A 111864-nucleotide genomic window follows, 5' to 3' on the forward strand; every position below is an offset into this window, starting at 1 on the left:
GATGCCGGCGCGGGTCGACCCGGTGATCGACACCAGTTCGGTGATCGGGTGCTTCACCAGCGCGCGGCCGGTGTCACGGTCGCCGCACAGCACGTTGAAGGCACCCTGGGGCAGGAACTCCGCCGCGACCTTCGCCAGCAGCACGGCCGTCGACGGCGTGGTCTCCGCGGGCTTCAGCACGACGGTGTTGCCCGCCGCCAGCGCCGGGGCGATCTTCCAGACCCCCATCATCAGCGGGTAGTTCCACGGCGCGATCTGCGCGCAGACGCCGACCGGTTCACGGCGGATCGCCGAGGAGTGCCCCGGCAGGTACTCGCCGGACGCGGTGCCTTCGAGCTGCCGTGCCGCACCGGCGAAGAACCGCAGCGCGCTGACGCACTCCGGGATCTCCTCCTCCAGCACGACGGCCCGGATCTTGCCGGTCTCGCGGATTTCGAGCTCGGCGAACTCCTCCGCGCGTGCCTCCACCGCGTCGGCGATCTTCAGCAGCGCGAGCTGACGCTGGGCGGGTGTGCTCTTGCGCCACACCTTGAAAGCTCGTTCGGCGGCGGCCAGCGCCGCGTCCACATCGGACTGCTCGGACAGCACGCTGGTGCCGAAGACCTCGCCGGTGGCGGGGTCCACCAGATCGAGGGTCCGCGAGCCCGCCGCCGGTACCTCGGCGCCGTCGACGAAATTCAGGACCTGAGTCATTTCTTCTCCAGGTGGGTCGGCTCGAACATCTTCAGCAGGGCGGGGAGGACGACCACCGACGGGCCGGGCGTGCCCAGCGCGTCGGCCAGGTCCTTCCCGATGGTGTCCAAAGAGGACACGGTGGCGGGGACGCCGAAAGACTTCGCCAGCGCGGCGAAATCGGGTCGCGCGAGTTCGGTGGCGGTGGACTGGCCGAAGGCGCCGGTCAGGTATTCGCGCAGGATGCCGTACCCGCCGTCGTCGACGACGAGCCACGTGACGTCCAGTTGGTGCTGGACCGCGGTGGCCAGCTCCGCCACGCCGTACATCGCGCCGCCGTCACCGGACACCGCGAGCACCGGACCGCCGGTGGCGGCCGCGCCGCCGAGCGCGCCGGGCAGGCCGTAGCCGAGCCCGCCCGCGCCCTGCGCGGTGTGGATCGGCGCGCCCTCGGGGTTCCACGCAGACCAGGCCCAGTAGGCCGCGATCGTCATGTCCCAGAACGTCTGCGTGCCCTCGGGCACCGCCGCGCGGATGTCGTCGATCAGCTTGCGCTCGGTCTCGAGCGGCTGGCCGTCGAGCCGTTCGCGTACCTTGCCCAGCAGCTCCGAGACCGCCTTTTCGGCGACACCGTCGCTCTGGTGGAACGGAATCTGCTCCAGAAGTCCTTGCAGGGCGAGGCGGACGTCGGCGTGGATGCCCAGCGCCGGATAGTTCGACTCCAGTTTCCCGAGATCGGCCTCGACCTGGATCATCCGGCCACGCGGGGCGAACTCGCGGTAGTTGCTGGACAGCTCGCCGAGCCCGGAACCCAGCACCAGCAGTACATCCGCGTCCGACAGGAACTCGGTGCTGTGCCAGTCCTCGAGCCACGACTGCCCGGAAAGCTCGTGGTCCCAGCCGAAGACGCCCTTGCCGCCGAACGTCGACAGCACCGGCGCGCGCAAGGCCTCCGCGAGCGCCTTCAGCTCCGCGTGCGCGCCCGAGCGCAGGGCGCCACCACCGGCGAGGATCACCGGCTTCTTCGCCGCGCCAAGGAGATTCGCGGCTTCGTTGAGCAGTTCCGGCAACGGCGCGAGCGGCGCCGGATTCGCCGTCACCGAAGTGATCCGCGGCAGGTCCGTCGGCGCCAGCAGGATGTCCTGCGGGATCTCGACCCACACCGGGCCATACGGCGCTGTCGCCGCCGACTCCCAGGCTTCGCGCAGTGCCGTCGGGATCTGGCTGACGGTCCGCACGACGTGGACCGACTTCACCACGTCGCGGAAGCTGGCCTGCTGGTCGGGCAGTTCGTGCAGGTAGCCGTGCCGCCCGCCGCCGAGCCCGGCGACCGGGATCTGACTGGAGATGCCGAGCACCGGCACGGACGCGGCCCGGGATTCCTGCAGTGAAGCCAAAGTCAGCAGCGCGCCGGGACCGGTCGACACGATCATCGGGGTCACCGGGACCGGGCCCTCGGGGTCCGCCGCGAGCCGGGCACGGGCGTGCCCGTCGGCCGCGAACGCCAGGTTGTTCTCCACCCGCGAGCTGATCACGCGGAGTTCGGAACTGCGCCGCAGCGCCTCGAACAGGCCGAGCGCGTGCTGGCCCGGCAGGCCGAACACGGTGTCCGCGCCGAGCGCGCGGAGGGTTTCGACGACTACGTCGCCGCCTATCCGTTCAGTGCTGGTCATTCGCCCTTCCCCAAACTGAGCAGGCTCACCAGGTCGTAGGCGACATGGGAAGCCGCGATGGCGGTGATCTCGGCATGATCGTAAGCCGGGGCCAGCTCGACGACATCCGCTCCGACGAGGTTGCAGTCGCGCAGCCCGCGCAGGATCTCCAGCAGTTCACGGCTGGTCATCCCGCCCGCCTCGGGGGTGCCGGTGCCCGGCGCGTGCGCGGGGTCGAGCACGTCGATGTCGACCGAGATGTAGAGCGGGCGGCCGCCGATGCGCTGGCGCAGCGCGTCGACGGTCTCGGCGACCCCGCGGCGCATGACGTCGCCGGAGGTGACGATGCCGAATCCGAGGCGGCGGTCCTCTTCCAGATCCCGCTTGCCGTACAGCGGGCCGCGCGTGCCGACGTGGGACAGCGCTTCGGTGTCGAGGAGGCCTTCCTCGGACGCCCGCCGGAACGGGGTGCCGTGGGTGTACGGCTCGCCGAAGTAGGTGTCCCAGGTGTCGAGGTGCGCGTCGAAGTGCAGCAGCGCCACCGGTCCGTGCTTCTTCGCCGCCGCACGCAGCAGCGGCAGCGCGATCGTGTGGTCGCCGCCGACGGTCACCAGCCGCGTCCCGCCCGCGGTCAGCGCCTCCGCCTCCTGCTGCAGGGTCTCGATCGCCTCCCCGATGTTGAACGGGTTGAGTGCGATGTCACCGGCGTCGACCACCTGCTTCTCGGCGAACGGGGAGACGTCGAGTTCCGGGTGGTACGGGCGAAGGAGCCTGCTGGCCTCACGGAGCGCGGAGGGGCCGAACCGCGCGCCGGGACGGTAGGACACCCCGGCGTCGAACGGCACCCCGACGACGGCGACGTCGGCGTGCTCGACCTGATCGATCCGCGGCAGCCTCGCGAAGGTCGCGAAACCGGCGAACCGGGGCACCCTCGACGAGTCGACGGGTCCGATCGGGCTCTGCTCAGCCACTGTTTCTCCTTTGGGTTTTCAGGATTTCGAAGCGGCGAGTTTCGCCTCTTCTTCTTCGGCGACCGCGCTGCCGTTCAGGCGGCGGGTCCACACGGTGAGGATCTCGTCCGAGGTCCGCGGGGTGAAGAAGCTGACCAGCAGGTACACCGCGAGGCTGGAGCCGAGCCCCCAGTAGATCGGGCTGTTGGCCTCGACGCCGTCGACGAACATGAACGTGATGACCACGACGGTGCCGACGACCATCGACGCGAGCGCGCCCTGGCGCGTGCCGCGCTTCCACGCCAGCCCGCCGATGATCGCGACCAGCAGGCCGCCGACGAGGATGTCGTAGGCGATGGTCAGCGCGTTGACGACGTCGTCCACGACCATCGCGATGCCGATCGCGACGATACCGAGGATCAGCGTGGTGACCCGGTTCCTGCGGACTTCGTCGACGGCCTTCTTGAGACCCAGCTTGGAAAGCAGATCCGAGGTGCTGACCGTCGAGCAGGCGATGAGCGCGCCGCTCGCGGTCGACATCATCGCCGACAGCGCCGCCGCGAGCACCAGACCGCGGATCCCGGCGGGCAGCTGCTCCTCGACGATGGTCGCGAACGCGTCCTGCGCGCTGGCCAGCGTCGGGTAGAGCGTCTTGGCCGCGGTGCCGATCAGCGCGCCGGCGAGGCCGTAGACCAGGCAGTAGACGCCGGAGATGACGCCGCCGCCGGTGGCGATGCCCGGGGTCCTCGCGGTGAACACGCGCTGCCAGATGTCCTGGCCGATCAGCAGCCCGAAGCTGTAGATGAGGAAGTAGGTGAAGATCGTGTCGCCGCCGATGGCGGTCAGCTCGAAGTAGCTCTCGTCCAGCCGTGCGGCCATCCCGTCGAAACCGCCCGCCGAGACGATCGAGACCGGCAGCAGGATGAACAGGATGCCGATGGTCTTGATGACGAACTGGACGATGTCGGTCAGCGTGATCGACCACATGCCGCCGAGCACCGAGTAGAGCACCACGATCGACCCGCCGATGGCGATGCCGACCCAGCTCGGGACGTTGAAGAGGACCTTGAAGATGGTGGCGAACGCCAGCGTCGAGGTGACGGTCAGCATCAGCGTGTAGCCCCACATGACGACGCCGGAAATGGCGCTGGTGGAGCCGCCGTAGCGCAGGTCGAGCATCTCGCCGACGGTGTAGACGCGCAGTTTCACCAGCCGTCGCGCGAACAGCGTGTGCAGGACCAGGATGCCGACGCCGATCGCGATGACGAGCCAGGCGCCGGAGATGCCGTAGGTGTAGCCGAGCTTCACCCCGCCGACCGTCGAAGCGCCGCCGAGGACGACCGCGGACATCGTGCCCGAGTACATGAACCAGCCGAGGCGACGGCCCGCGACCAGATAGTCGGATTTGGTCTTGGCGAGCCTCAGCCCGAACCAGCCGACCCCGATCATGCCCGCTATGTAGAGCGCGATCACCGCGTAATCACCGGCCACGGTGTCCTCCTTGACTTGGGGCTGTTCGCTTCGTTCGGGTCACCGTAGGTTCGTTCGCACCTTGAACGACATGGGATGATCCGTCCAAGGTTGCCGTGAAATGAGGATGGAATGACCCAAACCCACGATCCGCTCGACTCGGATGTGAATGTCCCGTTACGGGCCGTGGTCGGCAACCCGGAACTGGCACTCGACCCGGTCGTGGAGACGGTGCGGCCGGGCGCGCTCGACGCCCCGGTGCGCTGGGCGCACGTCAGCGAGCTGCGGGACCCCGCGCCGTACCTGCTCGGGGCGGAACTGCTGCTCACCGCCGGGGTGAACCTGCCGCCGGAGCCGCCGGAGGTCGACCGCTACGTCCGGCGGCTGGCCGACAGCGGGATCTCCGCGCTGGGGTTCGGGCTGACCCCCGGCGCCTACGAGACGTTGCCGCCGTCGCTGCGGGCGGCCTGTGTCCGGTACGGCCTGCCCCTGCTGGTCGTCCAGCCGCGGACGCCGTTCCTGGCGATCAGCCGGGCGGTGTCGGTCGCGCTAGCCGAGGCCGGGCAGCGCGAACAACGGCGGATCGCGGTCGCGCGCGAGGCATTGACCAGGGCGGCCGGTGATGGGCTCGGCGAACTGGCGGGCGCGCTGGCCGGACGGTTGCGGGCGTGGGTGGCGCTGGTCGGCGTCGGCGACGTCCTCGCCGCCGACCACGGCGCGCCGTCGCCACTGCCCGACGAGGTCCGGGAACTGGTCGCCACGCTGCGGGCGGGCCGGGGGATCCGCAGCGCGACGACGGAACTGGCCGACGGCACGCACGTCGTCGCGCAACCGGTGTACCCGCAGGCGACGGCGTCGCATCTGGTCGTGGTCGGCCGGATCGCGCGGTTCGACGGCGCGGACCGCGCGATCCTGTCGGTCGGGGCGGCGCTGCTCGGGCTGGCGGGCCGCGCGGGTTCGGACGCGGCCGGGCTGGGCGCCACCGCCACCGCGTTGCTGCTGGGGGAGACCGGCGTGGCGGGCGGGGACGAACGCCGCCTGGTCGCCGGGATCGCCTACCGCCGTGGCCCCGCCGAGGCCGCCGCGCGCTACGACTGGCTGCGCGCCCGGCTCGACACTCCGCTCGTGCGACTGTCGCCGGGGCCGCGGTTCGACGCGATCGTCGGCGAGGCACCGGAGATCGGCGACCTCGACAGGCTTCGCGCCGACGGCTGGCTCGCGGTGGTGAGCTCACCCGTCCCGCCCGATCGGCTCCCCGACGCGGCCACCGAGGTGGAGTTGCTGCTGACCCGCGCCCGCGCGCTGGGGCGGCCCGTGGTGGCGGAAGTGGCGGGGGCCGGGCTGGACGCGCTGATCGCGCCGGACGCGGCGACCGGGTTCGCCGCCCAAGCGCTGGCGCCGCTGCGCGAACTCGACCGGAAAGGCGACCGCGAACTCGTCGAGACGCTGCGGACCTGGCTCGCGCACCACGGCGGCTGGGACCGGACGGCCGCCGAACTCGGCGTGCACCGCAACAGCGTCCGGCACCGGATCGGGCAGATCGAACGGGCGCTGGAAGTGGACCTGGCGGATCCGGAGATCCGGATGCGGCTGTGGTTCGCCTTGCGCTGGACCAGCGGTAAGTGAGTGACGGTGAACGCAAGTCCACGGTCTCCCCAAGGGCGTTCTACGCCCGACGGAGACTTCACCGTCGCGCGCCTTCTTTTGGCCGGAGGCCCACGGAAACATTTTGCAGGGCGCCTTCACTGTGAAGTGGGTCCTCTGTGGTCTGCGCCCTGCGGAATGTTTTCGTCAGCGCGCGACAGACCGATAAGGTCACTCTCAGGAATGTGTGGCAACGTAGGGTCGTGCGGATTCTGGTAGTCGAAGACGAAGAACCCCTCGCCGACGCGATCGCACGCGGCCTGCGGCGCGAGGGCATGGCGGTGGACATCGCGCTCACCGGTGACGACGGGCACGAGAAGGCCGCCGTCACCCGGTACGACGTCGTGTTGCTCGACCGCGACCTGCCCGGGATGTCCGGTGACGACCTGTGCCGCGAGATCGTCGCGTCCGGGGAGCTGACCCGCGTGCTGATGCTCACCGCGAGCAGTTCCGTTTCGGATCGCGTGGACGGCCTTTCCCTCGGCGCCGACGACTACCTCGCCAAGCCGTTCGCCTTCCCCGAACTCGTCGCGCGGGTGCGGGCACTGGGCCGCCGCGCGACCCCGGCCGCGCCGCCGCTGCTGACTTCGGGCGACGTCGAACTGGATCCCGCGAGGCGGACCGTCCGCCGCGCGAGCGGTCCGGTCGAGCTGACCCGCAAGGAGTTCGGCGTGCTGGAGGTGCTCCTGTCGGCCGCCGGTTCGGTGGTCAGCAGTGAGGAACTGCTCGAACGCGTGTGGGACGAGAACGCCGACCCGTTCACCACCACCGTCCGGGTCACCGTGATGACGTTGCGGAAGAAGCTGGGCGAGCCGGGGATCATCGAGACCGTCGTCGGCTCCGGCTACCGGGTGCCGGAGCAGGGGACCGCACGAGGGTGAACGCCCGCAGCCTGCGCGCGCGGGTCACGCTGCTCGCGACCGGGCTGGTGGCACTGGTCAGCCTCCTGTTGCTCTGGCTGACCTGGAATCTGGTCGGCGACGCGGTTTCCGCCGTTCCGCAGTTGCCGCCGGGCACCACGGTGCGGGTCGACGGGGTGGACGTCGACGCTTCCGCCGTCACCGAGCATTTGCGGGTGTACGCCCGGAACCGGGTGCTGCTGTTCGGCGCGGTCGCGTTCTGTTTCGTCGTGCTGGCGGCGGGGATCCTCGCGTGGACGTTCACCGCGCGGGTCCTGCAGCCGCTGCGGGAGATCACCGGTACGGCGCGACGGCTGTCGATCGAATCGATGGGGGAGCGGATCGGTGAGGTCCGCACCAAGGACGAACTCGCCGAACTGGCCGAGACCTTCGACGACATGCTCGACAGGCTTCAGGCCGCGTTCGACGCGCAGCGGCATTTCGTCGCGAACGCCAGTCACGAGCTGCGGACACCGCTCGCGGTCATCCGCACCGAACTCGACGTCACCCTGGCCGACGAGCAAGCCGACGAGGCCGAACTGCGGCGGATGGCGGGCGTGGTCCGCGACGCGACCGAACGGGCCGAGCGGCTGGTCGGTTCGCTGCTGCTGCTCGCGCGCACGGACGGCGCCGGACTGGTGGCCAGGGAACCGGTCGATCTCGCGGTGATCGTCGGGAGCGCCTGGCGCGCGGTGCGGGCGGAAGCGGAGAAACGCGGTATCCGCACCGAATTCGCGACGCCGGGCGCGCCGACGTTCGGCGATCCGGCACTGCTGGAACGGATCGCGGGCAACCTGCTGGAGAACGCCGTACGGCACAACGTCGAGGGCGGCTGGCTGGACGTCGTCACGCAGGCCGGTCCACAGTGGTCGGTGCTGCGGGTGCGGTCGTCCGGTGGTCTGCTCGACCCGGCCACGGTCCCCGAACTGTTCGAACCGTTCCGCCGCGCCGGCATCGCCAGGACCGCCCGCACCGGTGCCGGGCTGGGACTCTCGATCGTGCGGGCCGCCGTCCAGGCCCACGGGGGCATGGTGGCCGCGGAACCCGTTGTGGGCGGCGGTCTTTCGGTGACCGTCCACCTGCCCGCCCTGCCCTGACCGGTCGCGGGGGTTACGGTTCGAGGATGGTCCCCAGCATCAGGCTGAACAACGGAACGTCCCTTCCCCAGCTCGGGTTCGGGGTGTACAAGATCGGCGACGACGAGGTCGAGGGCGCGGTCCGCACCGCCATCGAGGCGGGTTACCGCGCCATCGACACGGCGACCCTGTACGCCAACGAACGCGGTGTCGGCGAGGCCGTCCGCACCAGCGGGCTGCCGCGCGAGGAACTGTTCGTCACCACGAAACTGTGGAACACCGAACACGGCCATGACGCCGCTCTGCGCGCTTTCGACACCAGTTTGAGCGAACTCGGACTCGAGTATGTCGACCTGTACCTGATCCACTGGCCGCTGCCGTCACAGGACAAGTACGTGGAAACGTGGCGGGCGCTGGAAAAGATCGCCTCCGACGGCCGGGCGAAGGCGATCGGCGTCTCGAACTTCCAGATCCCGCATCTGGAACGGCTGATCGAGGAGACCGGGACCGTCCCCGCGGTGAACCAGATCGAGTGCCACCCGTGGCTGCAGCAGCCGTTGCTCCGGAACTTCCACGAGAAGCACGAGATCGTCACCGAGGCGTGGGGTCCGCTGGCGCGCGGCGGCGACCTGCTCGCCGACGAGAAGATCACCACGATCGCGGAGAAACACGGCAAGACGCCAGCGCAGGTCGTCCTGCGCTGGCACATCGAGATGAACCATCTGGTGATCCCGAAATCCGTCACGCCGGAACGGATCAAGGCGAACATGGACGTCTTCGACTTCGCGCTCGACGCGCACGACGGCGCCGCGATCGCGACGCTGGAGCAGGGCAAGCGGCTGGGACCGGACCCGGACAAGCTGGGCGCGTAGCCCCGCAAGCAGGCCTCTAGTTGCGATCTGCCAGCGCCAGGCCCGCCCGAAGCACGCCTGCCGCGTGCAGTAGTGCCTGCCGTGCCGACGGGTCGACTCCCACCCTGCTGGCGAACCCGTGCAGCTGCCCGGGATGCCGCCGGTGGATCACCGGGACCCCGGCCTCGGCCAGTTTCCGAGCGTAGGCCTCGCCTTCGTCGCGCAGCGGGTCGAAGCCCGACGTCGCGATGTAGGTCGGCGGCAGGCCCGCGACGTCGTCGTACAGCACCGAAGCGCGCGGGTCGCGGTAGAGCGTCGCGTCCGAGAGGTAACGGTCGCGGTACCAAGCGCGTTCCTCGGTGTCCAGCCGGAAACCGAGTCCGAACAGCTCATGCGACGGATGGGTGCCGAACGCGTCGGTCACCGGGTTGAGCAGGAGGCTGAACGCGGGCCGCGCGATTTCGCCGCGGGCGCCCGCGTGCGCGACGACGGCGGCGAGGTTGCCGCCGGAACTGTCCCCGCCGACCGCGATCCGCGCCGGGTCGAGGCCGTAGTGGACGGCGTTCGCGTGCACGTGGGAGAAGGCGGCGAGGCCGTCCTCGACGGCGGCGGGGAACGGGTGTTCCGGAGCCAGCCGGTAGTCCACCGAGACCACGCGTATCCCGGCTTCCTCGGCGAGATAGCGGCAGGCGCCTTCGTGCGTTTCGATCCCGCCGAGCACGAATCCGCCGCCGTGGAAGAACATCAGCGCCGGACTCGGCGAAGCGGCCCCCTCCTGCTCATAGATCCGCATCCGCACCGGCCCGGCGGGGCCGGTGAACGAGTGGTCCGCGCTGCGGATGTCCCCGCCGATCCCCGCGCCCGCCAATTCCCCCGCCTGGTTCAGCTCCGCGCGTGCCTTTGCGACGCTCCCGTTGCGGTGCGGGTAGTCGAACGGCGCCAATCTGGACATTTTGATCAGCACCTGCGAACTGGTCGCCAGCCGTTGCCCGTCCAGGCGGACGGGACGGCCGGCGACCAGCCGCAGCAGAGGTTCCGGAAGACCGAGCAGGAACCGGAGGGCGGCCATGAGTGAACGCACGAGCAGTCGCCTGCTCAGGGAAAGCATGGCGGAACCCTACGCCTACCGGACGTCGACGAAGATCGGATTCCCGTAGAGCCACAGGTCTTCGAACGGATTCGACTGCCCGATCACGTCCGCGCTCGGCTCGATCCCGCCGGGCACGTGCTTCCTGCCGTCCGTCCCGCGCGTCCGCACGAAGAACGGCTCGCGCACGTTGCGGAAGGTGTGCCGGAACGCGACCCGCCGCCCCGGTGCCCACCGCGGTTCGAACGACCGCACCACCTTCGTGCCCGGCGCCGTCTGGGCGTCACGGTCGGTGGCAGGCCCGGTGACCGGCCCCGAGACGAGGTCCAGCCGCGCGAGCCGGGGGATCGTGCCGCCGCCGTTCGGCCGGGCCGCCAGCGTCGCCGAGACGACGACCGTGACGTCGTCCCCGCGCCGGACCCGCAGCCTGCCGCCCATCGTGGCCGAGTTCCACCCGCTGTACGCGCCGAATTCCAGCTCCTGCGCGAGCCCGCCGTGAACCACCCAGACGCGTCCCGCGCGCAGGCCTTCCAGTACGCCTTCGTGGCTCCGGCTCGTCACACCGACCACGGTCCGGCTGAATTCGGCGGGGGCGAAGTCCGCGTACGGGGGCAGAGTCTGCGGGACGCCGGTGTCGATCGGGTCCGGGTAGCCGCCGTGCTCGTCGTAGTAGCCGTCGGGAACGCCGGGCCGGACAAGGGTGTCGCCCCGGTTGTAGTGCGAGTCGGAGTTGCTGGTGATCCACCACGGCCTTCCCTCGGCCAGCAGTGAATCCCACAGCCCGCCGACGGTCGCGGTGCTCCAGTCGAACCCGCCGTAGGTCCGGTAGGCCGACTCCGGGAAACCCGGCCACGAGTTCGGACCGGGGGAGTTGCCGTATCCGCCGCGTGCTCCACCGCCGCTCCCGAGCGGCTTCGGGAAGCCGTCGGCCTGCGCTCCCGGCGCGCCTTCCATGCCGATGACGATGCCGGGCGCGGCGTCGCGCAGCGCCCGGATCTCGTGCGGGGCGACCCGGCCGTTGCGCAGCGGATGGTTGATCACCACCACCGGTGCGTGGATCCGGCGTGCCCGCTCTTCGGTGGCGAGCCAGCGGATCGCCTTGACCGCCAGTGCCTCGTTGTCCGGGGTGCCCGGTTCGGTCCCGGTCAGCCGCCAGTCGAAAGCGCGCTCGAACTCTCGCAGCTTCGCGGCCTGGTTCGCGCCCGCCTGGAAGAACAGTGTCGCGTGCTCGGCGCCCGGCACGTTCCACTCCATGCCCTGCCACAGCAGGAGATCGCGGTGCTCGCGCTGTGCCGCCCTGATCGCGGCGTTCGTGCGCTCCACCGACGACTTCTCGTGCGAGGCGTGACCGTGATCGGTGATCACCGCCCAGTCGGCCCCGTGCCGCCGGGCGCCGCCGGCGATTCCGTCCACTGTGTACATCGCGTCGTACGAGTACTGCGTGTGGATGTGGTGATCGCCCACCAGCCACCGGTAACGGTTCCGGCCGAAGAGCCTGCCGAGGTCGAGCTCGAGGCCGAGGTCCAGGTCGAGGGCTTCCGCCGGGGTGGTGGCGGCGAGCGGCGCGCCCGCGGCCGCGGCGGACACGAGGCCCGCGCGCTTGAGGAATCCGCGGCGGTCGACGCCCGGTTTTTCGCTGTTCACCGGCGGGACGCTAGAGAGCCTCGCTGAACGGGCGGTGTCCGGACGGCCAACGCCCGGCGCCGTGTGATGATCGTCGCTGTGGTGCGAAAGCCCGGCTCCCCGGAGGATGGCAGGGGAGCCGGGCCTCCCGGCTAGAAGTCCCGGTTCGCCGGAGTGACCCCGAAGTCGCGGTTGTCCACTCCGGTGATCCGGACGCTTCCGGTCTCGTCGCCGGTGATCCGGACGCTGTCGTCAGCGCCCGCCACACCCGCTCCGAGCATCAAGCCCAGAACCGCCGCGCCGGCCCCCAGGCCCACGCGCACGACGATCTTCTTCATCGGCTTTCCTCCCAGTTTTCAGTTCTTTCCCCAGTGCCTGGAGAACCAGGCGTAGGCCGAGTGTTCCGGAAAACGCAGAACGTCGCCACAAAACTCACGAAAAACGCAAAAAGCCACCGTCGGCGACCGAAAGATCGCCGACGGTGGCCCTTCGTGGAACCTCAGGAGAGCGGCACGCTCGCCACACCCGGCGCCAGGAACGGCTTGCCGTTGACCTTCTCGGACACCCCGGCCCGGTCCAGGTACGGCGTGATGCCGCCGAGCCAGAACGGCCAGCCGGCGCCGAGGATCAGGCACAGGTCGATGTCCTGCGCCTCGGCGACCACGCCCTCGTCGAGCATGATCCGGATCTCCTCGGCGATCGCGGCCAGCGCGCGATCACGCACCTGCTCGGACGTCGACGGCGAGTCGCCCCGCTGCCAGAGCTCGTCCACCTCGGGATCGACGGTGGCGTTGCCCTTGTCGTCCCACTGCCAGACGCCCTTCTTGCCCGCCTTGACGAAGCGGTCGAGGTTCTCGCTGACGGTGAACCGGTCCGGGAACGCCTCGTGCAGGGTTTCCCCGACGTGCAGGGCGATCGCCGGGCCGACCAGCTGCATGAGCGTCAGCGGCGTCATCGGCAGGCCCAGCGGTTCGAGCGCGGAGTCGGCGACCTGGAACGGCGTGCCCTCGTCCACGGTCACCAGCACCTCGCCGAGGAACCGCAGCAGCAGCCGGTTGACCACGAACGCGGACGCGTCCTTGACCAGCACGCTCGACTTCTTGAGCTGCTTGCCGAGCGCGAACGCGGTGGCCAGCGCGGCGTCGTCGGTCTTCTCCGCGCGGACGATCTCCAGCAGCGGCATCACCGCGACCGGGTTGAAGAAGTGGAACCCGACCACGCGTTCCGGGTGCTCGAGCCGCGAGGCCATCGCGGTGATCGACAGCGACGAGGTGTTCGTCGCCAGGATCGCCTCGGGGGAGACGTACTGCTCCAGGTCGGCGAACACCTGCTGCTTGACGCCCAGCTCCTCGAACACCGCCTCGATCACGAAGTCGGCGTCGGCGAACGCGGACTTGTCGAGCGAGCCGGAGACGAGCGCCTTCAGCCGGTTCGCGCCGTCCGGCGAAACCCGCTTCTTGGCCAGCAGCTTGTCGATCTCACCGTGCACATAGGACACACCCTTGTCGACCCGGTCCTGGTCGACGTCGGTGAGCACCACGGGCACCTTGAGACGGCGGACGAACAGCAGCGCCATCTGGCTGGCCATCAGGCCCGCGCCGACGATGCCGACCTTGTTCACCTTGCGCGCCAGCGACTTGTCCGGCGCACCGGCCGGTCGCTTCGCGCGCTTGTTGACCAGGTTGAACGAGTACAGCCCGGCGCGCAGCGTGTCGTCCATGAGCAGTTCGGCGAGCCCGTCGGTCTCGGCCGCGTAGCCGCGGTCGAGGTCGTTCTCGCGGGCCAGCTCCAGCAGCTCGACGGCCTTGGTCGCGCCGGGGGAAGCGCCCTTCGTGCGTCCGTCCACAATGGCCTTGGCGCGGGCGATCGCGGCGTCCCAGCCCGCGCCGCGGTCGATCTCGCGGCGGGCTGGGGTGATCTCGCCGTTGACGACCTTCGCCAGCCACAGCAGCGACTGCTCCAGGTAGTCGGCCGAGCCGAAGACCTCGTCGACGATGCCGAGTTCCGCCGCCTGCGCGACCTTCAGCATCTTGTTCTGTGCCAGCGCGTTCTCGATGATCACGGTGACCGCGGCGTCCGGCCCGATCAGGTTCGGCAGCAGCTGCGTGCCGCCCCAGCCCGGGAACAGGCCGAGGAAGACCTCGGGGAACGCGATCGCGGGGGTGTTCTCGGAAAGCGTGCGGTAGTGGCAGGAGAGCGCGAGTTCGAGCCCGCCGCCCATCACCGCGCCGTTGATGAACCCGAAGGTCGGGATCTCGGTTTCGGTGAGACGGCGGAAGACGTCGTGCCCGGTCTGCGCGATCTCCCGCGCCAGCGCCGGATCCGCGACCGCTTCGACACCGGAAAGGTCGGCGCCGACGGCGAAGATGAACGGTTTGCCGATGACCGCGATCGCGGCGGGTTCGGCGGCGAAGGCGGTGTCGATCGCGGCGTTCAGGCTCACCAGGCCCTGCGGGCCGAAGGTGTTCGGCCGGGTGTGGTCGTGCCCGTTGTCCAGCGTGATCAGCGCGACCGGCTTGGACAGGCCGGGCACCTTCACCAACCGCGTGACGGCGTTGGTGACGACCTCGTCGGGGAAAGCGGCTTTCGCTTGCTCAGCGGTGAAAGTCATTTACTTCGCCCCCTCGAACGCCGGGTTCTCCCAGATCACGGTGCCGCCCATGCCGATGCCGATGCACATGGTGGTCAGGCCGTAACGCACGTCGGGGCGCTCGGCGAACTGACGCGAAAGCTGCGTCATCAACCGGACACCGGACGACGCGAGCGGGTGACCACAGGCGATCGCGCCGCCCCACTGGTTGACGCGCGGATCGTCGTCGGCGATGCCGAAGTGGTCGAGGAAGGCGAGGACCTGGACGGCGAACGCCTCGTTGATCTCGAACAGGCCGATGTCGTCGATCGACAGGCCGGTGCGCTTGAACAGCTTCTCGGTGGCGGGCACCGGGCCGATGCCCATGACCTCCGGCTCGACGCCGGCGAAGGAGTAGCCGACGAGCCGCATGCCGATCGGCAGGCCGAGTTCGCGGGCGGTGTCCTCGTCGGCGAGCAGCGCGGCGGTGGCGCCGTCGTTGAGACCGGCCGCGTTGCCCGCGGTGATCCGGCCGTGCGGGCGGAACGGCGTCTTCAGCCCGGCGAGTGTCTCGAGCGTGGTGCCGGGGCGCGGCGGCTCGTCTTCGGTCGCGAGGCCCCAGCCCAGTTCCTTCGAACGGGTGGCGACCGGGACCAGCTCGGGGCCGATCTTGCCGGTCTTCACCGCTTCGGCGTACTTCTCCTGGCTGCGCGCGGCGAAGGCGTCGGTGCGCTGCTTGGTGATCGCCGGGAACCGGTCGTGCAGGTTCTCCGCGGTCTGGCCCATCACCAGCGCCGTCGGGTCGACGAGCTTGTCGGCGATGATGCGCGGGTTCGGGTCGACGCCCTCGCCCATCGGGTGGCGGCCCATGTGCTCGACGCCGCCGGCGATCGCGATGTCGTAGGCGCCGAAGCCGATCCCGCTCGCGGTGGTGGTGACCGCGGTCATCGCGCCCGCGCACATGCGGTCCAGCGCGAAACCGGGCACCGATTTCGGCAGGCCCGCCAGCAGCGCGGCGGTGCGGCCGATCGTCAGGCCCTGGTCCCCGATCTGGGTGGTGGCGGCGATCGCCACCTCGTCGACGCGCTCGGGCGGCAGTTCGGGATGCCGCCGCAACAGTTCGCGGATGGCGTTGACGACGAGGTCGTCGGCACGGGTGCCGGCGTACATGCCCTTGTCACCGGCCTTGCCGAAGGGCGTTCGCACCCCTTCGACGAAGGCGACATTGCGTACCGACCGCGCGTTCGGCGCGAGCGGTGTTGCTCCTGCGGCCACGAATGCTCCTGAAGTAGAGGTAGTCCTGACCGCACCCTAGCCCCGGTTACCCGTCGGTAACCAGGATGGTGGCCCGGTCGAGTGGGGGAAGGCACACTCCCGGGTCACCCGCCTCGGCCGCTTGGCCGATCCGGGAGCGGTCGGGAAATTGCTATGTTCGAAGTGATCAGGGGGAGGGATCACGATGACTACGCCGGGTCCGGCCGTCACCCGTCGTGCGCTTCTGGGGATGGCGGTCCTCGTGCCGCTGGCCGCCTGCACTCGCGGAACCGCGCCCGCGCGGTCGTCGGTCCCTCCGCCGCCTCCGCCACCGCCGCCCTCAAGCAGCCGTCAGTTCCACGACCGGTTGATGGAGCTGGAGAAGAAGTCCGGCGTGCACGCGGTCGGGGCACCGTGGCCGTGAATGGCGATTCGTGCCTGTCACGCGGGACTGTGTGGATTTCCGGTCATCCAACGCATCGAAATCCACATGGTCGGCGTCCTGCCTTGTTTCTCCCTAGTTGCCGGTCGCGCTGGGGAGCAGGGCCGGACAGCCGCCGGTGACCCAGGCCGGGTCGTACTCGAAATGCCACTTCTCGTTGTCGTAGCGGCGGCACCAGCCGAGCGCGCCGCCGTTCTTGTCCACCCACGAGGCCGAATTCAGCGGCTGGATGTCGACGGCGATTCCCTTGACGTGCATGGACGTCTCCGGCTGCAGTGCCCACTTCTTGGCCTGCTCCACGGACCCGAACCGCTCGACGGCCTTGTCGAATTCGCGCTGCTGCTGGGCCCGGCTGCGCTTGCCGTCGTTCACGCAGAGCGTGACGTTCTGTGCTTTGGCCTTGGTGCGCAGGGCGTTCCACGCGTCGATCACGTCCGGGCGCATGCCGAAGGTGTCCTCGTCGACATAACGCTTGTCGACGGCGCACGTCGGGCCGCTCTCGGGGCCGGGGACCTCTTCGAGGACCGCGAGTGCCTTCCCGGCGATCGGTTTGACGGCCACGCCGGTGGCTCCGAGTGCCACCATCGCGACCCCGACGAGCCCCAGCGCCGCGAATACGCTGATCGCGGTCCTGCGGCTGGATATCACTGTGGTGGGCACCACCCCGAAGTTACCTCTCGACCGGTGGGCCGCCAGGGTTTGTGACCTTCTTCCCAGAATGGCGCGGCAGGCCAACCAAACCGGAAAACGCCTGGTGAGCGCGGGGCCTCGTGAGTGGTAAGGACGGTTCTAACCGTCCTTACCACTCACGAGGTGACTCAACGGCTCAAGTACCCGAGCCACCCGCCGTACGACGTGATGTCCTCGGCGCCCTCCACGGCCAAGGGCTCACAGACGAACCCGGACACCTCGCTCCCGTCGGCCAGCCGCACCTTGCCGATCGCCAGCGGCGCGGGAACGCCGGCGACGAACTCCCCGAACCCCGCGAGCGGCAGGTCCCAGACCTCCGCCTCGATCGGCGCGCCCTCCGAGGCGACCCGGACGAGACCGGGTTTGGGCGGCACGGTGTCCAGCGCGAAGAACCGGTACTCGGCCGCCGTCGGTCCCGCCGAGACGAACCGCCCGCCCCGCGAGGTCAGTTCGTGGTTCAGCGGCTGCCCGCGCAGGTGGGCGCCGACGACGGCGATCCGCGTCCGCCGCGGCACCAGGCGGGCGACGTCGGCGAGGATCCGGTCGGCGTACGCGGGCCCGACCAGCATCACCCCGAACGGCAGCCCGCCGACGGTTCCGCCGGGCACGGCCAATGACGAAAGGCCCAGCAGATTCGTCGAGTTCGTGAACCGGCCCAGCCGGGCGTTCACGCCCAGCGGGTCGGCTTCGACGTCGGCGATCGTCGGGTGTTCCGTCGTCGTGGGCAGCAACAGGCAGTCCACAGTGGACAGAACCGCCGATGCCTCTCGCGAAAGGCCGTCGAGCGTCGCGAGGTCGCCGAACAACCGGTGGGCCGGGATGTCCTTGGCCGCGCCGATGATCTGCCGTACAGCCGGATCGACCACGTCCGGGTGCGCGTCGAGGAACTCGCCGACCGCCGAGTACCGCTCGGCCACGAACGCGCCTTCGTACAGCAGGCGCGCCGCGGCCAGGAACGCCGATATGTCGACAGTGACGAGCTCGGCGCCCGCGTCACGGTACGACTCGGCCGCGGCGGTGAACGCCTCCGCCCAGCCGTCCTGGAGCGGGCCCGGCGCGTCCGGTACGCCGATCCGGAACGGCCGGTGGACGACCGGGAGGTCCCGGGGCTCGCTCAGGCAGGCGAACGCCGCCGTCGCCTCGTCGACCGTCCGCGCGAACACGGTCACGCAGTCGATGCTCGCGCACGCGGGCACGACACCGGTCGTCGGAAGCAGTCCCCGCGTCGGTTTCAACCCGACGATCCCGTTGTACGCCGCCGGGACCCGGCCGGATCCGGCGGTGTCGGTGCCCAGCGCGACATCCGCGATCCCGAGCGCCACCGCGACCGCCGAACCCGAACTCGATCCGCCCGACACGTACGCCGGGTCGATCGCGTTCCGGACCGCGCCGTGCGGACTGCGCGTGCCGGCCAGCCCGGTCGCGAACTGGTCCAGATTGGTCGTGCCCAGGATCAGCGCCCCGGCCGCGCGCAGCCGCGCCACCACCGGCGCGTCCTCGTCCGGCCGGTAGGCGAACTCGGGGCAGGCCGCCGTCGTCGGCAGCCCGGCGACGTCGATGTTGCCCTTGACCGCCGCGAGTTTCCCGTACAGCGGCAAGGGTTCCCCCGCCGCGCGACGGGCTTCCAGGCTCTCCGCGTCGGCGAGCACGTCCGCCTCGGGACGCAGGTCGATCCAGATCTCGGGCCGGTCGACCCGGGCGATCCGGTGGTACGCGGCACGCACCCGCTCCCGCACGCTCATCCCGCGCTCCTTCCCAGTACCACCAGCGGCGTGCCGGGGGCGACCTGATCGCCGGGGGAGACGAGCACCTCGACGACCTCCCCCGCGGCGGGCGCGGGGATCCGCGCCTCGGTCTTCATCGCTTCGAGGATCACCAGCGTCTCCGCCGGGCCGACCGTCTTGCCCGGCTCGACGTCCACGCGCCACACAGTCGCGGCGAACGGCGCTTCGACGACGTGGCCACCGGGCGGGGCCTCGACCTTCGTGGTCGGGACCTTCGCGCCTGCAGGTTCCGGACGAGGGTCGAATTCGCCCGCGGCCGCCCAAGCCTGCCGCTCCGCCTCGAACGCCGAGCTCTGCTTCGCCCGGAACTCGGCGATGTCGGCGGCGTTGTCGGCCAGGAAACGCTCGTGGTCGGCCAGCGCGAACTCGCCGTCGGTGATGTCGAGTTCCAGGTCCCCCGCCGAGCTGGAGGCCCGCAGGTCCAGCAGTTCTTCGGCGGACACGGGATACCACGAGATCCGGTCGAAGAACCGCAGCAGCCACGGTGAACCCGGTTCGAACGAACCCCGCTGCCGCCAGCCGCTCCACACCTGCGTGGTCCGCCCGACGAACTGGTAGCCGCCGGGGCCCTCCATCCCGTAGATGCACAGGTACGAGCCGCCGATGCCGACCGAGTTCTCCGCGGTCCAGGTGCGCGCCGGGTTGTACTTCGTGGTGACCAGCCGGTGCCGCGGATCCAGCGGGGTGGCCACCGGCGCGCCGAGATAGACGTCGCCGAGGCCCAGCACGAGGTACTCCGCGTCGAACACCGTCCGGTAGACGTCGTCCACACTGGACAGGCCGTTGACCCGCCGGATGAACTCGATGTTCCACGGGCACCACGGCGCGTCGTCGCGGACACCCGCCATGTACCGCTCGATCGCCTCGCGGGTCGCCGGATCGTCCCAGGACAACGGCAGCCGCACGGTCCGGCTCGGCACCACGAGATCGGCGGTGCGCGGCAGATCGTGCTCCACCTCCTGGACGAGGCCGAGCAGTTTCGACACCGGCAGCACGTCCGGATCGACGTGGACCTGCAGCGAGCGGATGCCCGGTGTCAGGTCGACGACACCGTCGAGTCCTTCCGCACCCAGCCTGTCGGCGAGGGCGTGGACCCGCATCCGCAGGGCCAGGTCGAGTTTCATCGGCCCGTACTCGATCAGCAGGTTGTCGTCGCCGCTGCGCCGGTAGGTGACCTCGGGATTCTCGTCCGAAGTGGACAGACGGCCGAAGATGCCGCCGTCGTCGATCGGCGTCCGGCTCGCCTCGACCGCCGAGGCCGGGGTCTCCCGGAGCGACATCGCGTGCTCGATGGTGATCGGCACGAACCGCACGGTGTCACCCGGCCGCAGCTGGCCGAGCTTCCAGCGCTGCCCGGTCACCACGGTCGCCGGGCAGACGAAACCGCCGAGGCTCGGCCCGTCCGGGCCCAGCAGGATCGGCAGGTCGCCGGTGTAGTCGACGGCACCGATCGCGTACGGCGTGTCGTGGATGTTCGACGGGTGCAGTCCCGCCTCGCCGCCGTCCTCCCGCGCCCATCGTGGCCGGGGCCCGACGAGCCGGACGCCGGTCCTCGCGGAGTTGAAGTGCACCTCCCAGTCGGTGGCGTAGAACGTTTCGACGTCGTCCGGGGTGAAGAACTCCGGTGCCGCGTGCGGTCCCTCGGACGCGCCGATCTCCCAGTGCGTCGAGAAGACCGGGCGCTCGGCCTCGGGGACAGCGCCGGCTACGGCGTTCTCCGGAACCGGCCCGGGGGAGAGGACGTCGCCGGTCGCCAGCGCGCGGCCGCCGTGCCCGCCGAACCCGCCCAGGGTGAACGTCGCCGCGCTGCCCAGGAAGTCCGGCACGTCGATCCCGCCGCGGACGAGGACGTACGCGCGGAGCCCGGCGGTGCCGGTGCCGACGTCGAGGACGCCGCCCGCGGGGACCTCGACCGGCGCCCACTGGGGAACGGGCTCGCCGTCGAGGGTCACCGGGGACGGGGATCCCGTGACGCAAACGATTGCGTCGTCGGTGAACCGCAGGGAGACACCGTCCACAGTGCACTCGAGGCCGGGTGTCCCCTCGGGATTGCCCAGCGCGCGGTTGCCCAGCCGCAGCGACAGATCGTCCATCGGCCCGTTCGGCGGGACACCCACGTGCCAGAACCCCAGCCGTCCCGGCCAGTCCTGCACGGTGGTCATCGTGCCGCCGCGCAGGACCTCGATCCGCGGTTCGGGATCGGTGATCGTGTCGAGGGTCGAGGTGTCGTGCGTGACCTCCCGGAGCCGGGCGTCGGCGGCGGCCGCGCGCAGCTGCCCGAGGTTCGTGCGGACGCCGTCCACCCGGCTTTCCCCGAGCGCCGTGCCCAGCGCGGCCAGTGCCCCCGCCCGGTCCTGGCCGACGGTGATCACCTTGGCGAGCAGGGGGTCGTAGTGCGTCGTCACCTTGGTGCCCGCCTCGACCCAGGTGTCGACCCTGACGTCGGCGGGGAAGTCGGCGCGGGTCAGCAGACCCGCGCTCGGCCGGTGCCCGGCGGCCGGATCCTCGGCGTAGACCCGGGCTTCGACCGCGTGCCCGCGCGGTTCCGGCGCGGTGGCGAACATCCCGGTGTCCCCGTCGGCGAGCCGGAGCATCCATGCGACGAGGTCGATCCCGTAGACCGCCTCGGTGACCGGGTGCTCGACCTGCAGCCGCGTGTTCACTTCGAGGAACGCGGCCTCTTCCCGGTCCGGGTCGTAGATGAACTCGACCGTGCCGGCCGACCGGTAGCGCACCGACGCGCAGAGGCCGACGGCCGCCGAGACCAGCTTGTCGCGCACCGCTTCGGAAAGACCCGGCGCGGGGCACTCTTCGAGCACCTTCTGGTTGCGCCGCTGCAGGGTGCAGTCCCGCGTGCCCAGCGCCAGCACCTCACCCGCGCCGTCGCCGAACACCTGGACCTCGACGTGCCGCGCGCGGGTCACCAGGCGTTCGAGGAACACGCCCGACGTCGAGAAGCTCTTGGCCACGATGCTGCGCACCGCGTCCCAGGCTTCCCGCAGTTCTCCGGCCGAAGCGCAGGCGCGCATGCCGATCCCGCCGCCACCGCCGGTGGCCTTGAGCATCACCGGGTAGCCGATTTCGGCTGCCGCGGCCTCGGCGTCGGCGAGTGTCTCCAGCAAGCCGGTGCCCGGCAGGAGCGGGACGCCCGCCTCGACCGCCTTCGCCCGGGCTGTGTGCTTGCTGCCGAAGACTTCGAGCTGGTCCGCGGTGGGACCGGCGAACCGGATCCCCGCCGCTTCCGCCGTCCGGGCGAAAGCGGTGTCCTCGGACAGGAATCCGTAGCCGGGGTGGATGGCGTCCGCCCCGGTCTTCAATGCGGCTTCGATGATCGCGTCGCCGAGGAGATAGCTCTCCCTGGCGGGCGCGGGGCCCAGTCGGATGGCCTCATCGGCGAGTCGTACGTGTGCGGCGGTGCGGTCCGCGTCGGAGTAGACGGCGACCGTCGCGATGCCCATCTCCTTGGCGGTCCGGATGATCCGGACCGCGATTTCCCCCCGGTTGGCGACGAGCAGTTTCACGCGTCACCGCCGGTGACGATCATTCTGACCGGAGTCGGGTCGAACCCGTTGCACGGGTTGTTGATCTGCGGGCAGTTCGACACCAGCACCAGGACGTCGGTCTCGGCGCGCAGCCGGACCTCCATGCCGGGCCCGGAAATGCCGTCGACGATGCCGAGTGTGCCGTCCTGCTCGACCGGCACGTTCATGTACCAGTTGACGTTGCCGACCAGGTCCCGTTTGCCCAGGCCCCATTTCGCGCCTTCGGTCAGGAAGTTCTCGACGCAGGCGTGCTGGTACCGCGTGTGCTGGCCGTAGCGGAGGCTGTTCGATTCCTTGCTGCAGGCGCCGCCGATCGTGTCGTGCCGTCCGCAGGTGTCCCCGACGACGGTGAGCAGCGGAGTGCCCTCGCCGGTGCGCAGCACGCTGCCGGTGGTGAGGAAGATGTTGCGCTGTGCGGAGATCGTGGCGGCGGCGCTGTAGCGCTTGGCCGTGTCGGCGGCGTCGTAGCAGAGGAAGTCGACGGCCTGGTTGCCGCCGAGATCGATGATCGCGAGTGTCTCGCCTCTGCGGAGCACGGTGGAGTACGGGGCGCGCGCGGCGACCTCGGTGTCGGAGACGATCGTCGTGGTCATGCGATCCCCCTGGCGGTCAGGTAGTCGGCGGTGTTCTCGAAGGCGCGCTGTGCCTCGGGTGAAGCGGTCCATTCAGGACTGTCCGGTGTGGACGGTTCGCTGCGCTGGGCGAAGACGCGCAGCGGGGTGACCGTGTAGTCCGGGCGCGGGTCGAGCGGATGCGCGACGTTGGCGATCAGGACGACGACCGGGAGCTCGGTCCGCAGGACCACGGATTTGCCGGGGCCGGACGAGCCTTCGAAGGTCAGGCCGCCGTCCGCCTCCACGTGGACGCCCTGGAAGAAGGACAGGCTCGGTGGCAGATCGCGCGGGGTCAGGCCGTGCTTCGCGGCGGCCAGCGTGAACAGCGCGTTCCCCGAAGGCGAATCGCCCTGCGGGCTTCCGTCGCCGTAGCGTTCGGCGTTGCCGTCCACAGTGGACGTACCGCAGAGGGCGTCGTGCTTGCCGCTCTCGTCGGTGACGACGGTCGCGAGGACCCGAGCCTGATCCGACAGCAGCGCGATCGCCTCGCCGAGGTACGCGTTCCACTGGACCTTCACCGTGTCCGCGACGTTCAGCCGTTCCCACGGCTGGTCGGCGTTGAACAGCAGCAGATGCGCGCAGGCGTCGCCCTCGAGGTCGGTCAGCCGCAGTTCGGTGCCGCGGGCGAGGACCTTGTGGGTGTAGCCGCCGCCGGCGACGGTCTCGGCCCAGACGAGCTTCGCCGGGTCGATCCCGGCGGGCGGGTCCGGCCAGGTGGCCGCGGGGATGGCGGGCATCGTGTCGGTCACCGTGCCCGCTTGGGCACGCGCGTGGTCGCGAGCGCCGTACGTGGTCGATGTCGTGCTCATGGAACCTTCCTTCAGATCGCGGGGACGGGAACCGTGGTGAGCGCGGAGCGGCGGCGCCAGCAGAGGTAGCCGGTGAGGATCGCGGCGCCGACGAACTCGATCGGGAACAACAGGACCCAGACGGAGCCGGTGCCCGCCAGGTCGTAGATCTCGGCTCGTGGCCAAGCGATGTTGACGATCATCATCGCGCCGTACCCTACTGCCGCGACGTTGACCGGAATAGCCCATCGCCCCAGGGAGAAATGGCCGGGTTCGGAAGTGAAACGGCCTTGACGGCGCCGGACCAGCAGCGGTCCGGTCACCAGGAGATAGGCGAGGTAGACCACGACCACCGAGGTGCCGGTGATGGTGCTGAAGATGGTCGGATTCCCCAGGTTCAGCAGCAGGAGCCCGATCGCGAGCGCCCCGGACAGGACGGCGGGCGCGATCGGCGTCCCGGTGCGGGCGTTGACCGCGGAAAGCAGTTTGGCGCCGGGAAGCGCGCCGTCGCGGGCCATCGCGTAGATCAGCCGGACGGTGCCGGTCTGGATGGTCAGGGTGCAGACGACGACCGCGATGGCGACGTCGGCGAGGAAGATCCGGCCGAGCGTGTCCCCGAAGACGGCCGTGATCACATACGGCAGGCCCTTCCCGGCGAGCTGGCCGTCGGTGAGGCTCGGTGCCGCCATCAGTGCGGTGATGACGACGGCGAGGCCGCCGATTCCGGAGATCAGGAGTGCGCGGAGCACGGCGCGCGGAGCGATGCGCCTCGCGTCCTTGGTCTCTTCGGCAACCGAGGCCGCGGTGTCGAAGCCGTACAGCACGTACGCGGCCATCAGCGCCGAAGCGAGAATGCCGCCGGCTCCCGGGCTTTCGCCCGCCGGTGCGAGCACGACCTGCGGGCCGCGGACGGCGAAGAGCGCGAGCCCGATGATCAGGATGAGGACGCCGACGAGTTCGGCCGCCACCCCGACGTCGTTGATCCGCGCCATGAGCCGCACGCCGCCCGCGTTGATCGCGGTGGTGAAGACGATCAGCAGGGCACCGAGCAGGACGGCGTTGGTGGCGCCGGTCGGGGACGTGATCGCCGGATCCCCGCCGACGAGCTGGAAGCCGCTCCAGACCGACGGGAGGACGACCTGCAGCGCGATGGCGGCACCGGCGAGCGCGACGACGCAGCCGACCAGCATCATCCAGCCCGCCAGCCAGCCCGCGAATCCGGGTGAGAGGTGTTTCGCCCACTGGTAAACCGATCCTGCCAGCGGGAATCGGGCCGCGAGTTCGGCGAAGTTCAGCGCGACGAGCAATTGGCCGATGATCACCAGCGGCCAGGTCCAGAAGAAGAGGGTGTCGCCGAAGGAATAGCCGAAGGCGAACAGCTGAAACACCGTGGTCAGGATGGAAACGAAGGAGAATCCGGCGGCGAAGGCGGAGAAACCGCCCAGCGTCCGGCGTAGTTCTTGACGGTAACCGAAGGCGGAAAGGTCTTCGGACGGCATTTTCGGGGGCTCCTGTCTGGAGGGCCGAATTTCGATCGGATGACCGAAATTAAGCGCATGCGGAGTCCTTCTGATCTCCGCCCGGTAAGCGCGGTGTTAAGTGATACCGGATTCGGTAACCTGGGCCGACCGCCGGACGTAACAAAGATCTTCGCGGAGAAATGGCAGGATCGGATAGATGACGAAAACGACCGGGGTGGGCAGGCCCAGAGCCAGCGGTGCGGCGGCGAGCAAACGGGAAGCGCGGCTCGCGGTTTTGGACGCGGCCGGGGAGCTGTTCACCGGCGCCGGGTACGCGGCGACGACCACACGGGCCATCGCCGAACGCGCCGGACTGCGCCAGGCGTCGCTCTACTACCACTTTCCGTCCAAAGAGGACATTCTCGCGGCGCTGCTGGAGGACACCGTCCGGCCGTCGCTGGACGTCGCGGGCGGGCTGTCGGCCCAGCTGGCGCCGGTCGGCGCACGGCTGTGGGCACTGGCCTACGCGGACATCCACCTGCTCGGCAGCGCGCGGCACAACCTCGGCGCGCTGTACCTGCTGCCGGAGATCTCCTCGCCGAGGCTGGGGCGGTTCCGGGCCGAACGCGCGGAGCTCAAACGCGTCTACGGCTCGCTCGTCGCGGCCGCCGGGGTCCCCGGCGACCTCCTGGGCATCCGGACCGATCTCGTGTTCGGGCTCGTCGAGAGCATCGCGATCGTCCGGCGTGACCAGCCGGACCTGGACGTCGAAGCGCACGCCGTCGAAGGGGCCGACAGCGTGCTGAGGCTGGCCGGTATCGGGGAACCGGACGCCGAGCTGCGCGAATCCGCGCGGGCGCTACTGGAGGACTGAAGCCGGGTCAGGCGGCGGCGGTGGCGTGGAGCGCTTTGCTCAGCGCCGCCACTGTCAGCTCGATCTGCCACGGCCGGGCACCGCCGTCGGCGAGGACCTTGGCGACCGCGTCCTCGCTCAGGTCCGCGGGCGGGCGCCAGCAGGTGCGGCGCACGAGTTCCGGCAGGAGCAGGTTCTCCACCGGCAGCCGCCGGTCCTCCGCGATCGCGGCCAGCGCCGCGCGGGCGGCCGAAAGCCGGGCGGCGGCATCGGGATCCTTGTCCGACCAGCGGTTCACCGGCGGCGGGCCGTCGGTCTGCTGGGCCGGGGTGGGCAGTTCTTCGGCGGGGAGCGCGCGGGCGGCCTGCAGGTGCCGCAGCCAGCTCGCGGTGTACTTCCGCTGGATCCGGCCGCTGAACACCGGCAGCGACTGCAGCTGCTCGACCGTCTTCGGGTCGGCGGTGACGGCGTTGATGATCGCGCTGTCGGGCAGGATCCGGCTGGGCGCGCGGTCGCGCTTGCGGGCGAGCTCGTCCCGCGCCTGCCACAGTTCGCGCACCGCGGCGAGGCCGCGGGCGCTGCGGATCTTGTGGACTCCGGACGTCCGGCGCCACGGCTCGGCCCGAGGGGCGGGCGGCGGCGCGGTGCGGACGGCCTCGAACTCCTGCTGAGCCCATTCGAGCTTGCCCTGGGCCTCGAGATCGGCTTCGAGCTTCTCGCGCAGCTCGATGAGCAACTCGACATCGAGGGCGGCGTAGTTCAGCCAGTCGACGGGAAGCGGGCGCTTCGACCAGTCGGCGGCACTGTGCCCCTTCTCCAGCTGGTAGCCGAGGAGGAGTTCGACGAGGGTGCCGAGGGCGACCCGTTCGTACCCGGCGAGCCGTCCGGCGAGTTCGGTGTCGAACAGGCTCTTCGGGTGCAGGTCGAGTTCGGCGAGGCACGGCAGGTCCTGAGAGGCCGCGTGCAGCACCCATTCGGCGTTGTTGAGCACTTCCGCGAGGGGCTCGAGCTGCCCTTCGAGCGGAATGGGGTCGATGAGGAAGGAGCCGGCACCTTCGCGGCGCAGCTGGACCAGATAGGCCTTGGGCCAGTACCGGTAGCCGGAAGCGCGTTCGGTGTCCACGGCGATGGCCCCGCTGCCGCCCGCGATCTTCACGCAGGCTTCGGCGAGGGCTGTCGCGTCGGCGATCACCGGTGGAGTGCCTTCGGCGGGCTCGCGTAACAAAACGGCGGCACTGGTGTCATCAGTGCCGGTCATAGAGTCCGCCTGCGGTTCTCCGGGTCGGTCGCCTTCCATAGGTGAAGACCCTACGGGACGAGCGGGCCGCGCCTGGTCCGCCCGCCCCGCAGGGCAGTTCGCCTTTGTCAGCGGATCACGCCGGCACGCATGGCCAGCGCCACCATCTGAGCCCGGTCACCCGTGCCGAGCTTGCGCCCGATGCGGGAGAGGTGAGACTTCACGGTGAGAGCGGAGAGGCTGAGTTCCTCGCCGATCTCCTTGTTGGACTGGCCGTCGGCGACGAGCTGCAGCACCTCGACCTCGCGCGCCGAAAGCTCGCGCGGGGTGTTGTCGGTGCCGGCGACTCGGGTGCCGGTGGCCAAGACCGGTGCGACGCTCGGGTCCGCGTAGACGCCGCCCTCGAGCACCCTGCGGACGCCGTCGGTCACTACGACCGGCGATGCCGACTTGAGCAGGTATGCCTGGGCGCCGGCCTGGAACGCCGACCTGACCGCGTACGGGTCGTCCGATGAAGCGAGCACCACTACGCGAGGCCAGCCATGGCTACGGAGTTCCGTAACCAGCTCGATGCCGCTGCCATCCGGCAGTCCGAGATCGAGGATCGCCAGGTCACAAGGCCCTGTGGCCTGTGCTCGCGCCCTTGCCTCGGCCACCGTGGCGGCCTCGTGGACGGTGCCCGCACCCATCTGTGCGAGTCTTGCTGAGATTGCCTCCCTCAACAGCGGGTGGTCATCGACCACCAACACGGAAAAAAGCTCTTCCCGCGGATGCGGAACCATGCTCGCCGGCAATGAACCGGCTGGCGTGGATCGGACGGCCTGAGAAATGCCGACGGTAGCCACGTCACTACCTCCCTGGAGTCGGTCGTGCCCCCCGACCGGCACCGGGACTTTCGGCCGTTTAGCCGCGCCAGCTTTAGACCGAAAGTGGTGTCGTCGATGGCACTGTAGCCGCCCTGAGGCCTTCACGGGGGGATCGAATGGGTATCTATCTCAAACGAGTAGTTACTCAGGGAGTTCGTTGTAACACGATCGGGCTAGTACACAGCCGGTGGCTAACACATCGCCGAAAGAACACGATGCACTTCAGTTACCGGGGTCCAACCGACTGTGCAGATGGGCCGTGCACCTGCCGGTGCCTCTTCCCGGGACCCTTGGAGAGCAGGGCATCGAGGGTCGGAAAGCGCCTCCGGCATGGGGCTTGATCAACTTCGCGCAGGGTCATGATCGCTTCGCTCGGTGACCGTGGCGGTAACGCTCCGGAGGCGACTCGAGGTGCTTCAAGGGCCTGTTTCGGCCGGGTTGATCTTGTTGCTGACGGTGACACTGTCGGTAGCACGAACGGGGTGGTCCAGACCTCTGCGCGGCCGTCTCCGCGCTGGTCGGAGCTGGTCTAGTCCAGATGGCCCTGAGGCGCCTCTCGACGGCGTACGGACGCTCTGAGAGCCTCGCGAATGGGGTAAGCGAAGGTGCTCTCGGGCGCTTCGCGCGGTCTTCGGTAGTACGTGAAGGACCCCTTCATTGCGCTAGACGCAATGAAGGGGTCCTTCACGTACTTGGGCCGCCGATCCGGCGGGGGAGCAAGGGACCTTTAGTATCGCTAGCTTTCCTAGCGGCGCTAGCTGGCCGGAAATCGCAGAATAACCCAAATGCTATGTCTCGATTGCTGGGATTCCGGCGTGTCGGGACGGAGTGTCGGGTTTCAGGAGGACTGGCGCTGCTCGAAGAGGGTCACGCCGACCGGCGGCAGTCCGACGACGCTCGCCATCACCTGGCAGAAGGCCTGCCCGTGCGACCGCAGCGCGGCGTCCGTCGGCGTCCAGGACGCCCGCAGCTCCAGGTCGTCGGTGCGCGTGGGCCCGGAAATGTCGCCGAAGCGGGCCGAAGACGTCTCGGTGACCGTGCCGCCCAGCGCCGTCCACTCCGCGCCGGAGCTCTCCAGCGCGTCGGTCAGCCACGACCAGCCCACCGCGGGAAGGAAGGGATCCGTCGCCAGTTCCCGGTCGAGTTCCGCGCGGACGTACATGACCAGCCGCAGGACCCCGTCCCAGCCTTCTTGACCGTCCGGATCGTGCAGCAGCACCAGCCGCCCCGACGCCAGCACGTCCGCCGGCCCTTCCACCTCGCAGCTCACCGCGTAGGACCACGGCGCCAGGCGCTGCGGCGGGCGCATCGTTTCCAGCTGCACTTCGGGACGGGGCCGGACCGATTGCAACGCCGCGACGGCTTCACGGAAGAGATCGGGTACTGACGTCATCGCGGTCACCAACCGACTGTAAGACGCGATAGTCCGGTTCGGGGCGCAGACGCGCCGAGAGTAAGGGCCCGGAGCGCCCATGGCACCATGAACCGTGATGTCTCCTTCAGCTGCTTCTCCCGCGCAGACCGTCCCCGCGGCCCGTCGCGCCCTGCCCGGCGCGCCGTTCCTGGCCGCCGCGCGCGGCGAACGCCCGGCCCGCACCCCCGTGTGGTTCATGCGCCAGGCAGGCCGGTCGCTGCCCGAGTACCGGGCGCTGCGCGAGGGCACCTCGATGTTCGACGCGTGCTTCGACCCCGAGATGCTCGCCGAGATCACGCTCCAGCCGATCCGCCGTCACGGCGTCGACGCGGCCATCCTCTTCAGTGACATCGTCGTCCCGCTCAAGGCGGCGGGGCTCGACATCGACATCGTCGCGGGCACCGGCCCGGTCGTGGCCGAGCCGATCCGCGACGCCGCGGGCGTGCGCGCGCTGCCGGTCCTGGACCCGGAGCAGGTGGAGCGGGTCGCCGACGGCGTCCGGCTGCTGGTCGGGTCGCTGGGCGAGACACCGCTGATCGGGTTCGCCGGCGCGCCGTTCACCCTGGCCTCCTATCTCATCGAGGGCGGGCCGAGCCGCAACCACGAGCACACCAAGGCGCTCATGCACTCCGAGCCGGAGCTGTGGCACGAGCTGGCCGGGCGCCTGGCGGACATGGCGATCACCTTCCTGTCCGCGCAGCTCGACGCCGGGGCCGACGCGATCCAGCTGTTCGACTCGTGGGCGGGCGCGCTCTCGGAGCGGGACTACCGCGAGTTCGTCCTGCCGCATTCGGCGAAGGTGCTGTCGGCGGTCGCCGCCTACGGCGTGCCCCGGATCCACTTCGGCGTCGGCACCGGCGAGCTGCTGGTCGCGATGCGCGACGCGGGCGCCGACGTGGTCGGCGTCGACTGGCGCCTCCCGCTCGACGAAGCCGTCCGGCGGCTCGGCGGCGGTGTCGTCCAGGGCAACCTCGACCCCGCGCTGCTGCACGCGTCCTGGCCGGTGCTCGAAGCGGAGGTCCGGCGGATCCACGCCGAGGGCCGCGCGGCCGACGGGCACATCTTCAACCTCGGCCACGGCGTCCTGCCCGGCGTCGACCCGGACGTCTTGACGCGCGTGGTCGGGCTGGTGCACGAGCTCCAGCCGTGAGCACCGTGAAGACCGCCGCCGTCGTCGGTGGCGGTATCTCGGGACTGACCGCGGCCTACCGCCTGCGGACGCTGCTCGGCGAAGACGCCCGGATCGTCGTCTTCGAAGCGACCGAGTCCCTCGGCGGGAAACTCCGCACGATCGAACTCGCCGGTGAGCGCTACGACGTCGGCGCGGAGGCCTTCCTCGCCCGGCGACCCGAGGCGCTCGCCCTGGTCCGCGAGGTCGGGCTGGGCGAGAGTCTCGTCCACCCCACCAAGGCCCGCGCGAAGATCCACGCCGGCGGATCCGTGCTCGGCCTGCCGCCGGGCACGGTCATGGGTGTTCCCGCCTCGGCCGACGCGGTCGCCGGGGTGCTGTCGGAGAAGGGCCGCGCCCTGGTCGAGGCCGAGTCTTCGCTGGCGCCGGTGGAACTGCCCGCCGGGGACGTGCCGCTCGGCCCGCTGCTGCGCGAGCGGTTCGGCGACGAACTCGTGGACCGCCTCGTCGACCCGCTGCTCGGCGGGGTCTACGCCGGGGGAGCGGACGGGCTCGGGCTGCGCGCGACGATGCCCGGGCTGGCGTCCGCGGTGGACCGCGGCGCGCGTTCGCTCACCGAAGGCGCGGCCTCGCTCATGCCCGCTTCGCCGAGTACGGCGCCGGTCTTCGGCACCCTGCTGGGCGGGCTCGGCACCCTGATCCGGCGCCTCGCGGAGCTGTCCCGCGCCGAGATCCGGACCGGGACCACGGTGACGGCGATCGAGCGCACCGCCACCGGCTGGAAGGTCGACGACCTCGACGCCGGCTCAGTCCTTCTCGCGGTTCCGGCGCCCTCGGCGCGGCGGCTGCTCGACGGCGTCGTGGGTGTGGCGTCGTCGGCGTTCGCGGAGGTCGAGCTGGCGTCGATGGCGGTGATCGCGCTCGCGCTGCCGCCGGGCACCGAACTGCCGGAGTCGTCGGGGGTGCTGATCGGCGCCGGTGAACAGGACGCGGCCGGGAAACCGTTCGCGGCCAAGGCGTTCACCTTCTCCACGCGCAAGTGGGCGCAGTACGGCGAAGGCCCGGTGCTGGTGCGCGGCTCGGTCGGACGCTTCGGCGAACCGGGCGCGCTGCACGCCGACGACGACGAACTCGTCCGGGTGGTCCGCGACGACCTGGCCCGGCTGACCGGGGTCACCGCAGCGCCGATCGAAACGCTGGTCACGCGTTGGGGCGGCGGGCTCCCGCAGTACGGCACCGGTCACCTCGAACTCGTCGAGCGCATCGAACGCGCCGTCGCGGAGGTCCCGGGGCTCGCCGTGGCGGGCGCGACGCTGCACGGCGTCGGGCTCCCGGCCTGCATCGCCACCGCCGACGCGGCCGCCCGGCGCATCGCCGGGATCACACCGACCCACGAGGGCTCCTGAGCACCGGCAGTGCCAAGATGGCGGTATGGCGCGGCTGAACTACAACGAGCTCAATGACACCATCCGCTACACCGCCTGGTCGGTCTTCCGGGCCGAGCAGGACAAGCTCGGCGATGATCGCGCGCAGGCGACCGCGGAGACCACGGAGTACCTGGACGCGCTGGAGGCCAAGGGCGTCGTCGTCCGCGGGCTCTACGACCTTTCCGGGCTGCGGGCCGACGCCGACTACATGGTCTGGTGGCACGCCGAGGAGATCGAGCAGGTCCAGGCGGCCTACAGCGGTTTCCGGCACACCCCGCTCGGCCGCGCCTCGGTTCCGGTGTGGAGCCAGGTCGCACTGCACCGTCCGGCGGAGTTCAACAAGAGCCACATCCCGGCGTTCCTCGCCGGTGAAGAGGCCCGCAAGTTCATCTGCGTCTATCCGTTCGTGCGCTCCTACGAGTGGTACCTGCTGCCGGACGACGAGCGCCGCAAGATGCTGGCCGACCACGGCAAGGAGGCCCGCGACTACCCGGACGTCCGCGCCAACACGGTCGCGTCGTTCGCGCTGGGCGACTACGAGTGGATCCTGGCCTTCGAGGCCGACGAGCTGCACCGCATCGTCGACCTGATGCGCCACCTGCGCGGCACCGAGGCCCGCCTCCACGTGCGCGAGGAGATCCCGTTCTACACCGGGACGAAGGTGGAACCCGCCGAGCTGATCACCCTGCTGCCGTAGTGAACGCTTCAGCGGACTCCCGCGTCTGGACCACGCTCACCGGCGACACGCTCGCCGAAGACGCCGTCGAGGTCACCGGCCCCGAATCCGTGCTGCCCGGGACCTTCCGGGTCGAGGAAGCCGCGACCGCCAGTATCGCCGCGGCGACGCTGGCGGCCGGGGAACTGTTGCGGCTGCGGGGAATCGAGCCGGGCAAGGTCTCGGTCGACACCCGGCACGCGGCGGCGTCCTTCCACAGCGAGCAGTACATCCGGGTCGACGGGGAACCGGTGCCGTTCAGCGCGCCGCTGTCCGGCGACTACCGCGCGAACGACGGCTGGGTGCGGCTGCACTGCAACTACCCGCGTCACGTCTCCGCGGTGTGCTGGGGCCTCGGTGTCCCGGCGACCCGCGCGGCTTTCGAAAAGGTCGTGGCGGCCAAGTCGAAGTTCGAAGTCGAGTCGGCGGTGGTCGGCGCCGGCGGTGCCGCGGCCGTGCTGCGCTCCCGTGAGGAATGGCTGGCGCACAAGCAAGGACAGGCCTCTTCGGCGTTGCCTGTCGCCGAGATCCGGTCGCTCGGGCCGTCGGATCCGGTGCGGCTGTTCGATTCCGACCGGCCGCTGGGCGGGGTGCGGATCCTCGATCTGACCCACGTCATCGCCGGACCGGTCGCGGGCCGCGTGCTCGCCGCGCACGGCGCCACCGTCATGCACATCGGGGCGGACCGCCTGCCGACCGTGCCGCCACTTGCCGTCGACACCGGCATGGGCAAGCTCTCGGCGTACGTCGATCTGGAGACCGAAGCCGGGCGCTCGAGGCTGCGCAAGCTGATCGCGCGTGCCGACGTCGTCCTGCAGGGCTTCCGGCCGGGATCGCTGGTGGCCAAGGGTTTCACTCCGGAGGCGATCGCCGAATCCCGGCCCGGGATCGTGGTCGCTGACCTGTCCGCCTACGGCTGGGAAGGCCCCTGGGCTCGCAGGCGAGGGTTCGACAGCCTGGTGCAGATGGCCTCGGGGATCGCCGACGAAGGTGGCAAGACCGCCGGGATCGACGGTCCGGGACCGCTTCCGGTGCAGGCGCTCGACCACGCGACCGGCTGGCTCACCGCGGCGGCGATCATGACCGCGCTCCGCAGGGCGGCCACCGAGGGCGGTAGTCAGCACGTCCGGACCTCGCTCGCCGGGACGGGGGAGTGGCTGAATTCGTTGGGCCGCAAGGAACCCGGGCCCACCGGTTTCGACGGCGGCGAATGGCTGGAGGAGGCCGAAAGCCCGCTCGGGCGGCTGACCCGGGTCAAGATGGCCGGGGTGCTGCCGGGCTCGAATCCCTTCTGGGTGGAGGGCACGCGCGTACCCGGAAGCGACCGTGCCGTCTGGTGACCACCGCAGCTAGAGGACTAAACGCGGTGTAGCCACCTCGCCAAACGGCCCTTCGGCTTCGGTATCTCGCCGCGTTCCACGAGCCACGTGCCGAACGCGTCCGCGTAGGCCCGCGCGCGGATCGTGTCGGTCTTCGGATGCGCCGTCGCGTACTCGCGGAACAGCGCGCCGAACCGGTCGCCGAGGGCCTCGGCGAGGTCTGGCCGCAGGTACGCGGCCAGCCTGCTCTGCTTGTTCCGCAAGACGTTCGCTTCGATGCGGAGCCTGTCCGCGTCGAAACCCGCCGGAGGGTCGCCTCCGGCGAGGAGCGCCTTGAGCAGCTCAGCCTGTTGCCCGGCTAGCCGCTCCCGGGGCGAGGTCACGGCGAGACCGCTTCCCGGAGCGCGGCCAGTTCGGCGGCCAGTTCGCTGTCGGGCGGGTAGTCGTCGTCGCGTTCCAGCAGGACACCCGGTGGGGCGACGCGCTTCCGCAGCTCCCGCAGCAGGTCCAGCACCTCCGGGACGACCGGGTGGGCGTGCGTGTCGTGGTAGACGCCGTCGCGTTCGACACCGCCCGCCATATGCGTGTACGCCAGCCGCTCCCACGGGATCTCGTCGAGGAACCGTTCGGGATCGGTGCCGAGGTTGCGGGCGTTGGCGTACAGGTTGGCGACGTCGATGATCAGCAGGCAGCCGGTCCGGTCGGTGAGTTCGCGCAGGAACTCCGACTCGGTGAACTCCGCGTCCGGCCACTCCAGCACCGCCGCGATGTTCTCCAGCGCGAACGGGACGTCCACGATGGACTGGGTCAGTTTGACGTTGTCCACCAGGACGTCGAGCGCTTCCCGGGTGCGGGGGAGCGGCATCAGGTGCCCCGAGTCGAGCCCGCCCGCGCGGACGAAGCACACGTGGTCGCTGGCCATCGGCGCCCCGAGTTCACGGGTGACCTCCGCGAGCTGCTCGACGCGGTCGGTGTCCACCGGCCCCGCCCCGCCCAGCGACAGCGAGACCGCGTGCGGCAGGACCGGGATTCCCTTGTCGCGCAAGGCGATCAGGGTTTCGGGAAGATGACCGGTGTGCAGGTTCTCGGCGACGACCTCGACCCAGTCGACGCCGGGCAGCCGCGCTATCGACAGGTCCAGCTCGTGCCGCCAGCCGATGCCGATGCCGAGGTGGCCCGGTGCGTCAGCCACCGCAACCCCCGCCGCCGCCGCCTCCGCAGGAGCTGCCACCGCCGCCGCACGAGCTTCCGCCGCTGCACGAGGAGCCGGTGCTGCAGGTGCTGCCACCGGAGGAGCCACCGCCACCGAAGGCGCCGGGCATGGGCGGCGGGATCAGCGCCGCGCTGAGCTCTTCGTCCGGGTAGAAGGCGAGTCCGCCCAAAGCGACGGCCGCGGCGGCGCCGCCCAGCATGGCTCCACCGGCCATACCGCCCATCGCGGGCGCGTTGGGGATCCCGCGCTTGCGCTCCCGCGCCAGGGCACTGTTGGCGCTCCCGAGGATCCGGTTGCCTTCGCTGGTCGGGCGCGGCCCGGTCCGCTTGTTCTTGGCGATCCGGGAGAACAAGGTCGCGAGCGAGGCCACGATCACCAGCGGGATCAGGAAACCGACCGGATGGTCGCCGAGGATCCCGGCGAACACGCGCACCAGGCCGAGGATCATCACACCCAGGTAGAGGTTGGCCACGACCCGGCGGATCTGCGGCGCCTGGTCGATGACGACGAGTCCCCGCGCTTCCAGATCCTTGCCGAGCGCCTGCATCGGCCCCGACATCCGCAGCCGGTCGCGAATGCCGCGCGTCGTGGCGTTGTAGCCCGGCCTGGCGCCCTTGGCGACGGCCCTCTCGATCGGGTCCGCGGGCTCGGCTCCCGTCAGCTGGAGCTGCTTCGAGCTGCTGACCCGCAGCGTCCCGCGGTCGACCAAGGCCGCGATGGCCGTGTCGACGACGCGGTCCGGGCCGCCCGCGAGATAGGCGAGTTCGTACACCGTCGGTTGCGGTCCGTTCACCGTGCCGCGCGACGTCTTGCGGTCCAGCTTGACCGAGATGGTCCACAGAAGACCTAGGGCCAGTGGGAACACCAGCAGGACGGCGTAGATAGCCAGGAAAGTGGGTCCGGGAATGCCCCAGGTGTCTTCCATCGCACGGGCCTTTCACGAGCAGGTGCACTTACCGTAGTCGGACGCTTTTCCGTCCGGTCATGGTTCCCCGGACCAGTCGATCAGCCCGGCGAACCGTCCGCGACGGCCGTTAGACCGTCAGGAGAGGCACCGTTGCAGACGTCGACTTGGGCTTTGCGGCGGGAAGAAGGCGTCGTCAGGGTCAGGAGCCGCGCCAACCGCCGATCCGGATAGGCGTCGATGCCACCCAGCGCCACCGCGCCCATCGCGCCGGTGACGAGCTGCGGATCGCCGCCGGCCCGCGAGAGCGCCCGCTCGCCCGCTTTCGTGGTCCACACCGCGCGATGGACGCGCTCGAGCCGGACGGTGACGGCGCACGCCGTCGTAGTGACGGCCAGCGCGATTCCGGCGAGCGCGACGGATCGCTCGGTGATCACGACGGTGCGGATGAGCACCGCCGCCCCGAGCACCACGAGCCCGAGGTGCGCGACCACGGCGGCGCGCCACACCCGGCGCAGACGGCCTTCCGGAACGACCAGGCCGCCGTCGAGCAACTCCGTCCGCAGCGAGCGCATCGGTTCCGACCCGCGCAGCGATTCGCGTACCCTCGCCGCACGCACCTTCGGCAGGCTGTCCGCCACCGCGAGCAGGAACGGGTCCGCGGAGCGCGCGGAGGTCCGGCGCAGGACGCCGGAGCTGTCGAGGCGGGCCACCCGCCGCTCGACGGCGCCCGCGACGGCGGTGTCCGAGACCCGGTCGGGTCCGCCGGCGAGGTAGGCGACCTGGTAGATCGTGCGCGGCGGTTCGCCGTCGTGACGCCGGTTCCGCAGCCACCGCGTGTACGTCAGTGCCGCGAGGAGCGGAAGCGCCGCGAGCACGGCCATGACGGTCTCGAGTTCAGCCACCGCAACCACCTCCACCACCACACGAAGAACCGCCGCCGCCGCAGGACGAGCCCGCCGCAATGTACGTGCCCCCGGAGCACGAGGAGCCCACCATGCCCGTGAACCGGTTGCCGCGGGTGTCACCGGTCTTGCCCAGCACGGCCGCGATCGCCGGATCGGGGTGGGCCCCGAAGCCGTAAAGCGCGACCCTCCCGGCAGCGGTCCTGCCCGGTTCGCGGTCCCCGTCGCCGTACCGGAGCGCCAGCGTGCCCTGGGTGGTCGCGCGGCCGGACCTGTCCGGTAACTGCAACCACACGATCAGGCCGAGTGCGCCGACCACACCGACCATCAGGACGACGAGGATGGCGACCGGCCGCTTCAGCGGTACGGCGTTCGCCAGCCGCGCGATTCCCAGCGCCAGAACGGCGACGTACACGGCCATCGCGCACCGCCGGCCCAGACGGCGGCGGTTCTCGGCGACTTGCAGACCTCTTCGCTGGAGGCCGTGCCGTTCGAGCAACGGGAGAAACGCGAGCCAGGCGAAGTCCGGTCCGCTGATACCCCAGGGGTCACTCATATGAAGACACCGCCCTCCCCGACGCTGTTCCTGTTCAACGGGAACGCGTCGGGGAGGGCGGTGGTTCGCTTCGGTTGGTTACGACTCGGGAACGAGCGTCAGCGAGATCGAGTTGATGCAGTACCGCTGATCCGTCGGCGTCGCGTACCCCTCGCCTTCGAAGACGTGCCCGAGGTGGCTGTGGCACGACTTGCACAGCACCTCGATCCGGCGCATCCCCATGGCGGTGTCCTCACGGAGGAGGACGGCTTCGGTATCGGCGGGGTCGTAGAACGACGGCCAGCCGCAGTGGCTCTCGAACTTCGTATCGCTGCGGAACAGCTCGGCGCCACAGGCACGGCACTGGTACACACCGGTGGTCTTGGCGTCGGTGTACTCCCCGGTGAAGGGGCGCTCGGTGCCCGCCTGGCGGAGCACGGCGTACTCGTCGGGGCTGAGCTGTTCCCGCCATTCCTGCTCGGACTTGACCACGCGTGGCGTGGCTCCGACAACGGGTTTCATGCCTTTCACCGGTTCCACGTTACCCCGCGAGCCACGCGATGGCCCGGCCGATGATGTCCCATGCGGTGACCATCACGCCGAGCACGATGAGGATCACCACGAGTGCCGAAACCCACCAGCGCAGACCGCCGAGACGGTTGCTGGAGTCGGCGAAATCGGAGACGCCGTCGAGGCAGGCCTCCACGGTGAAGTTGGGGCCGCAGCGTTCGATGCGGTCCAGGTGCTCGGCGAAGGCACGGGCTTCGGGGTCGTACGGGTCGAGGCCTACCAGGTCCTCGTCGAAACGAGGATTCTGGCCAGGTCCGAAAGGTCCGCTATCGGCCATGCGAGCAACAGTAAGCCAAGAGCGGCGATTGGCCTACCACCAGCGAGGCGGGTCTCAGTTGCCGAGTACTCGCGTGTCGGCGTCGATGAAGTACTGGCCGCCGACCTGGACGACGCGCAGCGCGGGACGGACTCCCTTGTTGAGCGTGATGTTCATGTCGATCGAGCCGTCGGCGTTGCCGCCGCCCTTGTCCGCCCGGGCGGTGTCGGCGCCGGTGACCTTGTGGGCACTCCAGTATTCGGCGAAAGCCTGCTCCGAGCCGTAGACCTCTTTCGCGGCGTCCGTGAGCTTGTTCCAGCTCGCGGAGGTCCCGATCTTGTCCGTGTCGAAGAAGTCGAGGACGAAGCCGCCGACGCTCGAATAGCTCGTGACCTTCTCGCTCGGGGTCTTCCCCAGGCCCGCCGGGGCGGCCTTCGAGGACGACGGCGCGGTCGACTTGGGCGCCGAGGTGCTGGACTGCGGGTTCGCCCCGGCGTTGTCGCCGCCCTGGTTGCCGGTGGTCCCGTTGCTCGAATTCAGCACCAGGAACACGATCACCGCGATCACCACGACCGCGGCACCGGCGCCCGCGAACAGGACGGCCTTGCGTTTGCCGTCGGCGGGTTTCCCCGAGGACGGCCGCATCGGGGCGGCCGCGGACGGCGGCGGGCTCGCCGCGGCGACCGGCCGCGGCGGGGTGTTCGGCGGGGCCGACTGCGAGCGCATCGGGATGAACGCCGCTGTCGGCGTGTGCTGCTTGGCCGGAGGAGGCGGGGGAGGTGCCGCGGCGGACTGCGCGGGCTGCTCGGTCCGCTGCCACGGCGGCCGGTCCCCGCCGGGGTTGCCGCGTCCCGGGGTGTCGGGCGCGGCGGGCTGTCTGCCGCCGCCCGCTCCGAAGAGCCGCGGCGACGCCGCCGTGCCCGCGCCGGATTCGTTCGCCGCCAGCGCGGCGAGCCGCTGCTGGGCCTCGGCCATGCTCGGGCGTTCGGTCGGTTCGGTGCGCAGGAGGCTCATCAACAGCGCCGTCGCGGCGCCCGCCTGCTGCGGCGGGTTGATCTGCCCGTTCGCGGCCGCGTACAGCAGCGCGAGCTGGTTGGAGCTGTTCCCGTACGGCGTCTGGCCCTCGATCGCCTGGTAGAGCGTCGCGCCGAGCGCGAAGACATCGGAGCTGGGCACCGGGTCCGAGCCGCGCGCCAGCTCGGGCGCGAGATAGGCCGGGGTGCCGCCGATCAGGCCGGTCTGGGTGAGCGTCATGTCGCCGGCCGCGCGGGAGATGCCGAAGTCGGTGATCTTGGCGGTACCCGACTCGTCGATCAGGATGTTGCCCGGTTTGACGTCACGGTGCACGATCCCGGCGCGGTGCGCGGCGACCAGCGCCGACGCGACCTGCTCGCCGATCTTCGCGACGCGCCCCAGCGGCAGCGTGCCCTCGTCGGAGATGATCGCCGAAAGACTCGGGCCGTTCAGGTACTCCATCACCAGGCAGGGGTCGCCGCCGTCTTCGGCGATGTCGAACACCACGATCGCGTTCGGATGCTGGAAGCGGGCCGCGTTCTTCGCCTCGCGCATGGCGCGCTGGCGCATGTTGTCGCGTTCGGCTTCGGAGACACCCGGCTGGGGGAGGATCTGCTTGACCGCCACCGAGCGCTCGAGGCGGACATCGATGGCACGCCAGACCACCCCCATGGCACCGCTACCAATTTGCTCGACCAGGCGATAGTGCCCAGCGATCAGCTGACCGGTGTCGATGGCGACTGCTCCTGACACATTCCCGGGGTGATGGTGGCGTTACGCGGTCGTGATGGTCCCGCGCACCCGATCGAGTGTAGCGGGCTGTGGTTTCGGATCCCCGTCAGCTCGCCGGTGCGGAGGCAGGCACTTCTTCTTCGCCGCTCGGTTCGGTCACCGGAACGGCCTTCCGCCGGAAGACCTTGATCAGCCCGACGGCCCCCGCGGCGGCGAACACGGCGTAACAGATCAGCAGGGCGGGAGGGGTTTCCCCGGTCAGCGCGTCACCGAGGACGACGACCGCGACAGTACCGGGCAGGCTGCCGAGCGCGGTCCCCAGCAGATACGGAGCGAAACGGACTGATGACACTCCGCACAGGTAACTGAACGGAGCGAACGGCACCATCGGGATCAGCCGCAAGGACGTGATCGCCAGGACCCCGCCGTCGGAAAGCCGGTCGTTGACCGCGCGGACCTTGGCCCGGTGCAGATGCCGGGTGACGAGGTCGCGGCCCAGTGCCCTCGAAAGGGTGAACGAGAGCCCGGAGGCGACCGTGGTCGCCAGGATGCCGACGACGATGCCCGTCGTGGCGCCGAGCAGCAGCCCGCCCGCCAGGTTGAACACGGTGCGCGGGATCGGCGCCACGGTGAGTACCGAATAGATCAGGAAGAACACCAGCGGTGTGGCCGGGCCGAGTCCGGCGGCCCAGGCCCGCAGCCCGGCCGGGCTCGGGATCGGCAGCAGCACCGCGGCCGTCACGAAGAGGGCGAGCACGGTGAGCGCGAGAATTAATTTGGTACGGCCGGACACTGCGTCAACCGTACGGTATTCGCTGTGATCGACACCGACGCGCTGCGGACGCAGCCCGAACTCACCGGCGAGAACATCGTGCTGGCGCAGCTCGACGAGTCCTACTTCGAGTCCGCCTGGCGGGCGCTGCAGGAGCCGGAGACCACCCGGCTGACCGGCACGCACACCGTCTTCACCGAGGAACAGATCCGTAACTGGCTGGCCTCGCGGCCGGGCCTCGAAGACCGGGCAGACTACGCGATCCTGCGCAAGGAGGATCGCGGCTACCTCGGCGATGTCGTGCTTTCGGACTTCGACGAGCACAACCGTTCCGCCTCGTTCCGAATCGCGCTGACCGGGCCCGGCGTCTTCGGCAAGGGCTACGGCACCGAGGCGACGAAGCTGATCCTGGACTTCGCTTTCGACGTCGTCGGAGTCCATCGCGTCTCGCTGGAGGTGTTCGACTTCAACCCTCGGGCCCAGCGTGTCTACGAGAAGTGCGGGTTCGTCCGCGAGGGGCTTCAGCGGGAAGCCCTGTGGTGGGACGGCGAGTGGCATGACGTCATCACGATGGCGGTCTTGAAGAACGATCCACGGCCCTGAGCGGCGCCGGACTGGCTACGGTGGGCGCATGCCCAAGAACGGTGAGCCGATCGAGGTCGAGGTAGGCGAGCGCAAGGTCCGGGTCTCCAGCCCGGACAAGCCGTACTTCCCCGCCCGCGGCATCACGAAGCGCCAGGTGGTGGAGCACTACGTCGCGGTCGGCGTGCCGTTGCTGCGCGCGGTCGGCGAGCGGCCCACGACGCTGAAGCGCTACGTCGACGGCGTCGAGGGCGAGTGGTTCTACGCCAAGCGCGTGCCGAAGGGCGCCCCGGACTGGGTGGAGACCGCGAAGATCACCTTCCCGTCGGGCCGGACCGCCGAAGAGGTCTGCCCGACCGAACCCGCCGTGTTCGCCTGGGCGGCGAACCTGGGCACCTTCGACTTCCACCCGTGGCCGGTGCGGCGGCCCGACGTCGACCATCCGGACGAGCTCCGCATCGACGTCGACCCGCCGGACGAGGCGGGTTTCTCCGACGCGGTCGAGGTCGCCGGGGTGGTGCGCGAGGTGCTCGACTCGGCGGGGCTCGTCGGCTATCCGAAGACCTCGGGCGGCCGCGGCGTGCACGTCCTGGTGCGGATCCGGCCGGAGTGGGACTTCATCGACGTCCGCCACGCGGTGATCGCGCTGGGCCGCGAGGTCGAGCGCAGGATTCCCGGGAAGGCGACCATCGCGTGGTGGAAGGAAGAGCGCGGGGGCCGGGTCTTCATCGACTACAACCAGGCAGCCCGCGACCGCACGGTGGCGTCGGCCTGGTCGGTCCGCGGCACGCCGCGCGCGACGGTCTCGACCCCGCTGACCTGGGATCTGCTCACCGAGGTCGACCCGGACGACTTCGACGTCCTCACCGCCGGCGCCTTCTACGCCGAGCGCGGTGACCTCCACGCGCCGATGGACGAGCAGGCGTTCGGCATCGAGACGCTGCTGGAGTGGTACGCGCGGGACGAGCGCGACCACGGCCTCGGCGAGATGCCGTATCCGCCCGACTATCCGAAGATGCCGGGCGAGCCGAAGCGGGTCCAGCCCAGTAAGGCGCGCGACGACACCTAGGGCGTCCCGACGCGGGCCAGCGAGCGATCCACGACGGTCAGCGCGAGGAACAGCACGCTGACCACGAGCATGAACGCGGCCAGGTGGTGCAGGCCGCCGCTGTCGGCGCGCTGCCCGAAGAAGGCGCCGTTGGCCGCGGACGCGACGATGGCGCCGAGGTAGCCGAAGGTGCGCAGCAGCCCGGCCGACGAACCCATCCGTTCGGCGTGGGCCTGGTGGTACACGGAGTTCTGCAGCGCGAGGTTGTTCAACCCCTGCGGCACCCCGAGGACCACCACGACGGCCAGGAGCGCCCAAATCGGGCTGCCGTCGTTCAGGAACAGCAGCAGGGCGCAGGCGGCGACCTGTCCGAGCGAGCCGACCAGGAGCTTGCCGCGGACGGCCTTGCCGCGTCCGGTGACGGTGGAGGCGATGATCCCGACGGCGAACAGGGGGAGCAGGACGAGTCCGGCTTCCGACGCGGACAGCCCGTGGCCCTGCTCCATCCACTGCGTGTAGCCGTAGAGGAAGGCGTAGCTGACGACGAAGCTGAGCAGGGCCCTCCCGTAGGTGGCCAGCAGCGGCAGGTTGCCGCCGAGCAGGCGGACGTCGATGAACGGTTGCCGTGCCCGGAGTTCGCGCCAGGTGAATCCGGCGCCCGCCGCGACGGTCACGGCGAGCAGCCACCAGTCGCCGCCCCGCACGTCCATCAGGAACAGCAGCAGGCAGACGAGCGCCGCGGCGAACAGGCCCATGCCGGGCAGGTCCAGTTCGCGCACGATGCTCCGGCCGTCGCGGCGGGGGACGGGTGTCGCCGGGAGACGGCGGAAGCCGAGGTACAGGCCCGCCAGGGCGAGCGGGACGTTGATCGCGAGGGTCGCGCGCCAGCCGCCGACCCCGATCAGCAGTCCGCCGAGGCTGGGCCCCACGACGGCGATGGTCTGCGTGGTGATGGCGAGCGCGGTGAGGACCCCGGCCGGGCTGTCCTTCCCGGTGCGCAGGGACTCGCTCCGGATGAGGTGCATCGCCGCCGGATAGCCGGCGCAGGTGCCGAAACCGAGGAGCACCCGGGACGCGACGAGCACGCCGAAACCGGGGGCGAGCATGCCGACGACACCCGAGATCCCGGTCAGTGCCGCCCCGGCCAGGAACAGGCTGCGGGGCCCGAAGAGGTCGATGAGCCGTCCCACCACCGGCTGGCCGATCGCGGTGGCCAGGTACAGCGCGGAGACCAGCCACGCCGTCTGGGCGGGCGGCGCCCCGAAGGCCACGCCGATCGGCACCAGGGACACGGAGATGATCGACGAGTTGACCGGGTTGAGGGCCGCTCCGAGCATCATCGGGGGCAGGAGCCGCCGGTCGAAGTCCGTGCTCACCGCCGCACGACCCGTTCCAGCACGGCCGCCGCTTCGATCAAGGTGCGGCGCTCCGCCTCGGTGCACTGCGTTTCGAGGACTTGGGCGAGCCAGCCTTCCCCGGCCCTGCGGCGCTCGTCGAGGAAGGCGCGGCCGTCGTCGGTGACGAAGATCAGCTGACGCCTTCCGTCCCCGGGATCCGGGCGGCGTGCGGCCAGTCCCCGTTCCACGAGGACACCGACGGTGGTGGCGATCGACTGGTGGCGGATGCCTTCCAGCGCGGCCAGGTCGCTGACCGACGCTTCGCCGTCCTTGTCGAGCCTGCTGAGCACGGACGTCTGGGACGGCGTGAGGTCGCCGCTGCCGTAGTTCTCGCGCAGGCGGCGCCGCAGCCTGCTGAAGGCGACGCGGATGTCGTGGGCCGCGCGTGCGGCGGTCTTGTCCATGTCCGCAGGTTAACTTGCGCAGGTGAAACTGCGCAATTATGACTGCGTATCTACGGTGACAGGCTGAACTCGCAGCCCGCGACCTGTACGTATTCGCCCCTGCGGGTGGTGAACCGGGCGGCGCCGGTGGTCAGCTGGTCGGCCAGGATCTTCGACACGCCGCCGGTGCGCAGCCTCGCCCAGTAGCAGTGCCCATTGCCGCCCGGCGCCGGCCCGGGCGAGCGGTACGAGCCCGCTTCGACCTCGGTGCCGACCAGGTAGGTCCCGTCGGCGAACCGGTTCGCGGGAGTGGCGGGGACGGCGCGTCCGGAAGTGACCGGGGGTGCCGGGACGGTCACGGTCGGCGCGGGCGTGGCCTCCGCGGTGACGGTCACCGTCGCCGGGACGGGCGCCGTGGCCGCGTCGAGCACTCTCGGCTGAGTGGCCGCCACCACTCCGACGCCCGCGCCCAAAGTGAGTGCGACGGCGAGCCCGGCCACGAGCGGGAACGCATTTCGTGACGACGCGTGCGGTATCGGTGACAAATTCGTGCTCGTCATCCATCTCTTCTTCGTTTTGCTCGCGGAGTGATTGCGCTTTCGTGTCGATCTAGAAACCTGTTACCGCTCCGCGGCGGACCGATACGAGACTGTGTGACGCGTGGGACCTTGTCGTAACGCCGGGCTTCCTGCCAGCGACAGTCTCACCCGAACACTAGGCTGGGGGAGACGAAGGAGTACCTGTGGACGACTTGATCGCCTTTCTCGCCGCGCGTGTGGGGCAACGCCAGGCGTTGATCATGCAGGCGGTCAAGAAAACCGAGATCAGCGAATCGCTCAATCGCGGTGAGACCAAGGTCGTCATCGAAAAGAAGATCCGTTCGATGAACGACATCGAGCTCGATGTGGTCAATCAGATGATCAACGAGATCGAGGCGACCCGCAGGCTCCTGCAGGCGCACCGCACCACGGTTTCGGAGAAGGTCCCGGGATTCCCCCTGTACGGCAACGAGTACTGGTGCGAGACGTGCAACGTGCCCGCCGACGAGGCCGGGACGAACTGGTGCCTGACCCTGCGGCTGCTGGCCCTGCCGCACGCCGACCACGCGGACTACAGCGAGCGCTGGCGCCCCTGAGCGGGGAATGCCCGCCGGGTCCGGGCGCGTTGACCCGAGGGTGATCACGCTTTCGGTACTGGACCGGTCCCCGACCCGCCGCGGTGGCGACGCGCCCCGCGCGCTGCGGGACACGGTCGCCTTCGCCAGGGACATCGAAGCGCTGGGCTACCACCGATTCTGGGTCTCCGAGCACCACAGCGTGCCCGGCGTCGCCGGTTCGGCGCCGACGGTGCTGGCCGCCGCCGTCGCCTCCGCGACCGAGCGGATCCGGGTCGGCACCGGCGGCGTGATGCTGCCGAACCACCGGCCGCTGGTGGTCGCGGAACAGTTCGGCGTCCTCGAATCGCTGTTCCCCGGCCGGATCGACATGGGGCTGGGCCGGTCGGTCGGGTTCACCGGCGGCGTCCGCCAGGCACTCGGGCACGAGAAGGACGACGCCGACCGCTTCGGCGACCAGGTCCGGGAACTGCTGGGCTTCCTGTCAGGAGACCAGACGGCGTATCCGGGCGTGCACGCCATTCCGGCGGAGGGGCTGCGCGTGCCCGCGTTCCTGCTGGCCACCGGCGCCGGGGCGCGGCTGGCCGCGGAACTGGGGCTGCCGCTGGTGATCGCGCCGGTCCGGGGCGAGGGGCCGCTGCTCGAAGCCATCGAGGGCTACCGCTCCGGCTTCCGTCCTTCGGCGCAGGCTTCGCGGCCGTACGTCGTGGTGTCCACGGCGATCGCGGTCGCGGAGACGGCCGAAGCCGCGCGACGGCTGCTGATTCCCGAAGCGTGGTCGGCGGTCTACTCGCGCACGCACGGGGTCTTCCCGCCGCTGTCGCCGGTGGAGGAGATCCTCACCGGGGCACTGTCCGAACGCGACCGTGAGCGGCTGGACCGGGCACTCGACGGTCAGATCGCCGGCACCCTGGACGAGGTGGGCGACCGGCTGGACGCCCTCGTCGCCACCACCGGTGCCGACGAGATCCTCGTGACCACCAGCACCTTCGACCAGGCGGAGCGGCTGGATTCCTACCGGGCCCTCGCCGAGGTCGCGGGGCTGCGGAGCCTCGCCACGGCGTCGTGATTCTTGCTAGTGTCACGGCCATGACTGCCGGGTCGGCCTCGTGCCGTGAGCGGACGGGTTCCCCGGCCGACGCTTGATCTCCGCGCGGGCCCGCAGCCCGCCTCCGTGTGTGTCCCTGTGTGGTGGACGATGCGCGGAGAGGAGGTGAATCGCATGTCCCCCAACGAGAACTGGCGCGCTTTCGTCGTCGCCAACGCCGACGGTGGCGTCCTGGACGGCGTCGTCACGCGGGTGCTGCCGTTCGGCGCGTTCGTCGAAGTGGCCCAAGGGATGGAAGGTCTTTTGCCGACCGTCGGCGGTGCCGGCCCGCTCACCGCCGGTGCGGCCGTCGCGGTGCGGCTCGACAAGCTGGACGTCCAGAACCGGCGGTTCAGCCTGACCCTGGCTTGACCCCCCTCGCGATTCGTCCTCTAGTTGCGGTTGTACGCGTCACGAACTACCGCAACTAGGGGACGAAACGCGGTCTAGAGGCGCAGGAGAAGCTGGGTGAGGATGCGCTGCGCGGGGTCGTCCAGGTCGATCCCGGACACCTCGGCCGCGCGCCGCACCCGGTACCGCACCGTGTTCGGGTGGATGTTCAGCTCGCGCGCCGCGCGCCGGACGTCACCGAACGCGTCGAGGTAGGCGAGCACCGCCGGAACCAGGATCCCGCCGTGGTCGGCGTCGTGCGCGATCAGTTCGGCCAGCCGCGGATCGCGGATTCTCGGTTGCTCACCGAGGAAAGCGAGCACTTCGGAGAGCAGGACTTCGGCGCGGACGTCGGCCAGCGAGGCGACGTCCGCGGTCCCGTGACCGCGCGCCATCGTCGCCAGCACGCGGTCCGCGTCGCCACGGGAAGCCGCCGCGTCGGAGAGCCGGGGCACGACGCCGCCCAGCGCGGCGCGCACCCGGACGTCGAGGTGCCGTTGCGCAGTACTGACGATTTCCTTGGCCAGCGCCAGGATCCGCGTCTCGGCGTGTTCGGGCAGGTCGGGGAGCAGCGCGTAGACCCGGCCGCCGATCACGCTCACCAGCGCGCTCCGCCGGTACGCGGCGGTGTGCACGGTGATCAGGTGCACCAGCTCGGCCCGCCGCAGCTGCCGGTCGGTCGCCGCGCGGTCGCGGGGGAGCGAGAACCCCAGCACCATGGCCGGTTTCCCGGGATCCGCGCCGATGTCGTCGGCCACGGACTCGACGTCGAGGCGGCCGTCGAGCAGCCCCGCCAGCAGGTCTTCGCGCAGCCGGAGTTCCGGGCTGGGCAGGGTCCGGTGCCGGATCAGCTGGGGCGCGAGCGCCCGGCTCGCGCCGAGCAACGCGATTTCCGCGCTTTCGGTGAGCGGATGCGCGCCCTCCTGGACCCAGATCGTGCCGAGCGGCTGCGACCCGGCGTGGATCCCGGCCGCGATCCGGCGCCGGATGCCGAGATCGGGCCGCTCGTCGATGCGGACGATGCCTTCCCCGGCGCGAAGTCGCTGGTAGACACCCCATTCGCGTAGCATCGCGAGGTACCGCTCCGGGCCTTCACGGCCGAGGATCGAGAGACGGCGCAGTTCGTCCACCTCGTCGCCCGCTCGCGAATAGGCCAGCACGCGGCTCGCGGTGTCCTCGATGCTGACCAGGCCGCCGGTGAGCGTCGCGATGGTCTGCGCGAGCGAGAACAGGTCGCCCAGCACCTCGCCGCTGTCCGCCTCGCCCCCGGCCCGGGCCGCGTCCACGACACCCCTGGCCAGCGCCTCGACCTGCTCCCAGCGCGCCTCGTGGCCGACCTCGATCAGGGCGATCCCCGCGTCGGTCGCGACGTTCACGACCGCCGAGCCGTTCTTGACCGCCACCGCGGCCGCCCCCGACCGTCCGGCTGCCCGGATCGCGCCCGCGGCGGCCCGGCCACGGGCGCCGATCACCAGGACGAGATCACCCGGATGGGCGTCGGGCGGATCCTCCGGATCGTGGATGACGACGTCTCCCACCTCGACCCCGAGCCCACTCGGTGCCGCGAGCACTCTGACCAGCGGTTCCCCGAGAGTGGCGAGGACATGCCGCAGGGAGGCGGCAGTGGTCGAATCAGTAGTCGCTGTAATCACCGAATTAAGCCGATCGGACAAGATGGTCACCCCGATTCTAGCCAGTCGAACAAGCCGCGGCGGACTCGTCCGGTCTAACGTTCGGGGTGAGACCTCTACCCGGCGAAGTGAAGTCAGGAGCAGTCAGTGGACGCCGTGACCCAGACCCCCGCCCCGAAGAACGAGCCGGTGCTGAACTACGCGCCGGGCAGCGCGGAGCGCGCTGAACTCGAGGGCGCGCTCAAGTCGCTGGGCGGCGCGGACCCCATCGACATCACCGTGACGATCGGCGGTGAGCAGCGCAAGGGCGGCGGCGAGAAGATCGAGGTCGTCCAGCCGCACAACCACAAGGCGGTGCTGGGCGTCATCCACAGCGCGACCGCGCAGGACACGCACGACGCGATCGCCGCGGCCAAGGCCGCCGCTCCCGGCTGGCGCGCGCTGTCCTACGACGACCGCGCCGCGATCATCCTGCGTGCCGCCGACCTGCTGGCCGGACCGTGGCGTGCCCGGCTGAACGCCGCCACCATGCTCGGCCAGTCGAAGACCGCCTTCCAGGCCGAGATCGACTCCGCCTGCGAGCTGATCGACTTCTGGCGCTTCAACGTCGCCTTCGGCCGCCAGATCCTCGCCGAGCAGCCGGTCAGCTCGCCCGGTATCTGGAATCGGATGGAGCACCGCCCGCTCGAGGGCTTCGTGTACGCCATCACCCCGTTCAACTTCACCGCGATCGCCGGCAACCTGCCGACCGCGCCCGCGCTGATGGGCAACGTCGTGCTGTGGAAGCCGTCGCCGACGCAGAGCTACGCCGCGCACCTGCTGATGCGCCTGCTCGAAGAGGCCGGCATGCCGCCGGGCGTGATCAACCTGCTGCCGGGTGACGGCAAGGCCGTCTCCGAGGTCGCCCTGACCCACCGCGACCTGGCCGGGATCCACTTCACCGGGTCCACCGCGACCTTCCAGCACCTGTGGGGCACCGTCGGCGCCAACATCTCCGGCTACCGCACGTACCCGCGTCTGGTCGGCGAGACCGGCGGCAAGGACTTCGTGCTCGCGCACTCCTCGGCCGACGTCGACATCCTGCGCACCGCGCTGGTCCGCGGCGCCTTCGAGTACCAGGGCCAGAAGTGCTCGGCCGCGTCCCGCGCGTACGTCCCGCGTTCGCTCTGGGCGAGCCTGAAGGACGGTCTGATCGCCGAGACCGAGGCCATCACCTACGGCGACGTCAACGACCTGGGCAACTTCGGTGGCGCCGTGATCGACCGCCGCGCCTTCGACAAGCACGCCGCCGTGCTGAAGAACGCGGCCGAGGACGCCGAGATCGACGTCATCGCCGGTGGCACCGCGGACGACAGCGTCGGCTACTTCGTGCGCCCGACGATCCTGGTTTCGGACAACCCGGGCCACGAGATCTTCCGCACCGAGTACTTCGGCCCGATCCTTTCGCTCCACGTCTACGACGACGAGACCGACGAGGGCTTCGACAACGTCTTGAAGCTGATCGACGAGACCGCCGACTACGCGCTCACCGGCGCGGTCATCGCCAACGACCGCACAGCCGTCGCGAAGGCGTCCGAGGCGCTGCGCTTCGCCGCCGGCAACTTCTACGTCAACGACAAGCCGACCGGTGCGGTCGTCGGCCAGCAGCCCTTCGGCGGCGGTCGCGCGTCCGGCACCAACGACAAGGCCGGTTCGGTGTTCAACCTCCTCCGCTGGACGAGCCCGCGCTCGGTCAAGGAGACCTTCGTTCCGCCCACCTCCGTCCGTTACCCCCACCAGGGCTGAGTTCTCAGGAGTCCGTGATGCTGCGTGCCCCGCTGCTCGCCGCCGCTCGATCCCAGCGGATGCGCAAGCTGGTCGAGGTCGTCCCCGCCACCCGATCGGTGGTAGGTCGGTTCGTCGCCGGCGCCGGGACGCCCGACGCCGCCCGGGTGGTCCGTGAACTGGCCGAAGACGGCCTCCGGGTCACCCTCGACCACCTCGGCGAGGACACCACCGACGCCGAGCAGGCCGCGACGACCGTCCGCGCCTACGAGGAACTGCTGTCCGCGCTGGCCGCCGACGGTCTCGCGTTCGGCGCGGACGTCTCGGTGAAGCTGTCCGCGGTCGGCCAGTTCCTGCCCGCGGACGGCGAGAAGGTCGCGCTGGAGAACGCCCGCAAGATCTGCGCGGCGGCCGAAGCGGTCGGTGCCACGGTCACCCTCGACATGGAGGACCACACCACCACCGACTCGACGCTGGGCATCCTGCGGGAACTGCGCACCGAGTACCCGTGGGTGGGCGCGGTGCTGCAGGCCTACCTGCGGCGGACCGAACAGGACTGCCGCGACCTCTCCGGCGAGGGCTCCCGCGTCCGGCTGTGCAAGGGCGCCTACGCCGAACCCGAAGAGGTCGCGTTCCAGGGCAAGTCCGAAGTGGACAAGTCCTACGTGCGCTGCCTGAAGATCCTCATGCAGGGCAAGGGTTATCCGATGGTCGCCTCGCACGACCCGCGGATGATCGCGATCGCCGAGAAGCTCGTGATGGACACGGACCGCGAGGCGGACGACCACGAATTCCAGATGCTGTACGGGATCCGTCCCGAAGAGCAGCGCCGGATCGCGGGCGACGGCAAGACGATGCGCGTCTACGTCCCCTACGGCGACGAATGGTACGGCTATTTCATGCGCAGGCTGGCGGAACGCCCGGCGAACCTGGCGTTCTTCCTGCGCGGACTCGCCACCCGGGGCTGACCCGGTCCCTGGTGGCACGGTTCCGCTGAAGTACAAAGGGGCCCTTCCCGGCGAAATCCGCCGGGAAGGGCCCCTTCTTTTCGTTTCTCAGGCTTCTTGAGCCTCTTCCTTGAGCTTGTCCATGTCGATGTCGCGCGCCTGCTGGATCAGGTCTTCGAGCGTCTTCTCGGGAAGCGCGCCCGGCTGCGCGTAGATGACCGTCTTGTCGCGGATCACCGCGAGCGTGGGGATCGAGCGCACGTCGAAGGCGGCGGCCAGCTGCTGCTCGGCCTCGGTGTCGACGCTCGCGAACACGATGTCGTCGTGATTGCCCGACACCTTTTCGTAGGTCGGCGCGAACTGGCGGCACGGCATGCACCAGCCCGCCCAGAAGTCGATGATCACGAAGTCGTTCTCGGACACGACCTGATCGAAGTTGGCGGCGGTCAGCTCAACTGTGCTCATGTCCGGCGTAACGAAACAGGCCCGGCGCACATTCCCGCGATTGCGCGTAGCGTCTCTTATGGAGCAACCCAGGTTTCGCAGGAGGCGTACATGGCCGACGGGGACATCCTCAGCCGGATCGACGAACTGGTCAGCGAGGAGCACGAACTCCGCTCGCGGGCGATCGGCGCCGGGCTGAGTTCGGACGACCGGGCCCGGCTCGCGGGCGTGGAGCAGCAGCTCGACCAGTGCTGGGACCTGCTGCGGCAGCGGCGGGCGCGGGTCGAGTTCGACGAGGACCCGGACGGGGCCGCGGTGCGGCCGGTCTCCGAGGTGGAGTCTTACCGGCAGTAGCGCTTTTCGCGGCCGCCCGACGCTATGAAAGGCCCGTTACTTGCAAAATTTGCAAGTAACGGGCCTTTCATAGCGCGCGCGGGGGCACGGAACGTGAGGGATCAGGCGGGGCAGAGGGTGCCGTCGACGGGGATCTTGCCGTCGATCAGGAAGGCCCGCGTCGCGTCGGTGACGCAGGGGGAGAGGCCCAGCGCGCCGTGCCCGGCGCCCTGCCAGGTGATCGTGACCGCGCTCGGCATCTGGTCGGCGGCCCGGCCGGTGCCCTGTTCCGGCGTGACCGGGTCGGTCGCGGTGCCCGCGACGAGGATCGGCGGCGCGCCGGGGGCACCCGCGGGCGGGAGCGGTTCGCGGCGCACGGGCCACGGGCTGCACCACGCCAGCTGTTGCGCGGCGAAGACGCCGAACTGCGGGTACTTGTCGCGCAGGGTCGTGGTCACGCGCGTGAGTTCTTCGGCCGAGAGCCGTGTCGCGCTGTCGTTGCACTTGGTCGCGAGCGTGCCGTCCAGCCGGGTCGGCCGGGCCCGGGAGTCCTTGAGCACCGGTTCGGCGAACGCGGCCAGCGGCGTGACGTCGCCGGTCTGCGCGGTCTTGAGCGCCTCGGCGAGTTCCACCCACCGCGAGCGCTGCGCGAGCCCGGAATAGACGGCGTACAAAGCGATCCCCGGCGTGATCTCCACCCCGTCGGTGGTCATCGCGGTCGCTGCGCGGAGCCGGTCCGCCACCGCGGTCACGGCCGCGCGGGCGTCGCCGATCGGGCAGCCCTTGGCGATGCAGTCGGCGCCGAAGGCGTCGAGGGTGGCCTGCGCGCTCGCGGCGATGGACTCCTGGACGGCGGCCGCGTCGGGGGCCGGGTCGGGCAGTCCGTCGAGCATGACGCGGCCGACCTGTGCCGGGAACCGCACGGCGTATTCGGCGAGGACCTTCGAACCGTCACCGCGGCCCAGCGCGTGCAGTTTGTCCAGCCCCAGCTGCTTCCGGAGTTCTTCGAGGTCGCCCGCGGTCCGCCAGCTGTCCATCGCGACCTGAGAGTCGTCCAGTTCGATCGCGCACTGCTGGCCCGCCTTGCGCGCCGCGTCGACCACGGCTTCGAGGTCGCCGGCGGCCGGGTCCCCGCCGAGCAGGTCGGTGCGGATCTCCGCCGGGATGCACTGCACCGGCGCGGACGCCCCGGTCCCGCGCCGGTCCACGCCGATCAGCGAGAACTTCTGCAGGTACTCGGGCGGCAGCACCGCGGCCAGCCGCGCGGCGTACAGCGAACCCGGCTCACCGTCGACGTCGTTGACCACGACCAGCGGGATCGGCCCGCCGCCGGCCTTGACCACCGTCATCCGCGAGAGCCCGCGGCCGGGCAGATCCGGCGCGTCGAGCGTGGTGGGCACCCTGGCGCAGGAGAACTTCAGCGTGTCCGGCACGGACGGCTGGCCCAGCCGTTGCCGGGTCGCCTCGTCGCAGTTCTCCCATTTGATGGACGGCGACTGCGGTTCGGTGAGCGGCGGCAGCGGTACCTGCTGCGCCGTGGTCGACGAGCCGGGATCGGCTTTGCCGTCGTTGTCGATCACCGCCGGCCGGACCGACGGACCGGCCGTGCAGCCCGCGAGCGCGGCCGTGACCATGGCCGTCGTCAGGATCAGCCGTGGCGTGCGGCGGGCGGTGCTCACGGGCTGGTCCTCACTTCCAGGGCATGACAAAGCTCGTGGGTGAGCTTCGCAGGTGGTGTGTCAGACCCCGGTTAGCGGGTGCGCTTCACCTCGCCGCGGAAGACCGCGTCCAGGTCGTAGCGGGCGACTTCTTCGAGCTGGGCGTAGGTGCAGGAATCCGGTTCGCGGTCGGGACGCCACCGCTTGAACTGCGCGGTGTGGCGGAACCGCGACGGATAGCCGCCTTCCGTGTGCTCGTAGCCGACCTCGACCACCTTCTCCAGCTTCAGCGGCACCCACGGGGCTTCCTTGGACTTCCACCGGGTGATCCCGCCGGGGATCCGCTGCTTTTCCCGCACGTTGTCACCCAGCCAGGGGTGATCGGCCCCGTCGGTGATCAGCGGCGCCAGTTCCTCGGCCAGTTCACGCCGCCGGGTGACCGGGAACGACCCGACGACGCCGGGGTGGTGCAGCACGCCGTCCTCGTCGTAGAGCCCGAGCAGGAACGAGCCGACCATCTCACCCGCTTCGCCGTCGACGTGCCAGCGCAGGCCCGCGAGCACGCAGTCGGCGGTGCGCGAGTGCTTGTACTTGAGCAGGACCCGTTTGCCGGGGGTGTACGGCTCGTCGAGCGGTTTGCCGATGACGCCGTCGAGCCCGGCGCCCTCGAACAGCTCGAACCAGTGCCGCGCGATCGCCGGATCCGAGGTCGCCGGGGTCAGGTGGATGCCGCCCGAAGCCAGCTTCTCCAGCCGTTCGCGCCGCTTCGACGTCGGTTCGTCCAGATAGGACTCGTCGCCGAGCGCCAGCAGGTCGAACGCGACGAACTCCGCCGGGGTCTGCTCCGCCAGCAGCTTGATCCGGCTTTCGGCGGGGTGGATCCGGTCGGTGAGCGCGTCGAAGTCCAGCTTCCCGTCCCGGCCGACCACCAGTTCGCCGTCGAGCACGATCCGCTCGGGCAGCGCCGCCTTCAGCCGCTCGACGACCTCGGGGAAGTACCGGTTGAGCGGTTTCTCCGAGCGGGACTGCAGGGTCAGCTCGTCGCCGTCGCGGAACACCAGGCAGCGGAAGCCGTCCCACTTCGGCTCGAACAGCAGACCACCGGAATCGGGGATCGCCTTCGCCGGTTTGGCGAGCATCGGTTTGACCGGCGGTGTCAAGGGAAGCGACATGACGGCCATTCTTGCCACAACGGCGCGCTCAGCGCACCCGTTGCGGTGCTCCCGTGTCGAGTTCGAGCCGGACGGCGGTGGGCAGCACGGTGACCCCGAGCGATTCCCGCGCGCGGGCCAGGACGGTGAGGTCGAGCTGCTCCCAGACCCGTTTCAGGTCGGTGCCCTCGCTCAGCCAGAGGGTGATCCGCAGCGCCGGGTTGTCGCTGTCGCCGACCGCGCGGACCCGGGCGCGCCCGACGCCGTCGATCGTCTCGGCGTCGGCGCGGACGGCCTCGGAGATGGCCGAGGAGGTCACCACGAGGTCGTCGTCGAGTTCGAGGTCCGGGCGGCCTTCCGGGCGCAGCGACCGGAAGAACCACCACAGTCCCAGCCACAACAGCAGGACACCGAGCACGATGGCGCCGATCCGGGCGGCGAGCGCGTGCTGCGAGAGCCAGTCGAGCGCGATCGGGTCCACGAGTGAGCGGTCGGCCCGATAGGTGCCGAGCCAGCCCGCGCCGACCGCGACCACCGCGGCCCCGCCGAGCAGCGCGAGCAGTCCGATGAGGACGGTCAGGGTGCGTTCGGTGCCGGTGGACCGGCCGAGCGCCTTGGCGGAGACCGAACGGGTCATCGGCGGTCCTTCGGGGAGTCGACGACGACGGACACCTTCGGCCGCCGCACCAGGGGGACGTCGTCGAGCAGGCCGGAGACCGTTTCCAGCAGCCGCGGCCGCAGCTCGCCTTCGGTTTCCAGCCTGCTCGTCGCGCGGACGCGGATCTTCTTGGCGGTGGCGGTGACCTTGGCGCCCGCGACGTTGTCCTGCGCGCGCACGGTCAGCCCCACCAGCCTCGCCAGCGAACGCGGCGAGGTGGTCACGCTGACCTCGTTCGCCGGATCGGCCAGCCGGATGGCCCGCCGCCCGGCCGAGGCCGCCGCCAGGATCAGCAGCAGGCCCACGACCGCGACGGCGATCGCGAGGTACCGGACCTCCGGCGCGCTCCAGGACACCTCCGAGAGCCTGTCGCGCCAGTCGTCCCACGGGAGGAAGAGCGGTCCCCGCCCCGGCCGCCACCAGCCCCAGCCGACCTCCAAGGCCAGCAGGACCCCGGCGGCGGCCAGCGCCAGCCCGATCAGGGCGGACAGCAGGCGGACGAACAAACGCATGCCAGTTGCTCCTTTTAGCGGACGCGGGGCGCGATGTCGGGCAAGAGCGCGGAGACCTTCACCGAGATGTCGCGGACCTGGTACGAGGTGATCCGTTCGACCTCTTCGGTGACCCGGGCGCGCAGATCGCCGACGACCCGCCGCACCGGTGCCGGATAGTTCAACGCCACGTCGAGCACGAGGTCGACGTCGTTGCCCTCACCGCCGACCTTCGCGCTCGCGCCGTGTGTCCCCAGCCCGAGTCCGGCGATCCGCCGCTCGGCACGCGTGGTCCCGTCGACCTGGTCCGCCGCGTGCTGCGCGATCTTGCGGACCACGGTGGGCGCGATGGTGAGGGTGCCGCGATCTTCCGGGTCGGGCGGGACGGTCATTTGTCGCGGCCCCGGCCGAACAGGTCGCCGAGGTCGAGTTCGCCGTCGAGCACCCGGCCGAGGACGAGGCCGATGACGCCGACGGCCAGTGTCACCAGGAACGCGGTGAAGCCCTGGGTCGCGGCGAGGCCGAGGATGAGGCCGGCGAGCAGGCCGGTCTGGGTCCCGTTCATCATTCGACCCGCGAGGTCTCGGTCTCGCCGCCGTTCTCGTCGGGCAGGTGGATGTCGTTGACCGCGATGTTGACCTCGATCACCTCGAGGCCGGTGATCTGCTCGACCTGGCCGATCACGTTGCGGCGCACCGCCCGCGCGACGTCGACGATGCGCGCGCCGTACTCGACGACCACGTCGAGATCGATCGCCGCCTGCTTCTCGCCGACCTCGACCGAGACACCGGAAGTGGTGACCGTGCCGGAACCGGGGATGCGCTCGCGGATCGCGCCGAAGGCCCGCGAGACGCCGCCGCCCAGCGCGTGGATCCCGGTCACCTCACGGGTGGCCAGACCGGCCACCTTCTGCACCACCACCGACGAGATCGTGGTCTTGCCGGCGGCTCCTTCCTCGTTGAGCGACGACCCCGCGACCGGGGTGTCGGGCTTGCTCACGCTCGGCTGCGCCATGAAGTTCGCTCCTTCTCGCACCGGTGCCGCGCGGCCTGCGCGCGCGGCGGTCCCTACGCTCTCACCGACCAGGACACGCGCGCATGCCGAGTCGTCCCGCCGTGTCCCCCGAACGGGGTAATCACTTCGGGGGTTCAGTCGGCGGTGAGCGGTCGGTCCAGGTCCGGGGTCAGTCGGGATGCACGTCGACGACGTGGACGTTGATCGCGGGCGGGGACGAGCCGAGCTGACCGGTCAGCGCCGCGGTGACGCGGTGGCGCAACAGTTCCGCGGCCGACGCCTCGACACCGAACCGGACCGTCACCAGCACTTGGAGGACGTCGTCCTCGAGCGCGACGGCCGAGACGTGGACCCCGCCGAGGTCGCGGCCGATCTCGGCGGCGACCTTTCTGGTCATCAGCACCAGCGCCCGTTCCGACACCTGGGTCTTCCCACCCGCCGAGGGCAGATCGAGCGGCGCCGTGGTGTGCCTGCCGCGGACCCCGCCGACCGAGCGGAGCACCCGTTCGACGAGCCCGGGCGGCGTCGGCACCGGACGGCTCGCGGCGGCGCGCACCTGCGCCCACCGGGGGTCGTCGCGCGGATCCTCGCTCATCACCGTTCCCCGGGTCGGAAGTTGTCGCCGAGCTTCGCCAGCAGAGCCACCCTCGCGCGGTGCAGACGGGCGCGCAAGGCGGGCACTCCGACCTCGAGGACCTCGGCGATCTCCTCGTAGGTCAAGCCTTCGAATTCTCGCAGAATCAGCGGGATCCGCTGGCCGACATCGAGTTCGGCGATCGCGCGCAGCACGGTGCCGACCTGTTCGGCGCTCACCACATGCCCCTCCGGACCAGGCACGACGCCCGCGTCCCCCTCGTCGAGCGGCACGGTCGGTTTCCGGCGCCGGACCTGGCCGAGCGCGCCGTTCGTCGTCACCCGGTAGAGCCAGGTGGACACCGCGGATTCGAACCGGAACCCGGGCAGCGCGCGCCACGCGGAAAGCCAGGCCTCCTGGACGACGTCCTCGGCCTCCGCCGCGCTGCCGGTGATCCGCAGCGCCACGCGGTACATCCTGGCCGTGTGCCGCCGGACCAGGGTGTCGAAGGCACCGTGGTCCCCGGCGGCGGCCCGGGCCGCCAGCTCCTCGTCCGGAACCGGCGCGGGCTCGCTCACCCGCCCTCCCGGCGGCGATAGCGGAGCATGGTGAAGCCGTCTTCGAAGAGCACGGACGCGAGATCCATCCGCCGCGGCTGCGGGGCGGGACGGCCGTCGGCGATCCGGCGTTCGCCCGCGCCCGCCAGCAGGGGAGCGACGGTCAGGCACAGCTGGTCGACGAGGTCGGCCGCGATCAGGTCGCCGAACAGCATCGGCCCGCCTTCGCAGTCGACGCGATACAGCCCGCGCCCGGCCAGGAGTTTCAGCGCCTCGTGGAGGTCGACGTCATCGGTCCCGGCGACGAGGACTTCGGCACCCGCGCGCTCCAGCGCGGCTCGCGGCGCCTTCTCGGTGGTGATGACGATGGGCGGGACTTTGGTGTCGGTGAACAACGGGCCCGCGGGGTCGAGTTCACCGGAACGGGTCACCACCGCGATCGGCGGGACTTCGGACAGCCCGAGCGAGACCCGGCGGGCGGCGCGTTCGGGAGTGATCCGCGCGCCGCGGTAGCCCTCGGCGCGAGCCGTGCCCGCGCCGACCAGGATCACGTCGGAAAGCAGCCGTCCCATCAGGAAGATCCGCTTGTCGGCGGGGTGCGAAAGCCCCTCGGACAGCTGGTCGACCGCCGCCGCGCCGTCGGCGGAGCTGACGAAGTTGACCTGGACCCAGGGGCGGGTCAGGTTTTCGGGATACCCGTAGAGCCGTTCCAGGTCGGCGCCGGAGACGGGATCCGCCGGTGTCGTTGGCCACAAAAGCTGCACACGACCATCCCAGCACGCGCCCGACGGCACCGCTGAGCGGGGGATACGCCCGGTCAGGGAGGGTGAACGGCCGCCGCCGGTGCCGTTACTCTCGGCGAATGCCCGCCCGCCTGATCGATCGCCGTCCGGAGCTGTCCGCCGACGAGCTGATCACCGCGCTCGTCCCGCCGCCGAGGTTCGACGCGGTCCGGTTCTCCACTTACGTGCCCAACCCGGACGAGCCGAGTCAGGCCGCGGCCGTCGTCGACTGCGGCGCTTTCGCGAAGCGCGTGGCCGAGGCCGCGAACCGGAAGCCGAAGTCGAAGCTGCGCGCGCTGTTCGGTGGCGGGGACGACGCGCCCGCCGGGCCGATGGGGCTCTACCTGGACGGCGGCTTCGGCGTCGGCAAGACGCACCTGCTCGCCTCGACGTGGCACGAGACGCCGTCCCCCAAGGCGTACGGCACTTTCGTGGAGCTGACCCACCTCGTCGGCGCACTCGGGTTCGCCGAAGCGGTCCGGCGGCTGTCCGAGCACCGGTTCCTGGCGATCGACGAGTTCGAACTCGACGACCCCGGCGACACCATGCTCGTCACCCGGCTGCTGCAGGAGCTGATCTCGGCCGGAGTGTTCGTGGCGGCGACCTCCAACACGCTGCCGGACAAACTCGGCGAAGGCCGGTTCGCCGCCGCGGACTTCCTGCGCGAGATCCAGTCGCTGTCGGCCCGGTTCGGCGTCTGCCGCGTCGACGGCCCGGACTACCGCCACCGCGGCCTGCCCGACGCGCCGCCGCCTGCGAGCCCGGAGGAGCTGGAAGCCTCCGCCACCGCGCATCCAGAGTCCACTGTGGACGACTTCGACGCGTTGTGCGGGCACCTCGGCGAGCTGCATCCTTCGCGCTACGGCAGGCTTCTCGACGGCGTGACCCGCGTGCACCTGCGCGACATCCACCCTGTCCCCGACCAGAACGTCGGACTGCGGCTGGTCGCCTTCGCCGACCGGCTCTACGACCGCGCGATCCCGCTGGTGGTCTCGGGTGAGCCGGTACCGCTGCTGTTCACCGAGGAGATGGTGAACGGCGGCTACCGCAAGAAGTACCTGCGCGCCGTCAGCCGTCTGACGGCACTGGCGCGCGACGCCGTGCAGCCCAGGTGAGCAGCGTCCACGTCGCGCACACGGTCGCGACGGCGAACAGCGTGCCGCCCACGACGTCGGTCAGGTAGTGATAGCCGAGGCCGATCATGCCGATCGTGACACCGCCGAGCACCACCGCGCCCACGACAGCGATGACGGCCGTCGCGACCCCGGGGCGGGCGAGCAGGACGAGCACGGTCAGTACCGCGACCAGCGCGACGGTGTGCCCGCTGGGGTACGCGAGATAGGTGTTCTTCCAGCGGTCGAAGAGCGGTTTGAGCACCCAGGTGTTGGCGAGGATCGCGATGAGCGGGCCCACGACGGTCAGTACCGCTTCGAGCTTGTGCCCTCCTGACAGGCACAAGGCGACGGCGAGGACCGCGATCGGGATCAGGACGTAGGCCTCGGTCGGCAGGACGAGGAGTCGCAGAACGTCTTCGCCGAAGGTGCGCCGCACCCACCCGTCGGCCAGGGCGTCGGGCCCGGACAGACCTACGCCGGAGACCAGCAGGCCGAGGACGACCATGAGCACGGCGCAGGTCACCGCGACCAGCCCGTACGGTGCTCTTCCGCTCATCCGGCGAGATTACGTGACCACCCCATGGGGCTGAAGGGGACTTTCCCCACATCAGACGTGGGGAAAGCGCCCTTCGCCGCGTGCGATGCGGGGAAGGGCCCCTTCAGCTCGCGGCGAAGACGGCGAAGTCCTCTTCGGTCTGATCCGCGTATCGCACCGCGTACGCCCCGATGGCCTCGTCGAGGTCTTCGTCGTCCTCGAAGTACCCCGCCAGCATCTGCGGATGCAGCGACCGCGCGTGCGCCCGCGCCAGCAGAGCGCCCGCGAGGCGGCCGTAGTCGTCGAGGTGGTCCTTCTTCAGCTCCGCCGGGTCGATGTCGCCCTTGAGGTTCCGGAACTGCCGCACGATGTACGGCACGCCGTCGATGGTCGTCCAGCCGAGCAGGATGTCCGTCTCGGCCTGCACCAGCCGCGCGCCCTCGACGATCCGCTTGCCTTCGTGTTCCGGCGAAGGCAGCCCGAGGTAGGGCGCCAGCGCCGACGGGTTGGCCTGTTTCACTTGCAGGACAAGGTCTTCACCGGAGTTCCCGTGCAGCAGCGCGACATAGCTGCGCAGCCCGACACTGCCGGTGCCGACCACCCGGAAGGCCACATCGGACACCCGGTACCGCGAGATCAGCGTCCGCCGCGACTCGCGCAGGGTGTCCACATACGACACCAGGCCGGTGACGACGGCTTCCGCTGTCGCGTCGTCGACGTGCGTGAGCACCGGCGGGTCCTCGACGAACCGGTGCCGTTCCAGGCCGGTCTCGTGGTCGTCGATCCGCCGGGTCCACTTCGCGGTGACCTTGGCGCTGGTGTTCTTCCGCGCCTTCTCGGCCGCTTCTTCGAAGTCGTCGATCAGGTCGTGCGCCTTCACCTTGCTCAGCACCGACGCGTCCGGCAGCGCGTTCCACGCTCGCAGGAACGGCAGTTCCGCCAGCCCCCGGATGGTGCGCCGGTAGGACTTCACCGCGTCTTCGGCGGCTTCGCGGCAGCCCGATTCGCCGATGCCGCCCTCGCGCCCGGCCAGCACGAGACTCGCGGCGAGCCGCTTGAGGTCCCACTCCCACGGCCCCGGCACGGACTCGTCGAAGTCGTTGATGTCCATCACGATCTGGCCTTCGGGAGTGCCGTAGAGCCCGAAGTTCGCCGCGTGCGCGTCCCCGCACAGCTGCGCCGTCAGCCCGGAGGCCGGCGAGCCCGCCAGATCCGCGGCCATCAGCCCGGCCGCGCCGCGGTAGAAGGTGAACGGCGACGCGAGCATGCGCTCGCGCCGCAGTTCCACCAGGTCCGGCAGGCGGCCTTCGTTGCTCCGGGCGAAGAACTCCGCCACCCCGGGCCGTTCCTTGCCCGCCGCCGCGTGATCGTGCTCGGACGACGGCGCCTTGTCCCGCAGCGCCTTACCCCTCGCGAACCAGTCCTCCGGCGACACCGTCTCGGTGCCGACCAGCGGCCGCTCCACCCACTCCCGCTCGTCTCCCATGGACAGCCAACGTACCGGCCGCCCGAAAGGTTCACCGGGTCTTGACGACCTCCGTGATCGCGTCGATACCGCGGTCGAGTTCCTCGCGGCTGATCACCAGCGGCGGCGCGATCCGCAGGGTGTGGTCGTGCGTCTCCTTGCACAGGACGCCGCGTTCGGCCAGCGCGGTGGACGCCTCCCGCCCGGCCGGCCCGCCGGGCGCGATGTCGATGCCCGCCCAGAGGCCGCGGCCGCGGACCTCGGCCAGCCCGTTCCCGACCAGTTCGCCGAGCCTGCCGTGCAGGTGGGCGCCCAGTTCGCGCGAGCGTTCCTGGAACTCGCCGGTCTTGAGCAGCCCGACCACGGCCCGGCCGATCGCGCAGGCGACCGGGTTCCCGCCGAAGGTGGAGCCGTGCTCACCCGGCTTCAGCACGCCGAGCACGTCCTGGCTGCCGACGACGGCCGAGACCGGCATGATCCCGCCGCCGAGCGCCTTGCCCAGGGTGTAGACGTCGGCGCGGACTTCTTCGTGGTCGAGCGCGAGGACGGTGCCGGTGCGCGCGAGGCCCGACTGGATCTCGTCGGCGATCAGCAGGACGTTGTGCTCGTCGCACAGGCGCCGCGCCTCGGCGAAGTAGCCGGTGGGCGGCACGATCACGCCCGCCTCGCCCTGGACCGGCTCCAGCAGGATCGCGGCGGTGCGCTCGGTGATGGCGTCGCGCAGCGCGTCGGCGTCGCCGTACTTGACGGTGACGAAGCCCGGCGTGAACGGGCCGAAGTCGGCACGCGCGGTCTCGTCGGTGGAGAAGGACACGATGGTCGTCGTGCGGCCGTGGAAGTTCGAGCCCGCGACGATGATCTCCGCGGTCCCGTCGGGGACGCCCTTGACCTGGTACGCCCACTTCCGGGCGATCTTCACCGTGGACTCGACGGCCTCCGCGCCGGAGTTCATCGGCAGCGTCATCTCGGTACCGGTCAGCTCGGCGAGTTCCCGGCAGAACAGCCCGAGCTGGTCGTGGTGGAAGGCGCGGGAGGTCAGGGTCACCCGGCCGAACTGCTCGATCGCGGCGGCGATGAGCCCGGGGTGGCGGTGCCCGAAGTTCAGCGCGGAATAACCGGAAAGGAAGTCGAGGTAGGTCTTGCCCTCGACGTCGGTGACCGAAGCGCCCTCGGCGGTGGCGATCACGACGGGCAGGGGGTGGTAGTTGTGCGTGCTCCACTGCTCGTCGAGCGCGATGAAGTCGGCGGTCGTCATGCGTTCAGGTTAGATGTCCTTCCCGTGGACTTCATCCGGGAAACGTTGCTTTGACCCGTTGTTCGTTGCGTATCGACTCCATCGAGTGGCGAAATCGTGCATCGGAGTACTTGATCACCGCAGGCGCGTGGCGCGGACCGCGGTTATCGTCGCCGGATGGCGAAAAAGGACCAGGTCTCCGTGCGGGACGCGCTGAGGATCGGCAAGGGGACCGAGCGGCACGATCCGGGCTCGTTCCCGATCGGGCCGCACAAGAAGCCGAAGGCGCTCAAGGACCTCGCCGACTCCGGCGGCAAGCTCGCGAAGCTGCAGGAGGCCCTTTACGCGGAGGGCGTCGGCGGCGGCGAGCGCAGTGTCCTGCTGGTCCTGCAGGGGATGGACACCTCCGGCAAGGGCGGCACGGTCGGGCACGTCCTCGGCCTGGTCAACCCGATGGGCGTGCGGTACGCGGGGTTCAAGAAGCCGACCGCGGCCGAAGCACGCCACCACTATCTGTGGCGGATCCGCAAACAGCTCCCCGTACCCGGGCAGGTCGGCGTCTTCGACCGGTCCCACTACGAGGACATCCTGGTCCCGCGCGTGCAGAAACTGGTGCCCGCCGCGGAATGGCGCAAGCGCTACGCCGAGATCAACGAGTTCGAACAGGAGCTGGCCGACGCGGGCACCACCGTCGTGAAGGTGTTCCTCGACATCTCGCCGGAGGAGCAGCTGAAGCGGCTCAAGGCGAGGCTGGAGACCCCGGCGAAGTGGTGGAAGTACAACCCCGCCGACCTCGACGCGCGCGCCCAGTGGAACGACTATCAGAAGGCCTACGCCGACATCTTCGCGAAGACCTCGACGGCGACCGCGCCCTGGTACGCCGTTCCTGCCGATCACAAGTGGTACCGCAACTTCCTGGTCGCGCGGCTGCTGATCGAGACGATCGAGGAGATGGACCCGAAGTTCCCCCAGGCCGACTTCGACCCCGAGACGGAACTGAAGAAGCTGGAAGGCGTTGGCGTCCCCGAGTGATGGTCTGAGAGAGTGCGGACGTGACCAGCCTCGAAGATCTTCCGTTCCTCCGCCGTCAGGCCCGCACTCAGCGCTTCACCCTCGGCGCGCCGAAAGAGTTCAAGGTCGCTCCGGACGGCTCCCGCGTCCTGTTCCTGCGTGCCGAGTCCGGCACCGACCCGCGGCACAGCCTGTGGTCGTTCGACGTCGTGTCGGGCGAGGAGACGAAGCTGGTCGACGCCGCCGAGCTGCTGCCGGGTGAAGAGGACTTGCCGCCCGAGGAGCGTGCTCGCCGCGAGCGCAGCCGCGAGACCGGTGGTGGCGTGGTCGGCTACGCGGTCGACGACGCCTTCACCGTCGCCGCGTTCTCGCTCTCGGGCAAGCTCCACACCCTCGACCTGGCCACCGGCGCGGTGTCCGTGCTGGTCGACGGCTCGGTCGTCGACCCGAGGCCCAGCCCGGACGGCACCCACGTCGCCTACGTCCGCGACCGGCGGCTGCGGGTGATCGACCGCGCCACCGGTGAGGACCGCGTGCTCGCCGGGGAAGACGGCGAGGACATCACCTGGGGGCTCGCGGAGTTCATCGCGGCCGAGGAGATGGACCGGACCCGGGGCTACTGGTGGTCCCCGGACGGGAAGAGCCTGCTGGCCGAGCGGTCCGACCGCGCCGCCGTGCCGCGCTGGACGATCGCCGACCCGGCCAATCCGCAGTCGCCGGCCACCGTGGTCGCGTACCCGGCGGCGGGGTCGAAGAACGTCGACGTGACGCTGGCGATCATCGGCCTCGACGGCGCGCGCGTCGACGTCGCGAAGACCGACTGGGAGTACCTGGCCGCGGTGCACTGGTCGGCCACGGGCAAGCCGCTGCTGTCCGTGCAGTCGCGTGACCAGCGCACCCTGGAGATCCAGGCGGTCGACCCGGCGACCGGCGCCGTCGAGGTCCTGCACACCGAGACCGACGAGTGCTGGGTCGAGATCGCCGCGGGTGTCCCGGCGTGGACGACCGACGGCAGGCTGGTGCGCGAGAGCGCCGCCGACGGCGACCACCGGCTGATCGTCGACGGGGTCGCGGTCACCCCGCCTGGGCTGCAGGTGCGCTCGATCCTGCACGTCGGCGACGAGGTGCTGTTCAGCGCGTCGGAAGCCGATCCGACGCAGATCCACGTCTTCCGGACCGAAGACGGCGAACTCCGCCGTCTGTCCACTGAGGACGGTGTGCACGTCGGCTCCGGCAACGCTTCGCTGACCGTGCTCTCGTCGTGGAGCCTGGACCGCAGCGGCCCGGTGGTGACCGTCGTGTCCGGTGAGAAGACCGTGGCGCGCATCGGTTCCCACACCGTCGATCCCGACGTCGTGCCGAACCTGACCTGGCTGACGCTGGGGGAGCGGGGCCTGCGCGCCGCGCTGGTCCTGCCGACCGGCTACGAGGAGAGCGAAGGCAAGCTGCCGGTGCTGCTCGACCCGTACGGCGGCCCGCACGCCCAGCGTGTCCTGCAGACCCGCAACGCCTTCCTGACCCCGCAGTGGCTGGCGGACCAGGGTTTCGCGGTGCTGGTCGCCGACGGCCGCGGCACGCCCGGCCGGGGTTCCGCCTGGGAGAAGGAGATCGCGGGCAAGCTCGCCGACGTCACCCTCGCCGACCAGGTCGACGCCCTGCACGCGGCGGCCGCGCTCCATCCGGAACTGGATCTGGAGCGGGTCGCGATCCGCGGCTGGTCCTACGGCGGCTACCTGTCCGCGCTGGCCGTGCTGCGCCGCCCCGACGTCTTCCACGCCGGTATCGCGGGCGCCCCGGTGACCGACTGGTCGTTGTACGACACGCACTACACCGAGCGCTACCTCGGGCTTCCGCAGGAGGAAACGGCGTCGTACGAGCACAACTCGCTGATCGCCGACGCCGGTGACCTTTCGCGGTCGCTGTTGATCGTGCACGGCCTGGCCGACGACAACGTTTTCGTCGCCCACTCGTTGCGCCTGTCGTCGGCACTGCTGGCCAAGGGACGCGCGCACGTGTTCCTGCCGCTGGCCGGCGCGACGCATATGACGCCGCAAGCCGAAGAGGTCGCGGAGAACCTGATGCGCACGCAGATCGACTGGATCGTGCGTGAGCTGTCCGGTGACGCGGTGAAGAGCGAGGAGAACGCATGAAACGGTGGGGCATCACGATTCCGCTGACCGGGGTGCCGCTCGCGGCGCACAAGGAGATGGTCGAGCAGCTGCCCGACCTCGGCTACACCGACGCGTGGTCGGCCGAGACGGCGGGCAACGACGCCTTCACCCCGCTGGTGCTCGCCTCGCAGTGGGCGCCGCAGCTGCGGCTGGGCACCGCGATCGTGCCGGTGTACACCCGCGGCCCCGGCCTGCTGGCGATGAGCGCGGCGACCGTCGCGGAACTGGCGCCCGGCCGGTTCGTACTCGGCATCGGGGCGTCGTCCCCGGTGATCGTGAAGAACTGGAACGCCGCCGAGTTCGAGGCCCCGTTCGCGCGCTCCCGTGACACCCTGCGATTCCTGCGGTCGGCACTGGCGGGGGAGAAGGTCACCGAAGAGTACGAGTCCTTCTCCGTCAGCAAGTTCCGGCTGGAGCGGCCCACCGACCCGCCGCCGTCGATCATGCTCGCCGCGCTGCGGCCGGGGATGCTGCGGCTGGCGGCGAAAGAAGCCGACGGTGCCATCACCAACTGGCTCGCTCCCTCCGACGTGCCGAAGGTGCGGGCCGAAATCGGCCCGGACACCGAACTCGCCGCGCGGATCTTCGTCTGCCCCACCGAGGACAAGGCCGCCGCGCGCGGACTCGGCCGGATGCTCATCTCGAGCTACCTGACCGTGCCGGTGTACGCGGCGTTCCACGAATGGCTCGGCCGCGGCGAGGCTTTGGCGCCGATGCACGAGGCTTGGGCCGCCGGTGACCGGCAGAAGGCGAACCAGGTCATCCCGGACGAGGTCGTCGACGACCTGATCGTCCACGGCAGCCTCGATTCCTGCCGTGAGCAGGTGCAGTCCTATGTGGACAACGGGCTGACGACGCCGATCGTCGCCTTGCTGCCGACGGGTGAGGATCCTTTCGCGCACGTTCGGGGTCTCGCGCCGCGGTCCTGACTGGGTCACCGGTTGCTATGAAAGGCCCGTTACTTGCAAAATTTGCAAGTAACGGGCCTTTCATAGCACGCACGCAGGGCACTCAGGCGACGTTGAACAGCTCTTCGTACCGCGAAGCCATCATGTGCGACCCCTTGATCTCCGAGGTCGTCGCCGCGTCCAGCACCCCCACCTCCTCGGCGTAGGTCGCGCCCCCGGAAGGCCCGAGCGGCAACGAGATCATCGGCCCGCCCGGCGTGTGGGTCCGCAGCTCGCCGCCCTCGATCAGCGCCCGGATGTTGGCCACGACGACCTCGGCGTGGTCACCGGCCACTTTCGCCAGCTTCCCCTCCGGCAGCGCGGTGATGTCGCCGAGCGCGAACACCCGCGGCTGCCCGGGAAGCCGCAGGTCGGCGGTCACGTCCACGCGACCGTTCGCCTGCCGCGCGGTGGCCAGTTCGCCGTCGAGGTACGCCGTGTGCGGCGCGCCCCCGTAGCACTGGAACCACAGGTCGGCCGTCACCTCGCCGCCGCCGGTCAGCGCGGCGGTGAACGTCTTCGCCTGCCCCGGTTCCGAGACCGGCGGCTCGGCCAGCGAAGTGCCGAGCAGGAGTTCGACGCCCAGTTCGTCGAGCTGACGGCGGATCTCCGCGCGGAACTCGTCCGGGAAGCCGGGCAGGATCCCCGACGCCGGGTCGACGATCGTCACGGCCTTCTCCGGCCACGCCGCCTTGATCTCACCCGCCAGTTCGAGCCCCACCGGGCCCGCGCCGAGCAGCAGCACCTTCTCCGCGCCCGCGAGTTCTTCCCGTGTGGCACGGATCTTCGCCTTCGCCGCGGCGCTGTCCCGGAAGTCGATCTTCGCCGGGAACGGGTACGCCGAACCGGTCGCCAACACGACGTAGTCCGGCGTGAGCCGCTCGCCCGACGCGAGGGTGACGCCGTTCTGGTCCACGGTCACCGCGCGGTCGCGGAGCACCCGCCCTCGCTCGAGAAGGCGGGCGTACGGGTAGAAGAGCCGATCCGTCCACTCGGGATCGACGAGCCCGCGCAGCGCGGCGACGTGGTGGACGAAATCCTCGCGCGGCTCGACGAGGACGCCGTCGGTGAACGCGTCCAGTTCCTTGGCGACGGTGATGCCGCCGTATCCCCCGCCGATGACGGCCACGGTCGTGGTCATGAGACCCCCTAGTTCGTAGTACGTAATGTTGGTACTGCGAACTACAGTAGTTCGTACTCCGAACGATCGTCAAGTAGACTCGGGAGCATGACCACGGCCGAAGACCTCGGATTCGCGACGGCGCTGGTGCGGCTCTCGCATCTCGTGCAGCGGGCTTTCATCGACGTCGGCCGGTCTCATGACCTCACGCCCCAGCAAGCGCAGCTGCTCTGCGTGCTGGCGCAGGGGGAGACCGGCGTCGGGATGACCGAGCTCGGCCGCCTGCTGAACCTGGAGAAGTCCAGCGTCACCGGCCTGGTGGACCGGGTTCAGCGGCGCGCTCTCGTCGAGCGGGTCGCGGATTCCTGTGATCGCCGCGCGCTGAAGATCACGCTGACCGAAGAGGGGCTCCGGCTCGCGAACGCCGCTCACGAAGGCGTCGTCGAGAAGCTGGAGGAGATGGCGGCCGGTCTCCCGGCCGAGCAGCGCGAGGCGATCGCGATGGCCGCGTGGCGGATGGTCCCCGAAGACTGACTCAGTGCCAGACGGCGGCGGCGAGCAGGAGTCCCGCCGCCGCGGCGCCGATCCCGGCGGCCATCGTGACGCCGACGTTCAGCACGGCGCGCGGTCGCGTCTTCTCGGTGAACAGGAGCAGCGTCTCGTACCCGAAGGTCGAGAACGTCGTGAGCCCGCCGCAGAACCCGACGGCCAGCAGTGAGCGGATCCCGTCCGGCTGGCCGCCGTACAGCGCCCAGCCGGTGAGGACGCCGAGGATCGCCGAGCCCACGATGTTGACCGCCAGCGTGCCCCACGGGAAGGCGGCGCCGTGCCGGGCCCGCATCCGCAGATCGGTCAGGAAACGCAGGATCGCGCCGGTACCGCCGCCCAATGCGACGAGGAAAACGGTCATTTCGCCACCGCGCGGGTGATTTCGTGGCCGGCGTAGACCGCCACCAGCGCGGCGGCCACCGTGCCGAAGGCGTACGCCAACCCGGTGAACGGATGCCCGGTCGTCACAAGATCGAGTGAGTCCGTCGCGTAGGTCGAGAACGTGGTGTAACCGCCCAGGATCCCGACCCCGAGGAACGGTCGCAGCAGCCGGTGCGGATCGGCCGCGGCGGTCAGCAGCGCCATCAGGACCCCGATCAGCAGGCAGCCGGAAACGTTGGTGGCGAAGGTCGAAAACGCGAACTGGCCCCGCGAATGAGGGAGCGCGACCGACAGGCCGTAGCGGGCCAGGCTGCCCAGCGCGCCACCCGCGCCGACGGCCGCGAGCACGTCCCATCGCGGTCGTGGGACGGATGCCGGTTCAGCCATGGATGGCAGCTTAGAACCGCTGTCCGGGTGAACTCGCGCCACGGTGTCGAAGATCGCTCCGCAGGTCGTTTTTCCCTGCTGGTCAGTGAATTTTCTCGAAACGTGTCGTAGGCTTGGCGACGCTCCAGGCCGATTTTCGGTCCGTCCGCTCGTCTGAGAAAAGGTGGCAGGATGGCACAGGAACAGTCAGCTACGCAGGCTCCCGACAGCGGTTTGCTGTTGGAGGTCGAAAAGATCCCGACCGCGGTCGACCGTGGGAAGGCCAACGGCGCGGCCGCCGACAACGACGGCAACGACGGCTGAGTGCCCGAAACGCCGACACTGGCTGACCTCGTGGCTCCGCTCGGGGTCAGCCAGTTCTTCCAAGACGTCCAGGGCGAGACCTACCGCCGTTTCGAAGGCCGCGCGGGCCGGTTCGCCGACCTGCTGCCGTGGCCGGCGCTGAACGCGATCCTCCGGCAGCATCGCCTGGAGTTCCCGCGGCTGCGCCTGGCGCTCGATGGCACTCCGGTGCCCATGGAGAGCTACACCGATCTCGTCCCCACCCGCCGCAGTGGCACCGTCCCCCGCCTGCAGGCCGCTCCGTTCACCGAGCACCTCCGCGGCGGCGCGACGATGGTGCTCGACGCCATCCAGGAACTCAGTGACCCGATCGGCGACCTCGCCAGGGGTCTCGAACACGACCTCCGCGAGAGCGTCCAGGTCAACCTGTACGCGGGCTGGGGCGTGACCCACGGCTTCGACGTGCACTGGGACGACCACGACGCGTTCATCATCCAGGTCGCCGGCCGCAAACGCTGGCGGATGCACGGCCCGACCAGGACCGCTCCGCTGCACCGCGACGTCGACCAGCCCGAGCGGCCCGGTGAGCCCATCGACGACTTCATCCTCGAGGACGGCGACGTCCTCTATGTCCCGCGCGGGCATTGGCACGACGTCACCGCGGTGGGGGAGATGTCGCTGCACCTCACGCTCGGGTTCAGCCCGGCCACCGGGATCGACCTGGTCTCCTGGCTCGCCGACAAGCTGCGGGCGAGCACCGTGTTCCGTCAGGACCTCCCGAGGTTCGGGACGGAGGACGAGCGCGTGGCCCGTGCCGCCGCACTGCGCGCCGAACTGGAAGCCACGCTGACCACCGACGTCGTCGGCCGGTTCCTCGCCGAGCGCGACTCGTCGGCTCCCGCGCACCCGCGTGTCGGGCTGCCGTGGGCGGCGACCCCCGGCCTGCTGCCGGACGGCGACGAGACCGAAGTCCGGTTCCTCGTCCCGCGGGCGGTGCTCGAAGAAGGCGACGGACGGGTGACCCTGCTCGCGGACGGCAAGCGGTTCGTCTTCGCGGGCGCTGCGGCCCCGCTGCTGAGAGCGTTGCTCGACGGGACTCCGCAGGCGGTCAAGCGACTCGCCGAGCTGTCCGAACTCGATCGGGGGACCGTTCGGGCCTTCCTCGGCGAGCTCACCACGCAGGGGCTTCTCTCCATCGGCTGAAGGTCACAGGAGACGAGAAGTGTGAAGGTAGCCCGGACGGGGTAAGCTAAGGCATGCCTAAGGTCAAGTCCGGAGCGGTCAGCCGATGACCGCTCAGCTCTCGGACACCGAAGCGCCGCCCGCCGCGTTGCCGGGCTGCGCCACCGTCGCGCGCATGCTGGGCGCCAGCCCCGCCGGCACCGCGGCCGACATGCGCTGCTGGCTGCTCATCGAGCAGCCGGGCCCCTGGCCCGCGGACGCGTTGGAAAACCTTCTCGACGAGGCATTCCCCGCCGAGCGCCGTGAGCTGCTCGAGAACCTGAGACGTTCGCACGGGCTCCGCCCGCTGCTGATCCGCCGTCCCGGCAAGCACCAGCGAGACCCGGATCGCCCCCGTGCCGTGTACGTCGGCGGGGGCGAACCGGGCAACCGCTGGCTGGAGCGCCTGGAGATCCGCGATACGAGCGACCTGGCCGGACTGGACCTCGAAGCCGTCGCGAACGGCGTCGGCGGGCTCGGCACGCGAGTGGACGGGCCGCTGTTCCTGGTCTGCACGCACGGCACCAAGGACATGTGCTGCGCGGTCCTCGGCCGTCCGCTGGCCTCGGCGCTCAACGCCAACCATCCCGGCCGGTCCTGGGAGGTCAGCCACGTCGGCGGCGACCGCTGGGCGGGCAACCTCCTCGTGGTCCCCGACGGTTTCCTGCACGGCCAGCTCAACCCGGCCGAAGCGGCGCTGGTCGCCAAGGCCGCGTTGCGCGGGCAGGTCGAACCGGAACAGCTCCGCGGCCGCACGTCCGCCAGGACGGCGTGGGCGCAGTTCGCGGAGATCGCGATCCGGCGTCAGCTGAACCTGTCCGGATTGGACGACGTGCTCGCCGTCCAGGAAGAGCCGCTGCTCGAATCCGACGCGCGGGTGGTCACCGTGCGCGGCGGCGAGGACTTCTACTCCGTGACCGTGCGCCGTCGGTCGGCGACGCCGCGCGGGGAAAGCCGGTGCGCGGGTCTCATCCAGCCCGCCGGGTACGTCACCGACGAGATCGCCAAGCTCTGACCCTCGGCAAGTACCGCAGCTAGAGGACGAACGCGGCAAAGATCACCCGCGTTCGAACACCTGTTTGACACCTGTCTAGAACATGTGTTCGACTGGCCGGGTGCGATGGGATCGACAGCGGGCGGACGGCGGCGAGCCGGTGCTGCCCGGATTGGACGGGCTGCTGCGCTCCGTGCGGGCACCCGAATTCGACGGCGTCACCTTTCACGAGGTGCACGCCAAATCCGTGCTGAACAAGGTGCCCGAGGGTTCGGGGGTCCCGTTCGGCTGGACGGTGAACCCGTACCGCGGCTGCTCTCACGCGTGCACGTACTGCCTCGAAGGCGGGACGCCGGTCCTGATGGCCGACGGCCGGACGAAGCCACTCGCGGATCTCGCGCCCGGAGACGAGATCTACGGGACGCGCGGGCGCGGCGCGGGGCGGCGCCTGGTGCCCACGACCGTCCTCGCGCACTGGTCGACGCTCAAACCTGCGTACCGCCTGACCCTCGACGACGGAACGTCCATCGTGGCCAGTGGCGACCACCGGTTCCTCACCGGACGCGGGTGGAAGCACGTCACGGGTTCCCGTTTCGGCGCGGCGCAGCGGCCGCATCTGGTCGGCGGCACCGAACTCGTCGGGGTCGGGAAACTGGCCAGGACCCCGGACGACACCATCGGTTACCGCGCCGGTTTCCTCTGCGGAATGCTGCGGTCCGGGGGATTCTCGGCCGAACAGGCCGCCGCGGACCGCGCGCTCAAGTACCTGCCCGACTTCGGCGCGTCGGTCGGCTTCGTGCAGGTGCCGCCGTCACCGGATTCCCATTGGCAGCGCGGATTCCTGGCCGGGCTGTTCGACCTCGCGGGCAGCTACCGGCATGGCGCGCTGCGCGTCACCCACGACGAACAGGACATCGTCTCGACCTTCTGCGCCGCGCTCGACAACTTCGGTTTCCGTTACGTGAAGACCGAAAACGTCAAGTTCCGTCCGTTGTGGACGGTTCAGCTGATCGGCGGCCCGGCCGAAGAGATACGCTTCTTCCACCTCGCCGACCCCGCCGTCGGCTGGAAACGGTCCCTCGACGGTCTCGCCATCGGCCGCACCAGGCGGAAGGTGTCGTCCATCGAGGCGCTCGGCATCGAGCTGCCGCTGTTCGACATCACCACCGGCACCGGTGACTTCATCGCCGACGGCATGGTCACGCACAACTGCTTCGCGCGGAACACCCACACCTATCTGGATTTCGACGCCGGACGCGACTTCGACACGCAGGTGATCGTCAAGGTCAACGCGCCCGAAGTGCTGGCCGCGCAGCTGCGGCGGCCGAGCTGGACGCGCGAGCACGTCGCGATGGGCACGAACACCGATCCCTATCAGCGCGCCGAGGGCCGGTACGGGCTGATGCCGCGCATCATCACCGCGCTGGCGGATTCGGGCACGCCACTGTCCATCCTGACCAAGGGGACCGTGCTGGCCAGGGATCTGCCGCTGCTGGAATCGGTGTCGAAGGACGTGCCCGCCGGGCTGGCGATCTCGCTCGCGTTGCTGGACGAGGACCTGCAACGCCGCCTCGAACCCGGGACGCCGACCCCGCGGGCGAGGCTCGACCTGATCCGCAAGGCGGCCGACGCCGGGCTCCCGTGTTCGGTGCTGGTCGCCCCGGTGCTGCCGTACCTGACCGACTCGGTGGAGGCGCTCGACGCCTTGTTCGCGCGGCTGGCCGAGGCGGGCGCCACGCGGGTCACCGTCCTCCCGTTGCACTTGCGGCCGGGCGCGCGGGAGTGGTTCGCGCGCTGGCTCGGCCGCGAACACCCGGAGCTGGTGCCGAAATATCGCGAGCTGTACTCGCGCGGCGCGTATCTCCCGAAGTCCTATCGAGAGCGGCTGGGGACACGCGTCGGCCCGCTGCTGCGCCGTCACGGCTTCGGTTCCCGTGCGGACGCCGGGGACCGGATGCAAGTGACGATGCCCGTGCAGCGTGCGGGGGAGGAGGTGGCGCCTGCCGCGGAACAGCTCAAGCTGCTGTGAACCGGATACGTAATGTGAATCTTCTTACGTCACAACGGATTCGGCCGTTCGGCTTAGTCACTTGGCGGAAATCCTTTTCGTGATTAATCTCGAAGGGACGAAGGCGAGGAGGTGCCTGTTGACCACCCGGACTGACCGCACCGCCGCTGTCCGCATCGCCTGGGCCGCGACCAAGCTGACCAGAGCGGGCAGACACCCCATCGCCATCGGCAGACTCGCCGCCACCGTCGGGATGGACCCCGCCGAGGCCCACCGGCTGATGGACCTGATGGGTTTCGTCATCCGTGACGGCCTGGTCGTGATGGACCGCGCCTCCCGGCCAGGCCCGGGAGGCCGGGCGGGTTCCGACCTGTTCCGGGTGGACCTGTTCCTGCTGGCCGTCGCCACCGGCGAACCCGTGCACGCGGATTCGGTCTGCCCGGCGACCGGAGCGCGCGTCCGTGTCCACTTCACCCGGGCGCACGTGCTGAGCGTCGACCCGCCGCACGCCGTCGTCGCCGCGTCGCGGTTGCCGGGCGTCGACCTCACCCTCGGCCAGGAGTACGTCGAGGCGCTGGTCTGTACCCAGTTCTTCGCCTCGAAGGAGGCCGCGGCGGGCTGGCTGCTGGAGAACATCGACGGCCGGGTCCTGTCCGTACCCGACTATCTGGCGCACACCCGGCGGATGGTCGCGGCGCTGGAGGCCTGGCCGACGATCTGAGAACACCTGGTCGTGAGGCATCGGTGGCGATTCGTTAGCCTTTGACGTCGGCGAAAAGCCGTCGAATCGCAGAATCGTGATGCCGAAGGAGAGCACCCGCAGTGCTTCGCACCCACAAAGCCGGCACCTTGCGTGCCGAGCACGCCGGTCAGACGGTCACCCTCACCGGATGGGTGGCTCGGCGGCGCGATCACGGCGGCGTCATCTTCATCGATCTGCGCGACGCCAGCGGCGTGAGCCAGGTCGTCTTCCGCGAGGGCGAGATGGCCGAGCGCGCGCACCAGCTGCGGTCGGAGTACTGCCTCCGCATCGTCGGCGAGGTCTCGAAGCGCCCGGACGGCAACGCCAACGCCGAGATCCCCACAGGCGAGATCGAGGTGCTGGCCACCGAGCTCGAGGTGCTGTCCGAGGCCGCCGTGCTGCCGTTCCCGATCGACGACCGGGTCGACGTCGGCGAAGAGACGCGCCTGAAGCACCGCTACCTCGACCTGCGCCGCAGCGGCCCCGCGGCCGCGATGCGCCTGCGCAGCGACGTCAACCGGGCCGCCCGCGAGGTGCTGCACGCCCAGGAGTTCGTCGAGGTCGAGACCCCGACCATGACCCGTTCCACCCCCGAGGGCGCCCGTGACTTCGTGGTCCCGGCCCGCCTCAAGCCCGGCTCCTGGTACGCGCTCCCGCAGTCGCCGCAGCTGTTCAAGCAGCTGCTCATGGTCGGCGGGCTCGAGCGGTACTACCAGATCGCGCGCTGCTACCGGGACGAAGACTTCCGCGCCGACCGGCAGCCGGAGTTCACCCAGCTCGACATCGAGATGAGCTTCGTCGAGCAGGACGACGTCATCGCCCTCGGCGAGGACATCGTGACGGCGCTGTGGAAGCTGATCGGCGCCGAGATCCCCCGGCCGTTCCAGCGCATCACCTACGCCGAGGCGATGGAGAAGTACGGCTCGGACAAGCCGGACCTGCGCTTCGACCTCGAACTCACCGACATGACCGCGTTCTTCGCCGACACGCCGTTCCGCGTGTTCCAGGCGCCCTACGTCGGCGCCGTCGTGATGGCGGGCGGGGCCGACCAGCCGCGCCGCACCCTCGACGCCTGGCAGGACTTCGCCAAGCAGCGCGGTCACCGCGGTCTCGCCTACATCCTGGTCAACGAGGACGGCACGCTCGGCGGGCCGGTCGCGAAGAACCTGTCGGAGAAGGAGCGGGAGACCGTCGCGGAAGCCGTCGGCGCCAAGCCCGGCGACTGTGTCTTCTTCGCCGCCGGCAAGCCCGCCGACGCGCGTTCGCTGCTCGGCGCGACCCGCTTGGAGATCGGCAGCCGTCTCGGCCTGATCGACGAGAACGCCTGGTCGTTCGTGTGGGTCGTCGACTTCCCGATGTTCATCTCGGCCGACGAGTCCGACGACGTCGCCGTCGGCGGTGGCAAGTGGAAGGCGCTGCACCACGCCTTCACCTCGCCGACCCCGGAGTGGATCGGCAAACTCGCCGACGACCCCGGCGGCGCGCTGGCCTACGCCTACGACATCGTCTGCAACGGCAACGAGATCGGCGGCGGCTCGATCCGTATCCACCAGCAGGAACTGCAGAAGCAGGTCTTCGAGCTGATGGGCCTCGGCGAGGAGGAGGCGCAGGAGAAGTTCGGCTTCCTGCTCGACGCCTTCGCGTTCGGCCCGCCGCCGCACGGCGGCATCGCGTTCGGCTGGGACCGGATCGTCATGCTGCTGGCCAAGGCCGATTCGCTGCGTGACGTGATCGCGTTCCCGAAGACCGGCGGCGGATTCGACCCGCTGACCTCGGCCCCGGCGCCGATCACGCCGGAACAGCGCAAGGAGGCGGGCATCGACGCCAAGCCCGCGCCGCCCGTCAAGAACTGATGCTCCATCTCAGGGCCGTGTGCCCGCCGGAACGGACCGAAGAAGCGATCCGGATCCTGCGGGCACACGCCGGGACCGCCCACCTCGTCGTGCATCGCGGGGTGGCGGTCGCGCCCGAGGGTGACCTGGTCGAGGCCGACATCGCGCGTGAGGCGGCCGACGAGATCATCGAGTCGCTGTGCGGGCTCGACCTCGACCACACCGGCGGGATCACCTTGGAGGCGCTGGACACCGCGGTGTCCGACGCCGCGGACAAGGCCGAAGAGGACGCGCCGGGGGAAGCCGCGGACGCGGTGGTGTGGCAGGAACTCGTCGGCCGCACGGGTGAGGAATCCCGGCTTACCTGGACATTTCAGGCGTTTCTGACCATCGCTTGCGTGCTGGCGTCGGTGGGCGTGATCACGAACTCGTCGGTCACCATCGTCGGCGCGATGGTCGTCGGACCGGAATTCGGCCCGCTGGCGGCCATCGCGGTCGGGTTGGTGCTGCGCCGGGGCGATCTGGTGAAACAAGGCACCGTCGCGCTGCTGGGCGGATTTCCCATCGCCATGGTGATCACCCTCGGTGTGGTGCTGCTGGGCAACACCACGGGTGTTCTCGAGGTCGGCAAGCTCGTGGACAACCACGAGGCGGATTTCGTTTACCAGGTGGGAATCGCGTCGCTGATCGTCGCGCTGCTCGCGGGCGCGGCGGGGATGCTTTCCATGACTTCGGCCAAATCCGCCGCCCTGGTCGGCGTTTTCATCTCGGTGACCACGGTGCCGGCGGCGGGCTACGCCGTGGTCGCGGCGGTTGCCGGTGAGTGGGACCGGTGCCTCTATTCGGCCGGTCAGCTGCTGGTCAATCTCATCGGAATCGTTGCAGCTGCGGCCATTGTGCTGATGTTGCGCCGTCGAGGGCAACGATCGAGGGTAACGGAACGTCCGCTTTCACGCGGATGAGTCCCAGATCGCGTCAGTGCGCGCGTTTGCCCGGATCTCAGTGGTCATGGTTGCTCAGTCACGAGTAGGGTCGGTGGTAATGACAGTCGATACCTCCTCTGCCGATGATTCCACCGTCGGAGCTGGAGCCGAAACCCTCGCCGTCGCAGCGGCAGTCGCTGCGGGCGAGTCGGTCCTTTCGCGCCGCTTCGGCAGCGCGATCACTCTCGTAGCCCCGGAAGACCTCGCCGGCAGTGGCCCGGCCACGGTCGTCCGGGCGAGGGTGGCGTCCTCGCCGTTCGCGTTGCCGCGCACCCTGGTCATCAAGCACTACCCCGATCCACCCGAACCGGGACGGGCCGATCCGTTCGCGCAGGAGGCGGTCAGCTACCAGCTGTTCACCGCGCTCGCGCCGGAGGACCGGATGTGCCCGGAGCTGCTGGCGCACGACGGCCGGTATCGCGTCCTGGTGATCGAGGACCTCGGCGGCGTCCCGACGCTGCACGACAAGCTCCACGCCCGTGACGCGCGCGGCGCCGAACGCGCGCTGCTGTCGTGGGCCCGGTCGCTGGGCAGGCTGCACGCGAGCACCGCGAGCCGCGAGCCCGATTTCAACGCGCTCCTGCGCCGTCTGGGTGGTCCGGTCAAGAACGAGGACGCGCCGCTGCCCGCGGTCTGCGCCCAGCTGCCGGGGCTGCTGGAGGAACTGCTCGACGTCGAGACACCGGAGCCGGTGCAACGGCGGGTCATGGAGGTCGCCGAGCGCGCGGGCGCGCCGTCGTACCGCGCGTTCAGCCCGGTGGACCTCAGCCCGGACAACAACCTCGTGACCAGCGGCGGAGTGCGGTTCCTCGACTTCGAGCGCGGCCGGGTGCGCAGCACCCTGATGGACGCGGCGTACCTGCGGCTGCCGTTCGCGTCGACCGCGGACGCGCTGGCGCTGCCGCCGGGGATGAGCGAGGCGATGATCGCGGCCTGGCGGTCGGAGGTCGTCTCCGTCTGGCCCGCGCTCGCGGACGAGGACGCGCTGGCCGAGCACCTGATGGACGGTCAGCTGCTCCTGCTGTGGATCATCACCTGGGAAATCCTCCCCGAACTGGACCTGGACAGGCACGCCACGCCGATCAGCCGGGAGGCCGGCTTGGTGACCTGGTGGCGGGAACTGGCCAAGCATTCACTGCGCGCCCGCCTGACGGACATCTCCGAACACGCCACCCGGGTCGCCGCGGCGCTCGGGGCCCGGCTGGGCCCGCACGCGGACCTGGCGTTCTACCCCGCGTTCCGGTAGCCGCCGCACGGACTTTTCGCTCGACCGTCCTCGCCGCGTTACCCAGGCATCACCGCAGGTGAGTCTGCGTGGCCGATGGTGGCTACCGTGACCGTGATCAGTGTCGAAGTCACTCCGAGTCCCGAACCCCTCCTTCCTCCTGCCCCGGCCGTACCCCGGTCCGCCCGCAGACTGGTCGTACTCGGCGATTCCACCGCCGTGGGCCTGGGTGACCCGCTGCCGGACAGAGGCGGCTGGCGCGGGGTCGGCCCGCTCGTCGCCGAGGCGCTGGGCGTCGAGCCGGACGGCTACCTGAACCCGTCGTTCGCCGGAGCGCGCATGGGGTGCGTGCTGACGAAGCAGCTTCCCGCGGCCGTGGCGCACCGGCCGGACGTCGCGCTGGTGGTGGCGGGGATGAACGACACGCTGCGGCCCGATTTCAGCGCCGAGCGGATCGCCGCGGACCTCACCGAAGTGATCCGCTCGCTGGCCGCCGTCGGCACCACCGTGGTGCCGGTGCGCTACCACGACCACGGCAAGGTGTTCCGCCTCCCGCAGTCGTTGCGGCGGGCGCTGAGCGAGCGGGTGGCCGAACTGAACGCCGCCATCGCCGGTGTCGTCGAGCGCGAAGGCGTGCCGTGCCTCGACCTCGAACTGCTGCCCGGCGCCTACGACCTCACCGCGTGGAGCGTCGACCGGCTGCACCCGTCGGAACTCGGGCACCGGATGCTGGCGACCGGGTTCACCGAACGGCTGTCCGAAGCCGGGTTCGCGGTACCGCGTCCGGTCAGCCTGACCTGCTCGGGAGGCGTGGAGCCGAGCACCGCCGGGCATGTCGGCTGGCTGGTGCTGAAGGGGGTGCCGTGGGTGTGGCGGCGGGGCCGCGAGTTCGTGCCGTACGCGGCCGTGATCATGTGGCACTCGTTCCGGGAGCGGCTGCGCTGACCTGTGGCCGGAACCGTCGGTGGGTACGGCTACCGTCGACACCGTGGCACAGGACGAACTCTTCACCGTGAACCCCGATCTCGGGCCTCCTCCGGAGGATGACGAGCCGAGAGAGGTCGCCGTACCGGCAGGCTCGCCGCTGGCCGTGCGGATGCGGCCGCGGACGCTCGGCGAGGTCGTCGGCCAGCAGCACCTGCTGCGTGAGGGCGCGCCACTGCGGCGGCTCGTCGAGGGCGCGGCGCCCGCGTCCGTGCTGCTCTACGGTCCGCCGGGGACGGGCAAGACCACGCTGGCGAACCTCGTTTCGGCCGCGACCGGACGCCGGTTCGTGGCGATGTCGGCGCTGTCGGCCGGGGTGAAGGAGGTGCGCGGGGTCATCGAAGAGGCCCGGCGACGCCGTAACTACAACGCCGAGAACACCGTCCTGTTCATCGACGAGGTCCACCGGTTCTCCAAGACGCAGCAGGACGCTCTGCTCGGTGCGGTCGAGGATCGCACGGTCCTGCTGGTGGCGGCCACCACGGAGAACCCGTCGTTCTCCGTCGTCGCCCCGCTGCTCTCGCGGTCGCTGGTGCTGCAACTGCGGCCGCTGACCGACGACGACATCGTCGCCCTGATCGACCGCGCGCTGACCGACGAACGAGGTCTCGGCGGCGAACTCACCCTGACCGACGAGGCGCGGGCGCATCTGGTGCGGCTGGCCACCGGCGACGCCCGGCGCGCGCTGACCGCGCTGGAAGCCGCCGCCGACGCCGCGAGCGCGACCGAGGCCAAGACGATCGACCTGGCCATCGTCGAGTCCACAGTGGACAAAGCGGCGGTGCGGTACGACCGCGACGGCGATCAGCACTACGACGTCATCAGCGCGTTCATCAAGTCGATCCGTGGCTCCGACGTGGACGCCGCGCTGCACTACCTGGCGCGGATGATCGAAGCGGGGGAGGACCCGCGGTTCCTGGCCCGCCGCCTGGTGGTGCACGCGAGCGAGGACATCGGCATGGCCGACCCGACGGCACTGCAGTCCGCCGTCGCGGCGGCGCACGCGGTGCAGTTCATCGGGATGCCGGAAGGACGGCTCGCGCTGGCGCAGGCGACCGTGCACCTGGCGACGGCGCCGAAGTCGAACGCCATCGTCACCTCGATCGACGCGGCGCTGTCCGACGTCCGGTCCGGGCGGATCGGGACGGTGCCGCCGCACCTGCGGGACGGGCACTACGCGGGAGCGGAGAAGCTCGGCAACGCGAAGGGGTACCGGTATCCGCCCAACGCGCCGGAAGGTGTTCTGGCGCAACAGTATCCGCCGGACGAACTGGTCGGGCGGGACTACTACGAGCCGACGCAGCGGGGTGCGGAGCGGACTCTGCACGAGCGGGTTCCGAAGCTGCGGCGCACGATCCGGGGCGAACGTTCCTGAAGTGAGCGTCGGGTGGTGGGCCGGGTTGGTCGTGAGTGGCGATTCGGGTTCTAACCCGAATCGCCACTCACGACCAACCCGACCCACTCGGTACCGGCGCCTCGGTCGCTTGAAGTACGTGATGGCCCCCTTTATTGCGCTAGACGCAAGGAAGGGGGCCCTCACGTACTTCGGCAAGGAGCGAGGGAAGAGGGCCTCCACGCGCGGCCGCTGTGACCACTGGTGCGGGTGGGGCGAAAGTAGCGGCCGTGGCGATCACGAAGGTAGTGAAGGCCTCCATCACTACGGTCAAGGTAGGCAAGGGGCCCTTCACGACCCGGACCCGTGAACGACCGCAGCCGCCACTCGCGACCCACCACGCTCCGCCCACCGTCCACACCGGACCCCCAAACGTGAAGGCCCCCTCCCCCACGCCAGACGCGGGGAAGGGGGCCTTCACGTACTTGAGACTCAGTCCTTCTTGGACTCGCCTTCGGGCTTGTCACCCTCGGACTCGTCCTTCTCCGGCTCGGCGGGCAGCAGCGCGTCCAGCGCAGCCCCGGCGACCCGGCGGAACTTGCGGCCGCGTCGCTCCCGCTCGAGTACGGCGACCTCGAGCTTCACCGGGTCCGAGTCGCCGTTCGTGGGCGTCGGGGTGTTGTCGCGCAACGCCTTCACGGCGACCCCGAGTGCCACCTCCAGCTCCAGGTCCGGCTCGTAGCTCTCTTTCAGCTTCGTGGTGAGCGTGTCGGCCTGACCGCCCATCACGACGAACTTCGGCTCGTCGAAGATCGAACCGTCGTAGGTCAACCGGTACAGCTGGTCCTCGGCCGCGGTCGCGCCGACCTCGGCGACGCAGACCTCCACCTCGAACGGCTTCAGCTGTTCGGTGAAGATGCTGCCCAGTGTCGCGGCGTACGCGTTCGCCAGCGCACGCGCGCTGACGTCCCGCCGGTCGTACTGGTAGCCCTTCAGGTCCGCGTGCCGGATACCGGCGACCCGCAGGTTCTCGAACTCGCTGTAGCGGCCCACGGCCGCGAAGCCGATCCGGTCGTAGATCTCCGACACCTTGTGCAACGTCGCCGACGGGTTCTCGGCCACGAACAGCACGCCACCGCGGTACTTCAGCGCGACCACGCTCCGGCCGCGCGCGATTCCCTTGCGCGCGAGCTCCGAGCGCTCCCGCATCAACTGCTCGGGAGAGGCGTACAACGGCATCGTCACTGTGGGGCTCCGCTCTTTCTGGCTCTCATCGGAAAAGGGACAGGGAGGACGGCTAGCGTCCGCGCTCGGATCGCGTGGCCACGATCGCCTCGGCCACCGCGGTGGTCTGTTCGAGCGGCAACGCCACCGCACCCTGTTCCGCGGTGACCGTCACGATCGTCGGGAAGATCCGGCGCACCAGATCCGGTCCGCCGGTCGCGGTGTCATCGTCCGCCGCGTCGTACAACGCTTCCACCGCCACCCGGATCGCGCCTTCGGCGTCCGCGTCCGGGTCGTACAGCTTCTTCAGAGAGCCCTTCGCGAACAGCGAACCCGAACCGATGGCGTGGTACCCGGCGCTCTCCTCGTACCGGCCGCCCGTCGCGTCGTACGAGACGATCCGGCCCGCGTGCTTCGCGTCTTCCGCGTCGAGGTCGTATCCGACGAACAGCGGCAGCACGGCCAGGCCCGCCATCGCCATCTCGAGGTTGGACTTCACCAGCCCGGCGAGTTTGTTCGTCTTGCCGTCGAGCGAGAGCGAAACACCCTCGATCTTCTCGTAGTGCGCCAGTTCGACCGCGTACAACCGCACCATCTCGATCGCCAGCCCGGCCGAGCCCGCGATTCCCACCGCCGAATACTCGTCGGTGACGTGCACCTTCTCCATGTCGCGCGAAGCGATCAGGTTGCCCGACGTCGCCCGCCGGTCACCGGCGATCAGCACCCCGCCCGCGAACTTGACCGCGACGATCGTCGTACCGTGCGGCGCGTCCAGCCCGCCCGCGCCGGCCGCGACACGCCGTTCCGGGAGCAGTTCGGGCGCCTGCGCCCGAAGGAAGTCCGAGAACGACGAGGTCGCCGACGAGAAGTACGCGGCGGGCAGCGCCGACTTACCCGAGGTGTGTTCCATACGTGCTCAAAGTTCCAATCTGTGTGATCCGCCGGCTCCGCACAGGCGACCGCACCCGGCCGCCCGGAACGAGTTACTCGCCGCCCTTTTGCACGTACGCGCGGACGAAGTCCTCGGCGTTCTCTTCGAGCACGTCGTCGATCTCGTCGAGGATCGTGTCGACGTCCTCACCAAGCTTCTCGCGCCGCTCCTGGCCCGCCGGACCGCCGCCCTCGAACTCTTCGTCCGAGTCGCCTCCGCCGTGCTTTTCGATCTTTTCCTGAGCCATCTCGCCTCCCGGTGTGGCCGATGTTTCCTAGCCTACCCAGCGGTCCCGACATTCCGTGGGATCCGTGATCGCTTAACCCCGATGAAAGGAAATCCCGCTAGTCCGAACCGGTGAGCGCCTCCACCAGCTCCTCGGCGGTCGCGGAGTCGTCCAGCAACTTCCCCACGTGGGCCTTCGTGCCCCGCAGCGGCTCCAACGTCGGGATCCGCACCAGCGATTCCCTGCCGACGTCGAAGATGACCGAATCCCAGGACGCCGCGGCGATGGAGCTGGCGTACTTCTCCAGCGTGCGGCCCCGGAAGTAGGCCCTGGTGTCCGAAGGCGGGGTCGTGATCGCCTCCTGCACCTCCTCCTCGGTCACCAGGCGCTTCATCGAACCCCTGGTGACGAGCCTGTTGTACAGGCCCTTGTCCAGCCGGACATCCGAGTACTGCAGGTCGACCAGCCGCAACCGCGGCGCGCCCCAGGCCAGCTGGTCCCGCGCGCGGTAGCCCTCGAGCAACCGCAGCTTCGCCGGCCAGTCCAGCCTGTCCGCGCATTCCTGGGGGTCCCGCGCCAGCGCGTCCAGGATCTCGCCCCAGACCCGCAGGACCTCCTTGGAGGCTTCGTCCGCACCGGTGCGCTCCAGGTTCGCCGACGCGATCTCGTGGTAGGCGAACTGCAGGTCCAGCCCGGTGTACTTCCGGCCGTTGGCCAGCGACACCTTCGCCTTGAGCGTCGGGTCGTGGCTGATCTGGTGCACCGCGCGCACCGGCTCGTCCAGTTTCAGGTCGTCGAACCGGATACCCGCCTCGATCAGGTCCAGCACCAGCGCCGTCGTCCCGACCTTGAGGTACGTCGAGTACTCGGCCAGGTTCGCGTCACCGATGATGACGTGCAGGCGGCGGTACTTGTCCGCGTCGGCGTGCGGTTCGTCGCGGGTGTTGATGATCCCGCGCTTGAGCGTCGTCTCCAGGCCGACCTCGACCTCGATGTAGTCGGAACGCTGCGAAAGCTGGAAGCCCGCTTCCTCGCTCTGCTGCCCGACCCCGACGCGTCCCGAACCCGTCATCACCTGACGGGACGCGAAGAACGGCGTCAGTCCCGCGATCACCGCGGTGAACGGGGTCGACCGCTGCATCAGGTAGTTCTCGTGCGTGCCGTAGCTCGCGCCCTTGCCGTCGACGTTGTTCTTGTACAGCTGCAACGGCGGCTGGCCGGGAACGGTGGCGGCCTTGCGCGCCGCCTCCTCCATGACCCGCTCGCCCGCCTTGTCCCAGATGACCGCGTCGCGCGCGTTCGTCACCTCGGGCGCCGAATACTCCGGGTGAGCGTGGTCGACGTACAGCCGCGCGCCGTTGGTCAGGATCACGTTCGCCGCGCCGAGATCCTCGACGTCCGGATCGTGGCCAGGGCCGCTCGGGCCGGTCAGGTCGAAACCACGGGCGTCGCGCAGTGGCGATTCCACCTCGTAGTCCCAGCGAGCCCGCCTTGCCCGCGGGATGTCCGCCGCGGCCGCGTAGGCCAACACGACCTGGGTCGAGGTAAGTACCGGGTTCGCCGTCGCGTCGCCCGGCACCGCGATGCCGTACTCGACTTCGGTTCCCATGATCCGCCGCATACCCACCACCCTACGGGGTCGGAGGCGTGCGACGATGCCCCCCATGTCAGGCAGTGACGAACTCGTTGCGCTCTATGACCTCGGTGGAACCGCCGTGGGAGCGGCCACCCGGTCCCGGGTCCGTGCCGAAGGACTCTGGCACGCGGCGGGCGTGGTGTTGGTCCGTTCGAGTGACGGAGGCTCCGTCTACGTGCACCTGCGCACCCCCACGAAGGACGTCTATCCCTCCACTTGGGACTGCTGGGCGGGCGGCATCGTCGCGGCGGGTGAGACGCCCGAGGAGTGCGCCCGACGGGAACTGGCTGAAGAACTGGGTGTTCACGGAGTGGAACTGAGGCCGCTTTTCGTCCATATCACCGACGACGACACGATCCGCTGCCACAACTTCGCCTTCGAAACGCGCTGGGACGGTCCCTTCGTCCATCAGCCGTCCGAAGTGGTCGAAGGACGGTGGCTGACGCTGGACGAGTTGCGTTCGTGGCTCGACGATCCCGAAAGCCGGTTCATCCCGGACGGACGTCTCGGCGCGCTGGAGTGGTTCCGGCGGGAAGCCGCCCGCTAGGCCGAACGGAGGCGCTGCGCGACGATCGGCAGCAGGCGCCTGGCCGCGTCGGTCGCGCGCGCCTCGGTCCCGGCGGTCACGCTGAGCGCGGAGACGAGCTTCCCCTTGGCGAGCAACACGGTGCACGTCGTGCCTTCACACCAAGCCCGCTGCACTTCGATACCGGACTGCTTCGTCAGCGTGAGCTTCTTGCCTTCGCAGACCGCCTGGGTGACGACGTCCGAAGCGTCACGGTCGGTGTACTCGGTCACCTGATGTTCCAGTGTCGAGCCGCTCGGGTAGGACCAGGCCGTCGAGCGGCTCGTGCCGCGGGTGAGACCGGTCAGACAGCCGGACACCTTGCTCTCGCCCGGGACGACTTCTTCCTCGGCGACGTCTTCGTCGGTCAGCAACGCGGCGGAAACGGCCGCGGGGACCGGAGCTCGGGTCGACGAGGGCGGAACCGGGGCAGCCTGCGGTTTGACCGAAGGCTGCACAGGTTCGACCGTCGGCGTGGGCGTCGGGTCGTCGTAATAGGTGTCGAGGTCGTTGGGCCGGTCCGCGCAGCCGGACAAACCGAACAGCGCGACCGTCGCCACCGCGAGAACCTGCCGATGACGCACCCTCAAGCCTCCCCGGTGACCCGCCAGACGTTTGCCGCGAGACTAGTCCAGCCCCTCAATGCCAGCCGAGGCAGGACCTGTGCCGCCAGTAGGCGACGGGTTCCTCGGCGAGCGCGGCCAGCTCCGCGAGTTCGTCCGCGGTCGGCTTCACCTTGGTGGCAACGAGATTCTCCGCGAGCTGCGCCGTACTCGACGGGCCGATGACCGCGACCGGCCGCCAGTCCTGCGCCAGGACCGCCGCGATCGCCACCGCGTCCGGGCCGGCCTCGTGTTCGCGCGCAATCCGCGCGAGTGCGGGCGGCGGCTCGACCACCAGCCGTCCGTTCGCGACGGTTTCCTTGACCAGCACCCGTTTCCCGGCCGCTTGCGCTTCCGCGAGCGCCGGGCCGGCGGAAGGTTCCAGCAGATTCCACGTCGACTGCACGGCACTGAACACCGGCGTCCCGGACACTTCCAGCTCGAACGCCCGGCGGATCGCGTCGGCCTGCGCGGGCCCGGACGTCGAGAATCCCACCGGAACGCCGTCTGCCGCGAGTTCGGCCAGCGCGCCGACGAGCCGCTCGTCGGCGAACAGCGGACTGTCCACAGTGAGCGAGTGGACCTGGTAGAGCGTGACCGCTTTCCCCAGCAGGTCAACGGTTTCTGCCCATTGTTCGGCGAACCGTGCCGCGGTGTGCTCCTTGACCTCGTGCACTTCCGCGTCGAGCTTCCACTCCCCCACGTAGCGGTAGCCCCATTTGCTCGACACCATCACGTCCGTGTGACCGCGATCGGCGAGCCACCCGGCGAGGAACTCCTCCGAAGAACCATACGAACGGGCGACGTCGATCCAGCGGACGCCCGCGCGGTACGCGTCGTCCAGCACGTCGTAGGTCGCCGCGCGCATCGCCTCGAACCCGCGTCCGGGCGGCAGCGCGTCGACCCGGCCGAGGTTGATGTACGCGGGCCTGCCGAGCGCCGCCAGTCCGACGGCGATCCGTTCGCCGACCGGGATTTCCGAGGCTGTCACCGGGCTCCTTCGTTCTTGTGGCGGAGGATGGCGAGCCATTGACTCGAGTTCTGCGCCTGCCGGTGAAGCTTTTCGAGGCGGGCCGCCGGAGCCCGAACGTAACCCTTGCCGAAGACGGGCGCGATCTGACGGAGGCTGGCGCCCTCTTCCCTGGCGGCGAGGAGCGCCCAGTCGGACGCGTCGGCGCAGGCCGCGGAGGCGCGCCGCAGCTCCCCCAGGATCTCGATCAGCTCGGGAGCGCTCACCTCCCCGGCCTGGACGGCGGCCGCCGTCGTTTCCAGCCACGCCAGAACATCGGCCTCGGTGATCGGCGCGCGCGGGCGCCCGGGGGATTCGCTCACGACCCGGAAGTATAGGGCGTTATACGCGCGCCGAGCGTGACCACCACGCCGGGAGTGTGTTCCCCGACGTCCGGGATCCGGTCCGCCAGAAGCCGGGCCGAGCGTCGCACCGTGCCGAAGGGGTCGGCCGCCAGCCCCGTGTCCACCAGGAGTTCCAGCAATGCCCTGCTCTGGCGGCCCGCCACGGCCACCGCTCCCCCGGCCGAGATCTCCAGCGCGCCGAGCCATCCGTAGGACGCCACGAGTGGATGCCTCGGAGCGGGAACGACCGCGCGAACGATCTCGACGGTCTCGGTCCACATGTCGGGGTCTTCGGGACGGAAGCACTCGCGCCAGGCCACCGCGGGATCGTCCGCGTCCTCGAAGACGGTCTTCGGATCCAGGGGACCGAAACGCCCCGATCCGTTCGCGAAAGTCCCGTCCGGCAGGACGCGCAGCGCCCAATGCTCGCTGGCGCGCTCATGCCCTGACACGCGCAACTCGCGGCCGGGCGCGGGTTTCATCCGGGCGGGGAGCACGGGAGGGACCGGCCCGTCCGGAATCTCGGGACCTCGGGCGGGGAGGAGCCCGCCCCCTTCGGTCAGGCCGATCAACCCGTCCTGCTCGGCCAGCCACCCCACCGGATCCACCGTCGCGGCGAGTTCGGTGATCCAGTCCGCCGTCGCCCCGGTGACCGTCAGCCGTCCGTCTTGATCGAGTTCGACCTCCCACCGGATCCCGCCGGTCTCGCCGAGGGCACTCGCAGCGGCCGCGAGCTCGCCCGCCGCACGGCGCCGCATCCCGGAAAACCTCTTCCCCATTCCCGGAACGTACTGGAGGCGTCGGACACATCGTCCGAAAACCGCTGGAGTGCACAGTGGATTCCCGATTCACTGAGTTCGCAGTCGAGGGCTCAGGAGAAGGACAATTGGGACGTTTCGGTATCGCGATCCGATTCGCGGCACTCGCGGTCGTATGGGGCGCTAGTTTTCTGTTCATCAAAGTCGGGCTCACCGGCCTGTCGCCCGCTCAGGTGGCGCTCTCCCGCGTCTGCCTCGGCGCGCTGGCGCTGATCGCCATCGCCGCCTGGCGCCGCAAGCCACTCCCCCGCGATCCGGCCGTATGGGGCCATCTCGCGGTCGTTTCCGTACTGCTGTGCGTCATCCCGTTCCTGCTGTTCTCCTGGGCCGAGCAGTACATCTCCTCCGGGCTAGCCAGCATCTTCAACGCGACGACCCCGCTGATCACGATGCTCATCGCGGCGGCCGCGCTGCCCTCCGAGCGCTTCACGAAGGCCCGGACGACCGGCCTGGTCCTCGGTTTCCTCGGCGTGCTCACCATCGTCGGGGTCTGGCAAGGAATCGACGTCTCCCACGAGCTGACGGCGCAGCTGGCCTGCCTCGGCGCGACGACCTGCTACGGGATCTCGTTCGTCTACGTGCGGCGGTTCATCTCCTGGCGGAACCTCGACGCCCCGACCATCGCGCTCGGGCAGGTCTGCTGTGGCGCCGTCGTCATGCTGGTGCTCGCGCCGTTCATCGCGACGACGCCGGTGCACCTCGACACGACGATCGTCCTCAGCATGATCGCGCTCGGAGCGCTGGGCACCGGGCTCGCCTACGCCTGGAACGCGTCGATCATCGCGGCGTGGGGCGCGTCGAACGCGTCGGCGGTGACCTACCTCACACCCGTTGTGGGCGTGCTGCTCGGTGTCCTGGTGCTCGACGAACCGCTGGCGTGGAACCAGCCCGCCGGCGCGCTGCTCGTCGTCCTGGGCATCCTCGCCGCGCACGGGCGGCTGAGCCTGCGTAAGAAGCTCAAGGAACCTGTGGCCGTGTGAACCGAAACGAAGGGGCCCTTCACCGCGTGTTCCGCGGTGAAGGGCCCCTTCGCTTCTCGCCCTACAGGTACTGACCGGTGTTCGTGGCGGTGTCTATCGCCCGCCCCGAATCCTGGTTCTTGCCGGTGACGAGCGTGCGGATGTAGACGATCCGCTCACCCTTCTTGCCGGAGATCCGGGCCCAGTCGTCCGGGTTGGTGGTGTTGGGCAGATCCTCGTTCTCCGCGAACTCGTCGACGATCGCGTCCAGCAGGTGCTGCACGCGCAAGCCGGGCTGCTGGGTCTCCAGCACCGACTTGATGGCCGACTTCTTCGCCCGGTCCACGATGTTCTGGATCATCGCGCCCGAGTTGAAGTCACGGAAGTACAGGACCTCCTTGTCACCGTTGGCGTAGGTGACCTCGAGGAACCGGTTCTCGTCCGTCTCCTCGTACATGCGCTCGACGGTGTGCTGGATCATCGCGTCGAACGTCGCCCTGCGGTCACCGCCGAACTCTGCCAGGTCGTCCGCGTGGATCGGCAGACCGTCGGACAGGTACTTGGAGAAGATGTCCTTCGCGCCTTCGGCGTCCGGACGCTCGATCTTGATCTTGACGTCGAGCCGGCCCGGCCGCAGGATCGCCGGGTCGATCATGTCTTCACGGTTGGAGGCGCCGATGACGATGACGTTCTCCAGGCCCTCGACACCGTCGATCTCCGAGAGCAGCTGCGGGACGATCGTGGTCTCCACGTCGGAGGACACGCCCGAACCGCGGGTGCGGAAGATCGAGTCCATCTCGTCGAAGAACACGATCACCGGGGTGCCTTCGGAGGCCTTTTCCCGAGCTCGCTGGAAGATCAGGCGGATGTGCCGCTCGGTCTCCCCGACGAACTTGTTCAACAGCTCCGGACCCTTGATGTTCAGGAAGTAGGACTTCCCGTCCGCCGCGTCGCCGCGTGCTTCCGCGACCTTCTTGGCGAGCGAGTTGGCCACCGCCTTGGCGATGAGGGTCTTACCGCAGCCAGGAGGCCCGTAGAGCAGCACGCCCTTCGGCGGGCGCAGCTGGTACTCCTGGTAGAGATCCGCGTGCAGGAACGGCAGCTCGACGGCGTCGCGGATCTGCTCGATCTGCCGGGTGAGGCCACCGATGTCCTCGTATTGGACGTCGGGCACCTCCTCCAGCACGAGATCCTCGACCTCCGCCTTCGGCACACGCTCGTAGGCGTAGCCGGCTTTCGAGTCCACCAGCAGGGAATCGCCCGGCTTGAGGGGCTGCTCGGCCAGCGGATCGGAGAGCAGGACGACCCGCTCCTCGTCCGCGTGCCCGACCACGAGCGCACGGGGGCTGCCGCCCTCGACGTCCGGGGCCAGCACCTCGCGCAACGCGCAGACCTCGCCGATCTTCTCGAAGTCACCGCCTTCTACGACGGTCAGCGCCTCGTTGAGCCGCAACGCTTGGCCGCGCTGCAGCGACGAGACCTCGACCGCGGGTGAGACCGAGACCCGCATCTTGCGGCCCGCGGTGAACACGTCCACCGTGTTGTCCTCGTACGCGGTCACGAACACGCCGTAACCGCTCGGAGGCTGGGCCAGCCTGTCGACCTCCTCTCGCAACGCGAGCAACTGGCCACGCGCCTCGCGGAGCGTCTCGACCAGTTTCGTGTTGCGTTCAGTGAGTTGGCTCACTCGTTCCGACGCCTCGGCGAGTCGCTGCTCCAGGACTCGGTTCTGACGTGGCGAATCGGTGAGCTTCCGGCGCAGCAGGGCCACTTCCTCCTCGAGGAAGCGAATCTGACGTGCCTGCTCGTCGGACGTGGTTCCAGCTCCGGTCGTTTCTGAAGGGTCGGCCTCCTCGCGCCGACCTCCGGGAAGGTCATGATGCATTGGGCACCTCCTCGGAGTGCTTTTCATTCCACGGTACCGGCGATCACCGACAATAAAAGGCCTTTCCGCATCACAAGATCGGCGCGTCGCGTTCCGGACGACCTGACAGCACGTACGTTCACACCGCGCAAGGGGCCATCCCGGTGCCGGGTCTGGCACTCCCATGGTCACATTCCGTCCACCTGCCCTGACCTGCGGCGGAATACCCGGCTCCGTCCGGGTGCAAACGGGTTTCCGGTATCAGTTCGGCCCTAATCGAGCGGCGATCCGGCTCGATGGCTAGCATCGGGCCGACGTTCGCCGGGGAGGCGGACCGGCCTGTCGTGTTGAGCATTTTCGCAGAACAGCTAGGGGGCATCAGCCATGACTTACCCGCCGCAGCAGCCCGGCGGCTACGGACAGGATCCGTACGGCCAGCAGGGCGGGTACCCGCAGAGCGGCGCCCAGCCGCAGCAGGGATACCCCGGTGGCGGCCAGTACGGTCAGCAGCAGCCTGGTCAGTACGGACAGGACCCGTACGGCCAGCAGCAAGGTGGTTACCCGCAGAGCGGCCCCCAGCCCCAGCAGGGATACCCCGGTGCCACGCAGCAGTTCGGCCAGCCGGATCCGTACGGTCAGCAGCAGGGCGGTTACAACGCCTACCCGCAGGAAGGCGGCGGCTACGGTGAGCCGCCCAAGAAAAAGAAGACCGGACTGATCGTCGGCATCGCGGTCGGCGCGGTCGTGCTGGTCGGCGGCGGTGTCACCGCCCTCGTCATCGCCCTGAACTCCGGCGACGACAACCCGACCGCGGCCCCACCTGCCAGTTCGAGCAGTGCGGCCCCGACGGGTTCCGCTTCCTCGTCGTCGAAGCCGTCCACTTCGTCGACCCGGAGCAAGTCCAGCTCGCCCAGCACCTCGGCGACCAAGGGCTCCGGGCCCGCCCCACTGGGCAAGGCGACACCCGAAGAGGTCGCGGACGCCGTGTTCAACGCCTACAACTCGGGCGATGGCAAGACGGTCGCGCAGTCGGCCTGCCGCAGTGTGAACACCAAGGACGACATCTCGATCGCCAAGGACCTCAAGATCACGAAGTCCGGGGACCTGGCGACCACCGGAGAGTCGGCCAAGCTCCCGATCACGGCCACCACGAACGGCAAGACCGAGTCAGGGGTCCTCAACTTCAAGAAGGAGTCGGACCTCTGGTGCTTCATCGGCGCGAAGCGCTGACACGGAACCGGTGTCCAGCAGGCTGATCGCCGTTCTCGCCGGATGCGGCGCGGTCGTGGTGGGTGTCGTGGTGGGGCTGCTGCTGGTGGCCCCGTCCGGCTCCGACCCGGCCGCGTCGAGCACCGCAGCGCCCCCGTCGTGGCCGAGTCAGTCCCGTCCGGTCCCGGTGGATCCGGACGTGGCCGCGGTCGAGGTGGTGGGCAAGGCGATCGCCGCGGCGATCGTCGACCACGACGCGACGGCGTTCGGCAAGCTCACCTGCGTCCAGCAGTCGTCGGCCGATCTGGCCGAGCTCAAGCGGAAGTGGGAGGCGGCGGGCAAGGTTTCCGCGACCGTCCCCGACCCGCCTACGGTCAGCGGCGATTCGGCGACGGTGACCGTGCACGTCGAGGGCGCGGGCGGCCAGAAGGACACGCCTTTCCCGCTGAAGAAGCGTGAGGGCAAGTGGTGCGTGCCCTAATTGTCTGTCGAGCGCTGAAGTCTCCGTCGGGCGCTGGGCGCCCTTGGGGAGACCGTTCGCGGATACCGGCCCCACGGCGGTGATGAGTTGGGAGCGCGGTGCCGCGTGAAGGCCCCCTTCCTTGCGCTAGACGCAAGGAAGGGGGCCTTCACGTACTTCGGGGGCCGAGGTCAGCCCTTGCCGGAGCGGCGGTGGACCCGCGGCGAGACCGTGCCGTCGGCCAGACGGCGAGCCGTCAGCAGGAACGCGGTGTGCGCGACCATCCGGTGGTCCGGCCGCACCGCGAGGCTCACGACATGCCAGGGCCGCATGAGCGTCTCGAAGGATTCCGGCTCGGTCCAGCACTGCTGCTCTCGCAAGGCCTCCGTGATCCGCGAAAGCTGTGTGACCGTCGCCACATAGACCGTGAGCACCCCGCCGGGCACCAGATGCGCGGCGACCGTCTCCAGCTGGTCCCACGGCGCCAGCATGTCGAGCACCACCCGGTCGACCTCGCCGGTGTGCGTCGACAGATCCGCGACCGTCAGCGACCAGTTGTCCGGTTTGTGGCCGAAGAACTTTTCCACGTTCCGCTCGGCGTGCTCGGCGTGGTCGTCCCGGATCTCGTAGGACTGGACGGTGCCCTCCGGCCCGACCGCCCGCAGCAGCGAACAGGTCAGCGCGCCGGAACCGGCACCGGCCTCGAGCACCCGCGCGCCCGGGAAGATGTCGCCCCACATCACGATCTGCGCGGCGTCCTTCGGGTAGATCACCTGCGCACCGCGCGGCATCGACAGCACGTAGTCCGGCAGCAGCGGGCGCAGCGCCAGATAGTTGCTGCCGCCGGCCGAAGTGACGACCGAACCCTCCTGCGCGCCGATCACGTCGTCGTGCGCCAACGCGCCGCGATGGGTGTGATATTGCTGTCCCTCGGCGAGCACCATGGTGTAGTGCCGCCCCTTGGAGTCGGTCAGCTGAACCCGGTCACCAATACGAAACGGCCCACGGACCGACACTGAACCTCCATACGCGCGAACTGATCGACGACCGATCCTCGCAGGTGGCCGTCCCGGGCTACGCCGGGGGTCGGCTCCTGGTCATCGCGGCGCGCAGGTCCTCGCGCCGGAGCACGCCCGCGGGCCTGCCTTCGTCGTCCACGACGAGGAACTGCCACGCGGCGGTTTCCCGGACGCGCTCGGCGATCTCCTCCCCCGACTCCGAGGAAAGCAGCACGGTGTCGGCGCGGATCGGCTCCGCGGCCATCTCCGCCGGCGCGTGCGGCGAGGTTCCCGCCAGCTGCGCGGCGGCCTGCTCGTCGAGCAACCCGGCCGCCACACCGTCGGCACGCACCAGGACCACTCCACGGCCCGCAGAAGCGGCCAGCGCGTCCGAGACAGGGCTTTCCGCGGGAAGCTGGAGAACCGGCCGGACGAGCTCGCTCAGCCGCACACCTTCAGGCCAGCCTCGACGGGTTTCGGCGGCGAGTTCGCTTCGCGCGCCGAGGATCACGAACCACGCTGTCACGACACAGACACCGAGCCGGAGCCAGCGGTCTTCACTGCCCGCCGCCAGTCCCCACAGCGCCCAGACGATCAGTCCGGCCGAGACGACACCGCCACCGACGACGGCGGCCCGGGTGCCCTTGTCCCGGCGGCCCGTGGCCGCCCAGACCCCGGCGCGGACCAGGCGCCCGCCATCGAGCGGGAGCCCGGGCAGGAGGTTGAAGATCCCGACGGCGAAGTTCGCGACGGCGCATTCCGCGATGAGCAGCCATGCCGCGCTCTCCGGCGGGACGGCGAACATGAGCAGCCCGCAGAAAGCGCCGAGCAGCAACGAAACCGCCGGTCCCGCGGCGGCGACGAGTCCTTCCTGCCGCGGCTGACGCGGGGTCCTCGCCACCTCGGAGAGGCCGCCGAGGAGGAAGAGGCGCAGGCGCCGGACCGGGATGCCGAGGCGCAGCGCCACCAGGCAGTGCCCGAGTTCGTGTGCCAGCACCGAAAGTCCGAGCAGGACCGCGAACGCGGCCGCCAGCAGCCACGAGGTCAGCGTCGTCGCGCCGGGCAGGAACCGGCCGACCAGCGGCGTGTAGAGCACCACGATGACCAGCGAGCCGATCCACCACGAAGGAGCGAGCAGCACGGGGATCCCGGAGACGCGGAACAGCAGGAGACCACCGTCCGGTGCCACGCCTCGTCGAGGCGGGCCCTGCTCACCCGTCACCGCCATGTGTCAGAGCGTAGATGCCCAGGTGTGGGGTGCGGGTAACCCGCCCTTCCCGTCCGGGTGGTGTCGGTCAGGCCACTCCGGTGCGTCGCAGTCCCGGAACTGTCGGTACCCGGCGCTACCCTCCCTGCATGCCCGACACCGACACGGTCACCGCCGATCCGCCGCCCGGCGCCGAAGTCCCGCGCCGTCGGCCGGCCCTGTCCCCGTCGCGTGCCAGCGACTTCAAGCAGTGCCCGCTGCTCTACCGCTTCCGCGCGGTCGACAGACTTCCCGAGATCCCGACGAAGGCCCAGCTTCGCGGCACGCTGGTGCATTCCGTGCTAGAGCGCCTGTTCTCCCTTCCGCAGGCCGATCGCACCCCGCCGCAGGCCAAGGACCTGCTCGCACCGGCGTGGGAGGACCTGTCCGCGGAACGTCCGGAGTGGATCGAGCTGTTCGATCAGGACGATCCCGAGGCCGTCACGTCCTGGTTGTCTTCGGCGGAGCAGCTCGTCGACACCTACTTCGGCCTCGAGGATCCGAGCCGGCTGGAGCCCGAAGCGTGCGAGCTGCACGTCGAGATCGAGCTGGGCTCCGGGGTGCTGCTGCGGGGCTACGTCGACAGGCTGGACGTGGCGCCGACCGGCGAGATCCGCGTCGTCGACTACAAGACCGGCGCCGCGCCCCGTGAGATCGGCGAGGCCAAGGCGATGTTCCAGATGAAGTTCTACGCCGTGGTCCTCTGGCGGCTTCGCGGTGTCGTGCCGCGTCAGCTGAAACTGATGTACCTCACCGACGGGCAGTCCCTCGCCTACACCCCCGACGAGGGCGAGCTGGTCCGGTTCGAGCGCACGCTCGAGGCGATCTGGCAGGCGATCCTCAAAGCGGGCAAGACCGGCGATTTCCGGCCCAATCCGAGCAAACTCTGCGCGTGGTGCGATCACCAGGCGCTCTGCCCGCAGTACGGCGGCACTCCCCCGCCGTACCCCGGCTGGCCCGAGCCGGATCCCGGCGAGGAGTCCGTATTGGACCGTGCGGATTAGGGTGCCCGGTGTGACAGAAGCCTTCTACGTGCCGTCCGGCGACGGTCTCTTCGTCCCGACCCCGCACACCGCCGGGCCGTGGACCCCGGACGCGCAGCACTTCGGTCCGCCCTCGGCGTTGCTGGTCCGCGCGCTCGAAGAGGTCGAGGCGCCGCACGCGAGCCAGCTGGCGCGGGTGACGATCGAGATCCTCGGGCCCGCGCCGTTGAAGGAGCTGTCGGTGCGGGCCTGGGTGGAACGCCCGGGCCGGTCGGTCGAGTGGCTGGAGGCCGAGCTCTCCCACGGGGAGCGGGTCGTCGCCCGCGCCTCGGCATGGCGCATCGCGACCTCGGACACGACCTCGGTGGCGACGGCGGAAGGTCCCGCCCTGCCGTCGCCGGAGGGCCTGCCGACGTCGAACTGGCCGGAAGGCTGGCACGGCGGTTACCTCGACGCCGTCGAATGGCGGCGTGTCAGCGGCGCGCTGGACGAACCCGGTCCCGCGACGGTCTGGGGGCGTCAGCGGGTCGCCCTCGTGGACGGGGAGAAACCGAGTGCTCTCCAGCGGCTGTTCGTCCTGGCCGACTCAGGCAACGGGATTTCGAACTTCCTCGACCCGCGTGAGTGGTGGTTCATCAACTCAGAGCTGACAGTGCACCTCCGCCGCCCACCGCTGGGCGACTGGATCGGTGTCGACGCGGCCACCCTGATCGGCCCGAACGGCATCGGCACGGCGACGACCACGCTGCACGACACGTCCGGACCGATCGCGTCCGGGGCGCAGGCGTTGCTGGTGCGGCCGCGACAGGCGGGCTGATAGACGCGCATTCTGAGCCCGTTTCCAATAGCCTTCCCGGAACAACAGACGCAGGGAGCGCTTCGGCATGCAGATCACCTCGGTGGTCAACCAAAAAGGCGGGGTCGGCAAGACCTCACTCAGTGTGGGCGCGTCGGCGGCGCTGGCCGAACGCGGCCGCCGGGTGCTGCTGATCGACCTCGACCCACAGGGCCACGCGACCACCGAACTCCTCGGCCTGGACGAGGTGGCGCCGAATATGCCCAGCCTGGCGAAAGCCCTGACCAAGGTGTGGAAGGGCCCGATCGAAGAACTCGCCGTGCGGCATCCGCGCAGCAACCTCGGCCGGGGCGGCGCGTTCGACGTCATCCCGACCTCGCCGGGCATGTTCGACCTGATCCGGCGGCTGGACCAGTTCCGCGTCCCGGGCTGGCAGCTGGCCAGGGTCATCCAGTTCGCGAACTACGACCACGTCATCATCGACTGCCCGCCCGCGCTCGACGTGCTGACCAACAACGCGCTGGCCGCCTCGCACGGGATTCTCGTGCCGGTGCAGCCGGACCGGACGAGCATCCGGGCGCTGCGCCTGCTTTCGGACCAGGTCCGCTACGTCGAACAGACCGTCGGCCGTCCGCCGATCGCTTACTACGGCCTCGTCCCCGGGCTGTACCGCCGCCCGATCTCGCACTACGCGGCGGCCGCGTTGCAGGAGCTGTACACGTTCGGGATCCCGATGCTTTCGCACGTCCCGCTCGGCGTGGTGATGAACGAGGCCGCCGCGCACGGGGTGCCCGTGACGACCTACGCGCCGGAAACCCTGCAAGCACTGTCGTTCCGGGAGATCGCGGAAACGCTGGACGGGTACCTGCAGAACCATCCGGCCCCGGCGATCGTGCCCGCGGACGAGGAGTTCGTCTTCGAGGACTTCATCACCGAGGTCTCGGTGACGCGCAGCGCCAACGACAACGGCGCACGAAAGCGGCTCTACGACCTCATGCCCAAGAAGCCGAACCGGCCTCGGTAGCACTTAGCGCGTGCCATGAAAGGCCCGTTACTTGCAAATTTTGCAAGTAACGGGCCTTTCATAGCGTCTGAGACCTAGAGACGGCAGGCCCGGATGTCCGAAGCCAAGACGGCCTTGGCGCCGGTCTCGGCGAGTTCGTCCATGATCCGGTTGACCTCCTTGCGCGGCACCATCGCCCGCACGGCCACCCAGTCTTCGTCCGCCAGCGGCGCGACGGTCGGCGACTCGAGGCCCGGCGTGATCGCGATGGCCGCCTCGAGCAGCGAACGCGGGCAGTCGTAGTCCAGCATCATGTAGTGCTGGGCGAAGACGACACCCTGCAACCGTGCCTTCAGCTGATCCTTGGGCCGAGTGTGCTCGGTACCCTCCCGCTGCAGCAGCACTGCTTCCGAGACGCAGATCGGGTCCCCGAAGGCCACGAGGCCGTGCTGGCGCAGCGAACGGCCGGACTCGACGACGTCGGCGATGGCGTCGGCCACGCCGAGCTGGATCGAGATCTCGACGGCGCCGTCGAGGCGGATGACCTCCGCCTCCACCCCGTGCTGCTTCAGGTTCTCGCGCACGAGTCGCGGGTACGACGTCGCGAGCCGTTTACCGTGCAGGTCTTCGGCCCGCCAGTCCCGGCCCGCCGGCGCGGCGTACCGGAATGTGGAACCGCCGAAGCCGAGGCCGAGGATCTCCTCCACCGGCGCGCCGGAGTCGAGCGCGAGGTCGCGGCCGGTGATGCCGAGATCCAGCTCGCCGGATCCGACGTAGATCGCGATGTCCTTGGGACGCAGGAAGAAGAACTCGACCTCGTTGACCGTGTCCAGCACGGTCAGATCGCGGGCCTCATGTCGCTTGCGGTAACCGGCCTCTCCGAGCATCTCCGACGCGGCGGCGGCGAGGGCTCCCTTGTTAGGCACGGCGACACGCAACATTGCTTCTCCTTGGTTCTCCGGACGCGAACGCGTCACAGGTACCGGTACACGTCCTCTGTCGACAGTCCACGGCCGAGCATGAGCACCTGCAACCGGTACAGCAGCTGTGAAATCTCCTCCGCGAGCCTCTCGTCGGATTCGTGCTCGGCGGCGATCCACACTTCGCCCGCCTCTTCGAGCACCTTCTTGCCCTGCGCGTGCACACCCGCGTCGAGCGCGGCGACGGTGCCGGAACCGTCGGGGCGCGTGCGGGCGCGGTCGGCAAGCTCGGCGAACAGCTCATCGAAGGTCTTCACAGTCTGGAGATCCTTCCATCCGCGCCCGCGTCGCGCTGCCCCGGGCCGGTGTGATGCCACCGGCGTCACACCTCAGAACAACGTCGAGCCGCCCCGCTCGAAGTCGAGCAGGAGCCGCTTCCGTTCGACACCACCGCCATAGCCGGTGAGATCGCCGGTGGAGCCGATCACGCGATGGCACGGCACGATGATGCCGATCGGGTTCTTCCCGTTCGCGAGGCCGACCGCGCGGGACGCGGTGGGCCTGCCGAGCCGGTCGGCGAGTTCGCCATAGGAGACCGTCTCGCCATATGGGATTCCGAGCAGGCCCTGCCAGACCATCCGCTGGAATTCGGTGCCGCCGAAGCTCATCGGAAGATCGAAATCCTTCCGCTGTCCGGCGAAATACTCCTTGAGCTGTTTCTCGGTCTCCACGAAGATCGGCGCGCCCGGATCCGGATGGTCGAAAGTCTCCTCCGCTGGGCGATGCCGCTGCTGGACCATGTAGAGGCCGCAGAGACTTTCGCCGTCCGCGACCAGGGTCAGCCGGTCGTACGGGCTGTCGATGACGGTGTGCGTGCGCATGATGCTCCTGCTAGGCGGCGGGCAGCCGGTTGATCGGGTGGTCTCCGGTCGCCCAGAGGTGCTGGACGGCGTAGGCGCGCCACGGGCGCCAGTGCTCGGCACGCTCGACGAACGCCGCCGGGCCGAGACCGAGGCCCTTCGCGGCGACTTTGACGCCGAGGTCGGTCGGCAGGAAGGCGTCCGGGTCGCCGAGCGAGCGCATCGCGATGCTCTCCACGGTCCACGGTCCGAACCCGGGCAGCGTGTGCAGGCGTTCCCGTGCCCGCTGCCAGTCGCTGCCCGCTCCGAGGTCGAGCTCGCCGCCGTTCAGTTCGGCGACGAGGCCGAGCAGCGTCCGCTTGCGGCTCTGCGGCATCGCGAGGCTTTCCGGGTCGATCTCGGCGAGCGCGGCAGGGTCCGGGAAGACGTGGGTGAGGCCGCCTTCCGGATCGTCGACCGGATCGCCGTGCGCGAGGACCAGCCTGGCGGCGTGCGTCCGCGCTGCAGCGGTGGACACCTGCTGGCCCAGCACGGCGCGGACGGCGAACTCGTCGCCGTCGACGGTCCTCGGCACCCGCCTGCCGGGCGCCGCCGTCACGAGCGGGCCGAGCAGGCTGTCGGCGGCCAGGGCCTCGTCGACCGCGACGGGGTCGGCGTCGAGGTCGAGCAGGCGGCGGCAGCGGCTGATCGCGGTCGAGAGGTCCCGCAAGTCCGACAGGGTGAGACGGCAGCCGATGTGACCGTCTTCGGGCTTGAGGGCGACGAGGGCGGGGCCGTGCGGCAACCGCAGCGTCCGGCGGTACGCGCCGTCGCGCCATTCCTCGACACCGGGGATCCCGGTCGCGACCAGATGCCCGAAGAGGTTGTCCGGGAACAGCGGCTTCCGGTACGGCAGGCGCAGGTTCAGCGTCCCGGGCGCGGTCGCCGGCGCGGTGCGGACCCGGGCCCGCAACTCGGTCGGGGACAGCGCGAAGACCTCGCGGACGGTGTCGTTGAAGGTCCGGACGCTGCCGAACCCGGCGGCGAGGGAGACGTCGATCATCGACAGGCCGGTCGTCTCGATCAGCAGCCGCGCCGTCTGCGCGCGCTGGGCCCTGGCGAGACTGAGCGGGCCCGCGCCGAGTTCGGCGCGCACGTGCCTCTCGACCTGCCGGACGCTGTACCCGAGCCGGGCGGCCAAGCCGGTCACGCCGTCGGTGTCGACGACGCCGTCGGCGATCAACCGCATCGCCCTGGCCACCAGGTCCGCGCGCTCGTTCCACTGCGGCGAACCGGGACTCGCGTCCGGGCGGCACCGTTTGCAGGCGCGGAACCCGGCCTCCTGCGCGGCCGCCGCGCTCGGATAGAACTTCATGTTCTCCGGTTTGGGCGGGACGACCGGGCAGCTCGCCCGGCAATAGATCTTCGTGGTCCGGACGGCGGTGAAGAACCAGCCGTCGAACCGGTCGTCGTTCGCCTGGACCGCCCGGACGCAACGCTCGAAATCCTCATGCACCCAGCCAGCATCACCGACTGCGTGGCCGGGGTCTAGCGAAAACGCGACATGGCGGTCAGGGCAGGAGGGCGGTCAGCGCGCGCACGTCGAGACCGACGAGCGACGAGCGGAACACACGCCGTTCTCCCGGCTCGACGTCGACGTCGTTCGGGATCACCACCACCGTGCAGCCCGCCGCGGCCGCGGAAGCCGCGCCCGGCGGTGAGTCCTCGATCGCGACGCATCGGGAAGCCGGTACCCCCAGCAACTCCGTCGCCAGCCGATACGGCCTGGCGTCCGGCTTGTTCAGACCATCGACCTCGTCACCGCAGACGGTGACGGCGAAGTACTCGCGGCCGATGGTGTTGAGGGCGAGTTCGGTCAGCGACCGTTCGGTGGAGGTGACCAGCGCCATCGGCACGCCGTTGGCGCGCAACAGTTCGAGCAGCTCCTGCGCGCCGGGGCGCCACGGGAGGGGACCGTCGAAGAGGTTGGCCGTCCGCTCGCGGATCCACTCCCCCATCTCCGCGATCGACTCGGGGGTGACGGGCTTGGCGCACACTTCGAGCAGGAAAGCGGCCGTTTCGTCCATATTGGACCCGACGAGACTCAGGCGCTGCACCTCGGTCAACGTGCCACCGAGGGTCTCGACGGCCTCGTAGAGGGCGACGTCCCACAGCTTCTCCGAGTCGACCAGCGTGCCGTCCATATCCCACAGCACGGCGGCGAGTCCGTCCCGTGTGGACGGTTCGGTCACGGCTCCCCCTTCACGATCAGATGGCGAACTAACCCGACGTTCCGGATCCCACGTTAGCCGAGACGGATCCACGCCGACGCCGAGGATCTTGACCGAAATGTCGGCTTACGACGGATTGACGTGGTTCGTCCGAACGCCGGGCGATCGGACATGCTCAACGGCGGACAGCCGTCTGGTCGTAGGCTGGTCCGGTGAGTGAGCCCGTCGACGAGACCCAGCGGCCCGGCCGCGACCACCCGGATGACACCAAGCCGATCATGATCGTCGCCTTCGAAGGATGGAACGACGCAGGTGACGCGGCCAGCCGGGCGGTCGAGCACCTCCAGCTCAACTGGGATGCGACCCCACTGAGCGAGCTGAGTCCGGACGAGTACTACGACTTCCAGGTGAGCAGACCGACCGTGCGCATGGTGGACGGCGTCACCCGAAGGGTCGACTGGCCGACCACCCGGCTCTCGGTCTGCCGCCCGGAAGGCATCAGCCGGGACATCGTGCTGGTCCAGGGGCCCGAACCGAACATGCGCTGGCGCGCCTTCTGCGCCGAACTCCTGGAGCACATCCAGCAGATGGACGTCGCGACCGTCGTCACCCTCGGCGCGCTCCTGGCCGACACCGCGCACACCCGGCCCGTCCCGGTCACCGGGACGGCGTACGACAAGGACACCGCTTCCCAGTTCGGCCTGGAGCTGAACAACTACCAGGGCCCGACCGGCATCGTCGGGGTTCTGCAGGACTACTGCGTGCAGGCCGGCGTACCGGCGGTGTCGATCTGGGCGGCCGTGCCGCACTACGTCTCGCATCCGCCGTCGCCCAAGGCCACACTCGCGCTGCTGCACAAGCTCGAGGACGTCCTCGACGTCGAGATCCCGCTCGGTGCCCTTCCCGAGCAGGCCGAGGAGTGGCAGCGGACGGTCACCGAGATGGCCGAAGAGGACGAAGAGATCACCGAGTACGTCCGGGGACTCGAGGAGCGCGGAGACGCGGAGACCGAGTTCACGCTGGACGACGTGAGCGGCGACAAGATCGCGGCCGAGTTCGAGCGGTACCTGCGGCGTCGTCGTCCCGGTCAGGACGGCCCGGGACGGGGCTGAGCGCTCTTCTTCGGTCGCGTCGCGCGCTATGAAAGGCCCGTTACTTGCAAATTCTGCAAGTAACGGGCCTTTCATAGCACTCCGCGACCACTCACGAGGCCGCTAGAAGATGCGCCGCAGCGGAATGGGTCCCCGGGCACGCTTCCGCCACTCACGCGGATAGCCGAGCGAAACCTCCTCGAACCGCACCCCGTCCGCCTCGGTCGAACGCGGGATGTGCAGATGCCCGTAGACGGCGACCTCCGCCCGGAAACGCAGGTGCCAGTCCTCGGTCTCGGTCGTCCCGCACCACAGCGCGAACTCCGGGTAGTACAGCGGCGCGGTCGGGTGGCGGTGCAGCGGCCAGTGCGACATCAGGATCGTCCCGTGGTCCTCCGGGATCGCCTCCAGCCGCTCCGTGCTGATCTTCACCCGGTCGGCGCACCACGCCTGCCTGCTGGGATACGGGTCGGGGTGCAGGAAGAACTCGTCCGTGCACAGCACGCCGGCCTCGCGCGCCTGCTCGACGGCCGCCAGCAACGGCAGCCCGTCGGCCGCGGGAGTGCGCCAGCTGTAGTCGTAGAGCACGAACAGCGGGGCGATCGTCAGCGGCTTGTCCTGGTGCTCCCACACTGGGTACGGGTCCTCCGGGGTGAGCACGTCGATCTCCCGGCAGCGGTCGACCAGGTGCTCGTAGCGCGCCTGGCCCCGCAGCTGACATTCGTCCTTCTGGGTGGTCCACAGTTCGTGGTTGCCGGGCACCCAGACGACCTTCGCGAAGCGTTCCCGCAAGGTCTTGAGCACCCTGATCACGGATTCGGCACGTTCGGCGACGTCACCGACCACGAGCAGCCAGTCGTCGGGGGTCCGGGGCACGACCTCGTCGACGAGCGGGGCGTTGCCTTCATGGGTGACGTGGAGATCGCTGGTGGCGAAGAGATGCGGCACTCCACCACCGTAGCTTCACCCGGACCGGGGAACCGCCGAAACCGCATCACGGCGTGACCGGCCCGACGCCGCGACCCACAGGACGGTCACCGCCGAAGCGACGTGCAGGCCCGCTTGGACGTTCAGCAGGACGCCGGTGCCCAGCACGCTCACCAGCCCGCCCGCCAGCAGCGCGCCCAGCGCGGTGAACCCGGCCGTCGCGGCGAACATGGTGCTCAGCACGCGGCCGGATCGCTCGGGGGACGCGGTCGTCTGGACCAGCGAGAGCAGACCGGATCCGGCCAGCACCCCGGGGGCGCCGACGAGCCCGAAAAGTCCGATGAAGACGCCCAGCGACGCGGTCAGGGCCGGCAGGTTCCAGATCACCGCAGAGAGCAGGCCGAGCGCGAGTCCTCCCCAGCCGAGCAGAGCGGCGGGCGCGACCTTGCGGGCGACGGTGGCGACGGCGAATCCCGCGGCCAGCCCACCGAGCGCTTGCACACCGCGAAGCAGGCCGACGTCGCCTTCGGTGCCGTTGAGGATGTCGAGCACGAAGACCACGAACAGCACCAGGAACATTCCCTGTGCCAGGGACGTCAGCACCACGACGACCCCGGCGAGGCGAAGTCGCCCTTCGCGGCCGATCTCGCGAAGCCCGTCGAGCCAGGCTCTCAGCACCGGCTCGTGCGGTCCCGCCTCCTTGGGCGCGGCGACCCGCCGGAACGGGCGCGCCAGCAGGGCCGAGCCGACCACCAGCACGCCGAGATAGGCCACCACGACCCAGCCCAGGCCACCGAAACCGAGCAGGAGGCCGCCCGCCCAGCCTCCGGCGAGACGCGCGACACTGCCGTTGATACTCATGAGGCCGTTGGCGCCGATCAGCTCGTCCGGCGCGACCAGCTCCGGCACGAGCGCGTTGCGGGCGGGCTCGAACAGCGAGGCCAGGCCCGCCTGCGCGGCCATGACCCCGTAGATCACGAACACCGGCCCGCCGGACGCGACGAACAGCAGCGGCAGCGCGACGAACGCCTGTCCCGCGCACACCACGCACAGCACCAGCCGCCGGTTCCAGCGGTCCGCGATCACCCCGGCGACCGGGCTGAGCAGGACCGCGGGGAGCAGACCGAGCACGATGCTCAACGCCGTGGTGGCCGCGGAACCGGTCGCCTGGAAGACGAACACCGGCAGCGCGATCTGCAGCATCCACTCGGCGGTTTCGGAGAAGAAGGCGGCGGTCCACAACCGCGCGAAGGCGGGCTCTCTCAACGGTTTCATGCGCTCGGCTTCCCCTCGGCGTCGATCCGCAGGAACGCCCGCAGTCCCAAGTGGACGGGTAGGGCCCCCTCAGGAGCGTCTTCGCGGATCGTGCTGACGTAAGGCCGCACGAGCGCGTCGATCCCCCGGACCAGCTCGTCCAGCTCGGCCGCGGTCACCCGCAGCGAGTACGTGTTGATCCCGGACGCGTCCTGCCATTCCTTGTCGAGCTGGTCGGCGGCGTCGAAATAGCGCTCGATCAGCTCCTTCTCCCGCGCCAGCGCGGTTCCCACGACCGCCAGCTGCGCCCCGCGCAGTTCCGGATCGTCGCCGAACTCGATGCCGACCTGGCAAGCACGCCACGGCCGTTCTCGCCCGTCCTCCCCCTCGACCCGCTCCACGAGACCGTGCAGGGCCAGCTGACGCAGGTGCCAGCTGCAGTTCGAGGCCGTCGAGCCCACTGCCGTCGCGCACTCGCTCGCGGTCCGCGGACCGACCGCCATCAGGTGGTCCACCAGCGCCGAACGCAGCGGATGCGCCAGCGCCCGCATCAGCTCGACGTCTTCGATCCGCTTGCGCGGCGGCAACCCGGCCATCGTCCCGATCCAATCTGAAAGAAGTCTTTCGAAAGTTCTCTTTCAGAGTTGCAGGTGGCCGCGAGGATGTCAAACGACCCTCGATACCCTTGCCGCGACAGCTGCTGCACACCTCAGTAACTGCACAAGTCAACTACTGCACCAGGAATACACATGCCTGACCAGCGAGAACTCGCCACCGCGGCGGCTTTGGAGATCCCCCGGTTCGTCAGCGCGACCGTCCTGTTCCACACGGCCATGGCGGACCGGCTCGGGATCAGCGCCACCGAGCTGCACGGACTCCAGCTGGTCATCAGCGGCGCCGCGACCTCCCCGACCCGGCTGGCACAGGCGCTCGGCATGACCACCGGCGCGGCGACACGGATGATCGATCGCATGGAGGCCCAGAACCTGGTCGAACGGGTCCCGGATCCGGCCGACCGCCGCCGCCTCCTGATCCGCCCGCTGCCGGACCGGCTCGGCGAGGTCTCCGACCTGTACTCCCCCATGGCCCGGTTCTTCGGCGACCGCCTCGGCCGCCTGGACCGACGCCAGCTCGCCGCGCTGCTCGGCGTCATGACCGAGGGGCGCGCCTTCGCCGAACGAGAAGCCACCCGGCTGCGATCCGGGTCTCCCGAAAATGGGGTTGACTAACGCTACGCTGGTTGCGTTAGAATCCTCGCATCATGAAGAACTGACATCGCACCTTCCCCGTTCCGAGGCGGCTTCGGTCGAGCACTGCTCCCGTAAGCGACGAGGCCCGGCGGGGATTCCCCATGTCCGAAGAAACGCGGTGATGTCGTATGTCTCTTTCCCTGATCGCCAAGGACCTCGTCCACTCTTACGGCGCCCGCGTCGTGCTCGACGGCGTGAACCTGACCGCTTCGGCCGGGCAGAGGCTCGGACTGGTCGGCGAGAACGGCGTCGGCAAGTCCACGCTCCTGCGGCTGCTGGCCGGGGTCGAAGAGCCCGACGCCGGCGAGGTGCTGCGCGGCGACGACCTCGGATTCCTCTTGCAGGAGTTACCTTTCCCGCTGACAGCGCGGTTCTCCGACGTCATCGACGACGCGCTCGCCGAGATCCGGCAAGCGTCGGCGAGACTCGACGAACTGACCGAAGCGCTCGCTGAACGCCCGGACGACACGGCAGTGCTCGACGAGTACGGCACCGCGCTCGAATGGGCCCAGGCGCACGATCTCTGGGACGCCGACAGGCGGGCCGAGGTGGTGTGCGCGGGTCTCGGGCTCGCCGGGATCGATCCGGCGCGGGAACTGGGCACGCTGTCAGGCGGGCAGCGGTCGAGACTCGGCCTCGCCGCGTTGCTGATCCGGCGGCCGGGAACGCTGATCCTGGACGAGCCGACGAACCATCTCGACGACGCCGCGATGGAGTTCCTGGAGCACCATCTCGCTTCACTGACCGGTGTCCTCGTACTGTCGTCACACGATCGCGTGTTCCTCGACGCGGTGTGCACCGACATCGTCGACCTCGACCCGGCGCTGGGCGGCCCGACCCGGTACGGCGGCACGTATTCCGACTACCTCGACCAGAAACGGGCCGAGCGGGCGCGCTGGGAACAGCGCTACGCCGAGGAGCAGGACGAACTCAAGGAACTGCGCGAATCGGTGGCCGTCACCGCGCGCAACGTCGCGCACAACCGGCCGCAGCGCGACAACGCCAAGATGCTCTACGACTTCAAGACCGGGAGAGTGCAGAAGCAGATCTCACGCCGGGTCCGCAACGCGCAACTGCGGCTGGACGAACTGGAACGCGACCAGGTGCGGAAACCACCCGCGCCCCTGCGGTTCCAGGGCGGGCTGACCGGCGAACCCGGTGAGGACAAGACGGCGATCTCGGTACGGGACCTCGAGATCGCCGGGCGGCTGCGCCTGGCGACCCTCGACATCACGACGACGTCGAGGCTCCTGATCACCGGCGGGAACGGCGCCGGGAAGTCGACGCTGCTGTCCGTCCTCGCCGGCTCATTGACGCCGGACTCCGGGACCGTCCTTTCCGGACGCGGGGTGCGGATCGGCCTGCTGGCACAGGATGTCGCGTTCGCCGAACCGGAGAAGACCGCCCAGCGGACCTACGCCGAAGCTCTCGGCGAGGACGCTCCACCATTGCGCGGCCTCGGCCTGCTGGCTCCGCGTGATCTCGGGACCCGGGTCGGCGCGCTGTCGGTCGGGCAACGGCGGCGGCTCGCGCTGGGGTTGCTGATCGCCGATCCGCCGGAGGTCCTCCTGTTGGACGAGCCGACGAACCACATCTCGCTCACCTTGACCGAGGAGTTGTTCGCCGCGCTCGAAGCCGCACCCGGTGCCGTCGTCATCGCTTCCCATGATCGGTGGCTGCGACGGGACTGGGCGGGCGACCACCTCCGGCTGGAAGCCGGTCGCCTCGCCGTGTAGGGCGTTATACGGGTGTCATGAAGGGGGCTTTCAGAATGAATTTCGTCCCGAAAGCCCCTTTCATGACGTTTCTCAGAGCTCGATGCCGAGCAGCGCGTCGACGGCGTTCCGGATCAGCCCGGGCGCCGCCGGGTCGGTACCCGAACGGTTCAGCGCCTGCTCCACCCAGGCGTCGACGGCCGCGAGCGCCTTGGGCGTGTCGAGGTCGTCAGTGAGGTGGTCACGCAGGCGAGCGACGGTGTCCTCGGCGGCCGGGCCGGTGCCGAGCGAGACGGCATCGCGCCAGCGCCCGAGGCGGTCGGCGGCGTCCGCGTGCAACTGCGCGGTCCACGGCCGGTCCTCGCGGTAGTGGCCGGCGAACAGCGCGAGCCGGATGATGCCCGGGTCGACCTTGTCGGCACGCAGCCGGGAGACGAACACGAGGTTCCCGCGCGACTTCGACATCTTCTCGCCGTCGAGGCCGATCATCCCGGCATGCACGTAGTGCCGCGCGAACGGCCGGTCCCCCGCGACGGCCTCCGCGTGCGCGGCGCTGTACTCGTGGTGCGGGAAGATCAGGTCCGAGCCGCCGCCCTGGACGTCGAAGCCGAGACCGAGCCGGTTGACCGCGATCGCACTGCACTCGATGTGCCAGCCCGGCCGCCCCGCGCCCAGTTCGGACTCCCACGACGGCTCGCCGGGCCGCGCCATCCGCCACAGCAGCGCGTCGAGCGGGTGCTGCTTGCCGGGCCGGTCCGGGTCGCCGCCGCGTTCGGCGAAGAACTTCGCCATGGTCTCGGCGTCGTAGTTCGACTCGGACCCGAAATGCCCGGTCGCGTTGTGGTCGAAGTAGATGTCCGGGTAGTCCGCGTCGTCGGCGCGGTACGCGCTGCCGTTCGCCAGCAGCTTGGCGATGACTTCGACGATCTCCGGGATGCTCTCCACGGCGCCGACGAACTGCCGCGGCGGCAGCACCCGCAGCGCGGTCATGTCCTCGCGGAACAACGCCGTCTCGCGCATGCCGAGGACGACCCAGTCGTCCTTGTCGCGCTCGGCCCGCTCCAGCAGGGGCTCGTCGATGTCCGTGACGTTCTGCACGTAGTGGACGTCGTGCCCGGCGTCGCGCCACAGGCGGTTCACCAGGTCGAATGTCAGATACGTGGCGGCGTGCCCCAGATGGGTGGCGTCGTACGGCGTGATGCCGCAGACGTACATCCGGGCGGTGGACCCGGGCGCCGTGGGGCGGATCTGCCCCGTCGCGGTGTCGTGGAGCCGCAGCGGACGGGGGGTGCCGGGGATACGGGGCACGTCGACCGATGACCAAGTCTGCATACCCCGACTGTAAGCGGAGCCGCCGCGCCGTTCCCGTCCGGTGGGAGCCGGACACGGCCGGAGTAACCGAACTCGCCCGTTCAGGACCGGCCCGCGTTGGCGTCGACCGCGTCCCGGATGTACTCCCCCAGGCCCGGCCGCTGGTCCGGCTCGCGCACCAGGAAGCCGAGCTGGACCGGGTCAGTCGCGTACATCCCGGCGATCTCGCGGTGCAGTGCGTGACCGCACTCGCCCATGAACGCGGCCAGCATCAGGCGGTGCTCCTCGGCGAGATCCATCGCTGCGGCACTGTCCGCGGGCGCGCCTGATTCGACGACGTCGAGCAGACGGCCCACCCAGTCCTGCCGGACTTTCTCCGCCTCGATCCACTCCTCCTTGGACAGTGGCCTGGCCGCCGCCCGCCACTGCGGGGTCTCGCCCCACCGGCGGACGGCCTCCTCCGCGTAACCCTCCGGTTCGCGGTACTCGCCGAAGACCTCGAACCGCTCCTCCGGCGTCAGCGCGGCGCCGACTTGCTTGGCCTCGATCACCCGGTCGACGGAGTCGACCATCCGGGTCAGCTCTCCGATCCGTTCCACGAGCAGCACGCGCTGACGCCGCAGGTGCTCCAGCGCGTCCACGTCCGGGTCCTCGATGACCTTCGCGATCGTTTCCAGCCCGAACCCGAGTTCGCGGTAGAACAGGACCCGCTGCAAGCGGTCGAGGTCGTCTTCGCTGTAGCTGCGGTAGCCCGCGGCCGTCCGCCCGCTCGGTGACAGCAGGCCGATCTCGTCGTAGTGGTGCAGCGTGCGCACGGTGATGCCCGACAGTGCCGCGACCTTCCCCACCGGATACCCCATCGGCCCAGCGTAGGTGGACTCCCTCCCGGACCGCGCGTAGAAACGAAGGATGGGGACAGCTGGAACCACCGTGCCGGCCGCACTTCCGCCCGGGCCCCGGCTGCCCGGGCTCGTCCAGACGCTCGTCGTCGGCAATCTCCGGCATCAGGTGCTCCCGCTGCTCAAGCGCCGCTACGGATCCGTCGTCCGGATGAGGTTCATGCCGCATCGCGACATCGTCATGCTCACCGATCTCGAGGACATCAAGACCGTGTTCTCCGGATCGGTCACCACCTTCCACGGGGGCGAGGGCAACATCGTCCTGAAGCCGCTGATGGGCGAGCACTCCGTCCTGGTCACCGACGAGGACCTGCACCTGCGCGCGCGGAAGCTGCTGATGCCCGCGTTCAACGGCGCTGCCCTGCGCGGCTACCGCGACATGATCACCGAGCTGACCAGGGCCGAACTCGACCGCTGGCCGGAGAACCGGGCGTTCGGCGCGCACGACCGGATGCGTGCGCTGACCCTGGAGATCATCCTGCGGGTGGTGTTCGGCGTCGCCGAAGGACCACGGCTCGACGAACTGCGACGGCTGATCGGGCATCTGGTCGAACTCGGGCTGATCCACCTGATCGGCTGGCAGACCCCTCGCCTGCAGCGCTACCGCCCCTGGCGCACCTACGCCGAACGCCAGGCGCGGGTCGACGAGCTGCTCTACGCCGAGATCTCCGAGCGACGCCGGGCCACCGACCTCGACCAGCGCACGGACGTTCTGTCCCGCCTCATCACCGTGCCCGGCGACGGGGACGAACTGACCGATGTGGAACTCCGCGATCAGCTGGTCACCCTGCTGCTCGCGGGCCACGAGACCACCGCGACCGCGCTCGCCTGGGCACTGCACGAGCTTTCCCGCGACCCCGCGCAGGCCGCGTTCACCACGCGCGCGGCGGACGACGGCGACGAGAAAGCGCTCGAAGCAGTGATCAAGGAGGCGATGCGGCTGCGCCCGGTGGTCGGCGAGGTCGTCAGGCGGCTGACCGAGGACGTCGAGATCGGCGGCTACCGGATCCCGGCGGGGTTCGACGTCATGCCGTCGATCATCGTCGTCCACGGCGAGGACGAGCACCATCCCGACGCGAAGGTCTTCCGGCCGCAGCGGTTC

Annotated in this window: 113 protein-coding genes (2 of these 113 cut by a window edge); 44 read left to right on the top strand and 69 right to left on the bottom strand. The window is 70.0% G+C overall.

Features of this window, described 5'->3' with window-relative positions; translation table 11 throughout:
• The 4 genes in view from ACLJRM_RS00820 to ACLJRM_RS00835 are tightly spaced (at most 18 nt apart) and all read right to left on the bottom strand, a layout consistent with a single transcriptional unit that may run on beyond the window.
• Positions 1-693, bottom strand: the 5' portion of a protein-coding gene (locus tag ACLJRM_RS00820; protein ID WP_410661906.1) for an aminobutyraldehyde dehydrogenase. The gene continues 714 nt to the left of window position 1, outside the view; the window shows 693 of its 1407 coding nt (coding positions 1-693); the start codon lies at positions 691-693; its stop codon lies beyond the left edge, outside the window.
• Complete coding sequence (locus ACLJRM_RS00825) at positions 690-2345, bottom strand: thiamine pyrophosphate-binding protein (RefSeq protein WP_410661907.1); 1656 nt, start codon at positions 2343-2345, stop codon at positions 690-692. Before ACLJRM_RS00825 ends, ACLJRM_RS00820 begins: the two co-directional genes overlap by 4 nt.
• Complete coding sequence (speB, locus tag ACLJRM_RS00830; RefSeq protein WP_168214273.1) at positions 2342-3295, bottom strand: agmatinase; 954 nt, start codon at positions 3293-3295, stop codon at positions 2342-2344. Before speB ends, ACLJRM_RS00825 begins: the two co-directional genes overlap by 4 nt.
• Positions 3296-3313: 18 nt before the next feature.
• Positions 3314-4765: a sodium:solute symporter gene (locus tag ACLJRM_RS00835; RefSeq protein WP_101606626.1), complete on the bottom strand. Its 1452-nt coding sequence runs from the start codon at positions 4763-4765 to the stop codon at positions 3314-3316.
• Positions 4766-4876: 111 nt separating this feature from the next.
• On the opposite strand from ACLJRM_RS00835, the gene ACLJRM_RS00840 reads away from it, so the two are divergent.
• The 4 genes from ACLJRM_RS00840 (at position 4877) to ACLJRM_RS00855 (ending at position 9235) form a co-directional block, all read left to right on the top strand.
• On the top strand, positions 4877-6370 hold the full coding sequence (locus tag ACLJRM_RS00840; protein ID WP_410661908.1) for a PucR family transcriptional regulator: 1494 nt from the start codon (positions 4877-4879) through the stop codon (positions 6368-6370).
• A 221-nt stretch (positions 6371-6591) separates the two neighbouring features.
• The gene (locus ACLJRM_RS00845) at positions 6592-7269 is read left to right on the top strand and encodes a response regulator transcription factor (protein WP_007033550.1); all 678 of its coding nucleotides are present in this window, start codon (positions 6592-6594) and stop codon (positions 7267-7269) included.
• Positions 7266-8384, top strand: coding sequence for a sensor histidine kinase (locus tag ACLJRM_RS00850; RefSeq protein WP_101606628.1), 1119 nt, complete (start codon positions 7266-7268; stop codon positions 8382-8384). Before ACLJRM_RS00845 ends, ACLJRM_RS00850 begins: the two co-directional genes overlap by 4 nt.
• 26 nt (positions 8385-8410) lie before the next feature.
• A complete protein-coding gene (locus ACLJRM_RS00855; RefSeq protein WP_410661909.1) occupies positions 8411-9235 on the top strand; it encodes an aldo/keto reductase in 825 nt (274 codons plus the stop codon).
• Positions 9236-9251: 16 nt separating this feature from the next.
• Here ACLJRM_RS00855 and ACLJRM_RS00860 read toward each other — a convergent pair whose 3' ends face one another.
• From ACLJRM_RS00860 to ACLJRM_RS00880, 5 genes are all read right to left on the bottom strand, one after another.
• Positions 9252-10322: an alpha/beta hydrolase gene (locus ACLJRM_RS00860; protein WP_101606630.1), complete on the bottom strand. Its 1071-nt coding sequence runs from the start codon at positions 10320-10322 to the stop codon at positions 9252-9254.
• Between the two features lie 15 nt (positions 10323-10337).
• Positions 10338-11945, bottom strand: coding sequence for a twin-arginine translocation signal domain-containing protein (locus tag ACLJRM_RS00865; RefSeq protein WP_410661910.1), 1608 nt, complete (start codon positions 11943-11945; stop codon positions 10338-10340).
• Positions 11946-12076: 131 nt separating this feature from the next.
• On the bottom strand, positions 12077-12262 hold the full coding sequence (locus tag ACLJRM_RS00870; RefSeq protein WP_101606632.1) for a hypothetical protein: 186 nt from the start codon (positions 12260-12262) through the stop codon (positions 12077-12079).
• 161 nt (positions 12263-12423) lie between these two features.
• Positions 12424-14535: a 3-hydroxyacyl-CoA dehydrogenase NAD-binding domain-containing protein gene (locus tag ACLJRM_RS00875; RefSeq protein ID WP_410661911.1), complete on the bottom strand. Its 2112-nt coding sequence runs from the start codon at positions 14533-14535 to the stop codon at positions 12424-12426.
• Positions 14536-15768 carry a thiolase family protein gene (locus ACLJRM_RS00880; protein ID WP_410602035.1) on the bottom strand — a complete coding sequence of 411 codons (1233 nt, stop codon included), beginning with the start codon at positions 15766-15768 and terminating at the stop codon, positions 14536-14538.
• Between the two features lie 184 nt (positions 15769-15952).
• On the opposite strand from ACLJRM_RS00880, the gene ACLJRM_RS00885 reads away from it, so the two are divergent.
• Positions 15953-16171, top strand: a complete 219-nt coding sequence (locus tag ACLJRM_RS00885) for a hypothetical protein (protein WP_410661912.1) — start codon at positions 15953-15955, stop codon at positions 16169-16171.
• Between the two features lie 93 nt (positions 16172-16264).
• Here ACLJRM_RS00885 and ACLJRM_RS00890 read toward each other — a convergent pair whose 3' ends face one another.
• The 6 genes from ACLJRM_RS00890 to ACLJRM_RS00915 form a co-directional block, all read right to left on the bottom strand.
• Entirely contained in the window at positions 16265-16852 is a 588-nt protein-coding gene (locus ACLJRM_RS00890; RefSeq protein WP_410661913.1) for a D-alanyl-D-alanine carboxypeptidase family protein, read from the bottom strand.
• Between the two features lie 155 nt (positions 16853-17007).
• Positions 17008-18621: an allophanate hydrolase gene (locus tag ACLJRM_RS00895; RefSeq protein ID WP_410661914.1), complete on the bottom strand. Its 1614-nt coding sequence runs from the start codon at positions 18619-18621 to the stop codon at positions 17008-17010.
• Positions 18618-22184, bottom strand: coding sequence for an urea carboxylase (uca, locus tag ACLJRM_RS00900; protein WP_410661915.1), 3567 nt, complete (start codon positions 22182-22184; stop codon positions 18618-18620). The genes ACLJRM_RS00895 and uca overlap by 4 nt, the downstream gene beginning before the upstream one ends.
• Positions 22181-22798 (bottom strand): urea amidolyase associated protein UAAP2, encoded by a 618-nt coding sequence (locus ACLJRM_RS00905; RefSeq protein ID WP_101606638.1) that lies wholly within the window; start codon positions 22796-22798, stop codon positions 22181-22183. The genes uca and ACLJRM_RS00905 overlap by 4 nt, the downstream gene beginning before the upstream one ends.
• On the bottom strand, positions 22795-23628 hold the full coding sequence (locus ACLJRM_RS00910; RefSeq protein WP_410661916.1) for an urea amidolyase associated protein UAAP1: 834 nt from the start codon (positions 23626-23628) through the stop codon (positions 22795-22797). Before ACLJRM_RS00910 ends, ACLJRM_RS00905 begins: the two co-directional genes overlap by 4 nt.
• Before the next feature lie 11 nt (positions 23629-23639).
• Complete coding sequence (locus ACLJRM_RS00915) at positions 23640-25106, bottom strand: amino acid permease (protein WP_410661917.1); 1467 nt, start codon at positions 25104-25106, stop codon at positions 23640-23642.
• 178 nt (positions 25107-25284) lie between these two features.
• On the opposite strand from ACLJRM_RS00915, the gene ACLJRM_RS00920 reads away from it, so the two are divergent.
• Complete coding sequence (locus ACLJRM_RS00920; protein ID WP_101606641.1) at positions 25285-25941, top strand: TetR/AcrR family transcriptional regulator; 657 nt, start codon at positions 25285-25287, stop codon at positions 25939-25941.
• 7 nt (positions 25942-25948) lie between these two features.
• Here ACLJRM_RS00920 and ACLJRM_RS00925 read toward each other — a convergent pair whose 3' ends face one another.
• From ACLJRM_RS00925 to ACLJRM_RS00935, 3 genes are all read right to left on the bottom strand, one after another.
• A complete protein-coding gene (locus ACLJRM_RS00925; RefSeq protein WP_101606642.1) occupies positions 25949-27178 on the bottom strand; it encodes a ribonuclease D in 1230 nt (409 codons plus the stop codon).
• Positions 27179-27285: 107 nt separating this feature from the next.
• Entirely contained in the window at positions 27286-28002 is a 717-nt protein-coding gene (locus ACLJRM_RS00930) for a response regulator transcription factor (RefSeq protein WP_034318331.1), read from the bottom strand.
• Between the two features lie 859 nt (positions 28003-28861).
• Positions 28862-29425, bottom strand: coding sequence for a DUF3000 domain-containing protein (locus ACLJRM_RS00935; protein WP_168214274.1), 564 nt, complete (start codon positions 29423-29425; stop codon positions 28862-28864).
• An 88-nt stretch (positions 29426-29513) separates the two neighbouring features.
• Here ACLJRM_RS00935 and hemE point away from each other — a divergent pair, with 88 nt between their 5' ends.
• The 4 genes from hemE to ACLJRM_RS00955 are packed head-to-tail and all read left to right on the top strand — an operon-like array spanning position 29514 to position 34048.
• Complete coding sequence (gene hemE, locus ACLJRM_RS00940) at positions 29514-30587, top strand: uroporphyrinogen decarboxylase (RefSeq protein ID WP_101606644.1); 1074 nt, start codon at positions 29514-29516, stop codon at positions 30585-30587.
• 5 nt (positions 30588-30592) lie between these two features.
• The gene (gene hemG, locus ACLJRM_RS00945) at positions 30593-31972 is read left to right on the top strand and encodes a protoporphyrinogen oxidase (RefSeq protein ID WP_410662427.1); all 1380 of its coding nucleotides are present in this window, start codon (positions 30593-30595) and stop codon (positions 31970-31972) included.
• Between the two features lie 25 nt (positions 31973-31997).
• A complete protein-coding gene (gene hemQ / locus ACLJRM_RS00950) occupies positions 31998-32690 on the top strand; it encodes a hydrogen peroxide-dependent heme synthase (RefSeq protein ID WP_410661918.1) in 693 nt (230 codons plus the stop codon).
• The gene (locus ACLJRM_RS00955) at positions 32690-34048 is read left to right on the top strand and encodes a CoA transferase (RefSeq protein ID WP_410661919.1); all 1359 of its coding nucleotides are present in this window, start codon (positions 32690-32692) and stop codon (positions 34046-34048) included. The genes hemQ and ACLJRM_RS00955 overlap by 1 nt, the downstream gene beginning before the upstream one ends.
• Positions 34049-34065: 17 nt before the next feature.
• On the opposite strand, the gene ACLJRM_RS00960 is transcribed toward ACLJRM_RS00955, so the two are convergent.
• The 9 genes from ACLJRM_RS00960 to ACLJRM_RS01000 form a co-directional block, all read right to left on the bottom strand.
• Positions 34066-34410, bottom strand: a complete 345-nt coding sequence (locus ACLJRM_RS00960; protein ID WP_410661920.1) for a hypothetical protein — start codon at positions 34408-34410, stop codon at positions 34066-34068.
• Positions 34407-35219 carry a DUF692 domain-containing protein gene (locus tag ACLJRM_RS00965; RefSeq protein ID WP_410661921.1) on the bottom strand — a complete coding sequence of 271 codons (813 nt, stop codon included), beginning with the start codon at positions 35217-35219 and terminating at the stop codon, positions 34407-34409. Before ACLJRM_RS00965 ends, ACLJRM_RS00960 begins: the two co-directional genes overlap by 4 nt.
• Positions 35212-36165, bottom strand: coding sequence for a TIGR04222 domain-containing membrane protein (locus ACLJRM_RS00970; protein ID WP_410661922.1), 954 nt, complete (start codon positions 36163-36165; stop codon positions 35212-35214). Before ACLJRM_RS00970 ends, ACLJRM_RS00965 begins: the two co-directional genes overlap by 8 nt.
• Before the next feature lie 80 nt (positions 36166-36245).
• Positions 36246-37049, bottom strand: coding sequence for a TIGR04222 domain-containing membrane protein (locus ACLJRM_RS00975; RefSeq protein WP_410661923.1), 804 nt, complete (start codon positions 37047-37049; stop codon positions 36246-36248).
• A complete protein-coding gene (locus ACLJRM_RS00980) occupies positions 37042-37605 on the bottom strand; it encodes a hypothetical protein (protein ID WP_410661924.1) in 564 nt (187 codons plus the stop codon). Before ACLJRM_RS00980 ends, ACLJRM_RS00975 begins: the two co-directional genes overlap by 8 nt.
• Positions 37606-37683: 78 nt before the next feature.
• The gene (msrB, locus tag ACLJRM_RS00985; protein ID WP_101613068.1) at positions 37684-38106 is read right to left on the bottom strand and encodes a peptide-methionine (R)-S-oxide reductase MsrB; all 423 of its coding nucleotides are present in this window, start codon (positions 38104-38106) and stop codon (positions 37684-37686) included.
• Between the two features lie 19 nt (positions 38107-38125).
• Positions 38126-38431, bottom strand: coding sequence for a hypothetical protein (locus tag ACLJRM_RS00990; protein ID WP_101606650.1), 306 nt, complete (start codon positions 38429-38431; stop codon positions 38126-38128).
• Positions 38432-38485: 54 nt separating this feature from the next.
• A complete protein-coding gene (locus ACLJRM_RS00995) occupies positions 38486-40096 on the bottom strand; it encodes a serine/threonine-protein kinase (RefSeq protein ID WP_233224238.1) in 1611 nt (536 codons plus the stop codon).
• Positions 40097-40262: 166 nt separating this feature from the next.
• Positions 40263-40949 (bottom strand): TVP38/TMEM64 family protein, encoded by a 687-nt coding sequence (locus ACLJRM_RS01000; RefSeq protein WP_101606652.1) that lies wholly within the window; start codon positions 40947-40949, stop codon positions 40263-40265.
• 24 nt (positions 40950-40973) lie between these two features.
• On the opposite strand from ACLJRM_RS01000, the gene ACLJRM_RS01005 reads away from it, so the two are divergent.
• Positions 40974-41531 (top strand): GNAT family N-acetyltransferase, encoded by a 558-nt coding sequence (locus tag ACLJRM_RS01005; RefSeq protein ID WP_410661925.1) that lies wholly within the window; start codon positions 40974-40976, stop codon positions 41529-41531.
• Between the two features lie 28 nt (positions 41532-41559).
• Entirely contained in the window at positions 41560-42579 is a 1020-nt protein-coding gene (locus ACLJRM_RS01010) for a DNA polymerase domain-containing protein (protein ID WP_101606654.1), read from the top strand.
• Here the strand turns inward: ACLJRM_RS01010 and ACLJRM_RS01015 are convergent.
• Genes ACLJRM_RS01015 through ACLJRM_RS01025 form a run of 3 tightly spaced genes read right to left on the bottom strand, consistent with a single transcriptional unit; the run spans position 42576 to position 44898 of the window.
• A complete protein-coding gene (locus ACLJRM_RS01015) occupies positions 42576-43934 on the bottom strand; it encodes an MFS transporter (protein ID WP_168214275.1) in 1359 nt (452 codons plus the stop codon). The genes ACLJRM_RS01010 and ACLJRM_RS01015 overlap by 4 nt on opposite strands.
• The gene (locus ACLJRM_RS01020) at positions 43931-44359 is read right to left on the bottom strand and encodes a MarR family winged helix-turn-helix transcriptional regulator (RefSeq protein ID WP_410661926.1); all 429 of its coding nucleotides are present in this window, start codon (positions 44357-44359) and stop codon (positions 43931-43933) included. Before ACLJRM_RS01020 ends, ACLJRM_RS01015 begins: the two co-directional genes overlap by 4 nt.
• Positions 44360-44409: 50 nt before the next feature.
• Positions 44410-44898, bottom strand: a complete 489-nt coding sequence (locus ACLJRM_RS01025) for a hypothetical protein (RefSeq protein ID WP_410661927.1) — start codon at positions 44896-44898, stop codon at positions 44410-44412.
• Between the two features lie 182 nt (positions 44899-45080).
• On the opposite strand from ACLJRM_RS01025, the gene ACLJRM_RS01030 reads away from it, so the two are divergent.
• From ACLJRM_RS01030 to ACLJRM_RS01040, 3 genes are all read left to right on the top strand, one after another.
• Positions 45081-45473, top strand: a complete 393-nt coding sequence (locus ACLJRM_RS01030; RefSeq protein WP_101606657.1) for a DUF6221 family protein — start codon at positions 45081-45083, stop codon at positions 45471-45473.
• Positions 45474-45480: 7 nt separating this feature from the next.
• Positions 45481-46521: an LLM class flavin-dependent oxidoreductase gene (locus ACLJRM_RS01035; protein ID WP_410661928.1), complete on the top strand. Its 1041-nt coding sequence runs from the start codon at positions 45481-45483 to the stop codon at positions 46519-46521.
• A 153-nt stretch (positions 46522-46674) separates the two neighbouring features.
• Positions 46675-46911 carry a S1 RNA-binding domain-containing protein gene (locus ACLJRM_RS01040; protein WP_101606659.1) on the top strand — a complete coding sequence of 79 codons (237 nt, stop codon included), beginning with the start codon at positions 46675-46677 and terminating at the stop codon, positions 46909-46911.
• 74 nt (positions 46912-46985) lie between these two features.
• On the opposite strand, the gene ACLJRM_RS01045 is transcribed toward ACLJRM_RS01040, so the two are convergent.
• Positions 46986-48578, bottom strand: coding sequence for a PucR family transcriptional regulator (locus ACLJRM_RS01045; protein ID WP_174720532.1), 1593 nt, complete (start codon positions 48576-48578; stop codon positions 46986-46988).
• A gap of 129 nt (positions 48579-48707) precedes the next feature.
• Here ACLJRM_RS01045 and pruA point away from each other — a divergent pair, with 129 nt between their 5' ends.
• Both pruA and ACLJRM_RS01055 read left to right on the top strand, forming a co-directional pair.
• On the top strand, positions 48708-50345 hold the full coding sequence (gene pruA / locus ACLJRM_RS01050) for an L-glutamate gamma-semialdehyde dehydrogenase (protein WP_410661929.1): 1638 nt from the start codon (positions 48708-48710) through the stop codon (positions 50343-50345).
• Positions 50346-50362: 17 nt separating this feature from the next.
• On the top strand, positions 50363-51292 hold the full coding sequence (locus ACLJRM_RS01055) for a proline dehydrogenase family protein (protein ID WP_101606662.1): 930 nt from the start codon (positions 50363-50365) through the stop codon (positions 51290-51292).
• A gap of 87 nt (positions 51293-51379) precedes the next feature.
• Here ACLJRM_RS01055 and ACLJRM_RS01060 read toward each other — a convergent pair whose 3' ends face one another.
• Positions 51380-51736: a thioredoxin family protein gene (locus ACLJRM_RS01060; protein ID WP_020637318.1), complete on the bottom strand. Its 357-nt coding sequence runs from the start codon at positions 51734-51736 to the stop codon at positions 51380-51382.
• Positions 51737-51826: 90 nt separating this feature from the next.
• Between ACLJRM_RS01060 and ACLJRM_RS01065 the strand changes: the two genes are divergently transcribed.
• Positions 51827-52069, top strand: a complete 243-nt coding sequence (locus ACLJRM_RS01065; RefSeq protein ID WP_101606663.1) for a DUF2630 family protein — start codon at positions 51827-51829, stop codon at positions 52067-52069.
• Positions 52070-52170: 101 nt separating this feature from the next.
• Here ACLJRM_RS01065 and ACLJRM_RS01070 read toward each other — a convergent pair whose 3' ends face one another.
• From ACLJRM_RS01070 to ACLJRM_RS01115, 10 genes are all read right to left on the bottom strand, one after another.
• Complete coding sequence (locus ACLJRM_RS01070; protein WP_410662428.1) at positions 52171-53682, bottom strand: alpha/beta fold hydrolase; 1512 nt, start codon at positions 53680-53682, stop codon at positions 52171-52173.
• A gap of 116 nt (positions 53683-53798) precedes the next feature.
• Complete coding sequence (locus ACLJRM_RS01075) at positions 53799-54878, bottom strand: ATP-dependent DNA ligase (RefSeq protein WP_410661930.1); 1080 nt, start codon at positions 54876-54878, stop codon at positions 53799-53801.
• Between the two features lie 28 nt (positions 54879-54906).
• The gene (locus tag ACLJRM_RS01080) at positions 54907-55494 is read right to left on the bottom strand and encodes an alkaline shock response membrane anchor protein AmaP (RefSeq protein ID WP_101606664.1); all 588 of its coding nucleotides are present in this window, start codon (positions 55492-55494) and stop codon (positions 54907-54909) included.
• Complete coding sequence (locus tag ACLJRM_RS01085) at positions 55491-56027, bottom strand: DUF6286 domain-containing protein (protein WP_101606665.1); 537 nt, start codon at positions 56025-56027, stop codon at positions 55491-55493. Before ACLJRM_RS01085 ends, ACLJRM_RS01080 begins: the two co-directional genes overlap by 4 nt.
• A 14-nt stretch (positions 56028-56041) precedes the next feature.
• On the bottom strand, positions 56042-56398 hold the full coding sequence (locus tag ACLJRM_RS01090; RefSeq protein WP_101606666.1) for an Asp23/Gls24 family envelope stress response protein: 357 nt from the start codon (positions 56396-56398) through the stop codon (positions 56042-56044).
• Positions 56395-56571: a hypothetical protein gene (locus tag ACLJRM_RS01095; RefSeq protein WP_005157087.1), complete on the bottom strand. Its 177-nt coding sequence runs from the start codon at positions 56569-56571 to the stop codon at positions 56395-56397. Before ACLJRM_RS01095 ends, ACLJRM_RS01090 begins: the two co-directional genes overlap by 4 nt.
• Positions 56571-57020, bottom strand: a complete 450-nt coding sequence (locus ACLJRM_RS01100) for an Asp23/Gls24 family envelope stress response protein (RefSeq protein ID WP_101606667.1) — start codon at positions 57018-57020, stop codon at positions 56571-56573. Before ACLJRM_RS01100 ends, ACLJRM_RS01095 begins: the two co-directional genes overlap by 1 nt.
• A gap of 169 nt (positions 57021-57189) precedes the next feature.
• A complete protein-coding gene (locus ACLJRM_RS01105) occupies positions 57190-57615 on the bottom strand; it encodes a hypothetical protein (protein ID WP_101606668.1) in 426 nt (141 codons plus the stop codon).
• On the bottom strand, positions 57615-58172 hold the full coding sequence (locus tag ACLJRM_RS01110; protein WP_101606669.1) for an RNA polymerase sigma factor: 558 nt from the start codon (positions 58170-58172) through the stop codon (positions 57615-57617). The genes ACLJRM_RS01105 and ACLJRM_RS01110 overlap by 1 nt, the downstream gene beginning before the upstream one ends.
• On the bottom strand, positions 58169-58915 hold the full coding sequence (locus ACLJRM_RS01115) for a pyrimidine reductase family protein (protein ID WP_101606670.1): 747 nt from the start codon (positions 58913-58915) through the stop codon (positions 58169-58171). Before ACLJRM_RS01115 ends, ACLJRM_RS01110 begins: the two co-directional genes overlap by 4 nt.
• A gap of 98 nt (positions 58916-59013) precedes the next feature.
• Here ACLJRM_RS01115 and zapE point away from each other — a divergent pair, with 98 nt between their 5' ends.
• Positions 59014-60048, top strand: coding sequence for a cell division protein ZapE (gene zapE / locus ACLJRM_RS01120; protein ID WP_410661931.1), 1035 nt, complete (start codon positions 59014-59016; stop codon positions 60046-60048).
• Here the strand turns inward: zapE and ACLJRM_RS01125 are convergent.
• From ACLJRM_RS01125 to rocD, 3 genes are all read right to left on the bottom strand, one after another.
• Positions 60002-60604, bottom strand: coding sequence for a phosphatase PAP2 family protein (locus tag ACLJRM_RS01125; RefSeq protein WP_410661932.1), 603 nt, complete (start codon positions 60602-60604; stop codon positions 60002-60004). The two genes, zapE and ACLJRM_RS01125, sit on opposite strands and share 47 nt — an antisense overlap.
• Before the next feature lie 103 nt (positions 60605-60707).
• On the bottom strand, positions 60708-62069 hold the full coding sequence (locus tag ACLJRM_RS01130; protein ID WP_101606673.1) for a DUF2252 domain-containing protein: 1362 nt from the start codon (positions 62067-62069) through the stop codon (positions 60708-60710).
• A gap of 31 nt (positions 62070-62100) precedes the next feature.
• Positions 62101-63303 carry an ornithine--oxo-acid transaminase gene (gene rocD, locus ACLJRM_RS01135; RefSeq protein WP_410661933.1) on the bottom strand — a complete coding sequence of 401 codons (1203 nt, stop codon included), beginning with the start codon at positions 63301-63303 and terminating at the stop codon, positions 62101-62103.
• 156 nt (positions 63304-63459) lie between these two features.
• On the opposite strand from rocD, the gene ACLJRM_RS01140 reads away from it, so the two are divergent.
• From ACLJRM_RS01140 to ACLJRM_RS01150, 3 genes are read left to right on the top strand one after another with little or no spacing between them, the layout of a single operon-like run.
• Positions 63460-64314: a PPK2 family polyphosphate kinase gene (locus tag ACLJRM_RS01140; RefSeq protein ID WP_101606675.1), complete on the top strand. Its 855-nt coding sequence runs from the start codon at positions 63460-63462 to the stop codon at positions 64312-64314.
• Positions 64315-64334: 20 nt separating this feature from the next.
• Positions 64335-66443 carry a prolyl oligopeptidase family serine peptidase gene (locus tag ACLJRM_RS01145; RefSeq protein WP_101606676.1) on the top strand — a complete coding sequence of 703 codons (2109 nt, stop codon included), beginning with the start codon at positions 64335-64337 and terminating at the stop codon, positions 66441-66443.
• Positions 66440-67393 carry an LLM class F420-dependent oxidoreductase gene (locus tag ACLJRM_RS01150; protein ID WP_410661934.1) on the top strand — a complete coding sequence of 318 codons (954 nt, stop codon included), beginning with the start codon at positions 66440-66442 and terminating at the stop codon, positions 67391-67393. The genes ACLJRM_RS01145 and ACLJRM_RS01150 overlap by 4 nt, the downstream gene beginning before the upstream one ends.
• A gap of 82 nt (positions 67394-67475) precedes the next feature.
• Here ACLJRM_RS01150 and ACLJRM_RS01155 read toward each other — a convergent pair whose 3' ends face one another.
• Positions 67476-68552: an NAD(P)/FAD-dependent oxidoreductase gene (locus ACLJRM_RS01155; protein WP_410661935.1), complete on the bottom strand. Its 1077-nt coding sequence runs from the start codon at positions 68550-68552 to the stop codon at positions 67476-67478.
• An 87-nt stretch (positions 68553-68639) separates the two neighbouring features.
• On the opposite strand from ACLJRM_RS01155, the gene ACLJRM_RS01160 reads away from it, so the two are divergent.
• Positions 68640-69065, top strand: a complete 426-nt coding sequence (locus ACLJRM_RS01160) for a MarR family winged helix-turn-helix transcriptional regulator (protein ID WP_101606679.1) — start codon at positions 68640-68642, stop codon at positions 69063-69065.
• Position 69066: 1 nt separating this feature from the next.
• Here ACLJRM_RS01160 and crcB (ACLJRM_RS01165) read toward each other — a convergent pair whose 3' ends face one another.
• Positions 69067-69441 (bottom strand): fluoride efflux transporter CrcB, encoded by a 375-nt coding sequence (crcB, locus tag ACLJRM_RS01165; RefSeq protein WP_410661936.1) that lies wholly within the window; start codon positions 69439-69441, stop codon positions 69067-69069.
• Complete coding sequence (gene crcB, locus ACLJRM_RS01170; protein ID WP_410661937.1) at positions 69438-69848, bottom strand: fluoride efflux transporter CrcB; 411 nt, start codon at positions 69846-69848, stop codon at positions 69438-69440. Before crcB (ACLJRM_RS01170) ends, crcB (ACLJRM_RS01165) begins: the two co-directional genes overlap by 4 nt.
• 171 nt (positions 69849-70019) lie before the next feature.
• Between crcB (ACLJRM_RS01170) and ACLJRM_RS01175 the strand changes: the two genes are divergently transcribed.
• The 10 genes from ACLJRM_RS01175 (at position 70020) to ACLJRM_RS01220 (ending at position 81494) form a co-directional block, all read left to right on the top strand.
• Positions 70020-70151, top strand: coding sequence for a hypothetical protein (locus tag ACLJRM_RS01175; protein ID WP_255414917.1), 132 nt, complete (start codon positions 70020-70022; stop codon positions 70149-70151).
• Positions 70152-71333: a cupin domain-containing protein gene (locus tag ACLJRM_RS01180; protein WP_101606682.1), complete on the top strand. Its 1182-nt coding sequence runs from the start codon at positions 70152-70154 to the stop codon at positions 71331-71333.
• Positions 71334-71418: 85 nt separating this feature from the next.
• A complete protein-coding gene (locus tag ACLJRM_RS01185) occupies positions 71419-72366 on the top strand; it encodes a sucrase ferredoxin (protein ID WP_410661938.1) in 948 nt (315 codons plus the stop codon).
• A 100-nt stretch (positions 72367-72466) separates the two neighbouring features.
• Complete coding sequence (locus ACLJRM_RS01190; protein ID WP_410661939.1) at positions 72467-74374, top strand: intein-containing Rv2578c family radical SAM protein; 1908 nt, start codon at positions 72467-72469, stop codon at positions 74372-74374.
• A 118-nt stretch (positions 74375-74492) separates the two neighbouring features.
• On the top strand, positions 74493-75074 hold the full coding sequence (gene merB, locus ACLJRM_RS01195) for an organomercurial lyase (RefSeq protein ID WP_101606684.1): 582 nt from the start codon (positions 74493-74495) through the stop codon (positions 75072-75074).
• Between the two features lie 101 nt (positions 75075-75175).
• Entirely contained in the window at positions 75176-76948 is a 1773-nt protein-coding gene (gene aspS, locus ACLJRM_RS01200) for an aspartate--tRNA ligase (protein WP_410661940.1), read from the top strand.
• The gene (locus tag ACLJRM_RS01205; protein ID WP_101606686.1) at positions 76948-77889 is read left to right on the top strand and encodes a DUF389 domain-containing protein; all 942 of its coding nucleotides are present in this window, start codon (positions 76948-76950) and stop codon (positions 77887-77889) included. Before aspS ends, ACLJRM_RS01205 begins: the two co-directional genes overlap by 1 nt.
• Before the next feature lie 79 nt (positions 77890-77968).
• On the top strand, positions 77969-79156 hold the full coding sequence (locus tag ACLJRM_RS01210; protein WP_410661941.1) for a phosphotransferase: 1188 nt from the start codon (positions 77969-77971) through the stop codon (positions 79154-79156).
• 75 nt (positions 79157-79231) lie between these two features.
• Positions 79232-80080 carry an SGNH/GDSL hydrolase family protein gene (locus tag ACLJRM_RS01215; RefSeq protein WP_101606688.1) on the top strand — a complete coding sequence of 283 codons (849 nt, stop codon included), beginning with the start codon at positions 79232-79234 and terminating at the stop codon, positions 80078-80080.
• Positions 80081-80123: 43 nt separating this feature from the next.
• A complete protein-coding gene (locus ACLJRM_RS01220; RefSeq protein WP_101606689.1) occupies positions 80124-81494 on the top strand; it encodes a replication-associated recombination protein A in 1371 nt (456 codons plus the stop codon).
• A 450-nt stretch (positions 81495-81944) separates the two neighbouring features.
• Here ACLJRM_RS01220 and prcA read toward each other — a convergent pair whose 3' ends face one another.
• The 4 genes from prcA to dop all read right to left on the bottom strand — a co-directional run bounded on the left by prcA (position 81945) and on the right by dop (position 85454).
• Complete coding sequence (prcA, locus tag ACLJRM_RS01225) at positions 81945-82697, bottom strand: proteasome subunit alpha (RefSeq protein WP_101607682.1); 753 nt, start codon at positions 82695-82697, stop codon at positions 81945-81947.
• Between the two features lie 52 nt (positions 82698-82749).
• Positions 82750-83586, bottom strand: coding sequence for a proteasome subunit beta (prcB, locus tag ACLJRM_RS01230; RefSeq protein WP_101607681.1), 837 nt, complete (start codon positions 83584-83586; stop codon positions 82750-82752).
• A 73-nt stretch (positions 83587-83659) separates the two neighbouring features.
• Complete coding sequence (locus ACLJRM_RS01235) at positions 83660-83854, bottom strand: ubiquitin-like protein Pup (RefSeq protein ID WP_005150863.1); 195 nt, start codon at positions 83852-83854, stop codon at positions 83660-83662.
• Between the two features lie 97 nt (positions 83855-83951).
• On the bottom strand, positions 83952-85454 hold the full coding sequence (gene dop / locus ACLJRM_RS01240; protein ID WP_101607680.1) for a depupylase/deamidase Dop: 1503 nt from the start codon (positions 85452-85454) through the stop codon (positions 83952-83954).
• Positions 85455-85497: 43 nt separating this feature from the next.
• Here dop and ACLJRM_RS01245 point away from each other — a divergent pair, with 43 nt between their 5' ends.
• Entirely contained in the window at positions 85498-86016 is a 519-nt protein-coding gene (locus tag ACLJRM_RS01245; protein ID WP_410598893.1) for an NUDIX hydrolase, read from the top strand.
• On the opposite strand, the gene ACLJRM_RS01250 is transcribed toward ACLJRM_RS01245, so the two are convergent.
• The 4 genes from ACLJRM_RS01250 to ACLJRM_RS01265 are packed head-to-tail and all read right to left on the bottom strand — an operon-like array spanning position 86013 to position 88768.
• A complete protein-coding gene (locus ACLJRM_RS01250) occupies positions 86013-86618 on the bottom strand; it encodes a hypothetical protein (RefSeq protein ID WP_101607678.1) in 606 nt (201 codons plus the stop codon). The genes ACLJRM_RS01245 and ACLJRM_RS01250 overlap by 4 nt on opposite strands.
• A 55-nt stretch (positions 86619-86673) precedes the next feature.
• Positions 86674-87627: an aldo/keto reductase gene (locus ACLJRM_RS01255; RefSeq protein WP_410661942.1), complete on the bottom strand. Its 954-nt coding sequence runs from the start codon at positions 87625-87627 to the stop codon at positions 86674-86676.
• Complete coding sequence (locus ACLJRM_RS01260) at positions 87624-87968, bottom strand: hypothetical protein (protein ID WP_410661943.1); 345 nt, start codon at positions 87966-87968, stop codon at positions 87624-87626. The genes ACLJRM_RS01255 and ACLJRM_RS01260 overlap by 4 nt, the downstream gene beginning before the upstream one ends.
• A complete protein-coding gene (locus ACLJRM_RS01265; RefSeq protein WP_410661944.1) occupies positions 87965-88768 on the bottom strand; it encodes a hypothetical protein in 804 nt (267 codons plus the stop codon). Before ACLJRM_RS01265 ends, ACLJRM_RS01260 begins: the two co-directional genes overlap by 4 nt.
• Positions 88769-88875: 107 nt before the next feature.
• On the opposite strand from ACLJRM_RS01265, the gene ACLJRM_RS01270 reads away from it, so the two are divergent.
• On the top strand, positions 88876-89787 hold the full coding sequence (locus tag ACLJRM_RS01270) for a DMT family transporter (RefSeq protein ID WP_101607674.1): 912 nt from the start codon (positions 88876-88878) through the stop codon (positions 89785-89787).
• Between the two features lie 61 nt (positions 89788-89848).
• Here the strand turns inward: ACLJRM_RS01270 and arc are convergent, their stop codons facing one another.
• Positions 89849-91651, bottom strand: coding sequence for a proteasome ATPase (gene arc / locus ACLJRM_RS01275; RefSeq protein WP_101607673.1), 1803 nt, complete (start codon positions 91649-91651; stop codon positions 89849-89851).
• A gap of 363 nt (positions 91652-92014) precedes the next feature.
• Here arc and ACLJRM_RS01280 point away from each other — a divergent pair, with 363 nt between their 5' ends.
• Positions 92015-92860, top strand: coding sequence for a hypothetical protein (locus ACLJRM_RS01280; protein ID WP_410661945.1), 846 nt, complete (start codon positions 92015-92017; stop codon positions 92858-92860).
• Between the two features lie 10 nt (positions 92861-92870).
• Positions 92871-93320 carry a hypothetical protein gene (locus ACLJRM_RS01285; RefSeq protein WP_101607671.1) on the top strand — a complete coding sequence of 150 codons (450 nt, stop codon included), beginning with the start codon at positions 92871-92873 and terminating at the stop codon, positions 93318-93320.
• 170 nt (positions 93321-93490) lie between these two features.
• Here ACLJRM_RS01285 and ACLJRM_RS01290 read toward each other — a convergent pair whose 3' ends face one another.
• Both ACLJRM_RS01290 and ACLJRM_RS01295 read right to left on the bottom strand, forming a co-directional pair.
• A complete protein-coding gene (locus ACLJRM_RS01290; RefSeq protein ID WP_101607670.1) occupies positions 93491-94315 on the bottom strand; it encodes a tRNA (adenine-N1)-methyltransferase in 825 nt (274 codons plus the stop codon).
• 58 nt (positions 94316-94373) lie between these two features.
• Complete coding sequence (locus tag ACLJRM_RS01295; RefSeq protein ID WP_410661946.1) at positions 94374-95525, bottom strand: M50 family metallopeptidase; 1152 nt, start codon at positions 95523-95525, stop codon at positions 94374-94376.
• Between the two features lie 128 nt (positions 95526-95653).
• Here ACLJRM_RS01295 and ACLJRM_RS01300 point away from each other — a divergent pair, with 128 nt between their 5' ends.
• The 3 genes from ACLJRM_RS01300 to ACLJRM_RS01310 all read left to right on the top strand — a co-directional run bounded on the left by ACLJRM_RS01300 (position 95654) and on the right by ACLJRM_RS01310 (position 98346).
• Complete coding sequence (locus tag ACLJRM_RS01300) at positions 95654-96547, top strand: RecB family exonuclease (protein WP_101607668.1); 894 nt, start codon at positions 95654-95656, stop codon at positions 96545-96547.
• Positions 96548-96557: 10 nt separating this feature from the next.
• Positions 96558-97343, top strand: a complete 786-nt coding sequence (locus ACLJRM_RS01305) for a thioesterase family protein (protein ID WP_101613181.1) — start codon at positions 96558-96560, stop codon at positions 97341-97343.
• A gap of 67 nt (positions 97344-97410) precedes the next feature.
• Positions 97411-98346 (top strand): ParA family protein, encoded by a 936-nt coding sequence (locus ACLJRM_RS01310; protein WP_101607667.1) that lies wholly within the window; start codon positions 97411-97413, stop codon positions 98344-98346.
• Between the two features lie 74 nt (positions 98347-98420).
• Here ACLJRM_RS01310 and hisG read toward each other — a convergent pair whose 3' ends face one another.
• From hisG to ACLJRM_RS01335, 5 genes are all read right to left on the bottom strand, one after another.
• On the bottom strand, positions 98421-99266 hold the full coding sequence (gene hisG / locus ACLJRM_RS01315) for an ATP phosphoribosyltransferase (protein ID WP_101607666.1): 846 nt from the start codon (positions 99264-99266) through the stop codon (positions 98421-98423).
• A gap of 32 nt (positions 99267-99298) precedes the next feature.
• Complete coding sequence (locus ACLJRM_RS01320; RefSeq protein WP_101607665.1) at positions 99299-99562, bottom strand: phosphoribosyl-ATP diphosphatase; 264 nt, start codon at positions 99560-99562, stop codon at positions 99299-99301.
• A 72-nt stretch (positions 99563-99634) separates the two neighbouring features.
• Positions 99635-100126 (bottom strand): methylated-DNA--[protein]-cysteine S-methyltransferase, encoded by a 492-nt coding sequence (locus ACLJRM_RS01325; protein WP_410661947.1) that lies wholly within the window; start codon positions 100124-100126, stop codon positions 99635-99637.
• A gap of 10 nt (positions 100127-100136) precedes the next feature.
• Positions 100137-101600 carry a DNA-3-methyladenine glycosylase 2 family protein gene (locus tag ACLJRM_RS01330; protein WP_410661948.1) on the bottom strand — a complete coding sequence of 488 codons (1464 nt, stop codon included), beginning with the start codon at positions 101598-101600 and terminating at the stop codon, positions 100137-100139.
• A 55-nt stretch (positions 101601-101655) separates the two neighbouring features.
• The gene (locus tag ACLJRM_RS01335) at positions 101656-102336 is read right to left on the bottom strand and encodes an HAD family hydrolase (RefSeq protein ID WP_410661949.1); all 681 of its coding nucleotides are present in this window, start codon (positions 102334-102336) and stop codon (positions 101656-101658) included.
• A 191-nt stretch (positions 102337-102527) separates the two neighbouring features.
• Between ACLJRM_RS01335 and ACLJRM_RS01340 the strand changes: the two genes are divergently transcribed.
• The gene (locus ACLJRM_RS01340) at positions 102528-103427 is read left to right on the top strand and encodes a PAC2 family protein (protein WP_101607661.1); all 900 of its coding nucleotides are present in this window, start codon (positions 102528-102530) and stop codon (positions 103425-103427) included.
• Between the two features lie 102 nt (positions 103428-103529).
• Here the strand turns inward: ACLJRM_RS01340 and ACLJRM_RS01345 are convergent, their stop codons facing one another.
• From ACLJRM_RS01345 to ACLJRM_RS01355, 3 genes are read right to left on the bottom strand one after another with little or no spacing between them, the layout of a single operon-like run.
• Positions 103530-104354 carry a metallophosphoesterase family protein gene (locus ACLJRM_RS01345; protein WP_410661950.1) on the bottom strand — a complete coding sequence of 275 codons (825 nt, stop codon included), beginning with the start codon at positions 104352-104354 and terminating at the stop codon, positions 103530-103532.
• A gap of 15 nt (positions 104355-104369) precedes the next feature.
• Positions 104370-105608 (bottom strand): MFS transporter, encoded by a 1239-nt coding sequence (locus tag ACLJRM_RS01350; protein WP_410661951.1) that lies wholly within the window; start codon positions 105606-105608, stop codon positions 104370-104372.
• A complete protein-coding gene (locus ACLJRM_RS01355; protein ID WP_101607658.1) occupies positions 105605-106183 on the bottom strand; it encodes an ArsR/SmtB family transcription factor in 579 nt (192 codons plus the stop codon). Before ACLJRM_RS01355 ends, ACLJRM_RS01350 begins: the two co-directional genes overlap by 4 nt.
• 153 nt (positions 106184-106336) lie before the next feature.
• On the opposite strand from ACLJRM_RS01355, the gene ACLJRM_RS01360 reads away from it, so the two are divergent.
• Positions 106337-106816: a MarR family winged helix-turn-helix transcriptional regulator gene (locus ACLJRM_RS01360; protein ID WP_101607657.1), complete on the top strand. Its 480-nt coding sequence runs from the start codon at positions 106337-106339 to the stop codon at positions 106814-106816.
• A 149-nt stretch (positions 106817-106965) separates the two neighbouring features.
• On the top strand, positions 106966-108573 hold the full coding sequence (locus tag ACLJRM_RS01365; RefSeq protein ID WP_410661952.1) for an ABC-F family ATP-binding cassette domain-containing protein: 1608 nt from the start codon (positions 106966-106968) through the stop codon (positions 108571-108573).
• Between the two features lie 72 nt (positions 108574-108645).
• Here ACLJRM_RS01365 and mshC read toward each other — a convergent pair whose 3' ends face one another.
• Complete coding sequence (gene mshC, locus ACLJRM_RS01370) at positions 108646-109884, bottom strand: cysteine--1-D-myo-inosityl 2-amino-2-deoxy-alpha-D-glucopyranoside ligase (protein ID WP_101607655.1); 1239 nt, start codon at positions 109882-109884, stop codon at positions 108646-108648.
• 80 nt (positions 109885-109964) lie between these two features.
• Positions 109965-110723 carry a MerR family transcriptional regulator gene (locus tag ACLJRM_RS01375; protein WP_410661953.1) on the bottom strand — a complete coding sequence of 253 codons (759 nt, stop codon included), beginning with the start codon at positions 110721-110723 and terminating at the stop codon, positions 109965-109967.
• A 49-nt stretch (positions 110724-110772) separates the two neighbouring features.
• Between ACLJRM_RS01375 and ACLJRM_RS01380 the strand changes: the two genes are divergently transcribed.
• Positions 110773-111864, top strand: partial view of a cytochrome P450 gene (locus ACLJRM_RS01380; protein WP_410661954.1) — the 5' portion only. The gene runs 222 nt beyond the window's last position; 1092 of the gene's 1314 nt are visible here — the first part of the coding sequence; the start codon lies at positions 110773-110775; the stop codon falls past the right edge of the window.

Source organism: Amycolatopsis sp. lyj-84, from assembly GCF_046549075.1.
Classification (GTDB): domain Bacteria; phylum Actinomycetota; class Actinomycetes; order Mycobacteriales; family Pseudonocardiaceae; genus Amycolatopsis.

Coding starts and splice junctions, on each gene's coding strand:
- ACLJRM_RS00885 (WP_410661912.1), top strand. CDS start 15,953: ATGACTACGCCGGGTCCGGCCGTCACCCGTCGTGCGCTTCTGGGGATG.
- ACLJRM_RS01040 (WP_101606659.1), top strand. CDS start 46,675: ATGTCCCCCAACGAGAACTGGCGCGCTTTCGTCGTCGCCAACGCCGAC.
- ACLJRM_RS01360 (WP_101607657.1), top strand. CDS start 106,337: ATGCCTGACCAGCGAGAACTCGCCACCGCGGCGGCTTTGGAGATCCCC.
- ACLJRM_RS01130 (WP_101606673.1), bottom strand. CDS start 62,069: ATGGGAGACGAGCGGGAGTGGGTGGAGCGGCCGCTGGTCGGCACCGAG.
- msrB (WP_101613068.1), bottom strand. CDS start 38,106: ATGAAACCCGTTGTCGGAGCCACGCCACGCGTGGTCAAGTCCGAGCAG.
- ACLJRM_RS00970 (WP_410661922.1), bottom strand. CDS start 36,165: ATGGAAGACACCTGGGGCATTCCCGGACCCACTTTCCTGGCTATCTAC.
- ACLJRM_RS01125 (WP_410661932.1), bottom strand. CDS start 60,604: ATGAGCGGAAGAGCACCGTACGGGCTGGTCGCGGTGACCTGCGCCGTG.
- ACLJRM_RS01365 (WP_410661952.1), top strand. CDS start 106,966: ATGTCTCTTTCCCTGATCGCCAAGGACCTCGTCCACTCTTACGGCGCC.
- ACLJRM_RS01185 (WP_410661938.1), top strand. CDS start 71,419: ATGACCGCTCAGCTCTCGGACACCGAAGCGCCGCCCGCCGCGTTGCCG.
- ACLJRM_RS01235 (WP_005150863.1), bottom strand. CDS start 83,854: ATGGCTCAGGAAAAGATCGAAAAGCACGGCGGAGGCGACTCGGACGAA.
- ACLJRM_RS00875 (WP_410661911.1), bottom strand. CDS start 14,535: ATGACTTTCACCGCTGAGCAAGCGAAAGCCGCTTTCCCCGACGAGGTC.
- ACLJRM_RS01175 (WP_255414917.1), top strand. CDS start 70,020: ATGGCACAGGAACAGTCAGCTACGCAGGCTCCCGACAGCGGTTTGCTG.
- ACLJRM_RS01155 (WP_410661935.1), bottom strand. CDS start 68,552: ATGACCACGACCGTGGCCGTCATCGGCGGGGGATACGGCGGCATCACC.
- ACLJRM_RS01205 (WP_101606686.1), top strand. CDS start 76,948: ATGCTCCATCTCAGGGCCGTGTGCCCGCCGGAACGGACCGAAGAAGCG.
- arc (WP_101607673.1), bottom strand. CDS start 91,651: ATGCATCATGACCTTCCCGGAGGTCGGCGCGAGGAGGCCGACCCTTCA.
- ACLJRM_RS01080 (WP_101606664.1), bottom strand. CDS start 55,494: ATGACCCGTTCGGTCTCCGCCAAGGCGCTCGGCCGGTCCACCGGCACC.
- ACLJRM_RS00855 (WP_410661909.1), top strand. CDS start 8,411: ATGGTCCCCAGCATCAGGCTGAACAACGGAACGTCCCTTCCCCAGCTC.
- ACLJRM_RS00825 (WP_410661907.1), bottom strand. CDS start 2,345: ATGACCAGCACTGAACGGATAGGCGGCGACGTAGTCGTCGAAACCCTC.
- ACLJRM_RS00995 (WP_233224238.1), bottom strand. CDS start 40,096: ATGGGGGTGGTCTGGCGTGCCATCGATGTCCGCCTCGAGCGCTCGGTG.
- hisG (WP_101607666.1), bottom strand. CDS start 99,266: ATGTTGCGTGTCGCCGTGCCTAACAAGGGAGCCCTCGCCGCCGCCGCG.
- hemQ (WP_410661918.1), top strand. CDS start 31,998: ATGGCGCGGCTGAACTACAACGAGCTCAATGACACCATCCGCTACACC.
- ACLJRM_RS01350 (WP_410661951.1), bottom strand. CDS start 105,608: ATGAAACCGTTGAGAGAGCCCGCCTTCGCGCGGTTGTGGACCGCCGCC.
- ACLJRM_RS01020 (WP_410661926.1), bottom strand. CDS start 44,359: ATGGACAAGACCGCCGCACGCGCGGCCCACGACATCCGCGTCGCCTTC.
- ACLJRM_RS00870 (WP_101606632.1), bottom strand. CDS start 12,262: ATGAAGAAGATCGTCGTGCGCGTGGGCCTGGGGGCCGGCGCGGCGGTT.
- ACLJRM_RS01100 (WP_101606667.1), bottom strand. CDS start 57,020: ATGGCGCAGCCGAGCGTGAGCAAGCCCGACACCCCGGTCGCGGGGTCG.
- ACLJRM_RS01095 (WP_005157087.1), bottom strand. CDS start 56,571: ATGAACGGGACCCAGACCGGCCTGCTCGCCGGCCTCATCCTCGGCCTC.
- ACLJRM_RS01060 (WP_020637318.1), bottom strand. CDS start 51,736: ATGAGCACAGTTGAGCTGACCGCCGCCAACTTCGATCAGGTCGTGTCC.
- crcB (WP_410661936.1), bottom strand. CDS start 69,441: ATGACCGTTTTCCTCGTCGCATTGGGCGGCGGTACCGGCGCGATCCTG.
- ACLJRM_RS01375 (WP_410661953.1), bottom strand. CDS start 110,723: ATGGGGTATCCGGTGGGGAAGGTCGCGGCACTGTCGGGCATCACCGTG.
- ACLJRM_RS00990 (WP_101606650.1), bottom strand. CDS start 38,431: ATGGCCGATAGCGGACCTTTCGGACCTGGCCAGAATCCTCGTTTCGAC.
- ACLJRM_RS00980 (WP_410661924.1), bottom strand. CDS start 37,605: ATGAGTGACCCCTGGGGTATCAGCGGACCGGACTTCGCCTGGCTCGCG.
- ACLJRM_RS01090 (WP_101606666.1), bottom strand. CDS start 56,398: ATGACCGTCCCGCCCGACCCGGAAGATCGCGGCACCCTCACCATCGCG.
- ACLJRM_RS01105 (WP_101606668.1), bottom strand. CDS start 57,615: ATGAGCGAGGATCCGCGCGACGACCCCCGGTGGGCGCAGGTGCGCGCC.
- ACLJRM_RS01160 (WP_101606679.1), top strand. CDS start 68,640: ATGACCACGGCCGAAGACCTCGGATTCGCGACGGCGCTGGTGCGGCTC.
- ACLJRM_RS01085 (WP_101606665.1), bottom strand. CDS start 56,027: ATGCGTTTGTTCGTCCGCCTGCTGTCCGCCCTGATCGGGCTGGCGCTG.
- mshC (WP_101607655.1), bottom strand. CDS start 109,884: ATGCAGACTTGGTCATCGGTCGACGTGCCCCGTATCCCCGGCACCCCC.
- ACLJRM_RS01025 (WP_410661927.1), bottom strand. CDS start 44,898: ATGACGAGCACGAATTTGTCACCGATACCGCACGCGTCGTCACGAAAT.
- ACLJRM_RS00920 (WP_101606641.1), top strand. CDS start 25,285: ATGACGAAAACGACCGGGGTGGGCAGGCCCAGAGCCAGCGGTGCGGCG.
- ACLJRM_RS00860 (WP_101606630.1), bottom strand. CDS start 10,322: ATGCTTTCCCTGAGCAGGCGACTGCTCGTGCGTTCACTCATGGCCGCC.
- ACLJRM_RS01355 (WP_101607658.1), bottom strand. CDS start 106,183: ATGGCCGGGTTGCCGCCGCGCAAGCGGATCGAAGACGTCGAGCTGATG.
- ACLJRM_RS01150 (WP_410661934.1), top strand. CDS start 66,440: ATGAAACGGTGGGGCATCACGATTCCGCTGACCGGGGTGCCGCTCGCG.
- ACLJRM_RS01075 (WP_410661930.1), bottom strand. CDS start 54,878: ATGTCGCTTCCCTTGACACCGCCGGTCAAACCGATGCTCGCCAAACCG.
- ACLJRM_RS00895 (WP_410661914.1), bottom strand. CDS start 18,621: ATGAGCGTGCGGGAGCGGGTGCGTGCCGCGTACCACCGGATCGCCCGG.
- dop (WP_101607680.1), bottom strand. CDS start 85,454: ATGCGGCGGATCATGGGAACCGAAGTCGAGTACGGCATCGCGGTGCCG.
- prcB (WP_101607681.1), bottom strand. CDS start 83,586: ATGGAACACACCTCGGGTAAGTCGGCGCTGCCCGCCGCGTACTTCTCG.
- ACLJRM_RS01265 (WP_410661944.1), bottom strand. CDS start 88,768: ATGGGGAAGAGGTTTTCCGGGATGCGGCGCCGTGCGGCGGGCGAGCTC.
- zapE (WP_410661931.1), top strand. CDS start 59,014: ATGCCCGCCCGCCTGATCGATCGCCGTCCGGAGCTGTCCGCCGACGAG.
- ACLJRM_RS01065 (WP_101606663.1), top strand. CDS start 51,827: ATGGCCGACGGGGACATCCTCAGCCGGATCGACGAACTGGTCAGCGAG.
- ACLJRM_RS01310 (WP_101607667.1), top strand. CDS start 97,411: ATGCAGATCACCTCGGTGGTCAACCAAAAAGGCGGGGTCGGCAAGACC.
- ACLJRM_RS00840 (WP_410661908.1), top strand. CDS start 4,877: ATGACCCAAACCCACGATCCGCTCGACTCGGATGTGAATGTCCCGTTA.
- ACLJRM_RS01325 (WP_410661947.1), bottom strand. CDS start 100,126: ATGCGCACGCACACCGTCATCGACAGCCCGTACGACCGGCTGACCCTG.
- crcB (WP_410661937.1), bottom strand. CDS start 69,848: ATGGCTGAACCGGCATCCGTCCCACGACCGCGATGGGACGTGCTCGCG.
- ACLJRM_RS01035 (WP_410661928.1), top strand. CDS start 45,481: ATGCCCGCCGGGTCCGGGCGCGTTGACCCGAGGGTGATCACGCTTTCG.
- ACLJRM_RS00925 (WP_101606642.1), bottom strand. CDS start 27,178: ATGACCGGCACTGATGACACCAGTGCCGCCGTTTTGTTACGCGAGCCC.
- ACLJRM_RS01210 (WP_410661941.1), top strand. CDS start 77,969: ATGACAGTCGATACCTCCTCTGCCGATGATTCCACCGTCGGAGCTGGA.
- ACLJRM_RS01300 (WP_101607668.1), top strand. CDS start 95,654: ATGCCCGACACCGACACGGTCACCGCCGATCCGCCGCCCGGCGCCGAA.
- ACLJRM_RS01215 (WP_101606688.1), top strand. CDS start 79,232: ATGGTGGCTACCGTGACCGTGATCAGTGTCGAAGTCACTCCGAGTCCC.
- ACLJRM_RS01010 (WP_101606654.1), top strand. CDS start 41,560: ATGCCCAAGAACGGTGAGCCGATCGAGGTCGAGGTAGGCGAGCGCAAG.
- ACLJRM_RS00905 (WP_101606638.1), bottom strand. CDS start 22,798: ATGACCACGACGATCGTCTCCGACACCGAGGTCGCCGCGCGCGCCCCG.
- rocD (WP_410661933.1), bottom strand. CDS start 63,303: ATGACGACCGCCGACTTCATCGCGCTCGACGAGCAGTGGAGCACGCAC.
- ACLJRM_RS00915 (WP_410661917.1), bottom strand. CDS start 25,106: ATGCCGTCCGAAGACCTTTCCGCCTTCGGTTACCGTCAAGAACTACGC.
- ACLJRM_RS01245 (WP_410598893.1), top strand. CDS start 85,498: ATGTCAGGCAGTGACGAACTCGTTGCGCTCTATGACCTCGGTGGAACC.
- ACLJRM_RS01295 (WP_410661946.1), bottom strand. CDS start 95,525: ATGGCGGTGACGGGTGAGCAGGGCCCGCCTCGACGAGGCGTGGCACCG.
- ACLJRM_RS01140 (WP_101606675.1), top strand. CDS start 63,460: ATGGCGAAAAAGGACCAGGTCTCCGTGCGGGACGCGCTGAGGATCGGC.
- ACLJRM_RS01280 (WP_410661945.1), top strand. CDS start 92,015: ATGACTTACCCGCCGCAGCAGCCCGGCGGCTACGGACAGGATCCGTAC.
- ACLJRM_RS00910 (WP_410661916.1), bottom strand. CDS start 23,628: ATGAGCACGACATCGACCACGTACGGCGCTCGCGACCACGCGCGTGCC.
- ACLJRM_RS01055 (WP_101606662.1), top strand. CDS start 50,363: ATGCTGCGTGCCCCGCTGCTCGCCGCCGCTCGATCCCAGCGGATGCGC.
- ACLJRM_RS01070 (WP_410662428.1), bottom strand. CDS start 53,682: ATGGTCACGGCCGCGCTCGCGGGCTGCACGGCCGGTCCGTCGGTCCGG.
- hemE (WP_101606644.1), top strand. CDS start 29,514: ATGTCTCCTTCAGCTGCTTCTCCCGCGCAGACCGTCCCCGCGGCCCGT.